Below are 115,343 nucleotides of genomic sequence, written 5' to 3' on the forward strand. Positions count from 1 at the left end.
TTCCCCATGTGAGAGTAGGTCATCGTCAAGATTAAATTCCGAAACCCCTATCTGCGCATACAGATAGGGGTTTTGTTTGTCCTTGAAAAAAAGCATCCTGAGACTGGTACGGAGGTTGACCGTCAACCACGTTAGAGTAGGTCCATGGTGACCATGGAATCAGCCATACGGTAGCCCATCGCTTTGTAACCCGCCTGGCGCTTATCCCACATCCTCAGCAGTGCGACATTACCCCCGTCAACGAAGTCGATCACTCGCACGTCGACCTTATCGGCATGCGACCGATGCAACCGTCCCGCATATTGCTGAAGGATTCCCTTCCATGAGATGGGCATTGCCAGCACCAGCGTGTCCAACGGCGGATGATCGAAGCCTTCACCTACTAGTTTTCCTGTGCCAACAGCACTCGTGGAGCATCAGGGGGAAGGGACTCAAGCTCATGCATACGGGAAATGCGCTGTTTCTTAGGCACTCGCCCATGAAGCGTGAACAGGTTATGCACGCGCTGCTTCAATTCTAATTCAAGGGCATCCACATGTTCCGTCCGCTCCGTTAGCACTAGAATTTTTCTACCCTCGTTGTACGCCAGCTCAATCTCCGAGACGATTTTGGCTGTCCGCTCAGAGTCGTCGGCTAGACGCCGAAAAATGTCCTGAATCCCAAAGCCGTCGGGGACCACTATTGGTTTGGGCAGCAATCGAGGCACGACAGATAGGTCATGGGGCGCACTCGCTGGTCGAGGCGCAGAATGTCGGATCGGTCCGCACTGCATGAAAATAATGGGCTGCTGCCCATCTCGGCGCACTGGGGTTGCTGTGAGTCCCAGTACGTACCGCGCGGTCGCACTCCTCAGTAGTGCCTCGAATGACACTGCTGATAGGTGATGACACTCATCAACGATGATCTGGCCGTAGTTTTTTACCTGATCGCTGATCTCGCCTTTTCGCGATAACGACTGCATTACGGCAATGTCGATGATGCCTGTAAGCTTCGCTTTTCCGCCCCCAAGAGTACCAACGACACCATTCCCGACTCCCAAGAACGCCTGCAAGCGCTCTTGCCACTGCCTTAACAGCTCCGTCCGATGCACAAGCACCAACGTGTTAATGCCACGTGCGGCAATCAACGCAGCAGCACTCACCGTTTTACCGAAAGCTGTCGGTGCGCAGAGGATACCGGTGTCATGACTTAGCATTGCGCTGACAGCAGCCTCTTGGTCAGAACGCAGGGTCCCGAGAAAGCTCACGTCGATGGGGTCGCCCGCGAAGCGTTCGTCTTTAAGAATAGGGGTAACCCCGTTATCCTCTAAAAGCTCCAGCGCAGCATCCAAACAGCCACGTGGTAACGCAATATGTTTGGGGAAGTTCTGGGCGCAGCCGATAATCCTTGGCTTATTCCATACTGACATGCGCATGGCCTGAGCTTTGTAGAACTCGGGATTTTGAAAGGCAGCGAGACGGGCAAGCTGGTTTGCCAATGGCTGTGGCAATTCCGACTTTTCAAAGTAAATTAAGTTAGCCAGCGTGATGTTGACAGCAGCAGGCAACGGGCATGTCAATTTACGTGATCTCGATTCACGATCTTTCCAGGGTTCTGCATCACCTTCGTCATCGACATAGGCGACCCCTAGAGGGTCCCGATTACCCATCGCCTGGATAATAACGGGCTGGATATCTTCTGGGCTCATGCGCTGAATCGATGCCAGGAAGGCCCATTGATCAGGATGAGGCTCAAGCGAGTCGTCTACAAAAACGCTATTGTTTTGGGCCCGGGCGCGCTTTTGTAAAGGGAGCGCGATGAGATTTCCAAAGCCGCCTTTGGGCATATAGTCCTGGTTCGGAAACAGTCGATCATAGGAGCTGAGCGCCAACTGCCGGGTGCGCTCACAGGCATGACTGATGATTGCGGCACCGAGGCGGCGCGCATCGCAGGCAGGAACATTACGCTCAAAGAAAATCCAGCCATGAGCCCCTTGGCCTGAGCGCGATATTTCCAGCGCCACCGGGACGTTCAGCTCATGGCATGACTGCACAAAAGCTTTGGAATCATCACGCCATTCGGCCTCATCGAAGTCGACCGCCAAAAAATAACAAGTGTCATCAGAGAGTAGGGGGTAGATACCAACGACCACTTCGCCCGCCAGATGGCGATAGACCACCTCATCGGTCAGCGGAAGCAGCTGTCGGTTACCGCAGTCGCCACATTTAATTCGGGGCTTCTCACAAACGCCAGGCCTCCATTCGTTTGCGCAAGCGGGTGCGTATCCTGATTTGCCTGCCTTGCTTTCCCAGCGGATGGGATAAACGTCCGTCCTGCCACGAAACAAGCTTCGGAATAGGGCAAGCTTTCCTTCAGTATCGAGTTGCTGTGATTGCTCTGCTTGGACAATCGCTATTTTGACTGGCTCAGCAGGCGGGCGCCATTCGATGCCATGAGCATCCAGCAAGGCAACCAATCTTGCATTCTCAGCCCTTAGCTTCGCCACCAGACTAGTGTCTATCACCGCCTTCAGCCTCTACGTCTCAGGTGAAGCCTGTAGCCTCGAGCTACAACCCTCAGTCCATCAGTAAAACATAGAGGTTAACAAACAACAGAGGTTCGGTTCAGGAGCTCAAGAGGTCCGCCCTAGTCCCAATCAAATCGTTGGCTGGCTCAATCTGCCGGTGAGGGATACAGAGCGCGCAGTTGCTGGCATTCGGCTAGCGTGGAAAGTTCCAGGATTTTCCTAGGCGCAGAGTGATCAGGTTTGTAGTCAGCAGGTAGTAGTAGCGCGCCGATTTCGAGTTTGAGTTCATGTGGTCGTTCAAAAACCAAACGAGATGTTTTCTTTGCCATGTCCATGGATTATCTCGGTTCCAGCATTCAGAAATGGCTGCTTGAATAGTCTTGGCCTGGCGGATGTGACGTTCGCGTGTGGTATGTGCTCCAGTCAGCACCCCAGCCAAGAAGATCTCCATATCGAATGGTTTATTCATACCCGACCACCGATATACGCCGATACCACGTCGATTCGACCATGTCCCAGCTCATAGCTGATTTGTAAGCGTGCCTCTCGATCAAGGCGTGGATCGAGGCGCCTGCATCTGCCCTCGTTAATGGGTGCTAGGTGATGGGTGATCTGCTCATAGCGTTCGCACGCATAAGCCGCACGCAGTTCGTGGAAGCCTTTGAGGTTGTGCGTATGGAGGATATCTCGGGCGGGACGGACGATTTCCCGTTGGAAATCGAGGTAGCTCTCGTTCGGTGCCAGCAGGTTGCGGCTACCGTCGGGTGAGACCTGTTCGGCGTACCTGAGCGCTTCGCGAATATGGTCATCCACCCTGATCCAACGAGGCGCGGTTGCGCCGCTGCGGCCACCTTTGGTGCCGTCCTGGATGTTGATCTTGTCGTAGTGTTCGGCTTCACGTTTTAGGCGGGGAAGGTCGGCCAAAATGGCCTCGCGCAAGCGCATGCCAGTGGCTCGCGCCAACTGCACGATGGCCGCGGCGCGCGGCTGCTGGTGTTCGCAAAGCACGTCGACGATCCGTTTCACGTGTTCGCGATCTTGGCCTTGCGGCACCGAGCAACGAACGCTGGTGCGCTGCATTCCTAGTGCCTTGCTCGGACTCGGTACTTTCACATTCAGAACACCGCGAAGCGCGGCCATGGTTCGGTTCACGCTGGACAATCGGTTTTGCGCGGTGGCGATGGCAAGTTCGCCTTGTTCAACTTGGTGACGCAGATATCCGGCGTAATCCAGCAAGGTTTGCCGATCAATCTGCCGCGCATCGTTAAACCCTGGCCCATCCTCCGACCGACACCAGCGCACAAACGCCTGCCAGCGATCACTGTACGCTTTGACCGTCCCGTAATGCCCGCCGCCAAACAGATCACGTAGCGCCTGTGGCCCGGCATAACTCAGTTGCCGTCCATAGCCAAAGTTCCGCCCGTCCCGTCTACCGACCAATGCCATGATCAAACTCCTCTCGAAGCCAAACCTTTAAAACCTTCCCCACGTCATCCCGCCATGAATGCTGAGTGTTATCAGGGATCAAGGCCCCTGCGACCTGTGAGGGTTGTCCACTAACGCAGGACTGGCGGCTCCTTACGACCGGGAGTTTGGGCATCTCATGATCTGGCTCTCCTGAACACTTCCGCAGAAGTGGGCGGGTGGAGGCTGCGCTAGCTGACGAGACCAGCACCGCGAGATCCTGAGTCGGGTGAAGGCAATAATGCGATGACCGGGACATGCCAGACTGTCAGTCAGGTGCAGTCCATTCCTTGGGCTGCGGCACCATCATCTGCATCGCTGTTGCTGGTGACTTCGGTGTTTGTCACGCCGATTGTCACGAGGGGGAATGCCGCAAAGCCTTGTACGAGTTGGGCTGCAGCAGTAGGAGCGCCCGTCTCTTTCCGGGAGAAAGAGACGGGCGCAGGTTGGCGCACGGGAATGGCCAAGTGGATAGGTTGCTGCAGGGCAGCGATGAAAGGGGATGAGTTGCCGCAGTGGGCACACTGGTAAAAGTAGGCATCCATCACATCGCTGTGACCGTGCGAGCCGCCGGACGCTAATCGCACTTTGGGAGAACCACCACCGCGTGGCGTAGCCTTAAAGGTTCTGGCTACCTGGGTTGCTGTCGACGACAGCGCTTGCACGATCTTTTCTACGCTCGCCGATAGACAGGGTCAAGGCTCGAGTTTTCGGGAATTCTGCGGCTGCGAATGGCATAAGCCGTCTATGGAAATCCGTGGTTTCTAGAAGACGGTTACACTGATTTTTAGGTTTTTCAAGTGAGGCCCTTCCAAGCAGGGCGGCTTTGCCGCCCTGCTTGGAAGGGCCCGCGTGGAAGGCAACGCTGTGGAGATTTCACTGGCGTGTTAGCGCTGGAATGCGCCACGCTCATCTTCCAAGGCGCTGATGCCGCCATCGACCGCGTTGACCCCGAGAAGCTCCGAAGACTTGCGCGACAGAAACTGATTAACCCGCGTATCAAACTGATCCCGCAGGCTCGCCGTAATCCCAACCCTGAGCGCATCGAGATAATCGGCATACCACTGCATCATGATCCGCCGTTGTGTCAGGTACAGCGCTTGGTTGTACTCCCCAGCAATGCCGCCCTCGACATGCGCCAGTTGGCTTTCAACATGATCCTTCAGCCACCCATGTTCGCGCAGCAGCGTGCTCGCGGTGTGGCGAACGCCATGGCTCACCATCCGCCCTTTGTAGCCAATCTTGGCAAACACCAGATTGATCGTGTTCTCGCTGATGACGGGCCGTTTCTCACCACTACCCGGAAACAGGTAGCGGCTGCGCCCAGTGCATTGGTGCAGCTTGATCAGCATCGCGATCAGTTGATGGGGCAGGGGGCTGACATAGTCCCGGCGCATCTTCATGCGTTCAGCTGGTATGGTCCACGTCCCTTCTTCAAAATCGATTTCATCCCACGTCGCATACCGAACCATGCCGGGTCGGCTCGCCGTCAGTATTGCCATCCACGAAGCAATCCTCGACGGCAACCGGCTGGTGGTCTTACTCAGCGCCTGAAGAAATTCCGGCAGCTCGCTTTCACGCAAATGCGGATAGTGCTCAGGGGGAGGCGGCACCAACGCGATGGCATGAAGTTCTGAAGCCGGATTGTGTTCGCACAACCCCCGCGCAATCGCCTGACTGAAAATCTGCTTGAGCCAGGTCCGAGCCTTGTCTGCCACATTGAACGCCCCACGCTTTTCGATGCTGGCCTGCAACTTCGCGCAGTCGGCGCGAGTGATGTGCTCCAGCTGCATCTCGCCGAGTGCCGGTAGCAGATCCTTGTCGAGGTAGTCGCGAATCTTCTTTAGCGTCGCATGGCTGCGGCCGGAGTCGGCCTTGAACTGATACCAGTACTCCGTAGCTCGCCTGAAGGTGTTGAGCCCAGCCTCCCGTTGCTGCTGCTTGTCATCCCGCCGCTTGGCGCCAGGGTTGATGTCGTCCTTGAGCAGCTTCCGGCATTCAGCAGCCCGTTCACGAGCCTCCTGCAAGGAGATGCTCGGATAGACACCAAGCGACACCCGCGCCGGCCGACCAAGGTACGTATAGCGGAAATGCCAGTACTTGCGCCCGTTCGGCTGAACCAAAAGGGCAAGACCCGAACTATCACCCAATGTGTATTGCTTGTCGGTAGGCTTGGACGCTTTGACTTGCAAGGCGGTGAGGGGCATGGCTGTACACCTCCGGTTCTCGAACTGGAATCTGTACAGAAAATGTACCAAAAAGAGGCTGGCTTGCAAGGGACGGGGATGGAACCCCAGAGACCAAAAAGCCCGCAGTTAGCGGGCTCTAGAGGTGTTGCGTAGACGTTGGTAGTCGTCTATGTACTGCAAATGGTGCCCCGAGGGAGACTCGAACTCCCACTCCTTTCGAAAACGGATTTTGAATCCGCCGCGTCTACCAATTCCGCCATCAGGGCTCAATGGCGGCGAAGTATAGAGAGGTGAATACCGCTGGTCAATCAGGTACATGGAGAATTTTTGATATTTCCGCTAGACTTCCCGGCCCTGCTAGACGAACCCCATCATGCGCGTTGCTGACTTTACTTTCGAGCTCCCTGATTCGCTGATTGCTCGCCATCCTTTGGCCGAGCGTCGCGGTAGTCGCCTGTTGACCCTGGATGGGGTCAGCGGCGCCCTGGCACACCGTCAATTCACTGATTTGCTGGAGCATTTGCGCCCTGGCGACTTGATGGTGTTCAACAATACCCGGGTGATTCCGGCGCGGCTGTTTGGCCAGAAGGCTTCCGGCGGCAAGCTGGAAATCCTGGTGGAGCGGGTGCTGGACAGTCATCGCGTGCTGGCCCATGTGCGCTCCAGCAAGTCACCGAAACCGGGGTCGAAGATCCTGATCGACGGCGGTGGCGAGGCCGAGATGCTGGCGCGTCACGATGCGTTGTTCGAGCTGGGGTTTGCCGAAGAGGTGTTGCCGCTGCTCGACCGCGTCGGGCACATGCCGTTGCCTCCTTATATAGACCGCCCGGACGAGGGCGCGGACCGCGAGCGTTACCAGACCGTCTACGCCGAGCGTTTGGGCGCGGTGGCGGCGCCGACGGCGGGGCTGCATTTCGATCAGGTGCTGCTGGAGGCGATTGCCGCGAAGGGCGTCGAGACGGCGTTCGTGACCCTGCACGTTGGCGCTGGCACCTTCCAGCCGGTGCGCGTGGAGAAGATCGAAGACCACCACATGCACAGCGAGTGGCTGGAAGTCGGCCAGGACGTGGTGGATGCAGTTGCCGCCTGTCGCGCGCGCGGTGGTCGTGTGGTGGCCGTGGGGACCACCAGCGTGCGTTCCCTGGAAAGCGCCGCCCGCGATGGCGTGCTCAAGCCGTTCAGCGGTGATACCGACATCTTTATCTACCCGGGCCGGCCGTTTCATGTGGTCGATGCCCTGGTCACCAACTTCCATTTGCCTGAATCCACCTTGTTGATGCTGGTCTCGGCGTTCGCCGGTTATCCCGAGACCATGGCCGCCTATAAAGCCGCCGTCGACAACGAATACCGCTTTTTCAGCTACGGTGATGCGATGTTTATCACCCGTAACCCCGCACCACGTGGCCCCGAGGAAACAGAATGAGTCGCCAATGTCGTATGTCGTTTGAGCTGCTTGCCACCGATGGCAAGGCTCGTCGTGGTCGCCTGACCTTTCCGCGCGGTACCGTCGAGACCCCGGCCTTCATGCCGGTGGGCACCTACGGCACGGTCAAGGGCATGCTGCCGCGGGATATCGAGGCGACTGGCGCTGAAATCATTCTGGGCAACACCTTCCACCTGTGGCTGCGTCCGGGCACGGAAGTGATCAAGAAGCACGGCGACCTGCACGATTTCATGAAGTGGAAAGGCCCGATCCTGACCGACTCCGGTGGTTTCCAGGTGTTCAGCCTGGGCGCCATGCGCAAGATCAAGGAGGAGGGCGTGACCTTTGCCTCGCCGGTCGACGGCGCCAAGGTGTTCATGGGGCCGGAAGAGTCGATGCAGGTCCAGCGTGACCTGGGTTCCGACATCGTGATGATTTTCGACGAATGCACGCCGTACCCGGCCGATGAAGACGTCGCCCGCGTATCGATGGAGTTGTCGCTGCGTTGGGCCCAGCGCTCGAAAAACGCCCACGCCGACAATACGGCGGCGCTGTTCGGCATCGTTCAGGGCGGCATGCACCAGGACCTGCGCATGCGCTCCCTGGAAGGCCTGGACAAGATCGGCTTCGACGGCCTGGCCATCGGCGGTCTGTCGGTGGGCGAGCCCAAGCACGAAATGATCAAGGTGCTGGATTATCTGCCGGGCCAGATGCCGGCTGACAAACCTCGTTACCTTATGGGCGTTGGCAAACCGGAAGATCTGGTTGAGGGTGTGCGCCGCGGAGTGGACATGTTCGATTGCGTGATGCCAACCCGTAATGCCCGCAACGGGCATCTGTTCATTGACACAGGCGTGATCAAGATCCGAAACGCGTTCCATCGCCATGATGATTCGCCGCTCGATCCGACCTGCGATTGCTATACCTGCCAGAACTTCTCCCGCGCTTACCTGCATCACCTGGACAAGTGCGGCGAAATGCTGGGAAGCATGCTCAATACCATCCATAACTTGCGCCATTATCAAGTGCTTATGGCTGGTTTGCGCGAGGCTATTCAACAGGGTACATTGGCCGCCTTTGTCGATGCCTTCTACGCCAAACGCGGGCTTCCCGTGCCGCCTTTGGACTGAGTTTTCTGACCCCAAGATTCAACATTTGCAACTGGAGTGCTAAATGAGCTTTTTTATCTCTAATGCCATGGCAGACGCTGCAGCACCTGCTGCAGCCCCTATGGGCGGCGGCTTTGAGTGGATTTTCCTGGTCGGCTTCCTGGTCATCTTCTACCTGATGATCTGGCGTCCACAGGCCAAGCGCGCCAAAGAGCAGAAAAACCTGCTGAGCAGCCTGCAAAAAGGCGACGAAGTTGTGACCACCGGCGGCATCGCCGGCAAGATCACTAAAGTGGCCGACGATTTCGTCGTTCTGGAAGTTTCCGACACCGTCGAAATGAAATTCCAGAAAGGCGCCATCGCCGCCACGCTGCCAAAAGGCACGCTGAAAGCGATCTAAGTTTCAACTTCATATTCAATCGAAGGGGCGCGCAAGGCGCCCCGCGTCATAAACGGGCGGCGTGATGCTGAACAAATATCCTCTGTGGAAATACATTCTGATCCTGGCGGTGCTGGCGGTCGGTCTGATTTATTCCGCTCCCAATCTTTACCCTGATGACCCGGCCATTCAGGTCAGCGGTGCAAGCACTGCGCTGCTGGTCAATCAGGCTGATCTGGATCGTGTAAGCACTGCGCTCAAGGAATCCGGAATCAACGTCAAGGCTGCCACCCTGGCCGCCAACGGCAAGGGCGGTCTGATTCGCCTGACCAAGGCTGAAGATCAGCTGCCGGCCAAGGACGTTGTACGCAAGGCGTTGGGTGATGACTACGTCGTCGCACTGAACCTGGCACAAACCACCCCGCAATGGCTGCGCAACCTCGCTGCGCACCCGATGAAGCTGGGCCTGGACTTGTCCGGTGGTGTGCACTTCCTGCTGGAAGTGGACATGGAAAAAGCCCTCGATGCACGCCTGAAAGTCTACGAAGGCGACGTCAAGAGCCTGTTGCGTAAAGAGAAGCTGCGCTATCGCAGCCTGCCGCAGTTGGGCGGTGCCATTCAGCTGGGTTTCACCGATGAAGCGACCCGCGAACAGGCTCGTACCATCATCCGCAAGAACTTCAACGATTTCGACATTGTTCCGGCCGACCTCAATGGTCAACCGGTGCTGCGTCTGGCGATGACCCCGGCCAAGCTGGCGGAAATCCGCGAATACTCCATCAAGCAGAACCTGACCACGGTACGTAACCGCGTCAACGAGCTGGGTGTTGCCGAACCGATCGTTCAGCGTCAGGGCGCCAACCGCATCGTGGTTGAGCTGCCGGGCGTGCAAGACACCGCCGAAGCCAAGCGTATCCTCGGCAAGACGGCCAACCTGGAGTTCCGCCTGGCCGCTGAGCCTGGTGCTTCGAAAGCCACTTCCGAGGAATTCGAGTTCCGTGAAGGCAAGCGTCCTCCGGCGCTGATCGAGCGTGGCCTGATCATCACCGGTGACCAGGTGACTGACGCCAAGGCTGGCTTCGGCGAGCATGGCACGCCGGAAGTGAACATCCGTCTGGATGGCCACGGCGGCGAGCTGATGAGCCGTGCGACCCGTTCGAACGTCGGTCGCAGCATGGCGGTGATCTTCATCGAGCAGCGTCCGGTTACCACTTACGTCAAGCAAGTGGTCAACGGCGTCGAGAAAGACGTGCCGGTTCAGACCTTCAAGGAAGAGAAGAAGATCATCAGCCTGGCGACCATCCAGTCGCCGCTGGGTGCTCAATTCCGCATTACCGGCCTGAATGGCCAGGGCGAGTCCTCCGAGCTGGCGCTGCTGCTGCGTGCCGGTGGTCTGGCGGCGCCGATGTACTTTGCTGAAGAACGCACCATCGGCCCGAGCCTGGGTGCCGACAACATCACCAAAGGTATCGATGCATCGTTGTGGGGCATGCTGTTCGTCTCGCTGTTCATCATGGCCATCTACCGCTTCTTCGGCCTCATCGCCACCGTCGCGCTGGCGGTGAACATGGTGATGCTGCTGGCCCTGATGTCGCTGCTGGGTGCAACGCTGACCCTGCCGGGTATCGCCGGTATCGTGTTGACCATGGGTATGGCGGTTGACGCCAACGTGCTGATCTTCTCGCGGATCCGTGAAGAGATCGCCGCCGGCATGACCGTGCAGCGCGCAATCAACGAAGGCTTCGGCCGGGCGTTCACCGCGATTCTCGACGCCAACCTGACCACTCTGTTGGTGGGCGGCATCCTGTTTGCCATGGGCACAGGTCCGGTCAAGGGCTTCGCAGTGACCATGTCCCTCGGGATCTTTACCTCGATGTTCACGGCCATCATGGTGACCCGCGCGATGGTCAACCTGATCTTCGGCGGTCGTGACTTCAAGAAGTTGTGGATTTAAGGGGCTGCCATGTTACGTACAATCAACTTCATGGGCGTCCGCAACTTTGCGTTCGGCGTCACATTGTTCCTTACCGCACTGGCAATATTCAGTGTGTTCCACAAGGGCATGAACTGGGGCCTGGACTTCACCGGCGGTACGCTCATCGAGCTGACCTACGAGCGTCCGGCCGATGTCACCAAGGTGCGTGAGCAGCTGGTGACCGCGGGCTATCACGAAGCCGTCGTGCAGAACTTCGGTGCGACCACCGATCTGCTGGTGCGCATGCCTGGCGAAGACCCGCAACTGGGTCACCAGGTGGCTGAAGCCCTGCAAAAGGTCGGCGGTGAGAACCCGGCGACGGTCAAGCGCGTCGAGTTCGTCGGCCCGCAGGTGGGTGAAGAACTGCGCGACCAGGGCGGCCTCGGCATGCTGATGGCGCTGGGCGGCATCCTGATCTATCTGGCGTTCCGCTTTCAGTGGAAGTTTGCGGTCGGTGCGATCGTGTCCCTGATCCACGACGTGATCGTGACCGTCGGTATCCTGTCGTTCTTCCAGATCACCTTCGACCTGACGGTGCTGGCGGCGGTGCTGGCGATCATCGGCTACTCGCTCAACGACACCATCGTGGTATTCGACCGGGTTCGCGAGAACTTCCGTGTACTGCGCAAGGCCAACCTGATCGAGAACATCAATATCTCGACCACGCAAACCCTGCTGCGGACCATGGCGACCTCGATCTCCACCTTGCTGGCGATCGCGGCTTTGCTGTTCTTTGGTGGCGACAACCTGTTCGGCTTCTCGATTGCCCTGTTCATCGGTGTCCTGGCGGGTACTTACTCGTCGATCTACATCGCTAACGTGGTGCTGATCTGGCTGAACCTGAGCACCGAGGACCTGATTCCTCCTGCCAATACCGAGAAGGAAGTCGACGACCGTCCTTGAAGGGCTCTCCAGTCCAGAGCGGTCTTCCAGCGATGTAGTCCGAAAAAGGCGCGAGTTGAACTCGCGCCTTTTTTTGTGCTCCAAGGCTGGGAGAAGCGCGGGTTTATCCCGCATGTGATGGTCAGGAGGTTCATGTGAACAAGTCGATGTTGGTTGGTGCTGTACTGGGTGCTGTCGGTGTAACTGCCGGGGGTGCTGTGGCCACCTACAGCCTGGTTAAAAGCGGCCCTGAGTACGCGCAAGTACTCGCCGTTGAGCCGGTCAAGACGCAAATCAAGACTCCACGTGAAGTGTGCAAGGATGTAACGGTCACCCGGCAGGCGCCGGTGAAAGATCAACATCAGATCGCCGGTACGGTGGTCGGTGCATTGGCGGGTGGATTACTGGGTAACCAGATCGGTGGCGGTAACGGCAAGAAGATCGCCACGGTCGCGGGTGCTGTTGGCGGTGGTTACGCCGGCAACAAGGTGCAGGAAGGCATGCAGGAGCGTGATACCTACACCACGACCCAGACCCGTTGTAATACGGTGAATGACATCAGCGACAAGGTCGTAGGTTACGACGTTCGTTATTCGCTGGATGGCAAGGAAGGCAAGGTGCGCATGGATCGTGATCCGGGTAACCAGATTCCGGTCGACAAGGAAGGCAAGCTGATCCTGTCGGAGAACGAGCGGAATCGCTAAGTACTCAGGTTTGAGATTCAAAGGAAGCACCCTTCGGGGTGCTTTTTTGTGCCCGGGAATTAGGAGTCGCCGCAGATCTTCTGTAGGAGCGAGCTTGCTCGCGAAAAACGCCAGGGCACCGCGTTAATCCAGAAGGCACGGGTTATCGTTAGTGACCATCGCGAGCAGGCTCGCTCCTACAGAATTGGCAAAGATGGATTTTCAGGTCTGTAGGAGCGAGCTTGCTCGCGAAAAACGCCAGGACACCACGTTTATCCAGTAAGTGCGCGTTATCGTTAGCGACCATCGCGAGCAAGCTCGCCCCTACAAAATTGGCAAAGACGGATTTTCAGGCATAAAAAAAGCACCTCGAAAGGTGCTTTTTCTGTCGCTGGGCGCTTAGCGCTTCAGCGAGGCCGGCAGGTGCGGCTGGATCGCCGTCAGGACTGCCTTGAAGCATTTGGTGTTGCCGGCAACGACGTGGCCTTTTTCAAGGAAGTCGTGACCGCCGGTGAAGTCGCTCACCAGGCCGCCTGCTTCCTGGATCAGCAGGGCGCCTGCGGCCATGTCCCACTCGGACAGGCCCGATTCCCAGAAAGCGTCGAAACGGCCGGCGGCCACGTAGGCCAGGTCCAGGCTCGCGGAACCTGCGCGGCGGATGCCGGCAGTCTGGCCAACCAGGGCGCGGAACATGCCCAGGTAGTTGTCGAGGTTGTCCATCTGGTCGTCACGGAACGGGAAGCCGGTACCCAGCAGGGCGCCGTCGAGGCTGGTGCGACCGCTGACGCGCAGGCGACGACCGTTCAGTTGAGCGCCGCGACCACGGCTGGCGGTGAATTCTTCCTGGCGAACCGGGTCCAGAACAACGGCGTGTTCCAGGCGGCCACGGTATTTGCAGGCGATGCTGACAGCGAAGTGAGGAATGCCGCGCAGGAAGTTGGTGGTGCCGTCCAGCGGATCGATGATCCACAGGTACTCTTCGCCTTCGATGCCGGTGCCGGCGTGCATGCCGGTTTCTTCACCCATGATCGAGTGGTTCGGGTAAGCCTTGCGCAGCGCGTCGATGATTTTCTGTTCAGCGGCGCGATCCACCTCGGATACGTAATCCTTGGCGTCTTTTTCGTCGACCTTGATGGTATCCAGGCGCTCGATGGAGCGGAAGATCAATTCACTGGCGCTGCGGGCGGCGCGCAGCGCGATATTCAGCATGGGCTGCATGGATGTGTCACCTAAGGTTGTTAAAGAAAGCCGGGCATTCTATCAGAAAGTTTCTACAGGAGAAGGACGACGTTCGCTTTCGTGGCTTAACGGTAGTAGGCGCTGTAAGATTCCGCTCCCGATTATCGTGTTCGAGAGCGCCTCCCTTGCTGCAAAACATTCGTGTCGTCCTGGTCAATACCAGCCATCCGGGCAATATCGGCGGGACTGCGCGCGCCATGAAGAACATGGGGCTGTCGCGGCTGGTGCTGGTCGAACCTCGTCTGTTCCCGCACCACGAGGCCGATGCCCGTGCTTCCGGTGCCGGTGACATCCTTGAAAACGCGCAAGTCGTCGCCACCTTGGAAGAGGCCCTGGTCGGCTGCAATCTGGTGCTCGGCACCAGCGCCCGCGACCGGCGGATTCCCTGGCCGCTGCTCGATCCCCGCGAATGCGGCGCGAAAGTGGTCGAGGAAGCCGGGCAGGGGGCGGAAATCGCCCTGGTGTTCGGTCGTGAAGATTCCGGCCTGACCAACGAAGAGCTGCAGCGATGTCACTATCACGTGCACATCCCATCCGACCCTGAGTTCAGCTCGCTGAACCTGGGGGCGGCGGTGCAGGTGTTGAGTTATGAAGTGCGCATGTCCTGGCTGGCGGCCCAAGGCCAGCCAAGCAAGGTCGAAAAGGAAGAAGTGGCTTCGGTCAAAAGCACCGAGCTGGCGACCATGGATGAACTGGAGCGATTCTATGAACACCTGGAGCAGACCTTGGTGGCCATCGAATTCCTCGATCCGGAAAAGCCACGGCACTTGATGGCGCGCCTGCGCCGGTTGTACGGACGCAGCTCGGTCAGCCGGGCGGAAATGAATATTTTGCGTGGCATCCTCACGGAAACCCAGAAAGCGGCCCGTGGTGAGCTTCTAAAGCGGAAGGATTAATGATGTTTGAGCGTTTGCGTGAAGATATCCAGAGCGTATTCCATCGAGACCCGGCGGCGCGTAACGCTTTTGAAGTCCTGACTTGCTACCCGGGCATGCACGCCATCTGGATTCACCGTTTGTCGGCGGCCCTGTGGCGTGCGGACCTGAAATGGCTGGCGCGGCTGGTGTCGAACTTCGGTCGCTGGTTGACCGGGATCGAGATTCATCCGGGCGCCAAGGTCGGTCGTCGTTTCTTCATCGACCATGGCATGGGCATCGTCATCGGTGAAACCGCCGAGATTGGCGATGACGTGACTATCTATCAGGGCGTGACCCTGGGCGGCACCAGCTGGAACAAGGGCAAGCGTCACCCGACCTTGGGCGATGGCGTAGTGGTCGGGGCGGGTGCGAAGGTGCTCGGCCCGTTCACTGTCGGTGCCGGGGCCAAGGTGGGTTCCAATGCTGTCGTGACCAAGGAAGTGCCGCCGGGCGCCACTGTGGTGGGTATTCCGGGGCGGATAATCGTCAAGTCCGATGTCGAGCAGGACGCCAAGCGCAAGGCCATGGCCGAGAAGATCGGTTTTGATGCCTATGGCCTCAGCGAAGACATGCCGGACCCGGTGGCGCGTGCCATCAATCAATTGCTCGACCATCTGCAGGCGGTTGATGGTCGTCTGGAGGGCATGTGCGGGGCGTTGAAGGATCTGGGCAGTAACTACTGTGCGAAAGATCTGCCTGAGCTGCGCGAAGAAGACTTTGCCTGTGTGAAGGACAAGGATCAGAGTCAGGCCAGCTGATCTTTTTGCAGGTCGTATTCAGGCAATGGCACAGCGCTAAGCGGTGTGCCATTAGGCCGCAGACCCTGCTATGATGCGCCCGCTCTTTGCGGGTAAACCTGACTAAAGCACTAGGTCTTATAGTTGACTTAAATACTCGGGAATTGCATACTCGCTTCATTCCGAACTCCGTGGTAATTGTCCATGCGACTGACTACAAAAGGCCGATACGCCGTGACCGCCATGCTTGACCTGGCGTTGCACGCGCAGCACGGGCCCGTGTCCCTGGCCGATATCTCCGAGCGCCAAGGCATCTCCCTGTCCTACCTCGAACAGCTTTTCGCCAAGCTGCGCCGCAGCAACCTGGTGTCCAGCGTGCGTGGTCCGGGTGGTGGTTACCAATTGTCCCGCGACATGCAGGGCATCCAGGTCGCCCAGGTGATCGATGCGGTGAACGAATCGGTTGATGCCACCAAATGCCAGGGGCAGGGTGATTGCCATTCCGGCGACACTTGCCTGACTCACCACTTGTGGTGCGATCTGAGCCTGCAGATTCACGAATTTCTGAGCGGTATCAGCTTGGCTGACCTTGTGACTCGCCGTGAGGTGCAAGAAGTAGCCCAGCGTCAGGACCAGCGCCGTTGCAACAGCAAGGTGCCACGCCTGGACAAGATTGAAGCGTCCGCCGTCGAATGACAGCCAAAGAGCTAGCGGCACGCCAGCCAGCCTGATTTAGGAGATAGTCCATGAAATTGCCGATTTACCTTGATTACTCTGCGACCACCCCGGTTGATCCGCGTGTTGCGCAAAAAATGAGTGAATGCCTGCTGGTCGACGGAAACTTCGGTAACCCGGCGTCCCGTTCCCACGTGTTCGGCTGGAAAGCCGAAGAGTCCGTCGAAAACGCCCGTCGTCAGGTCGCCGACCTGGTCAACGCCGACCCGCGCGAAATCGTCTGGACCTCCGGTGCCACCGAATCCGACAACCTGGCAATCAAGGGTGCGGCGCATTTCTATGCCACCAAGGGCAAGCACCTGATCACCACCAAGATTGAGCACAAAGCTGTCCTCGACACCATGCGCCAACTGGAACGTGAAGGTTTCGAAGTGACTTACATCGAGCCTCGCACCGATGGTCTGGTTACTCCAGAGATGATCGAAGCTGAGCTGCGTGACGACACCATCCTGGTTTCGGTCATGCACGTGAACAACGAAATCGGCACCGTCAACGACATCGCGGCCATCGGCGAGCTGACCCGCGCCAGAGGCATCCTGTTCCACGTTGACGCCGCTCAGTCCACCGGCAAGGTCGACATCGACCTGCAGAAGCTGAAAGTCGACCTGATGTCGTTCTCGGCTCACAAAACCTACGGCCCTAAAGGCATCGGCGCGCTGTACGTGAGCCGCAAGCCACGCGTGCGCATCGAAGCGACCATGCACGGCGGCGGTCACGAGCGCGGCATGCGTTCCGGCACCCTGGCGACCCACCAGATCGTCGGCATGGGTGAAGCCTTCCGCGTAGCCAAGGAAGACATGGCTGCCGAGAACGCGCGCATCAAGGCCCTGAGCGACCGTTTCTTCAAGCAGGTCGAGCACCTGGAAGAGCTGTACGTCAACGGCAGCATGACTTCCCGCGTTCCGCACAACCTGAACCTGAGCTTCAACTACGTTGAAGGCGAGTCGCTGATCATGGCGCTCAAGGATCTGGCGGTATCGTCCGGTTCGGCCTGCACCTCGGCGTCGCTTGAGCCTTCGTACGTGCTGCGCGCCCTGGGCCGCAACGACGAACTGGCCCACAGTTCGATCCGTTTCACCTTCGGCCGCTTCACCACCGAAGAAGAAATCGACTACGCCGCGCAGAAAGTCTGTGAGGCCGTTATCAAGCTGCGAGCTCTGTCGCCGCTGTGGGACATGTACAAAGACGGTGTCGATATCTCGAAGATCGAGTGGGCGGCACACTAACTATAGAAGCCGCCGGATACAGGTCCTGTAGCAACGCGGCGATAGACGCAGCGTAACTGCAGGGCCTCAAGAGCGGCCCTGATGAGTGAGGATTGAGAATCATGTCTTACAGCGAAAAGGTCATCGACCACTACGAAAACCCGCGCAACGTCGGCAAGATGGACGCGGAAGATCCTGATGTCGGCACCGGCATGGTCGGCGCTCCGGCGTGCGGCGACGTGATGCGCCTGCAGATCAAGGTCAACGACGCCGGCATCATCGAAGATGCCAAGTTCAAGACCTACGGCTGCGGTTCGGCTATCGCTTCCAGCTCCCTCGCCACCGAGTGGATGAAGGGCAAGACCCTGGACGAAGCGGAAACCATCAAGAACACCCAGCTGGCTGAAGAACTGGCCCTGCCGCCAGTGAAAATTCACTGCTCGGTACTCGCTGAAGACGCCATCAAGGCGGCTGTTCGCGACTACAAGCAGAAGAAAGGCTTGATCTGACTTTCAAGATTTGGCGACGAGTAAGGAGTCACCGATGGCTATCAGCATGACAGAAGCGGCTGCTCGACACGTGCGGCGCTCCCTCGACGGGCGCGGCAAAGGTGAAGGGATTCGTCTGGGTGTTCGCACCACGGGCTGTTCCGGCCTTGCCTACGTGCTGGAGTTTGTCGACGAGGTGGTTGCAGAGGACCAGGTGTTCGAAAGTCACGGCGAAAAAGTGATCATCGACCCGAAAAGCCTGGCCTACCTGGACGGCACCGAGCTCGATTTCGTCAAGGAAGGGTTGAACGAAGGCTTCAAGTTCAACAACCCCAACGTACGCGGTGAATGTGGCTGCGGCGAAAGCTTCAACATCTGAGGCTTGTCGTGGGTACTCCTTGTCATTTCGCTTTATTCGAGCTGCAACCGGGTTTCAATCTGGATCTCGATCAGCTGGCTACGCGCTACCGTGAGTTGGCGCGCAGCGTTCACCCTGACCGCTTTGCTGACGCCTCCGAGCGTGAGCAGCGGCTGGCGCTAGAGCAATCCGCGAGCCTCAACGAGGCCTATCAGACGCTCAAGAGTCCCCCCAAGCGCGCGCGTTACCTGCTCGCCTTGAATGGTGGCGAGCTGCCGCTGGAGGTCACGGTGCATGATCCGGAGTTTCTTCTGCAACAGATGGAGCTGCGCGAAGAGCTCGAAGACCTGCAAGACAGTGCCGATCTGGCGGGTGTTGCCGTGTTCAAGCGCCGCCTGAAAGTTGCTCAGGAAAAACTGAACGACAGTTTCGCAGCCTGTTGGAATGATGCAGCGCAACGTGAGCAGGCCGAACGCCTGATGCGGCGCATGCAGTTCCTCGACAAGCTCACTTACGAAGTGCGCCAGTTAGAAGAGCGCCTCGACGATTAACCCAGTGCCGCTCCGGTCGCACGCCTGATATACAGATAAGTCCTGATAACGATGGCCCTACTGCAGATCGCCGAACCCGGCCAAAGTCCTCAACCGCACCAGCGTCGTCTGGCTGTGGGGATCGACTTGGGCACTACCAATTCGCTGGTCGCTGCGTTGCGCAGTGGTCTTTCCGAGCCTCTGGCCGATGCCGACGGGCGGGTCATCCTGCCGTCCGCCGTGCGCTATCACGCCGATCGCGTCGAGGTTGGCGAATCCGCCAAGCTGGCCGCCGCTACCGATCCCTTGAACACCGTGCTGTCGGTCAAGCGCTTGATGGGTCGTGGTCTGTCCGACGTCAAGCAATTGGGCGAGCAATTGCCGTACCGCTTTGTCGATGGCGAATCGCACATGCCGTTCATCGAGACGATCCAGGGCCCGAAAAGCCCGGTCGAAGTCTCGGCGGACATCCTCAAGGTCCTGCGCCAGCGTGCCGAAGCCACCCTCGGTGGTGAATTGGTAGGTGCGGTCATTACCGTTCCGGCCTATTTCGACGACGCCCAGCGTCAAGCCACCAAGGATGCGGCCAAGCTGGCCGGCCTGAATGTGCTGCGTTTGCTCAACGAGCCGACCGCGGCGGCGGTGGCTTACGGTCTGGACCAGCATGCCGAAGGTCTGGTCGCCATTTATGACCTGGGCGGCGGCACCTTCGATATTTCGATTCTGCGCCTGACCGGCGGTGTGTTCGAAGTCCTGGCTACCGGCGGCGACAGCGCCCTGGGCGGCGATGACTTCGACCACGCGATCGCCGGCTGGATTATCGAGAGCGCCGGCCTGTCCGCCGACCTCGATCCGGGTGCGCAACGCAACTTGCTGCAAACCGCCTGTGTCGCCAAGGAAGCCCTGACCAACGCTGCATCGGTTGAAGTCGCTTATGGCGCCTGGAAAGCCGAGCTGAGCCGCGAAGCCTTCAATGCACTGATCGAGCCGATGGTCGCCCGCAGCCTGAAAGCCTGCCGTCGTGCGGTGCGTGATTCCGCTATCGAGCTGGAAGACGTGCACGCCGTGGTCATGGTCGGTGGTTCGACTCGCGTTCCTCGTGTTCGCGATGCCGTCGCTGAAGCCTTCGGTCGCCAGCCGCTGACTGAAATCGACCCGGATCAAGTGGTGGCCATTGGTGCTGCGATCCAGGCCGATACCCTGGCGGGCAACAAGCGTGACGGTAGCGAACTGCTGTTGCTGGACGTGATTCCGCTGTCCCTGGGTCTGGAGACCATGGGCGGCTTGATGGAGAAGGTGATTCCGCGCAACACCACCATCCCCGTCGCCCGCGCCCAGGACTTCACCACTTATAAAGACGGCCAGTCGGCCATGGCCATCCACGTATTGCAGGGCGAGCGCGAGCTGATCAGCGACTGCCGCTCCCTGGCACGCTTCGAATTGCGCGGCATTCCAGCGATGGTGGCCGGCGCGGCGAAGATTCGCGTGACCTTCCAGGTCGATGCCGACGGTCTGCTGAGCGTTTCGGCCCGCGAACTGGGTTCGGGCGTCGAAGCCAGCATTCAGGTCAAGCCGTCCTACGGCCTGACTGACGGCGAAATCGCCAAAATGCTCAAGGACTCGTTCCAGCACGCCAATGACGACAAGGTTGCCCGCGTGCTGCGCGAGCAGCAGGTCGACGCCCAGCGCCTGATCGAAGCGGTGCAGGCTGCTCTGGAGGCTGATGGCGAGCGTCTGCTCGACGCCGATGAGCGCATGGTCATCGAGCTGCAAGTGCAGGAATTGACCGAACTGATGAAAGGTACCGATGGTTATGCCATCGAGCAGCAGACCAAGCGTCTGTCGCAAGTGACCGACGCCTTTGCTGCCCGCCGCCTGGACTCGACGGTGAAAGCCGCGCTGGCGGGGCGCAACCTGAATGAGATTGAGGAATAACGATGCCGCAGGTCATTTTTCTGCCACACGAGAAGTTCTGCCCCGAAGGCATGGTTGTGGAGGCTGAGACCGGTACGTCCATCCTCGAACTGGCTCACGAACACCATATCGAGATGGAAAGTGCCTGTGGCGGCGTCTGCGCCTGCACCACTTGCCACTGCATCATCCGCGAGGGTTTCGACTCGCTGGAAGAGGCCGATGAGCTGGAAGAAGACTATCTTGACAAGGCTTGGGGGCTGGAAGCTCAGTCGCGCCTGGGTTGTCAGGCGAAGGTCGGGACTGAAGACCTGACCGTTGAAATTCCCAAATACTCGCTCAACCATGCAGCCGAAGCGCCGCACTGATTCAAGGAGCTTTCATGAGCCTGAAATGGGTTGATGTGCTGGAAATCGCGATCCAGTTGGCTGAGTCAAAGCCGGATGTGGACCCGCGTTACGTGAACTTCGTCGATTTGCACCAGTGGGTGCTGGCATTGCCGGAGTTCAGTGATGATCCGACCCGCGGTGGCGAGAAGGTGCTTGAAGCCATTCAGGCCGCCTGGATCGAAGAAGCAGACTGAGTCTGCACCGTACGCAGTTAGGCAATACCAAAGAACCCGCGTATAATTCGCGGGTTTAATTTTTCGTAAATTACCGTTTCTGGAGTTACACCATGGCTGTTCAACGTACTTTCTCCATCATCAAGCCTGACGCCGTTGCTAAAAACGTGATCGGCGAGATCACCACCCGTTTCGAAAAAGCAGGCCTGCGCGTTGTAGCTTCGAAACTGAAGCAACTGTCCAAAGCCGAAGCCGAAGGCTTCTACGCTGAGCACAGCGCTCGTGGTTTCTTCAACGACCTGGTTGCTTTCATGATCTCCGGTCCGGTTGTCGTTCAGGTTCTGGAAGGCGAAAACGCTATCGCTCTGAACCGTGAGCTGATGGGCGCTACCAACCCTAAAGAAGCTGCTGCCGGCACCATCCGCGCTGACTTCGCTGACTCCATCGACGCCAACGCCGTACACGGTTCGGACTCCGAAGCCGCTGCCGCTCGCGAAATCTCGTACTTCTTCGCAGCTACTGAAGTAACCACTCGCTAAGCATTGGCTTAAGAGTGAAGGTGAATCCATGACTACATCGACTGTAAAAACTAACCTGCTGGGTCTGACTCAGCTGGAAATGGAAAAATTCTTCGACTCAATCGGGGAGAAGCGTTTCCGTGCCGGTCAGGTAATGAAATGGATTCACCACTTTGGTGTCGATGATTTCGATGCCATGACGAACGTCAGCAAGGCCTTGCGCGAAAAGCTCAAGGCTGTTGCTGAGGTCCGTGGTCCGGAAGTGGTCAGCGAGGACATCTCCAGCGACGGCACCCGCAAATGGGTGGTGCGCGTGGCGTCCGGCAGCTGCGTCGAGACCGTGTACATTCCCCAGGGCAAGCGCGGCACCTTGTGCGTTTCGTCCCAGGCAGGCTGTGCCCTGGATTGCAGTTTCTGCTCCACCGGCAAGCAAGGCTTCAACAGCAACCTCACCGCCGCCGAAGTCATCGGCCAGGTGTGGATTGCCAACAAATCCTTTGGCAGCGTCCCGGCAACCGTCGACCGTGCCATCACCAACGTGGTGATGATGGGCATGGGTGAGCCGCTGCTGAACTTCGATAACGTCGTCGCGGCCATGCATTTGATGATGGACGACCTGGGCTATGGCATTTCCAAGCGCCGTGTGACCCTGTCGACCTCCGGCGTGGTGCCGATGATCGATGAGCTCTCCAAGCACATCGACGTCTCCCTGGCGTTGTCCCTGCACGCACCGAATGACGCATTGCGTAACCAATTGGTGCCGATCAACAAGAAGTATCCGCTTAAGATGCTGCTCGAGTCGTGCCAGCGCTACATGTCGTCCCTGGGCGAAAAGCGTGTGCTGACCATCGAGTACACCTTGCTCAAGGACGTCAACGACAAGGTTGAGCACGCCGTGGAAATGATCGAGCTGCTCAAGAACATCCCGTGCAAGATCAACCTGATCCCGTTCAACCCGTTCCCGCATTCCGGGTACGAGCGTCCGAGCAACAACGCCATTCGTCGTTTCCAGGATCAGCTCCATCATGCCGGTTTCAACGTCACCGTCCGCACCACCCGTGGTGAAGACATCGACGCGGCCTGTGGTCAATTGGTAGGGCAGGTGCTGGATCGCACCCGTCGCAGCGAACGTTATATCGCCGTGCGTGAATTGAGCGCCGACAGCGATGTTGCTTCGGGCGCTGCGAACAACAACTAAGAGAGGATCTCTATGTCCCTGCGCTTTGCGCTGCTTTTGCTGTTGGCCAGCCTGTGTGCTGGCTGTGTGCTTTCGGGCGACTACAACCCGATGAAGACCAGCAAGGGCCGTGATGAAGCGCGTGAGGCCTATGTGCAGCTCGGTATCGGGTATTTGCAACAAGGTATGACCGAGCGCGCCAAGGTCCCGCTGAAAAAGGCCCTGGAACTGGATGGCGCGGACCCTGATGCCAACGCGGCGCTGGGGCTGGTGTTCCAGGCGGAAATGGAGCCGGAACTGGCCGACGAGCATTTTCGCAAGGCACTGTCTTCCCGTCCCGCCGATGCACGAATCCTCAATAATTACGGCAGTTTTCTGTTCGAGCAGAAGCGTTACAAGGAAGCCTACGAGCGCTTTGAACAAGCCGCCGCCGATACCCTGTATCCTGAACGTTCACGGGTATTCGAAAACCTTGGCATGACCGCTTCAATGCTGGGAGAACGTGAGCTGGCCCGGCAGCAACTGGAAAAAGCCCTGCGCCTGAACCGCCAACAACCTCGCGCATTGCTGGAAATGGCTGAGTTGTCTTACGAAGACAGGCATTATGTGCCCGCGCGTGACTACTACGATCGTTTTAGCCTGCTTGCCGAGCAAAATGCACGTAGTCTATTGCTCGGCATTCGGCTGGCAACAGTGTTTGATGATCGCGACAAGGCCGCCAGTAAAGGCCTGCAACTAAAACGACTCTATCCCGGTACACCGGAATATCAGCAATACCTGTCGGAGCAATGATGAAAGCGGCGCATCCCGAAGTTGTAGCAGCGAATCGCGTTAACCCCGGTGAGACTTTGCGCCAGGCTCGCGAAAGCAATGGCTGGTCGCTGGCCGAAGTGGCCCTCAAGCTCAACCTCACAACCACTTCCCTGAGCAATCTGGAAGCCGGCGCGTTCGACAAGCTGCCTGGGCATACCTTTGCCCGTGGTTATATTCGTGCCTATGCCAAGTTGCTCGGCATGGACCAGGCGGTTCTGGTCCAGCAGTTCGATCAATCCACCGGTTCCGATGCCCAGGGCAGCAGTGTTCACAGCCTGGGTCGTATCGAAGAACCGGTCCGGGTTTCCCACACCATTTTGCGCATTGTCAGCCTGCTGTTGCTGATCGCGGTGATCGGTGGCGGTTTTGTCTGGTGGCAGGACCAGACCTCGATGCGCACCAAGGACCTGATCGGCCTGGCACCGGAGCACGTTGAAGTCGAAGGCGCCGACGGTACGACACAGATTCATCCTCTGGACGAGCCGGAAGACCAGGCCGTCGCGGAAGGTCAGACCGAAGGCGGAACTGCCCTCGCGCTGCCACAGGCCGAGACGCCGGCTGAAGCACCGGTGGAAGCTCAGGCGACTGCGCCAGCCACCCCGGCAGCGCCAGCCACACCAGCCGCACCCGCTCACAATTCAGCACCAGTGACCCCGGCAACTCCGGCCCCGGCAGCTCCTGTCGTCCCGGCCCCGGTGGTGACTGCACCTGTAGTTCCTGTCGCTCCTGCTCCAGCGGTAACCGCGCCGGTAGCCGGTCAAGGCCAGGTTCAGGTGCAGTTCACCGCCGATTGCTGGACACAAGTGACCGACGGCAGCGGCAAGGTGCTGTTCAGCGGTCTCAAACGCAAAGGCGACAGCCTGGCAGTCAATGGCAAACCACCGTTTGCCGTGCGTCTGGGCTTTGCCCGCGGCGCTCAGGTCAGCTACAACGGCCAGCCGGTTGATGTCGCTCCTTTCACCAGTGGCGAGACTGCTCGCCTGAAGTTGGGTCAATAAGTCATGCACGGCGAATCTCCAATCAAACGTCGCGAATCTCGCAAGATCTGGGTCGGTAACGTGCCTGTTGGCGGCGATGCGCCTATCGCTGTGCAGAGCATGACCAACAGCGACACCAACGATGTCGCGGCCACTGTCGCGCAAATCAACCGCCTTGAAGCGGCCGGCGTCGATATCGTGCGGGTTTCCGTACCGGACATGGACGCCGCCGAAGCTTTCGGCAAGATCAAGCAGTTGGTCAAAGTACCCTTGGTTGCCGATATCCACTTCGACTACCGGATCGCGTTGCGTGTAGCCGAACTGGGTGTGGATTGCCTGCGGATCAACCCGGGCAACATCGGCCGCGAAGACCGCGTGCGCGCAGTGGTCGATGCCGCCCGTGACCGCGGGATCCCGATCCGTATCGGCGTGAACGCCGGTTCCCTGGAAAAAGACCTGCAAAAGAAATACGGCGAGCCGACCCCGGCGGCGCTGGTCGAGTCTGCCTTGCGTCACGTCGAGCACCTTGAGCGCCTGAACTTCCAGGACTTCAAGGTCAGCGTGAAAGCGTCCGACGTGTTCATGGCCGTCGAAGCCTATCGCCTGCTGGCCAAGGAAATCGTCCAGCCGCTGCACCTGGGCATCACCGAAGCCGGTGGTTTGCGTTCCGGTACGGTGAAATCCGCCGTGGGCCTCGGTATGCTGCTCGCCGAAGGGATTGGCGATACTATCCGCATCTCGTTGGCGGCCGACCCGGTCGAGGAAGTGAAAGTCGGTTACGACATTCTCAAATCCCTGCACCTGCGTTCCCGTGGCATCAATTTCATCGCCTGCCCGAGCTGCTCGCGGCAGAATTTCGATGTGGTCAAGACCATGAACGAGCTGGAAGGGCGCCTCGAAGATTTGCTGGTGCCGCTGGATGTCGCGGTGATCGGTTGCGTGGTCAACGGCCCGGGTGAAGCCAAGGAAGCCCATATCGGCTTGACCGGCGGCACGCCAAACCTGATTTACATCGACGGCAAGCCGTCGCAGAAGCTGACGAATGACAATCTGGTGGATGAGCTTGAACGCTTGATCCGCCAGAAAGCGGCCGAAAAGGTCGAAGCCGACGCTGCCGTCATTGCGCGTGGCTGAGCCCGACTGAAGAGCCGAACGAATTTAAGGATTTAATGTGAGCAAGTCTCTGCAAGCCATTCGTGGCATGAACGACATCCTGCCCGAACAGACTCCCCTTTGGCGTCATTTCGAAGGCACCGTTTCGCGCCTGCTGGATAACTACGGTTACAAGCAGATCCGCATGCCGATCGTCGAGTTCACCGAACTGTTCAAGCGCTCCATCGGTGAAGTGACCGACATCGTCGAAAAAGAGATGTACACCTTCGACGACCGCAACGGCGACTCCCTGACCCTGCGCCCAGAAGGCACGGCGGCCTGTGTGCGCGCAGTGCTGGAGCACGGCATCACCGGCGGTGGCCAGGTTCAGAAGCTCTGGTACATCGGCCCGATGTTCCGCCACGAGCGTCCGCAGAAAGGCCGCTATCGCCAGTTCCACCAGATCGGTGTCGAAGTGTTCAACCTCGACGGTCCGGACATCGACGCCGAACTGATCGTGCTGACCTGGCGTCTGTGGGGCGAACTGGGCATCCGCGATGCGGTCAAGCTCGAACTCAACAGTCTGGGCACCAGCGAGTCCCGTGGCCGTTATCGCGAAGCACTGGTCGAGTTCCTGTCGGGGCACATGGACAAGCTGGACGAAGACAGCCAGCGTCGCCTGAAGACCAACCCGCTGCGGGTTCTCGACACCAAGAACGCTGACACTCAAGCGATTCTGGTCGATGCGCCGAAAATGGCCGACTACCTCGACGAAGAATCCCGCGTGCATTTCGAGGGCCTCAAGGCTCGCCTGGACGCCGCCGGCATTCCTTACGTGATCAACCCGAAGCTGGTTCGCGGGCTGGATTACTACAGCAAGACCGTTTTCGAATGGGTCACCGACAAACTCGGCGCCCAGGGCACCGTCTGCGCTGGCGGCCGTTACGACGGTCTGGTGGAGCAGATGGGCGGAAAGCCGACCGCCGGCGTTGGTTTTGCCATGGGCATCGAACGCCTGGTGCTGTTGCTGGAAACCCTGGAGCAGATCCCGCAAGAGATCTCCCGTCAGGTCGACGTCTACCTCTGCGCCTTCGGTGAAGCCGCCGAACTTGCCGGCCTGACCCTGGCGGAGCGCGTTCGTGATCAGTTGCCCAACCTGCGCCTGCAAGTGAATGCCGGCGCCGGCAGTTTCAAAAGCCAGTTCAAGAAAGCCGACAAGAGCGGGGCACTGTACGCGCTGATCCTCGGTGACGACGAAATGGCCCAGCAAGTGGTAGGTTTCAAACCCCTGCGTGGCCAGGGCGAACAACAAAGCATTGCCTGGGATGCGCTTGCAGCACACCTGGCCACCTGCGTCGTGCAGGGTTGAAGCTGTCCAAACAGCCGAATTAGCGATTAAGGAGTATTGGGGTGTCGAGTACCGAAGACGAACATGTGGCGGAATTGAAGGAATGGTGGTCACGCAACGGTAAGCCCCTGGTGACTGGCGGCCTGTTTGCGCTGGTCATCGTGTTCGGCTGGCAGGCGTTCCACAAGTATCAGAGCAATCAGTCGCAAGGCGCCTCGATTCTCTATCAGCAATTGCTCGAAACCACGCTGACGCCTGACGGCAAGCCTGATGCGGCCCGTGTTTCGGACCTGGCCGGCAAGCTCAACAGCGAGTACGGCGGTAGCGCCTATGCGCAGTACGGCAGCCTGTTCGTCGCCAAAGTGGCGGTCGACAGCGGCAAGCTGGACGACGCGGCCAGCGAGCTGAAAGCCATCGTCGACAAGCCGGCCAACCCGGCGCTGGGCGAAATCGCCCGTCAGCGTCTGGCCCAGGTACTCGGTGCGCAGAACAAGGCCGACGAAGCACTGAAGCTGCTCGAAGGCGATGCCGACAAGGCCTTCCTGGCCACTCGTGAAGAGCTCAAGGGTGACCTGCTGGTGCAGTTGGGTCGTACCGATGAGGCGAGCGCGGCGTATCAAAAAGCCAAGGCGGCACTGTCGGACGAAGCGGCGGTCGGTGGCCTGCAAATCAAGCTGGACGACCTGGCCAAAGGGGATGCGTGACGTGATTCGTTGGAAGCATGCAGCATTGCTGGCTCTGGCCTTGATGGCCGCGGGTTGCAGCAGCAACAGCAAAAAAGAACTGCCTCCGGCCGAACTGGTCGATTTCAAGGAAGAAGTGGTTCTGCACAAGCAGTGGAGTCGTTCGATCGGTGACGGTCAGGGCGAAACCTACAACATGCTGGTTCCGGCCATCGATGGCGATACCATCTATGCCGCCGACGTCACTGGCGTGTTGATGGCGATGGACCGCAACACAGGCGACGTCAAATGGAAGAAAGATCTTGAGCTGCCTGTCTCCGGCGCCGTTGGCGTAGGTTACGGTCTGGTCACCATCGGTACGCTCAAGGGTGAAATCGTTGCCCTGGACGCCATCAACGGTGAGGAAAAGTGGCGCGCTCGCGTGTCCAGTGAAGTGCTGGCGCCGCCAGCCAACAACGGTGACGTTGTAGTGGTGCAGACTCAGGACGATCGTCTGATCGGCCTGGATGCTTCGACCGGCAATCGTCGCTGGATCTATGACAGCACCCCTGCGGTACTGACCCTGCGTGGTACCAGTGCGCCGATCGTGACCAACCGCCTCGCGGTGGCTGGCCTGTCGACCGGTAAAGTGGTTGCCGTGGATATCTCCAACGGCGTACCGGTGTGGGAACAGCGCGTAGCGATCCCGCAAGGTCGCTCTGAGCTGGAGCGCGTGGTCGATATCGACGGTGGCTTGCTGCTGTCGGGCGAGACGTTGTACGTCGCCAGCTATCAGGGGCGCGTTGCCGCTCTGGACCTGCAAAGCGGCCGTCAGCTCTGGCAGCGTGATGCTTCCAGCTACGCCGGTGTCGCCCAAGGATTTGGCACCGTTTATGTGACCCTGTCTTCGGGTACCGTTGAAGGCGTCGACGAGCGTTCCACCACAGCCTTGTGGAGCAACGATTCGCTGGTCCGTCGTCAACTGTCGGCTCCGGAAGTGTTCTCCAGCTACGTTGCAGTCGGTGACCTGGAAGGTTACCTGCACCTGCTGAGTCAGGTGGACGGTCGTTTCGTCGGCCGCGAGCGCATCGACAGCGACGGCCTGCGTGCCCGTCCGCTGGTGGTGGGTGACACGATTTATGTGTATGGCAACAGCGGCAAACTGGAAGCCCTGACCATCAAGTAACGACTATGCTTGGGGTTTAACTGTAGGAGCGAGCATGCTCGCGATGGGCGCCAACGAAAACGGTGGCTCCCTGGATAAACGCGGTGTCCATGCGTTTTTCGCGAGCAGGGCTCGCTCCTACAAATACATGCCCTGGGATGGTCCCGAGCACCAGCCGCTGCCTCGCAGCGGCTTTTGTATTTTCTGAAATAACGAAGTGGAGAGCCGCATGGTTCCCGTAATCGCCCTGGTTGGCCGACCCAACGTCGGCAAGTCCACCTTGTTCAACCGCCTGACCAGGACTCGTGACGCCATCGTTGGCGACTTGTCCGGTCTGACCCGTGATCGCCAGTACGGTGAGGCCAAGTGGCAAGGGCGTTCCTACATTCTGATCGACACCGGCGGTATCTCCGGTGACGAGCATGGTATGGACGAAAAGATGGCCGAGCAGTCGCTGCTGGCCATCGAAGAAGCGGATGTCGTTCTGTTCCTGGTAGATGCCAAGGCCGGTTTTACCGCCGCCGACCAGATGATCGCCGAGCATTTGCGCAAACGTAACAAGCGCTCTCACGTGGTAGCCAACAAGGTCGACAACATCGACCCGGAAATGGCCCGCGCCGAATTCGCCCCGTTGGGCATGGGCCATGCGATCCCGATCGCCGGCGCCCACGGCCGTGGTATCACCCAGTTGCTGGAAGCGGCACTGAGTGAATTCCCGCGAGACGATGACGAGCCGCAGGAAGGCGAAGAGGAAGAGATCGTCGCCGAAGGCGAGGAAGCCAAGCGCATTCCTGGCCCAAGCGAAAAAGACGGGATCAAGATCGCGATCATCGGCCGGCCGAACGTCGGCAAGTCGACCCTGGTCAACCGCATGCTCGGCGAAGACCGGGTAATCGTCTACGACCAACCCGGCACCACCCGCGACAGTATCTACATCCCGTTCGAGCGCAACGACGAGAAGTACACGCTGATCGACACCGCCGGTGTGCGCAAGCGCGGCAAGATCCACGAAGAAGTCGAAAAGTTCTCCGTGGTCAAAACCCTGCAAGCGATCAAAGACGCCAACGTGGTGATCTTCGTGATGGACGCCCGCGAAGGCGTGGTGGATCACGACCTCAACCTGCTGGGCTTTGCCCTTGAGGCCGGTCGTGCATTGGTCATCGCGATCAACAAGTGGGACGGCATGACGCCTAGCGAGCGCGACTTCGTGAAGGTCGAGTTGCAGCGTCGTCTGTTCTTCGTCGACTTCGCCGACATCCACTTCATCTCGGCCCTGCACGGCACTGGCGTGGGCAACCTCTACGCGTCGGTACAGAACTCGTTCAAGTCTGCGGTTACCCGTTGGCCGACCAGTCGTCTGACCCAGATCCTGGAAGACGCGGTCAGCGAGCACCAGCCGCCGATGGTCAACAGCCGCCGGATCAAGCTGCGTTATGCCCACCTCGGTGGCGCGAACCCGCCGATCATCGTGATCCACGGCAACCAGATCGAGAAGGTGCCGAAGTCCTACGTGCGTTACCTGGAAAACACGTATCGCCGTGTCCTGAAGCTGGTCGGTACGCCGATCCGCATCGAGTTCAAGGGCGGCGAGAACCCGTACGAAGGCAACAAGAACACGCTCACCGACCGCCAGGTCAACAAGAAGCGTCGTTTGATGTCGCACCACAAGAAGGCCGACAAGAAGCGTCGCGACAAGCGCTGATTGCGGTTTTTCCTGTGGGAAGAAGAGGGCGCCGATGGCGCCCTTCTTCATGCCTGCCGTTTGGGCTATCCTCGGACTCCCCCGCGCCGCCGTAGAGCCGGGTGTAGAGCAGGGAACCACCGATGATCACCAGCAAGCTGCCGAATGTCGGCATCACTATCTTCACGCAGATGTCTCAGCTCGCGGCACAGACCGGCGCGCTCAATCTGTCCCAGGGCTTTCCCGATTTCGCGGCCCCGCAGGCCCTGTGCGATGCGGTCGGCCGGCATATCGCCAGCGGCCATAATCAATATTCGCCAATGACCGGGCTGCCGGTGTTGCGTCAGCAGATTGCGCTGAAGATTGCCCGCAGCTATGGCGCGCAAATGGATGTGGATACTGAAGTGACGGTCACCCCGGGCGCGACCGAAGCGATTTTCTGTGCCATTCAGGCGGTTATCCACAGCGGCGACGAAGTCATCGTGTTTGACCCGGCATACGACAGCTATGAGCCCTCGGTAGAGCTGGCCGGCGGTCGGTGCGTGCACGTGCAACTGGGCCTGAACGATTTCAGTATCGACTTCGAGAAGCTTGCCAAGGCAATGAGCCCGCGCACGCGGATGATCATTCTCAACAGCCCGCACAACCCTAGTGGTGCGTTGATCAGCCGTGCCGAACTCGACCAGTTGGCGGCGTTGATCCGTGATCGCGATATCTATGTGATCAGCGACGAAGTCTACGAGCACCTGGTGTATGACGGCGTGCCCCACGTCAGCGTGCTGGCCCATGAAGAGCTGTACCAGCGTGCATTCGTGGTCAGCTCGTTCGGCAAGACCTACCACGTCACCGGCTGGAAAACCGGCTACGTGGTCGCACCACCGGCCCTGACGGCGGAATTGCGCAAGGTGCACCAGTACGTCAATTTCTGTGGTGTGACGCCGCTGCAATATGCCTTGGCCGATTTTATGGCCGAGCACCCTGAGCACGTCGAAGAGCTACCTGCTTTCTATCAGGCCAAGCGTGATCTGTTCTGCGATCTGCTGGCGCCGTCACGTTTCAGTTTTACCCGGGTGAGCGGCACCTATTTCCAGTTGGTCGATTACTCGCAGATCCGCCCGGACCTCAATGATGTCGAGATGGCCCTGTGGATGACTCGCGAGCATGGCGTGGCCAGTATCCCGATCTCGGTGTTCTACCAGGCGCCACCGGTTGGCCAGCGCCTGGTACGACTGTGCTTTGCCAAGCGTGAGGAGACCCTGCGTGAAGCAGCGGAAAAACTATGCGTGATCTGAGTGCATTGCCGAAACTGACCGTTGCGCTGATTCAGACAACACTGGCCTGGCACGACCGTCAGGCCAACCTGGAGCATTTCGAGCCATTGCTGGAACAGGCTCGCGGCGCTGACCTGATCATTCTGCCGGAGATGTTCACCACCGGTTTCTCCATGGAGTCCGAGACCCTCGCTGAAGCGGAAAACGGCCCGACCAGCAAATGGCTGCGGGCTCAGGCTTTGAGGCTCGATGCGGTGATTACCGGCAGTGTCATCGTTCAGGCCGCCGACGGCAGTCATCGCAATCGCCTGCTGTGGGCGCGCCCGGATGGCGAGGTGTTGCATTACGACAAGCGTCACCTGTTCCGCATGGCCGGTGAGCATAACCACTACACCCCGGCGAGCGCCAGGTGCAGTTCGAGCTCAAGGGCTGGCGCGTGCGGCCGCTGATTTGTTACGACTTGCGTTTCCCGGTGTGGAGTCGTGACGCCCAGGACACGGATCTGCTGCTGTACACCGCCAATTGGCCAGGCGCCCGGCGCCAGCACTGGAATCGCTTGCTGCCTGCGCGAGCGATCGAGAACCTGTGTTATGTGGCGGCGGTGAACCGTATCGGGACCGACGGCAAAGGCTTTGCCTATACCGGTGACAGCCAGGTGCTGGATTTCCAGGGCGAGACGTTGCTCAGTGCCGGAGAGGCTGACGGGGTGTTCAAGGTGGTGCTGGATGCGGCGGAACTGGCAGCGTACCGCACGCGGTTTCCGGCGAATCTGGATGCCGATACCTTCGAGTTCACCTAGTTTTTTCGGCGCCTGACAGGACCTCTTCGCGGGCAAGCCCGCTCCCACAGGGTATGTGGGTGTACACAAAACTTGTGTTCGCAACGGTCAACTGTGGGAGCGGGCTTGCCCGCGAAGGGGCCGGTTCAGACAATAAAAAACAAGCAGGCAAAAAAAGGCCCCAAGGTTCGCACCTTGGGGCCTTTTGCATTTCTGCGGTGGCTTACGCCGCCTTCGCTTCCGGCTGGCTCAGCGAACGGTTCAGTGCACTGAACAGGGCCTTGAAGCTGGCGGTGGTGATGTTTTCGTCGATGCCGACGCCATGCACCGCGCGTTCGCCGTTCACACGCAGTTCAATGTAGGCCGCGGCCTTGGCATTGGTGCCCGCGCCAATGGCGTGCTCGTTGTAGTCCATGATTTCCACCGGTACCGGAAGGCCGGCCACCAGCGCTTCCAGGGCGCCGTTGCCCTTGCCGCGCCAGTGCAGGTTGGTCTCGCCCTGGCCTTTGCTGGCCACTTCCACTTCAACGGCGCTGTGGCCGTTTTCTTCCTGCAGGCGATGGCTGACCAGCGCATACGGGGTGTTGGCCTGCAAGTACTCGCTGTGCAGCAGTGCATGGATTTGCTGGGCGGTCATTTCCAGGCCCAGGCGGTCGGTTTCACGCTGCACGACCTGGCTGAACTCGATCTGCATGCGACGCGGCAGGCTGATGCCATATTCCTGTTCCAGGAGGTAGGCGATACCACCCTTGCCCGACTGGCTGTTGACGCGGATGACCGCCTCGTAGCTGCGGCCGATGTCGGCCGGGTCGATTGGCAGGTACGGTACTTCCCACAATGCATCCGGTTTCTGCTGGGCAAAGCCCTTGCGGATCGCATCCTGGTGCGAGCCGGAGAACGCGGTATGCACCAGGTCGCCGACGTACGGGTGACGCGGGTGCACCTGGATCTGGTTGCACTCTTCGACGACTTTGCGCACGCCGTCGATGTCGGAGAAGTCCAGTTCAGGGTCGAGACCCTGGGTGTACATATTCAGGGCCACGGTCACCAGATCGACGTTACCGGTGCGCTCGCCGTTGCCGAACAGGCAGCCTTCGACACGGTCGGCGCCAGCCATCAGGCCCAGTTCGGTGGCGGCAACGCCGGTGCCACGGTCGTTGTGGGTGTGCAGGCTGATGATCACGCTGTCACGACGGTTGATGTGACGGCCGAACCATTCGATCTGGTCGGCATAGATGTTCGGGGTCGCGCATTCCACCGTGGCCGGCAGGTTGAGGATCATCTTGTGCGCGGGCGTCGGGTTCCAGACTTCGATCACCGTGTCGCAGACTTCCTTGGCAAACTCCAGTTCGGTGGCGCTGAAGGTTTCCGGCGAGTATTCGAAAGTCCACTCGGTTTCAGGCTGCATCGCGGCATATTTGACGAACAGCTTGGCCGCGCTTACGGCGATGGCCTTGACCCCGTCCTTGTCCTGGTTGAAGACAATGCGGCGGAAGGAAGGGGAGGTCGCGTTGTACAGGTGAACGATGGCTTTCTTCGCGCCGCGCAGGGATTCGAAGGTGCGCGCGATCAGGTCTTCACGGCCCTGGGTCAGCACCTGGATGGTGGTGTCATCCGGGATGTGGTTGCCTTCGATCAGGGTGCGAACGAAGTCGAAGTCGGTTTGCGAGGCGGCCGGGAACGACGCTTCGATTTCCTTCACGCCGACCTGCACCAGGGTTTTCCAGAAACGCAGCTTCTTGACGGCGTCCATCGGTTCGATCAGCGACTGGTTGCCGTCGCGCAGGTCGGAACTGCACCAGATCGGCGCGGCAGTGATGGTTTTCGATGGCCAGGTGCGATCCGGAATGTCGATGGTCGGGAACGCGCGGTATTTCGAAGACGGGTCTTTGAGCATGCTCATCAGGAAATCCTTATTGTGTGGGCCGAAAAAAGGCGGCCTGCCGGTGGATCAAAAAGTTCTTGGACGAGGCACCACGATTCAGCCCGGCAGTCGTGCACTGACGAGGCACAGGCTGCGGTGCTGGCGGAGCTGAATGAGGGTGTGAGAGGTTTTCATGCCTTCAACCCTAACCGCGGGGGTGAAGGTTGGCAAGCAGTCGGAAAAAATTGAGAGGAATACTCGTGAGCGAGTGTTTATCGAGATTTTATTGCTTTAAATGGTTGCGGTGATCTTGTTTTTTGCGCGAGGTTTGGGCGGTGCGCAATTGAGTAAAGCAAGATTTCTGGGGGCGCGAGGTTGGGGGCAGCCCTGGATTTTTCTGGTGACTGAAATGCCGCCTTCGCGGGCAAGCCCGCTCCCACAGGATCTGCACAAACCCTGTGGGAGCGGGCTTGCCCCGGGCGGCGATCCGACGAAGAGGCCAGTAGCCTCAGCGAAAATCAGGGCTGAAACGCACCAATGAAGATGGCCGGATCCACCCGCGCATCGTTCAGGCTGATGTTCCAGTGCATATGCGGTCCGGTCGCGCGGCCGGTTGCTCCGACTTTCCCGACCACAGCACCGCGGGCCAGTTGTTGCCCAACCTTCACATCGATTTTCGACATGTGGCAGAACATGCTGATGAAGCCCTGGCCGTGGTCGACGAACACTGTGTTGCCGTTGAAGAAATAGTTGCCGATCAGGATCACCTTGCCAGCAGCCGGGGTCTTGATCGGTGTACCGGCCGGCACGGCGAAGTCCAGGCCAGCGTGGGGGTTGCGCTCTTCACCGTTGAAAAAGCGACGCACGCCGAATTTGCTCGACAGCGGCCCGTTCACCGGTTTGTCCAGCAGCAGGTTACTCGGGGTATTGGGGCTGAACGTGCGGTAAGCGGCAATCTGCTCGGCCAGTTCACGCTCGATACGCTTGAGATTTTCCGGGTCTGGATTGACCTGCTGGGTGTTCTTCAGGGTGATGCGCTGTTCCGGGTATTTCTTGTTGCCAACCATGAAGTCCAGATTACGACCGCCGCTGCTGACCGATTGAGCCCCCGGCTTGACCGTCAGTGGCACACCGACGATGGCCAGCCAGTTGTTCTGTTCCTTCACGACCAGGACGGGTTTGCCTTGATAGGTGGCTTTTGGCACCTGGGCAGACGTGCCCAAATCCACCACCGCAACGCCGCCCGGCACCGGTTTGTTCAGCAGGCGGGTGATGTAGCTGTCGGCGTGGGCGTTGACGGTCAGGCACAGCAACAGCAATGGAGCCAGGAAACGCGGCATGGATTAATCCAGTAAAGAAAGGGTGACAGGTGTCAGGTGATTGTCTTCGACCCGCACTTGCAGTTCGCCTTCGCCCAACTTGGCTTTCAGGCGCTGACCGGTATGGGTTTGCGCGGCGCTGCGGATGGCGTTGCCACGCTCGTCCAGCAAGATGCTGTAGCCACGGCCGAGGGTCGCCAACGGGCTGACCACATGCAGTGTCTGCATCTGGCTGTGCAATTGCAGGCGGCGGTTCTTCAGTCCTTCGCGGATGGCGCGCGGCAGACGTTCGGCTAGGCTGTCGAGGCGCTGGCGTAGCAGTGCCAGTTGCCGGCCCGGATGTTGTGCGGCCAAACGGGTTTCCAGGCGGATCAAGCGTTCGCGGCGGGTGTTGAGGCTGCGCTCGAACGCGCGACGCATGCGCATGTCCAGATCATCCAGGCGTTGCGCTTGCTGGCGCAGGCGCTCGCCGGGATGACGCAGGCGCCGGGAAATGCCTTCCAGGCGCAGTCGATCGCGCATCAAGCGGTCACGCATGCGCATCACCAACCGTCGGTGCAGGCTTTCCACCCGCCGTACCAGATCGCTGGAGTCCGGAGCCAGCAATTCGGCGGCAGCGGAAGGGGTGGGCGCGCGAACGTCGGCCACGAAGTCGCTGATGGATACGTCGGTTTCATGGCCGACGGCGCTGACGATCGGCGTCACGCAAGCATCTACGGCGCGGGCCACGGCTTCTTCGTTGAAGCACCAGAGGTCTTCCAGTGAACCGCCGCCTCGGGCCAGGATCAGTGCGTCGAAACCGCGGGCATCCGCCAGTTTCAGGGCACGGACAATCTGCGAGGTGGCTTCGCGGCCCTGTACGGCGGTGGGGATCAGCGTCAGCTGCACCTGGGGCGCGACGGCGGAACACGCTGATGATGTCGCGGATCACCGCCCCGGTGGGTGAACTGATGATGCCGATGCGTTGCGGGTGCGCCGGCAGCGGGACCTTGCGCTCGGCACTGAACAGGCCTTCGGCGCTGAGCTTTTCCTTGAGTGCATCGAAGGCCAGGCGCAAGGCGCCATCACCGGCCGGCTCCACGGTGTCGAGGATCAGTTGATAATCACCGCGCCCTTCGAACAGCGAGACTTTGCCGCGCACCTTGACCGCGAGCCCGTCCTTCAGTGCCTGACGAACCCGTGCCGCGTTCTGCCGGAACAGCGCACAACGGACCTGGGCGCCGCTGTCCTTGAGGGTGAAGTACACATGGCCGGAAGCCGGGCGGGCGAGGTTGGAGATTTCGCCTTCGACCCAGATGTTGCTGAACACGTCTTCGAGCAACACCCGCGCGCGGCCGTTGAGCTGGCTGACGGTCAGGACTTCGCGGTCCAGGCCGAGTCTTGCAAAGGGATCTTTAATCATGGGGCGCAGTTTAAAGGCATTCTTCAAGTGAATGCACGACCCCTATATCACCAAATGCTCGAGGAACTGTTGAACCAGTGCCGTCGGGTGTTTGCGGTACGCCAGAGCGACGCTGCTATGACTGCCGGGGTCTGCCAAAGGCAGGAAATGAACGTCGGGTGGCGCAATGTCCTGCATCGATTCCGGCAAGAGGGCGATACCAAATCCCGCTTGGATCAGTTGCAGTTGCGTGGTTTTACGCGACATTACCCGAGCTGCTTTGGGAAAGAAGCCCTGGCGCATGCACAACTCGGCAGACAGGTAGCTAAGACCGCCTCGCTGGGGATGAGGGATGGAAATAAACGCTTCGTCGCGTAGCTGCCCCAGGTCGATCTGCCGCCCGGATTTGTCCCCGGCCAGCCAGTGATCGGGCGGGACTGCCACCAGCAAAGGTTCGTCGTAGAGCGGGTCGATCTGCACCTCTTCACACTGACGGAGCACTGGTAGGCGCAATAGGCCGATGTCCAGCCGGCCGTCTGCCAACTCTTGCAGTTGCGCCTCGGAAGACAACTGAGCGATGTCCATGGACACGCCGGGATGATGTTCGAGATAACGGTCGACGCTGCGCAGCAGTCGGCCGCTCATGGGCACAGTGCTGGAATGGCTCAAACGTAAGGTGCCGTGTTGACCATTGCCGATCCTGGTGGCCATGTCGCTGGCCTTGATCAGCTCGCTCAACAGGTTTTTGGCACGGGGTAAAAAAGCCTCGCCCGCTGGTGTGAGTTGGGGCCGCCGCGCAGTACGTTCGAAAAGTGGGGTTTGCAGGTGGACTTCCATGTCTTTGATTTGCCGGCTCAGGGCCGACTGGGCGATGAACAGGCGCTCGGCTGCGGCGCCGAAACTGCCGCATTCAGTGATTTCAACGAAGTAACGCAGTTGCCGGATTGAAAGCACAAGGCATGCCTTTTTGAGATGGGTTAGTGACTTTGATGATATTAGTCGCAACGCTCAGCGATGGCTAAAGTCGGCGAACTTAAATAGAGGAGCGCTGCAATGAGCGCATTGACATTGTTGAGCCAATGGCCTTTCGGCGTAGTGGATTGGCTGGTGATTGGCTTTGGCATCGCCCTGGCCTACATCGTGTTCGGCATCGCCGGTTTCGGCACCGCGCTGGTGGCGGGGCCGATTCTGATTCTGTTCATGCCGCTGTCGAAGATCGTGCCGTTGCTGGTGTTGCTCGATTTTGTCGCGGCATTCGGCAATCTGCTGCCGTCACGGCGCGATGTGGCGAGGCCGGAGCTGTTGCGGTTACTGCCCTGCATGGCGGTGGGGTGCACGCTGGGGGTGATTTTCCTGCTGAGCCTCAAGTCCGACCTGTTGCTGCTGTTGATGGGGCTGTTTATCAGCGCCTATGCGATCTACAGCCTTTGGGTCAAAACCCGGCCGACGCAGTTGTCTGCGGTGTGGGCGTTGCCGATGGGGACGGTGGGCGGAATGTTTGGCGCCTTGTTTGGCAGCGGCGGCTTTCTTTATGCAATCTACCTGAACAGCCGTTTGCCCAAGGAGGCGGCCCGGGCCACCCAGAGTGCATTGATCAGTTGCAGTACGGTGGTGCGTTTGAGTCTGTTTGTTATCGCCGGTGTGTATGCCGATTTGCCGTTGCTGGTGCTGGCGGTTTGTCTGTTGCCGGCCATGGTGCTGGGGCTGTGGTTCGGTCGACGGCTGACCATGCGCTTGTCCCGCGAGGCCTTTGTGCGGCTGGTGACGTGGTTGGTGCTGGCGAGCGGGATTGCGTTGATCGGGCGCTATCTCAGCACCTGATCAGTGAACCTGTGGCGAGGGAGCTTGCTCCCGCTGGGCGCGCAGCGACCCCAATCAGGTAGATGCAGTCTTTCTGAAAAAATGGTGACAATTTTTGGGGCTGCTGCGCAGCCCAGCGGGAGCAAGCTCCCTCGCCACAGTTTTTTGTAGTCCGACTTAATCGTTGTACTGGCTCAACAACCGTTCCAGTCGTGAACTGAGGCGGCGTTTGATTTCGGTCTCGATGTGCGGGGCGAAATCGTCGATCACGTCTTGTATGATCAACTGCGCGGCGGCACGCAGTTCGCTGTCCAGGTGCAGCAAGTCATCCGGCTTCTTGCTGGCGGCAGGTTCAACGATGGAGGCAGGGGGTGTCGGTACCACGGGCGGCGAAGGCTCGCTCACGGCGTCGAACAACATGGGAATCTGTTCCTGGTCGCCATCCTCGACCGTGTCGGTCAGCAGGGGCGGTTGCAGGTTGTCATCGCCGAGCAATTGGCGGATCGACTCGAGGTCGTCCAGCAGGTGCGCGGACTGTTGCAGCGGTTTTGGAGTGTCCATTGGAAGGCTCAGAGTCGCTGTAAACGGTGATCTTGCAGAGGATAGCCCTGTTCGCGGTAGAAACGGAAACTCTCCCGCGCGGCCTGGCGAATCGTCGGGTCTTCCACCACCACTTCCGCCACGCGGGCGAAACGCTGGGCGAAGGCCGGGACTTTCAGGTCGAGGTTGACCAGCAAATCCTGATGCTGACCGCAATCGTCACCCAGGCCCAGGACAATCAAGCCATCCGGTTCGCTTTCGGCAGGGCCGTGGGGCACGAAGCTTTCACCCTTGAATGTCCAGAGGCGTGCATCGAGATCGTCACGCTGGGCAGCGTCGCTGCAATGCAGGTAGACACGGTGACCCATGCGCCAGGCTTTTTCGGTGAGCTTGCAGGCGAAATCCAGGCGTGCCGAAGGATCGGCGCTGGGCAGAATATAGAAGTCGACTTTGGTCATTGCGGTTCCTGAGCCCTTGGCGGCGCCGCCCGAAAGCAACGCCGCCAAGGGTCATTGGTTTCAGGCTTTGGCGCGGTCCAGCAGGTATTGGGTCAGCAATGGAACCGGACGGCCAGTGGCGCCCTTGTCCTTGCCGCCGCTGGTCCAGGCAGTGCCGGCGATGTCCAGGTGCGCCCAGTTCAGGTTCTTGGTGAAGCGCGACAGGAAGCAGGCCGCGGTGATGGTGCCGGCTTTCGGGCCGCCAATGTTGGCGATGTCGGCGAACGGGCTGTCCAGCTGTTCCTGGTACTCATCGAACAGCGGCAGTTGCCAGGCGCGGTCGTCGGCAGCCTTGCCGGCGCTCAGCAGTTGGCCGATCAGTTCGTCGTTGTTGCCCAGCAGGCCCGACGTGTGGGAGCCCAGGGCGACCACGCAGGCGCCGGTCAGGGTCGCGATGTCGATGACCGCTTGCGGCTTGAAGCGCTCGGAGTAGGTCAGGGCGTCGCACAGCACCAGACGGCCTTCGGCGTCGGTGTTGAGGATTTCCACGGTCTGGCCGCTCATGGTGGTGACGATGTCGCCTGGGCGCGAAGCGTTGCCGCTCGGCATGTTCTCGGCGCAGGCCAGGATGCACACCAGGTTGATCGGCAGCTTCAGTTCCAGCACGGCACGCAGGGTGCCGAACACGCTGGCGGCGCCGCCCATGTCGTACTTCATTTCATCCATGCCCGCGCCCGGTTTGAGGCTGATGCCGCCGGTGTCGAAGGTGATGCCTTTGCCAACCAGCGCATACGGCTTCTCGGATTTCTTGCCGCCGTTGTATTGCATGACGATCAGGCGCGGTGGCTGGGCGCTGCCCTGGCCCACGGCGTAGAACGAGCCCATGCCCAGGGCCTTGATCTTCTTCTCGTCGAGGACTTCGACTTTCAGGTCCTTGAACGCTTTACCCAGGTCTTTCGCCTGTTCACCGAGGAAGGTCGGGTGGCAGATGTTTGGCGGCAGGTTGCCCAGGTCGCGGGTGAATGCCATGCCGTTGGCGATGGCAGTGGCGTGGGTCACGGCGCGCTGCACTTCAGCCTGAGCTGCCTTGATGGTCAGCAGGGTGATTTTCTTCAGGGCGCGGGGTTCGGCTTTCTGGCTCTTGAACTGATCGAAGGTGTACTCGCCGTCCACCAGGGTTTCGGCCAGCAGGCGGGTCTTGCCATAGCTGTCGCGGCCTTTGACGACCAGTTCATCCAGGGCCAGCACGGCATCGCCGCCGCCCAGGCCTTTCAGGGTGTTGAGGATGCCGGCAATGATTTTGCGGAACGGGCGGTCACCCAGTTCTTCATCCTTGCCCACGCCCACCAGCAGCACGCGTTCGGCTTTCAGGTTCGGCAGGCTGTGCAGCAACAGGCTCTGGCCAACCTTGCCGGCCAGATCGCCGCGCTTGAGCACTGCGCTGATCGCGCCGCCGCTCAATTCGTCGAGTTGTTTGGCAACCGCACCGAGCTTGCGACCTTCGCCAACGGAAACCACCAGCGTGGCGGTCTCCAACGTTTCCGGGTTGACGCTTTTTACAACCAGTTCCATGTCCGGGTCCCTGAATTGATGGTTAGCACGCAAGCGCCCGACACCGTATGTGCGTCACTTGCCTATAAAAGAAAGGCGCCAGTATCGACCGGCGACAAAGGCCGCAGTTTGAACCTCGCTACCAGCGGCTGACAACCCTCGGTTGTACGATTGTAGGAGCGAGCTTGCTCGCGAAGAACCTGAGAGCGCCGCGGGGTTTCAGGCTACCCGCGTTATCGTTGACGACCATCGCGAGCGAGCTCGCTCCTACAGGCGTTTCCATGCATTGCGCAGTGACAGGCGCACCCAATCACAGGATAATGCGCCATCTTTTTTCGGCGGCCCTGTCTTGCGGGCTGTCCGATACGTTTGCTTGTTTGGCCGCCTTAGCCTGACAACCCTGGAGTGTCTGGTTTGATCGTCTTCCGTTATCTATCCCGCGAAGTCCTGTTGACCTTGAGCGCCGTCAGTGCCGTGCTGCTGGTCATCATCATGAGCGGTCGCTTCATCAAATACCTCGCCCAGGCGGCCTCGGGCCTGCTGGATCCGGGGTCGCTGTTCCTGATCATGGGCTTTCGTCTGCCGGGCTTCCTCCAGCTGATCCTGCCGCTGGGGCTGTTTCTCGGGATCCTGTTGTCTTACGGTCGCCTGTACCTCGAGAGCGAAATGACCGTACTCTCGGCCACCGGCATGAGCCAGCAACGGCTGGTCTACATGACAATGTTTCCGGCCACCCTGGTCGCACTCATCGTGGCGTGGTTGAGCCTGAGCCTTGCACCACAAGGGGCCAACCAGTTTCAGTTGCTGCTGAACAAGCAGGATGCCCTGACCGAATTCGATACCCTGGAGCCAGGGCGCTTCCAGGCCCTGCGTGACGGTACCCGGGTCACCTACACCGAACGCATGTCGGATGACCGCGTCAATCTGGGCGGTGTGTTCATCTCGCAAAAGAACATCAGTTCCAACAACAAGGATCGCGGAATTTCTGTCCTGGTGGCGGAAAAGGGGCGTCAGGAAATTCGTCCGGACGGCAACCGCTACCTGATCCTGGATAACGGCTATCGCTATGACGGCAGTCCGGGTCAGGCCGACTACCGGGCGATCAAGTACGACGAATACGGTGTGTTGCTGCCAAAACCCGACGTCAGCGATGAAGTCACCGACCGCGATGCGATGCCGACCAGTACGTTGGTCGGCAGTGAAGACATTCGCTTGCGCGCCGAATTGCAATGGCGCATATCGCTGCCGTTGCTGGTGTTCATCGTGACCTTGATGGCGGTGCCGCTGTCGCGGGTCAATCCTCGTCAGGGCCGATTCCTCAAATTACTGCCGGCGATTCTTCTCTATATGGCTTACCTGACCATTCTGATTGCCGCCCGCGGTGCCCTCGACAAAGGCAAGATCCCCGCGGCGCTGGGCTTGTGGTGGGTGCACGGGATTTTCCTGGTCATCGGCCTGGGCTTGCTCTATTGGGAACCCTTGCGCTTGAAACGGGCGAGTCGCCGCAGCGCGCTGGAGGTGGTCCGTGGTTAAGCTCGATCGCTACATTGGTAGCAGTGTGCTGATAGCGATTCTGGCGGTGCTCGGGATCATTCTCGGGCTGGCGACACTGTTTGCCTTCATCGACGAGATGAGTGAAGTCACCGATACCTACACCCTGGTTGACGTTCTGAGTTATGTGACGCTGACTGCACCGCGCCGGATGTACGAAATGCTGCCGATGGCCGCGCTGATCGGCTGCCTGATCGGTCTGGGCAGCCTGGCCAGCAGCAGTGAACTGACGATCATGCGCGCCGCCGGTGTGTCGATCGGCCGGATTGTCTGGGCAGTCATGAAGCCGATGCTGGTATTGATGCTGGCCGGCGTGCTGGTCGGGGAGTACATCGCTCCGCCTGCCGAAACCGCCGCGCAAGCCAATCGGTCGCTGGCCCAGGGCAGTGGCGATGCACAAAGCGCCAAGCACGGCCTGTGGCACCGCCAGGGTGATGAGTTCATTCACGTCAACTCGGTACAGCCCAACGGCATCCTGTACGGTGTGACCCGCTATCGTTTCGATAACGAGCGGCACATGCTGTCGGCGAGCTTCGCCAAGCGTGCCGAGTTCGACACGGATCACTGGCAGTTGACGGACGTCACGACCACGCTGTTCCACGAGCGCAGCACTGAAGTGGTGTCGGCCCCGGTCGAGCGTTGGAGCGTGCCCTTGAGTCCGCAATTGCTGAGTACTGTGGTCATGGTGCCAGAGTCGCTGTCGATCAGCGGTCTGTGGGGTTATATCCACTACCTGGCGGATCAGGGGCTGAACAACAGCCGCTATTGGCTGGCATTTTGGGTCAAAGTGTTGCAGCCGCTGGTGACTGCCGCCCTGGTGTTGATGGCGATTTCCTTTATCTTTGGCCCGCTGCGTTCGGTGACCCTGGGCCATCGCGTGTTTACCGGCGTGCTGGTGGGCTTCACCTTCCGCATCGTTCAGGATCTGCTGGGGCCTTCGAGCCAGGTGTTCGGCTTCCCACCGTTGCTTTCGGTGCTGGTGCCGGCGGGTATTTGTGCGGTGGCGGGGCTCTGGCTGTTACGTCGAGCAGGCTGATGGCGGGCATTTTCCGACCGCTTTGACGATAAAAAACGCCCTTGTCGCAAGACCGGGGCGTTTTTGTAAGTGCCGTCTGACCTGCGAACGTGACGCTTGTGCCGTGGATCAGGTACAATTCCCGGCTATTTTTCGGCGGGCTATGCCTGCAGCCTTTTTGAGTGTTGATCCGTGAGTGATTTGAGTCATATCCGCAATTTCTCCATCATCGCCCACATTGACCATGGCAAGTCGACGCTGGCCGATCGCTTCATCCAGATGTGTGGCGGCCTGGCCGAGCGCGAAATGGAAGCCCAGGTCCTGGACTCCATGGACCTTGAGCGCGAACGCGGGATCACCATCAAGGCGCACAGCGTCACCCTGTATTACAAGGCTCGCGATGGCATCAACTACCAGCTGAATTTCATTGATACCCCCGGCCACGTTGACTTCACCTATGAGGTGAGCCGTTCGCTGGCTGCCTGTGAAGGCGCGCTGCTGGTGGTCGATGCCGGTCAGGGTGTTGAAGCGCAGTCGGTTGCCAACTGCTACACGGCAATCGAGCAGGGCCTGGAAGTGATGCCGGTGCTGAACAAGATCGACCTGCCACAGGCCGATCCGGAGCGCGTCAAGGAAGAAATCGAAAAAATCATCGGTATCGATGCCACCGACGCGGTCACTTGCTCTGCCAAGACCGGCCTGGGCGTCGATGAAGTGCTCGAGCGCCTGGTGACCACCATTCCGGCACCGACCGGCAACATCGAAGATCCGCTGCAAGCGTTGATCATCGACTCCTGGTTCGATAACTACCTGGGCGTTGTCTCCCTGGTTCGCGTTCGCCACGGCCGCGTGAAGAAGGGCGACAAGATTCTGGTCAAGTCCACCGGCAAGATCCACCTGGTGGACAGCGTCGGTGTATTCAACCCGAAACACACCCCTACCGCCGACCTGAAGGCCGGTGAAGTGGGCTTCATCATCGCCAGCATCAAGGATATTCACGGTGCGCCAGTGGGTGACACCCTGACCTTGAGCTCGACGCCGGACGTCGACGTGCTGCCGGGGTTCAAGCGCATCCAGCCGCAGGTTTACGCCGGTCTGTTCCCGGTCAGCTCCGATGACTTCGAAGACTTCCGCGAGGCGCTGCAAAAGCTCACCCTCAACGATTCGTCGCTGCAATACACACCGGAAAGCTCCGACGCACTGGGCTTCGGCTTCCGTTGCGGCTTCCTCGGCATGCTGCACATGGAAATCATCCAGGAGCGCCTCGAGCGCGAGTACAACCTGGACCTGATCACCACGGCGCCGACGGTAATCTTCGAACTGCTGCTCAAGACCGGCGAGACGATCTACGTCGATAACCCGTCCAAGCTGCCGGACCTGTCTGCCATCGAAGACATGCGCGAGCCGATCGTGCGCGCCAATATTCTTGTGCCGCAAGAGCACCTGGGTAACGTCATTACCCTGTGCATCGAAAAGCGTGGCGTACAGGTCGACATGCTGTTCCTCGGCTCCCAGGTACAGGTGACCTACGACCTGCCGATGAACGAAGTGGTTCTGGACTTCTTCGACCGCCTGAAATCCACCAGTCGCGGCTATGCTTCTCTGGACTACCATTTCGATCGTTACCAATCGGCCAGCCTGGTGAAACTGGACGTGCTGATCAACGGTGACAAGGTCGACGCCCTGGCGCTGATCGTGCACCGTGACAATTCGCACTACAAAGGTCGCCAGTTGACCGAGAAGATGAAGGATCTGATTCCTCGGCAGATGTTCGACGTGGCAATCCAGGCCGCCATTGGCGGGCAGATTGTGGCGCGGACAACCGTCAAGGCGCTCAGAAAGAACGTATTGGCCAAATGCTACGGCGGTGACGTCAGCCGTAAGAAAAAGCTGCTGGAAAAGCAAAAGGCCGGTAAGAAACGCATGAAGCAAGTCGGCAACGTGGAAATTCCACAGGAAGCCTTCCTTGCAGTGCTCAGGTTGGATAGTTAGGTCCTATGTCACTAAATTTCCCGCTGTTGCTGGTCATCGCCGTGTTTGTCTGCGGCCTGTTGGCGTTGCTCGATCTGTTGATCCTGGCCCCGCGTCGGCGTGCCGCCATCGCCTCCTATCAGGGCAGCGTCAGCCAGCCTGACATGGTCGTGGTCGAGAAACTGAACAAAGAGCCGCTGCTGGTTGAATACGGCAAGTCGTTCTTCCCGGTGTTGTTCATCGTGCTGGTACTGCGTTCGTTCCTGGTGGAACCGTTCCAGATTCCTTCCGGTTCGATGAAGCCAACCCTGGATGTCGGCGACTTCATTCTGGTGAGCAAGTTTTCCTACGGGATCCGCTTGCCGGTGATCGACAAGAAAGTCATCGAAGTCGGTGATCCGCAGCGAGGTGATGTCATGGTGTTCCGCTACCCGAGCGATCCGAACGTCAACTACATCAAACGTGTGGTCGGTCTGCCGGGCGACACGGTTCGTTACACCGCCGACAAGCGTCTGTTCGTCAACGGTCAATCGATTGCCGAACAGCTGGTCGGCTCCGAGCCGGGCACGCTGGGCAGCGCTGAGCTCTACAAGGAAAAACTCGGTGCGGCCGAGCACATGATCCGCAAGGAAATGAGTCGCTACCGCGCCATGCCGGACCATTCGTGGACCGTGCCGGCCGGGCACTACTTCATGATGGGAGACAACCGCGACAACTCGAACGACAGTCGCTACTGGGATGATCCGAGCATTCCCAAGGATCTGCTGGGCATGGTTCCCGACAAGAATATTGTCGGCAAGGCCTTCGCGGTCTGGATGAGCTGGCCGGAACCCAAACTCAGTCACCTGCCGAATTTCTCGCGGGTTGGCCTGATCAAGTAATCAATCACGGCGCTGTTGAACACAGCGCCGAATGCATTTCTGGAGTCGACAGATTCGGCGCCGGAAGCATGAAGCCAACGATATTCAGGACGTTATTTTTGAACACAGCGTTAATTGTCCCAAGCCTGCGCCGCCTCATGGCGATGGCAGTACAATCCAGCCACGAACTCAGCGTGGGTAAACCGTGAGCGTCTCCTTAAGCCGTCTAGAGCGTCAGCTCGGCTACACCTTCAAGGATCAGGAACTGATGGTCCTGGCCCTGACTCACCGCAGTTTTGCCGGGCGTAACAATGAACGCCTGGAGTTCCTTGGTGACGCCATCCTCAACTTCGTCGCCGGCGAGGCGTTGTTCGAGCGCTTCCCGCTGGCCCGCGAAGGCCAGTTGTCGCGTTTGCGCGCGCGTCTGGTGAAAGGTGAGACCCTGGCCGTACTGGCCCGTGGTTTCGATCTGGGCGAATACCTGCGCCTGGGTTCCGGCGAGCTGAAAAGCGGCGGCTTTCGTCGCGAGTCGATTCTGGCCGATGCCCTGGAAGCGCTGATCGGTGCGATCTACCTCGATGCTGGCATGGAAGTGGCCCGCGAGCGTGTGCTCGCCTGGCTGGCCGGAGAGTTCGAAGGCTTGACGCTGGTCGACACCAACAAGGATCCAAAGACCCGCCTGCAGGAGTTCCTGCAGTCCCGTGGTTGTGAGCTGCCGCGTTACGAAGTGGTGGATATCCAGGGTGAACCGCATTGCCGGACGTTCTTCGTCGAATGCGAAATCATCTTACTGAATGAAAAAAGCCGAGGTCAGGGTGTGAGCCGTCGTATTGCCGAACAGGTAGCGGCCGCCGCAGCTCTGATTGCCCTGGGTGTGGAGAATGGCAATGACTGATACAAACGCAACTCGCTGTGGCTATGTTGCCATCGTCGGCCGTCCGAACGTGGGCAAGTCCACGCTGCTGAACCACATCCTGGGTCAGAAGCTGGCGATCACCTCGCGCAAGCCGCAAACCACTCGCCACAACATGCTCGGTATCAAGACCGAGGGCGACGTGCAGGCGATCTACGTCGACACCCCCGGTATGCACAAGGGTGGCGAAAAGGCCCTGAACCGCTACATGAACAAGACCGCTTCGGCGGCGTTGAAAGATGTCGACGTGGTGATCTTCGTGGTCGACCGCACCAAGTGGACCGACGAAGACCAGATGGTCCTCGAGCGCGTCCAGTACGTGACCGGCCCGCTGATCGTCGCGCTGAACAAGACCGACCGCATCGAGGACAAGGCCGAGCTGATGCCGCACCTGTCCTGGTTGCAGGAACAGTTGCCGAACGCGCAGATCATGCCGATTTCGGCGCAGCACGGGCACAACCTCGACGCGCTGGAGCGGGTGATTGCCGAGCACCTGCCGGAAAACGATCACTTCTTCCCGGAAGACCAGATCACCGACCGCAGCAGCCGTTTCCTCGCCGCCGAGCTGGTGCGCGAGAAGATCATGCGTCAGATGGGCGCCGAGCTGCCGTACCAGATCACCGTTGAAATCGAAGAGTTCAAGCAGCAGGGCAAGACCCTGCATATCCATGCCTTGATCCTCGTCGAACGCGATGGCCAGAAGAAAATCATCATTGGCGACAAAGGCGAGCGCATCAAGCGCATCGGCACCGAAGCGCGCAAGGACATGGAGCTGCTGTTCGACTCCAAGATCATGCTCAATCTCTGGGTCAAGGTTAAGGGTGGCTGGTCCGATGACGAGCGTGCTCTGCGTTCGTTGGGTTATGGCGACCTGTAACACACCGCAGGATTCACTGTAGGAGCGAGCTTGCTCGCGATGGAATTGAAAGCGCCGCGTTCATTCAGATAGCCAGCGTTATCGTTATCCACCATCGCGAGCATGCTCGCTCCTACAGTCGTTTTTGAGCGCCCAGTTACCTCGGCGAGAAGCCCATGTCCCAAACCCCTCCCATCGGCCAGCCCGCCTACGTCCTGCACTCCCGCGCCTACCGTGAAAACAGCGCCCTGGTGGATTTCCTCACGCCGCAAGGTCGGCTGCGGGCGGTGTTGCGCAGTGCACGGGGCAAGGCCGGGACGTTGGCGCGGCCGTTCGTGCCGCTGGAAGTGGAGTTTCGAGGGCGTGGCGAGCTGAAGAAAGTCGGGCGCATGGAAAGTGCTGGCGTTTCCACCTGGCTTAACGGAGAGGCACTGTTCAGCGGCCTTTACCTCAATGAGTTGCTGATTCGCCTGCTGCCCGCCGAAGACCCGCACCCCGCCGTGTTCGATCACTACGCCGCGACCTTGCTGGCGTTGGCCGAAGGTCGTGCGCTGGAGCCGTTGCTGCGTTCCTTTGAATGGCGCTTGCTCGATGATTTGGGCTACGGATTCTCACTGACTGCGGATATCCACGATGAAGCCATCGCACCCGACGGCCTCTACCGCTTGCAAGTGGATGCGGGGCTGGAGCGGGTCTACCTGCTGCAACCTGGATTGTTCAACGGCACGGAACTGCTAGCCATGGCGGATGCCGACTGGAGCGCGCCGGGTGCCTTGTCGGCGGCCAAGCGTCTGATGCGCCAGGCATTGGCCGTGCATCTGGGCGGTCGCCCGCTGGTTTCCCGAGAGTTGTTTCGAAAGCCGTAAGTACCTTGTGTATGCTGTGCACCGAACTTTTTCTTCTTCTGGAGCGCTTCCGTGACCACCAGCACCCGTATTCTTCTTGGCGTGAACATCGACCACGTTGCCACCCTGCGTCAGGCCCGGGGCACCCGTTACCCGGACCCGGTCAAGGCAGCACTGGACGCGGAAGAGGCGGGCGCCGACGGCATCACCGTGCACCTGCGCGAAGACCGTCGGCACATCCAGGAGCGCGACGTTCTGCTGCTCAAGGACGTGCTGCAAACCCGCATGAACTTCGAAATGGGCGTCACCGAAGAAATGATGCAGTTCGCCGAACGCATCCGCCCGGCGCACATTTGCCTGGTACCGGAAACCCGTCAGGAACTGACCACCGAAGGCGGCCTGGACGTGGCGGGGCAGGAAGCGCGGATCAAGACGGCGGTCGAGCGCCTGTCGAAAATCGGCTCCGAAGTGTCGCTGTTCATCGATGCCGATGAGCGGCAGATCGAAGCCTCGCGCCGTGTCGGCGCGCCAGCCATTGAACTGCATACCGGTCGTTACGCCGATGCCGAGACGCCGACCGAAGTCGCTGAAGAACTCAAGCGTGTGGCCGATGGCGTGGCCTTCGGCCTGGCCCAGGGCCTGATCGTCAATGCCGGCCATGGCCTGCACTATCACAACGTCGAAGCCGTGGCAGCGATCAAGGGCATCAACGAACTGAACATCGGACACGCGCTGGTGGCCCATGCGCTGTTCGTTGGCTTCAAGTCGGCGGTTTCGGAAATGAAGGCGCTGATTCTGGCGGCTGCCAAGGCTTAAAACCAACACAAAACCAATGTGGGAGCGGGCTTGCTCGCGAAGGCGGCTTATCATTCAACATCTCTGTTGGCTGACACTCCGATTTCGCGAGCAAGCCCGCTCCCACATTTGATCTCGGTTGGTCTGTCAGAGCGGCGCCGGCTCCTGCGCCGGCTTGGTCTTGTCGATCCCCGGAACAAGCAGTTTGCCCTCGGCAACCTGGTCGCCTTCAAGCTGCGGCTGCGTGACCCAGGTCAGGATGTCGTAGTAGCGACGGATGTTCGCCACGAAATGCACCGGTTCGCCGCCGCGGGCGTAGCCGTAACGGGTCTTGCTGTACCACTTCTTCTCGGAAAGGCGCGGCAGCATTTTCTTCACGTCCAGCCACTTGTCCGGGTTCAGCCCTTCCTTGGCCGCCAGTTTGCGTGCGTCGTCCAGGTGGCCGCTGCCGACGTTGTAGGCCGCCAGGGCAAACCAGGTACGGTCCGGTTCCTGGATCGACTCGTCGAGCTGGTCTTTCATGTAGGCCAGGTACTTGGCACCGCCCATGATGCTCTGCTTGGGGTCCAGGCGGTTGGACACGCCCATGGCCTGCGCGGTGTTCTGGGTCAGCATCATCAGGCCACGCACGCCGGTCTTGGACGTGACGGCAGGTTGCCATAACGACTCCTGGTACCCGATGGCCGCCAGCAGGCGCCAGTCGACTTTCTCTTTCTTGGCGTACGACTTGAAGTGCTGTTCGTACTTGGGCAGGCGTTGCTGCAAGTGTTGGGCAAACGTGGTGGCGCCCATGTAGCCGAGAACGTCGACATGCCCGTAGTAGCGGTCCTTGAGGCGTTGCAGGGTGCCGTTTTTCTTGACCTTGTCGAGGTACTCGTTGACTTCGTTGAGCAGGCTGTTGTCGTCGCCCGGTGCAACGGCCCAGCTCTGGTTGCTGGCGTCGCCGAGGTCGAAGGCGACCCGGATGTTGGTGAAGTACACCTGGTTCATCGCGACTTCGTTGGAGTCGACCAGCGTCAGGTCTATCTGACCTTCGTCGACCATGCGCAGGAGATCGACGACCTCGACTGCGTCAGACTCTTCGTATTCGATGCCGGGAAATTTCTGTTTCAACTGCGCCAATTGTTCGGCGTGGGTGCTGCCCTTGAGCACCATGATCTTCTTGCCCACCAGATCCTTCGCGTCGGTCGGCCGTGACTGGCCGTTGCGGTAGATGATCTGCGGGGTGACTTCCAGGTAGGAGTGCGAGAAACGCACCTGCTTCTTGCGCTCTTCGCTGCTGACCAGGCCGGCAGCCGCCAGCACCGGGCCGTTGGGCTTGCCGACCTGGTTGAACAGGTCATCGAGGTTGTCGGCGGTCTCGATCTTGAGCTCGACCCCCAGATCGTCGGCGAAGCGCTTCACCAGCTCGTATTCGAAGCCGGTTTCACCGTTGCGATCCTGAAAGTAGGTGGCGGGACTGTTTCGGGTAACCACCCGCAGCACACCATCCTCCTTTACGCGCTCAAGCGTGTTGGGTTTATCAACACAGCCACCGAGCATCAGGAAGAGTCCGGTTGCGATCAGCCATTTGGCGTACCGCGGACGTAAAGCCGTTGGGGAAAACATCTGCGCAGTATACGCAAAGGACCACGGGCGCCATATCTCGACAGCGAAGGGCTTGTCTGCTAGCGATCACAAAACCGGCCGAAACCCCGCAGGAATGGGCCTGGTCTGCATTTTGTTACAGTAAAAATAAGCTGTCGTCACACGCTCCGTTAACCTGACTTTCGAGGCAGAAACACAAAACGACGCCCGGGTGCAACCGTGCGTAGCGTTTCGGGTGATGTCGCGGGCTGTTTAGGCTAGAATGCACGGCCTCAAAGCACACCCCTTCCCGAGGCTGTCCCGAAGATGTTGATCCTGCGCGGCGCTCCTGCCCTTTCTGCCTTTCGCCACAGCAAACTCCTTGAGCAACTGAGCCAGAAGGTTCCGGCTGTCAGTGGCCTGTATGCTGAATTCGCTCACTTCGCCGAAGTTACCGGCGTCCTGACCGGCGACGAACAGCAGGTGCTTGCGCGCCTTCTGAAGTACGGTCCAAGCGTTCCGGTACAAGAACCGACCGGTCGCCTGTTCCTGGTGTTGCCGCGTTTCGGCACCATCTCGCCATGGTCGAGCAAGGCCAGTGACATCGCCCGCAACTGTGGCCTGGCGAAAATCCAGCGCCTGGAGCGCGGCATCGCGTTCTACGTGGCCGGCCAGTTCAGCGACGCTGAAGCTCAGCTTATTGCTGACGGTCTGCACGATCGCATGACCCAGATCGTCCTGGGCAACCTCGAACAGGCCGCCGGCCTGTTCAGCCACGCCGAACCGAAACCCCTGACCGCGATCGACGTGCTGGGTGGCGGCCGTGCCGCGCTGGAAAAGGCCAACACTGAGCTGGGCCTGGCCCTGGCTGAAGACGAGATCGACTATCTGGTCAACGCCTTCGTGGGCCTTTCGCGCAACCCGCATGACATCGAACTGATGATGTTCGCCCAGGCGAACTCCGAGCACTGCCGTCACAAGATCTTCAACGCCAGTTGGGACATCGACGGCCAGAGTCAGGAAAAAAGCCTGTTCGGCATGATCAAGAACACCTATCAGATGCACAACGAAGGTGTCCTGTCGGCTTACAAGGACAACGCTTCGGTGATCGTCGGCTCCGTGGCCGGTCGCTTCTTCCCGGACCCGGAAACCCGCCAGTACGGCGCGGTGCAGGAGCCGGTGCACATCCTGATGAAGGTTGAAACCCACAACCACCCGACCGCGATTGCCCCGTTCCCGGGCGCGTCCACCGGTTCCGGTGGCGAAATCCGCGACGAAGGCGCTACCGGTCGTGGTGCCAAGCCGAAAGCCGGCCTGACCGGTTTCACCGTGTCCAACCTGCAGATCCCGGGCTTCGAACAGCCGTGGGAAGTGCCGTACGGCAAACCCGAGCGCATCGTTACCGCGCTGGACATCATGATCGAAGGCCCATTGGGCGGCGCTGCGTTCAACAACGAATTCGGTCGTCCGGCGCTGACCGGTTACTTCCGTACCTTCGAACAATCGATCACCACCCCGCACGGTGATGAAGTTCGTGGCTACCACAAGCCGATCATGCTGGCTGGCGGCATGGGCAATATCCGTGAAGAACACGTCAAGAAAGGCGAGATCGTCGTCGGCTCCAAGCTGATCGTGCTCGGCGGCCCGGCGATGCTGATCGGCCTGGGCGGCGGTGCAGCTTCCTCCATGGCCACCGGCACCAGCTCGGCAGATCTGGACTTCGCTTCGGTACAGCGTGAAAACCCGGAAATGGAACGCCGTTGCCAGGAAGTCATCGACCGTTGCTGGCAACTGGGCGACAAGAACCCGATCAGCTTCATCCACGACGTGGGTGCGGGCGGTCTGTCCAACGCCTTCCCGGAACTGGTCAACGACGGCGACCGCGGTGGCCGTTTCGAACTGCGCAACATTCCAAACGACGAGCCGGGCATGGCCCCGCACGAAATCTGGTCCAACGAATCCCAGGAACGCTATGTTCTGGCTGTCGGCCCGGCGGATTTCGAACGTTTCAAGGCAATCTGCGAACGCGAGCGTTGCCCGTTTGCCGTCGTCGGCGAAGCCACTGCCGAACCACAGCTGACCGTCACCGACAGCCATTTCGGCAACAGCCCGGTGGACATGCCACTGGAAGTGTTGCTGGGCAAGGCCCCGCGTATGCACCGTTCGGTGGTGCGTGAAGCCGAACTGGGCGATGACTTCGATCCGTCGACCCTGAACATTGCCGACTGCGTCGAGCGCGTTCTGCATCACCCGGCCGTGGCCAGCAAAAGCTTCCTGATCACCATCGGCGACCGCACCATCACCGGCCTCGTGGCCCGTGACCAGATGGTCGGCCCGTGGCAGGTGCCGGTGGCCGACGTTGCCGTCACCGCCACCAGCTTCGACGTCTACACCGGTGAAGCCATGGCCATGGGCGAGCGTACTCCGCTGGCGCTGCTGGATGCTCCGGCGTCGGGCCGCATGGCCATCGGCGAAACCCTGACCAACATCGCCGCTTCGCGCATCGGCAAGATCTCCGACATCAAGCTGTCGGCGAACTGGATGTCCGCCGCCGGTCACCCGGGTGAAGATGCACGCCTGTACGACACCGTGAAAGCGGTCGGCATGGAGCTGTGCCCTGAGCTGGGCATCACCATTCCGGTGGGCAAGGACTCGATGTCCATGGCCACCCGCTGGAGCGATGAAGGCGTGGAGAAGTCCGTCACGTCGCCAATGTCCCTGATCGTGACCGGTTTCGCGCCAGTGACTGACATCCGTCAGACCCTGACCCCGCAACTGCGCATGGACAAGGGCACCACCGATCTGATCCTGATCGACCTGGGCCGCGGCCAGAACCGCATGGGCGCCTCGATCCTGGCACAGGTTCACGGCAAACTCGGCAAGCAGGCTCCGGACGTCGATGACGCCGAAGACCTGAAAGCCTTCTTCGCCGTGATCCAGGGCCTCAACGCCGACGGTCACCTGTTGGCTTACCACGACCGTTCCGACGGTGGTCTGTTGACCAGCGTGGTGGAAATGGCGTTCGCCGGTCACTGCGGCCTGAGCCTGAACCTCGACAGCCTGGCGGATTCTTCCAGCGACATCGCCGCGATCCTGTTCAACGAAGAACTGGGTGCCGTGATCCAGGTTCGCCAGGACGCCACCCCGGACATCCTCGCGCAGTTCAGCGCTGCCGGCCTGGGCGATTGCGTGTCGGTGATCGGTCAGCCAATCAACAATGGCGAGATCAGCATCACCTTCAACGGTGACACCGTGTTCGAAGGCCAGCGTCGTCTGCTGCAACGCCAGTGGGCCGAGACCAGCTACCAGATCCAGCGTCTGCGTGACAACGCCGACTGCGCCGAGCAAGAGTTCGACGTGCTGCTGGAAGAAGACAACCCGGGCCTGAGCGTCAAGCTGAGCTACGACATCAACCAGGACATCGCCGCGCCTTACATCAAGAAAGGCATTCGCCCACAGGTTGCCGTGCTGCGTGAGCAGGGCGTCAACGGTCAGGTGGAAATGGCGGCTGCGTTCGACCGCGCCGGTTTCAACGCGATCGATGTGCACATGAGCGACATTCTGGCCGGCCGTGTCGACCTGAACGAGTTCAAGGGCATGGTCGCTTGCGGCGGTTTCTCTTACGGCGACGTATTGGGTGCCGGTGAAGGCTGGGCCAAGTCGGCGCTGTTCAACAGCCGTGCCCGCGATGCGTTCCAGGGCTTCTTCGAGCGCAACGACAGCTTCACCCTCGGCGTGTGCAACGGTTGCCAGATGATGTCCAACCTGCACGAGCTGATTCCGGGCAGCGAGTTCTGGCCGCACTTCGTGCGTAACCGTTCCGAGCAGTTCGAAGCCCGTGTGGCCATGGTGCAGATCCAGGAATCGAACTCGATCTTCCTGCAGGGCATGGCCGGTTCGCGTATGCCGATCGCCATCGCCCACGGTGAAGGCCATGCCGAGTTCGCCAGCGAAGAAGCACTGCTGGAAGCCGATCTGTCGGGTTGCGTGGCGATGCGTTTCGTCGACAACCACGGCAAGGTCACCGAAAGCTACCCGGCCAACCCGAACGGTTCGCCGCGCGGGATCACCGGCCTGACCAGCCGCGACGGTCGCGTGACCATCATGATGCCGCACCCTGAGCGTGTATTCCGCGCCGTGCAGAACTCGTGGCGTTCGGATGACTGGAACGAAGATGCACCGCTGATGCGCATGTTCCGTAATGCTCGCGTCTGGGTGAACTGATAGCCGTGTACAAGCTCAGCTTCTTTGTTCCGACCAGTCATCTGGAACAGGTCAAAAGTGCCGTATTCGCCGCCGGTGGCGGAAGGATCGGCGCTTACGATCACTGCGCCTGGCAGGTGTTGGGCCTGGGTCAGTTTCGTCCATTGGATGGCAGCCAGCCGTTCATTGGCGAAGCGGGGCAGGTCGAGCAGGTCGAGGAATGGAAGGTTGAGTTGGTGGTGGCGGATGAGTTGATTCGCTCGGTGGTGGAGGCTTTGAAACAGAGCCATCCCTATGAGACACCGGCTTATGAGGTGTGGCGGCTGGAGGATTTCTGATCTTCCAGGCTGCTGAAATGAAAAACCCGCTGAAGTGATTTCAGCGGGTTTAATGAGATGGTCAGCCTGACCGATAAGCCCTGCAGGTTTACGCTTGCAGGGCTTTTCTCGTTTTCGGCCGGAGGATCTCTCATGAATGCGATGACGCTTCTCGGTATCGACATCGGCAAACACAGTTTCCACCTGCATGGCCAGGACACCCGAGGTCATCAGGTTTTGCGCAAGAAGATGAGCCGTGGCCAGTTGCTCGGAAGCTTGGCGCAACTCCCCATCTGCACGGTGGTGATGGAGTCTTGTGGTGGTGCCCACTGGTTGGCTCGGGAGATCGGCGCACTCGGTCACGAGGTGAAGTTGATCGCTCCGCAGTACGTCAAACCGTTCGTTAAAGGCAACAAAAACGACTTCATTGATGCAGAAGCGATCTGTGAGGCGGCGAGCCGCCCCACGATGCGCTTCTGCCCGATCAAAACGGCAGAACAGCAAACGCTTTCGGCCCTGCACCGTGTTCGAGGCTCGCTGATTGAGCATCGGACGGCGGCGACCAACCAGATTCATGGGTTTCTACTGGAGTTCGGGATTAGCCTGCCCATCGGTGTCACGGCCTTACACCGCGTACCGGCGCTACTGGACGACCCTCGGCACCCGGTTCCATTGCGTCTCAAGGGCCTGCTGATGCGCCTCTATTATCAGATTCAACAGCTCACTGATGAGATCAAGGACATCGAGTCCGACCTGAAACAACAGTTGAAGGAAGACGATGCCGGACAACGCTTGCAGAGTATTCCTGGCATTGGCCCGATCACCGCCAGCGCGGTATTGGCCGACGTGGGGGATGTCTCGCGCTACCGCAGCGGACGCGATTTCGCGGCTTCGTTAGGGCTGGTCCCGAGGCAATACTCGACGGGCGGAAAGACGGTGCTGCTGGGGATCAGCAAGCGTGGGGACAAGCACATACGTCAGCTCTTGGTGCAGGGTGCGCGGGCCATCATGCGTCATATCGATAAACGGGAAGATGCCCTTGGGCCTTGGGTTCAAGAGCTGCTGAGGCGCCGACACTCCAACATCGTGGCCTGCGCCTTGGCGAACAAACTGGCGCGAATCGTGTGGGCGGTACTGGCCAAAGGCGGCCAGTACGACCCACATCCGAACGCTTGAACGTACAGCGTTACCACCGGCTTTTGCGACGTCACTGACTGATGACAGTAAACGGCAAACGGCCCGACTGAGAACCTGGCATAAAAATCAGCTAGAGAGGCTGAGGGTTTTTTCAGGACAGTCGGGAGCGGCTACTCATCGAGGGCCGAGCGTTGTTCCAGCAACGCTCACCATGAGCCCGGATACATTAGCGCAAGCCAGCTTTACCGGAAACAGCCCATGAGGTTGCAGGAGATGGGCTGACCATACATTTTTATGCCTAGGGTTTTGTGTTGATAATCAGGGCCTCATCGCTGGCAAGCCAGCTCCCACAGTGTTTTATGTCGTACACAAATGCTGTGTACATCCGAGAACCCTGTGGGAGCTGGCTTGCCAGCGATGACGGCCTGTCAGGCAACTCATAACTAAACTTTGGCACTGACCTCACTTCGATTGACCAAGGCTTCTAGCGCATCACTCAAACTCGCCGCTCTGTCACCCACCAACAGGTGCCAGATCCCGCCCTCAAGCTGACTCACACCCTGACAGCCCAGTGCCTTCAAATCGCACTCCGACATTGCCTTGCCATCCGCCAATTGCAGACGAATCCGGGTCATGGCCACGCAGTCCAGTTGCAACACATTGTCGCCACCGCCGAGTGCGCTCAGCCATTGTTGGGCTTCATTTTTCGCCACGGTGACAGCTGGCGGTACGTCGACGATGACCGCCGGAGTAGAGATCAATGCGCGACCCAGCGCCGGCATCGCCAGGCGAATTTCATCGGCAATCGCGTCGGCCATCGGTCCCACCACCACCTGCAAACTCCCACCCTTGCCCGGACGCACCACGGCCATGGCACCTAGTGCTTTCAAGTCCGCATCCGAGGCCTTGTTGCGATCCACCATGTCCAGTCGTAACCGAGTGGTGCAGGCGCCGACGGTGATCAGGTTTTCGGCGCCGCCCAAGGCCTTGATGTAGGCCCCCGCACGGTCGCTGTCCGCCACTGCGGCTTTTTCAGTGGCAGCAGTGTCTTCCCGTCCCGGCGTCTTGAGATTGAAACGACGGATACAGAAGTCGAACACCAGGTAATAGATCAATGCATAGACCAGGCCGACTGGGACTACGCGCCAGCCATTGGTGGATTTGCCCCAGCCGAGGACCATGTCGATGAAGCCGCCGGAAAAGGTAAAGCCGAGGTGGATGTTCAGCAGATTGGTGACAGCCATGGACAGGCCGGTCAGCAGCGCATGCAGCAAGAACAGCAGCGGCGCGAGGAACATGAAGGCGAACTCGATGGGTTCGGTGACGCCGGTCAGGAATGAAGTCAGGGCCATCGACAGGAATATCCCGCCCATGATTTTACGCCGTTCCGGCAGGGCGTTGCGGTACATCGCCAGGCAGGCGGCGGGCAGGCCGAAGAGCATCACCGGGAACATGCCGGTCGTGAACTGGCCGCCTTTCGGGTCGCCGGCAAAGTAGCGCGATATGTCGCCGGTCACCAAGGCACCCGTGGTCGGGTCGGTGAAGTTGCCGAACACAAACCAGGCCATGTTATTGATGATGTGGTGCAGGCCGGTGACGATCAGCAGGCGGTTGAGCACACCGAAAATGAATGCACCGATGCTGCCGCTCTCCAACAGCAACGCGCCGAAGCTGTTGATGCCGTGCTGTACCGGCGGCCAGATCAGACCGAACACCACGCCCAAGCCGACCGCGCTGAAACCGGTCACGATCGGCACAAAGCGCCGGCCGCCGAAGAACGCCAGGTACTCCGGCAGCTTGATGTCCTTGAAACGGTTGTATAGCGCGCCGGCCATCAAGCCGCTGATGATCCCGGCGAGCATGCCCATGTTGATGCTCGCATCCAGCACCTTGAGCGTGGATACCATCACCAGATAACCGATGGCCCCGGCCAGACCGGCAGTGCCGTTGTTGTCCCTGGCGAACCCGACCGCGATGCCGATGGCGAAAATCAGCGCCAGATTGGCGAAAATCACCTGGCCGGCGTCGTGGATGATCGCGATGTTCAAAAGGTCCGTGTCGCCCAGGCGCAGCAGCAGGCCGGCAATCGGCAGGATCGCGATCGGCAGCATCAGCGCGCGGCCGAGGCGCTGCAGGCCTTCGATAAAGTATTGGTACATGGCGGTACTCCCTGGATTTTTTGTTGTTCTTCAGCTCAGAGGCCAATGCTGGTGGCAGGCGTGACGCACCGCACCGGCGCTGCTCAGCTTGAGCAGGTCCAGGCTGATGCGACGGCATTGGCTGGCATCGAGATGGCGCACGCGATCCTTGATTTCACCGATCTGCACCGGGCTCACGGACAGTTCGCTCACGCCCAGCCCGATCAGCACCGGCGTGGCTAGCGGATCGGAGGCCAGCGCCCCACAAACCCCGACCCAACGTTTGTGCTGTGCGGCACCGGCGCAGGTCTGGGCGATCAATCGCAGCAGCGCCGGGTGCAGGGCATCGACCCGCGAAGCGAGACCGGCGTGGTCGCGGTCCATGGCCAGGGTGTATTGCGACAGGTCGTTGGTGCCGATGGACAGGAAGTCCGCGTGTTCCGCCAGCTGTTCAGCCAGCAGTGCGGCGGCCGGAACTTCGATCATCACCCCCAGCTCCGGGCGCTCGCTCAGGCCCAGTTCGGTGCACAAGGCGTCGAGGCGCTGGCGGATGTGCAGCAGCTCCTCGACCTCGGTCACCATCGGCAACAGGATCCGGCAACGGGACAACGGCGTGACGTGCAGCAGGGCGCGCAGTTGCTGGTCGAGCAGTTCCGGGCGGGCCTGGGCCAGACGAATGCCGCGCAGGCCGAGCACCGGGTTCGCCTCGGCGGGCAGTGGCAGGTAGTCGAGTTGCTTGTCGCCGCCAACGTCGATGGTGCGAATGATCACCGACTTGTCGCCCATGGCATCGAGTACGGCTTGATAGGCGTGGTGTTGTTCCTGTTCGTCCGGCGCGGTATGGCGGTCGACGAAGAGAAATTCGGTGCGCAGCAAGCCGATGCCGTCGGCGCCATTGGCCAGTGCGTCTGCCGCCTCCGTGCTGGACGCCACATTGGCGGCGATTTCGATGCGCAGGCCGTCGGTGGTCAGCGCGGGTGTATGCGCCTGGACCTGTTGTTCGGCCCGGCGTTGTTGCTGTTGCTGTTGCAGCTGGCGCACGTCCGTCAGGCGCTCGGCGCTGGGTGTCAGTTCGAGACGACCGCTGTCGGCGTCCAGCACTACCGACTGGCCCTGATCCTGATCCAGCAGCGACGCGCCCAGTGCGACCATGCACGGCAAGCCTTTGCCCCGCGCGAGGATTGCCACGTGGGATGTCGCGCCGCCTTCGGCCATGCACAAACCGGCGACACCTTGCTGACTCAGTTGCAGCAGATCGGATGGGGTCAACTCGTGGGCGGCGACGATGGCACCGGGTGGTACATCGTAATGCCAGGCTTCACCGAGCAGGGCGCGCAGCACCCGTTGCTTGAGGTCGCGAAGGTCGTTGGCGCGCTCGGCCAGCAGCGAGCTACCCAGCTGCTGGAGCACCTCGCACTGCACGTCGATCGATTGGCTCCAGGCGTGGGTCGCCGCGGTGCCGAGGTCGATGGACTGATGGGCCGCGTCCAGCAATGCCGGATCTTCCAGCAGCGCGAGATGGGCGGCGAAGATGGCTTCTTCGTCAGTGTTCTTGTGTTTTCTGGCCTGGTCCAGGGTGCCGGCGATTTCGCTGCGAACCTGGGTCAACGCAGTGTCGAGGGTTTGCCGTTGCTGCACCGGGTCATTGTACCCGGCATCCGCAGGCAGGCTGATCGCGTTCAAGCGAAACAGCGGCCCGCCGGCCAGCCCCGGAGCGGCGCAGACACCGTGCAGCACTCCGGCTTCGGCTACTCGGTTGCGCTGGATCATCGGTGTCGGGGCGGTGGCGTGATGCTCTTCGGCCAGTGCCGTGGACAGTGCGGTCAACAAGGCTTGCAGTGCGGCTTCGGCATCCGGCCCCTGGCAACTGACCTGCACTTCGTCATGCTCGCCGACGGCCAGACCCATCAGCCCGATCAGGCTGTCGCAGGTCGCTGATTTACCGGCGAAATGCAGCCGGGATTTGCTTTTGAAACCTTGCGCGGTCTGACGGATCAACGCAGCTGGCCGGGCATGCAGGCCGCCACGATGGGCGATGCGGATGTGGCCGAGCACTTCTTCGCCGGCAAGCTCCGCGTCCGCCTGCGCGCCCACGCCTTGGCGGCGAATGATGTGCAGCAACGGCTCGCCGACTTTGACCGATTTGAGGGTGATGGGCCGTGCCTGAAAGTCCTGGCTGTTGGTGATGATCAGCAGGCTGACCAGGCTTTTGCATTGTTGCGCGACCCGGTCAAGGTCGTAGCGCAGCAGAGGCTGGCCATTGGCAACCCGTGCACCTTCCTGCACCAGCGTCGAAAAGCCCTGGCCTTGTAGTTCGACGGTGTCCAGGCCCAGGTGCAGCAGCAGTTCGGCGCCGTTGTCCGCGCGCAGGGTCACGGCGTGGCCGGTGCGCGCGACATGCACCACCACGCCCGCGCAGGGGGCGTGGAGCGTGTCGTTGAGTGGATCGATGGCGATGCCGTCGCCCATGGCACCGCTGGCAAACACCGGGTCCGGGACTTTGGCGAGCGTGAGCACCGGGCCGCTGAGCGGGGCGCTTAAAGTCAGCTCTTTATTGTTGTTATGCATGGCTCGGTCTCATCAGGAAAACTATTGGGATCGACGCGGCCCCTGTAGGAGCGAGCTCGCTCGCGATGGTCGTCAACGAAAACGCGTGTTTGTTGGATAAACGCGGCGTTCTTTAGTCCATCGCGAGCAAGCTCGCTCCTACATGGGTGGTTAGTGCGTACGAGTGACTTTGCTCAGGTGCCGCGGCTGGTCCGGGTCCATGCCACGGGCTACGGCCAGGCCGGCGGCCATCACGTAGAAACTCTGGATCGCCAGGATCGGGTCGAGGGCCGGATGTTCGGCGCGGGTCAGGGTCAGGTCGCGTTCGAGCACATCATCCGGGGCGGCCAGCAGGACACGGGCGCCGCGCTGGCGCATGTCGGCGGCCAGGCTGAGCAAGCCGACCTGTTCGGCACCCCGTGGGGCGAACACCAGTAGCGGGTAGTTATCGCCAATCAAGGCCATCGGGCCATGACGGACTTCGGCGCTGCTGAAGGCTTCGGCCTGGATCGCCGAGGTTTCCTTGAACTTGAGCGCCGCTTCCTGGGCGATGGCAAAACCAGCGCCACGGCCGATCACCATCAAGCGTTGGCAATCGCGCAGGGCGTCGATGGCCAGGCTCCAGTCCTGTTGCGCGGCATCGCGCAGGCCATCGGGCAAGGCGAGGCCGGCTTCGAGCAGTTCGGTGTCTTCTTTCCAGTGGCCAATCAGCCGGGCGCTGGCGCTGAGGGTGGCGATGAAGCTCTTGGTCGCGGCAACGCTGCGTTCGGTGCCGGCACACAGCGGCAGGCTGAATTCGCAGGCGGCTTCCAGTGGCGAGTCTTCGGCATTGACCAGCGAAATGCTCAAGGCGCCACGCTTGCGCAACAGGCGCAGGCTGTTGACCAGGTCAGGGCTCTGCCCCGATTGCGAAAAGGCGAATGCCACCTGACCGCTGACCTTCAACGGTGCCTGTTGCATGGTCACCACCGACATTGGCAGCGAGGCCACCGGAATGCCCAGCAACTGCATGGTCAGGTAGGCGAAGTAGCTGGCGGCGTGGTCGGAGCTGCCGCGTGCCACGGTCATGACCACTTGCGGCGGCTGACGGCGCAGGCGTCCGGCGATCTCGATCATCGGCGGGTCGAGTTGTTGCAACTGGACTTGCACGGCCTCGAACGAGGACAGCGCCTCTTCAAGCATTTTTGAAGTCAATGTCTTCTCCTTCGACCATGACGGCGGTCAGTTTCAATGAGCGATCCAGCCGCACGCAGTCGGCCCAGGCCCCCGGTTGCAGGCGCCCGCGTTCGGTGATGCCGAGGTAGTCGGCGGGGAATTGCGACAGGCGCTGCGAGGCTTCGGCGATGGGCAGGCCGATCTTCACCAGGTTGCGCAGGGCCTGATCCATGGTCAGCGTGCTGCCGGCCAGGGTGCCGTCGGGCAGGCGCACGCCGCCCAGGCATTTGGTCACGGTGTGGCTGCCGAGTTTGTATTCGCCGTCGGGCATGCCGGCGGCCGCGGTCGAGTCGGTGACGCAGTACAGGCATGGAATCGAGCGCAGGGCCACGCGAATGGCGCCGGGGTGCACGTGCAGCAAGTCCGGAATCAGTTCGGCGTATTGGGCGTGGGCCAACGCGGCACCGACGATCCCCGGCTCACGGTGATGCAACGGGCTCATGGCGTTGTAGAGGTGGGTGAAACTGCTGGCGCCGGCCGCCAGCGCAGCCACGCCTTCCTCGTAACTGCCCAGGGTGTGGCCAATCTGCATGCGGATGCCACGGCTGCTGAGGTCACGGATCAAGGTGTCGTGACCGGCGATTTCCGGAGCGATGGTGATCACCCGGATCGGTGCGAGCGCCAGGTACGCTTCGACTTCGGCCATCAGCGCCGTGTGGGCGAAGTTGGGTTGTGCGCCGAGCTTGCCGGGGTTGATGTACGGGCCTTCGAGGTGCACGCCGAGCACCCGGGCGCAGCCTTGGGGCCGCAGCTCGCAGAATTCGCCGACGGCCTTGAGCACGCGCAAGATCTCGTCGTTCGGCGCGGTCATGGTGGTGGCCAGCAGCGACGTGGTGCCAAAGCGCAGGTGGGTTCGGGTGATGGTTTCGAAGGCTGGCGTGCCTTCCATGATGTCTTTGCCGCCGCCGCCGTGAACGTGCAGGTCGATGAAACCCGGGAGCAGGTACGGCAGGTCGTTGTCTGCCGGATCGCAGGGCTGGCCTTCGATCGACACGACTTTGCCGTGTGCGTGGACCAGTCGGCCGCGAACCCAGCCGTGAGCGGTGAGGATGTTGTCTTCGGACATGATCGGTTCTCTGGTTTGACGGCTTCGCGGTGCAGCGTCCTAGCGGCGAAGCTCTGCGACAAAGTCGTAGTAGTCGTTACGGCAATAGGTGTCGGTGACTTCGATGGGCGTGTTGTCTTCCAGGTAGCCGACCCGGGTCATCAGCAGCATTGCGGTGCCGGGGGCGATGCCGACCAGTGCGGCGAATTCGTCCGAGGCGTTGATCGCCTGGATATGCTGCAGGGCGCGGACAACCGGTTTGCCAATGCCGTCGAGGAATTCGTAGAGGGAGTCGCCGACCAATTGCGGGTTGGCAATGATCGAGGCGGGCAGGGTGCTCATCTCGATGGCCATCACGGTGTCGTCGGCCTTGCGCAGGCGTTTGAGCCGCGCGACCTTGTCGTTGGGCGACAGGCCGAGGCGGATCAGCTCTTCGTGGGTCGGCAGGGTGATTTCCCGCTCCAGCCATTGCGAGCCGGGCACGAAACCCTTGAGGCGGAGCATTTCACTGAAGCCGGAAAGGCGCGACAACGGTTGTTCGAGGCGCGGCGTGATGAAGGTGCCGGAGCCCTGGTTACGGCGGATCAGGCCCTGTTCGAACAACACTTCCAGCGCCTTGCGGGCGGTGACGCGGGAGATGCCCAACGTCTCGCTCAGATTGCGTTCCGACGGCATGGCCTGTTCGGCTTTCCACTGGCCGGCATGGATCGCCGCTTCCAGATTGCGTGCCAGTTGCAGGTACAGCGGCGTGGGTTGGGTGTCGTCGGGGCGCAGGGCTTGTAGGTCATTCATGTAGGCATTGTCCGATGCGGTTGCAGGATGGTTGTCGCCCGGTTGTGAGGTGAAACCTAATACCACTTGCATACCATGTCAACGCCGCCACTGGGCCTTTGGCGTGGGAAAGCCTGCCGTTTTGGCCGGTTGTTCAGAGGGTGGTTCTAAGTGGTATTAGCGCAGGGGGATGCAGCAGCAAAGATCGCAGCCTGCGGCAGCGTCTACAGGTCAGAGTGGTATCACTGCTGTAGGAGCTGCCGCAGGCTGAGATTTATTGAATTTATTTTTCGAGGGCGACCAATGGTCGGGGGAGTTACGGGCGGATTTCGATCATCGTGCCGTCCGGCACCAGGTTCCAGACTTCGCGCATGTCCATGTTGCGCATGGCGATGCAGCCGTCGGTCCAGTCCAGGGTGTGGAACAGGTCTTCCGGGGTGTCCTCGGTGTCCGGGGTGCCGTGGATCATGATCATGCCGCCGGGCTCGACGCCTTCACGACGGGCGCGGGCGGAGTCGCTGATGTTCGGGTAGGAAATGTGCATCGCCAGGTTGAAGCGGTCGCTAACCTTGCGCCAGTCAACCCAGTAGAAGCCTTCCGGGGTGCGTTTGTCGCCTTCCATCAGCTTTGGCCCCTTGGGCCGTTTGCCCAGGGAAATGCGATAGGTCTTGAGCGGCTTGCCGTCATTGATCAACTGCAATTGATGGGAAGACTTGAGAATCAGGATTTTCTCGATGACCTTGCCGTCCAGGGTTTCCACGGCAGAAGCCTGGGACACCGTGACGAACGACAAACAGAACAGGGCAAGCAACCAGCGCATTGAAACGATTCCCCAGGAGGTGTCGCGACTATTTATTTATAGATGTTTTTGCAGGAGCTGCCGCAGGCTCGGGCCGCGTTCGGACGATTTTTCAGCGGCTACGAATGATACCAATATGGCATCAACTAATGGCAGGCTGCGCAAGCGGCGGGATCGATTCGGACCGTACGGGATAGACCTCGGTCCGCCGGTCAGCGAAGAAGCATTCTAAGGTACGACCTACCGTGCGGAAAGCCAGCTCATCCCAAGGAATGTCCGCTTCGTCGAATAGTTGCACTTCCAGGCTCTCGGGGCCGGCAGAAAAATCCAGGTCCGCCAGCTCGGCACGGAAGAACACATGCACCTGGCTGATGTGTGGCACGTCGATCAGGGTATAGATGCTCAGGTTGCGCACCCGGGCGCAGGCTTCCTCGGCGGTTTCGCGAATGGCGGCCTGTTCGATGGTCTCACCGTTTTCCATGAAGCCGGCGGGCAGGGTCCAGTAACCGCGTCGCGGCTCGATGGCCCGCCGGCACAGCAGCACCTTGGTGCCCCAGGTCGCCACGCAGCCGGCGACGATGTTGGGGTTCTGGTAGTGGATGGCCTGACAGCTGTCGCAGACAAAACGCAGGCGCGAATCGCCTTCGGGAATGCGCTGGGTCACCGGGTTACCGCACTGGCTGCAAAATTTCATGCTGGGGTTCCTGAATGCTGCGCCTATCTTGGCGTGCGGCAGTGTCTGTCGGCAAGTTGTCGTTTCGCGACATGGGGCTGTTGCGGGGGTTGGGCGGCCGCAGCGATTGGTGCATGATGTCGGGTAAGGCACAGATCGAGAACACTCATGCTGGACGAGCTACTGCATCGGGTAAGTAACCACACACCACGCATCTTGGAGACCGACCGTCGTTTTCCCGAGGCCGCGGTGCTGGTGCCCATCACCCGCAGTGACGAGCCTGAGCTGGTGTTGACCCTGCGTGCCAGTGGCCTGTCGACCCATGGCGGCGAAGTCGCCTTTCCAGGCGGGCGTCGTGACCCCGAAGACTCCGACCTGATTTTCACCGCCCTGCGTGAAGCCGAAGAAGAGATCGGACTGCCGCCGGGGCTGGTCGAGGTGATCGGCCCGCTCAGCCCGCTGATCAGCCTGCATGGCATCATGGTCACGCCCTATGTCGGGGTCATCCCGGATTTTGTCGAATACCGGGCCAACGATGCCGAGATCGCCGCGGTGTTCAGCGTGCCCCTGGAGTTCTTCCGCAAAGACCCCCGCGAACATACCCATCGCATCGACTATCAGGGCCGCAGCTGGTACGTGCCGAGCTATCGCTATGGCGAGTACAAGATCTGGGGGCTGACGGCGATCATGATCGTCGAGTTGATCAACCTGCTGTATGACGCCAAAATCAGCCTGCACCAGCCTCCCAAAAGCTTCATCAATATCTGAAGCCATCGTTCGCATGGCCTGAATCCTGATCTGGCTGAAAAAAGCCTGCCTGAGCCTTGAGGAAAACAACAATGAAATACCGCCTGGGCGACGCCCGCGTCGAAACCCATCCACAGAGCTGGGTCGCTCCCAATGCCGTGCTGGTGGGCAAGGTCAAGCTGGAAGAGGGCGCCAACGTCTGGTTCAACGCCGTGCTGCGCGGCGATAACGAGTTGATCCTGATCGGCAAGAACAGCAATGTCCAGGACGGCACCGTGATGCACACCGACATGGGCTACCCGCTGACCATTGGCACCGGCGTGACCATCGGCCACAACGCCATGCTCCACGGCTGCACCGTCGGCGACAACAGCCTGATCGGTATCAACGCGGTGATCCTCAACGGTGCAAGGATCGGCAAGAATTGCATCATCGGCGCCAACTCGCTGATCGGCGAGGGCAAGGAGATTCCGGATGGATCGCTGGTCATGGGCTCGCCCGGCAAAGTGGTTCGAGAATTGACCGAGCCGCAAATCAAAATGCTGGAAGCCAGCGCTGCTCACTACGTGCACAACTCGCAGCGTTATGCCCGCGACCTGGCCGAGCAGGAACAATGAGCACGACTGAACGCCCGGTGCCGTCGCCCTGCGTGAACATTTGTGCGCTGGATGACGATGATATCTGCACCGGTTGCCAACGCACGGTGGCGGAGATCACCCGCTGGAGCCGCATGACCAACGACGAGCGGCGCCAGGTGCTGGGGTTGTGTCATGAGCGGGCCAAGGCCAGTGGGTTGATCTGGATGTTGCCTTCCAAATCTGACTCCTGAGCCGGTCGGCGCTTTTGTGGCGAGGGAGCTTGCTCCCGTTGGAGCGCGGAGCGGTCCCAAAATCAGAACATGCGGTGCGCCAGTCATGCAACCTCGGTCAAACGGGGGCCGCTTCGCAGCCCAACGGGAGCAAGCTCCCTCGCCACAGGTTATTTGTGATCCGAAGATGAAGTACCCTGTGCACCAAATTTACAGGTACTTCCCCCGCCCATGCTCTTCCTGATCGCCTACATCAGCAGCGTCGTGCTGATCAACTACGCCTTTTCCACCGCGCCGCAGCTGGACATCATCTGGTCGGCCTGGGGCGGGCTGGTGTTTGTGTTGCGCGACATGGTGCAAGCCCGGTTCGGGCATGGCGCCCTCGTGGCGATGCTGGTGGCGCTGGTGTTGTCCTATGTCACTTCCGATCCGTCCATCGCCCTGGCCAGCGCTACGGCGTTCGCGGTGTCCGAGTGCATCGACTGGCTGGTGTTCAGCATCACCAGGCGCCCATTGCACGACCGCCTGTGGATAAGTTCGGCCCTGAGCATTCCCCTCGATACCTTTATCTTTTTCGGCATGATCGACGCTTTGACGCCGGGGGTGATCCTCACCGCCCTGGGCTCGAAGTTCGCCGGGGTCACCGCCGTGTGGCTGATCATGGCCTGGCGCCTGCGCAAACAGGCTCTCGTCAGCTGAAGCCAAACCCCGCGGTTCATGTAAAATGCCGCGCTTTCTCCCAATGGATCGCGCCTATTGCGCCGTATCCTCGATGATCCGCTTCTTGAGGACCTTCAGATGAGCCGTATCGGAACTCCATTGTCGCCTACCGCGACCCGCGTATTGATGTGTGGCTGTGGCGAGTTGGGCAAGGAAGTGGTGATCGAGCTGCAACGTCTGGGCGTTGAAGTGATTGCCGTGGACCGCTACGCCAACGCGCCGGCCATGCAGGTGGCGCACCGCAGCCATGTGATCAACATGCTCGACGGCGCTGCCCTGCGTGCCGTGATCGAAGCCGAGAAACCGCACTTCATCGTGCCGGAAATCGAAGCCATCGCCACCGCGACCCTGGTGGAGCTGGAGGCCGAAGGTTTCAACGTGATCCCGACCGCCCGCGCCGCGCAATTGACCATGAACCGCGAAGGCATCCGTCGCCTGGCGGCTGAAGAGCTGGACCTGCCAACCTCGCCGTACCATTTCGCCGACACTTTCGAGGACTACAGCAAGGCCGTCGAAGACCTCGGTTTCCCCTGTGTGGTCAAGCCAGTCATGAGTTCCTCGGGCAAGGGCCAGAGCCTGCTGCGCAGCGTCGATGACGTGCAGAAAGCCTGGGACTACGCCCAGGAAGGAGGCCGTGCCGGCAAAGGTCGGGTGATCGTCGAGGGCTTCATCGACTTCGACTACGAAATCACCTTGCTGACCGTGCGCCACGTCGGCGGTACCACTTTCTGCGCGCCGGTCGGCCACCGTCAGGAGAAGGGCGACTATCAGGAATCCTGGCAGCCGCAAGCCATGAGCCCGATTGCCCTGGCTGAATCCGAACGCGTCGCCAAAGCTGTGACCGAAGCCCTGGGTGGCCGTGGTCTGTTCGGGGTCGAGTTGTTCATCAAGGGTGATCAGGTGTGGTTCAGCGAAGTTTCGCCGCGCCCGCACGACACCGGCCTGGTGACCCTGATCTCCCAGGACCTGTCGCAGTTCGCCCTGCATGCACGGGCCATTCTCGGCCTGCCGATCCCGTTGATCCGTCAGTTCGGGCCATCGGCTTCGGCGGTGATCCTGGTGGAAGGGCAGTCGACCCAGACCGCATTTGCCAATCTGGGCGCAGCCTTGAGCGAGCCGGATACCGCGCTGCGCCTGTTCGGCAAGCCTGAAGTCAACGGCCAGCGCCGCATGGGCGTTGCCCTGGCTCGCGACGAGTCGATCGAAGCCGCCCGCGCCAAGGCGACCCGTGCGTCGCAGGCGGTTGTTGTCGAGCTGTAAAAACCCTCGCGGCCCAGCCCGTATCCCTGTGGGAGCGGGCTTGCTCGCGAAAGCGGTGTGTCAGACACATTGATGTTGACTGACACTCCCTCTTCGCGAGCAAGCCCGCTCCCACAGGTTCGGTGTTCAGTCTCTATAATTTGGGGGTGCCCAAGACCCTTCATCAAAGCTTCAGGCCTGTACCCCATGAACTCGCAAAGCATCATCGTCCCGAAAATCTCCACCCTGCCGGTACACGAACCCCGGGCCCGGGCCGTTGTGCGTTGGCTGGTGCGCAAGAACATCGTCCGGGAAGAGCTGACCACGTGCGGCCGCACCGGCAATCGCATGGGCCACGCCATCGCCGAGGGTGCCCGTGGGGTGGTCCTGCACCCGGACGCGCTGCCATTCGGCGAGCCGGTCAATGGTCTGGAGATCATCACCAAGCGCTGCATCTATACGCCAGCCAAGGGTTTTCTTGGCGAAGCGGGCTGCGCCGAGTGCCGCAAGGAAGTGGGTGAAGCCCTGTTCGAAAGCCTGGAAGACTGGATGCCGGGGCGTACCGATAACTTCACCTGTCCGGAATGCGGGCATGAAGACGAAATCAACGGCTTCCTGTTCCTGCAGGAATGCGGCTTCTCCAACCTCGGTTTCATCTTCAACAACTGGGCCGAAGCCGGGTTCAAGCAGGGCTTTCTCGATGAATTCGCCGATTGGCTGGATCAGCCGGTCAGTTGGGTGAAAGTCGAACTCTGATGACCTTTGTAGGAGCGAGCTCGCTCGCGATGGTCGTGAACGATGACGCGTGCTGTCTGAAAACAAACGTCGCCTTCAAGCTCATCGCGAGCAGGCTCGCTCCCACAAAAAAGCAGCAATCCGTACCGCCGTAATCCCCGTATATCAGTAATGCCAATAATAGACAGAGTTTTACATTGAACCCGAAGGGGTGTCTGACTATAATGGCGCGCTTCCATTTTCCCGCTCGGGAGCCCCCGCGATGCTGCGTATCAGCCAAGAAGCTCTGACATTCGACGACATTCTCCTAGTGCCTGGTTATTCCGAGGTGCTTCCTAACGAAGTCAGTCTCAAGACCCGCCTTACCCGTGGCATCGAGCTGAATATTCCACTGGTCTCCGCCGCCATGGACACCGTCACTGAAGCCCGTCTGGCAATCGCCATGGCTCAGGAAGGTGGTATCGGCATCATCCACAAGAACATGACCATCGAGCAGCAAGCTGCCGAAGTGCGCAAGGTCAAGAAGTTCGAAGCCGGTGTGGTCAAGGACCCGATCACCATCGAAGCCGACGCCACGGTGCGTGACCTGTTCGAACTGACCCGCCTGCACAACATCTCCGGCGTTCCGGTACTGCACGATGGCGACCTGGTCGGCATCGTCACTTCCCGTGACGTGCGCTTCGAAAACCGTCTGGACGTCAGTGTCCGTGAAGTGATGACGCCCAAAGAGCGTCTGGTCACGGTCAAGGAAGGCGCCAACAAGAACGATGTGCGTGAATTGCTGCACAAGCACCGCATCGAGCGCGTACTGATCGTCGACGACAAATTCGCCCTCAAAGGCATGATGACCGTCAACGACATCGAAAAAGCCAAGGCCTACCCGCTGGCCAGCAAGGACGATCAAGGTCGTCTGCGTGTGGGTGCTGCAGTCGGTACCGGTAAAGACACCGGTGACCGCGTGGCGGCCCTGGTCAATGCCGGTGTGGACGTGGTGGTGGTCGACACCGCTCACGGTCACTCCAAAGGCGTGATCGACCGCGTTCGCTGGGTTAAAGAGAATTTCCCTGAAGTACAGGTGATCGGCGGCAACATCGCCACCGGCGCTGCCGCCAAGGCCCTGGCCGAAGCCGGCGCTGACGCGGTCAAGGTCGGTATCGGCCCTGGCTCGATCTGCACCACCCGTATCGTCGCCGGTGTCGGCGTGCCGCAAATCAGTGCCATCGCCAACGTCGCCGCTGCCCTTGAAGGCACTGGCGTGCCGTTGATCGCCGACGGCGGTATCCGTTTCTCCGGTGACCTGTCCAAGGCCATCGTGGCCGGTGCCTCCTGCGTGATGATGGGCTCGATGTTCGCCGGTACCGAAGAAGCGCCGGGCGAGATCGAACTGTTCCAGGGCCGTTCGTACAAGGCTTATCGCGGCATGGGTTCGCTGGGCGCCATGTCCCAGGCCCAGGGATCCTCCGACCGTTACTTCCAGGACTCCTCGGCAGGCGCCGAGAAGCTGGTTCCGGAAGGCATCGAAGGGCGTGTTCCGTACAAGGGCACCCTGAGCGCGATCATCCACCAGTTGATGGGCGGCCTGCGCTCCTCGATGGGCTACACCGGTAGCGCCAACATCGAAGAGATGCGCACCAAGCCCGAGTTCGTGCGGATCACCGGCGCAGGCATGGCCGAATCCCACGTTCACGACGTGCAGATCACCAAGGAAGCGCCGAACTACCGCGTAGGTTGAGCCTTCAAGCAACAAGCTAAGCAACCGGGGCTGTTTTATTCAGCCCCGAGTTGTTTCTGAATCACGACTGTTTCTGAATGACTTAGACGAGACTGAATCATGGCCCTCGATATTCACGCTCACCGCATCCTGATCCTCGACTTCGGTTCCCAGTACACCCAGCTGATCGCCCGCCGCGTGCGCGAGATCGGCGTGTACTGCGAACTGCACCCGTTCGACATGGACGAGGATGCGATCCGCGAGTTCGCGCCAAAAGGCGTCATTCTCGCTGGCGGCCCGGAGTCCGTGCACGAAGCCGACAGCCCTCGCTGCCCGCAGGCAGTCTTTGATCTGGGCGTGCCGGTCTTCGGTATCTGCTACGGCATGCAGACTATGGCCGAGCAACTGGGCGGCAAGGTTGAAGGTTCCGAACTGCGTGAGTTCGGTTACGCCCGCGTCGACGTGGTCGGCAAGAGCCGCCTGCTCGACGGCATCGAAGACCACATCGACGCCGACGGCCTGTTCGGCCTCGACGTATGGATGAGCCACGGTGACAAGGTCACCCGCATGCCGTCTGACTTCCATATCCTGGCCAGCACCCCGAGCTGCCCGATCGCTGGCATGTTCAGCGACGAGCGTCGCTACTACGGCGTGCAGTTCCATCCGGAAGTGACCCACACCAAGCAGGGCGGTCGCATCCTGTCGCGCTTCATCCTCGACATCTGCGAGTGTGAAGCACTGTGGACCCCGTCGAAGATCGCTGAAGACGCCATCGCCCAGGTTCGTGCCCAGGTCGGCACCGACAACGTGCTGCTTGGCCTCTCTGGCGGCGTGGACTCCTCGGTCGTTGCCGCGCTGCTGCACAAAGCCATCGGCGACCAACTGACCTGCGTCTTCGTCGACAACGGCCTGCTGCGCCTGCACGAAGGCGAGCAAGTGATGGCCATGTTCGCCGAGAACATGGGCGTCAAGGTGATCCGTGCCAACGCCGAGGACCAGTTCCTCAACAACCTGGCCGGCGAAGCCGACCCTGAGAAGAAGCGCAAGATCATCGGCCGTACCTTCATCGACGTGTTCGATGCCGAATCCTGCAAGCTGGACAACATCAAGTACCTGGCCCAGGGCACCATCTACCCGGACGTGATCGAGTCGGCTGGCGCGAAAAGCGGCAAGGCCCACGTGATCAAGTCGCACCACAACGTGGGCGGCCTGCCGGAAGAGATGAACCTGAAACTGGTCGAGCCACTGCGCGAACTGTTCAAGGATGAAGTCCGTCGTCTGGGCCTGGAACTGGGCCTGCCGTACGACATGGTCTACCGTCACCCGTTCCCGGGCCCGGGCCTGGGCGTGCGTATCCTGGGTGAAGTGAAGAAGGAATACGCCGACCTGCTGCGTCGCGCCGACCACATCTTCATCGAAGAACTGCGCAAGGCCGACTGGTACCACAAGGTCAGCCAGGCATTCGTGGTGTTCCAGCCGGTGAAATCGGTTGGCGTGGTCGGTGATGGCCGTCGTTACGCCTGGGTCGTTGCCCTGCGTGCCGTGGAAACCATCGACTTCATGACCGCGCGTTGGGCACACCTGCCTTACGAACTGCTGGAAACCGTATCCGGCCGCATCATCAATGAAATCGAAGGCATCTCCCGCGTCACCTACGACGTGTCGAGCAAGCCGCCGGCGACCATTGAGTGGGAGTGATCCCGCGCCAGCCCTGAGGGGCTGATCGCTGGATGAAAAGCCGTGTGAGCGTGAGTTCACACGGCTTTTTTCATTGCTGCGGGTCCATCCTGCGGCCTGCCGTCGCGCCCGCTTTGCTGTTTCTTTCACAACTGCGGGTGTATCGTATTCGCCTTTTGCGGGCCGTGGGCCTGCGTTTTCACGTGAGGTAGTTGAGTTCATGTCGTTTACCCGTCGCCAAATCCTCGGTGGCCTGGCCGGTCTTGTTGTCGTTGGCGTGGGAGCCGGTGGTGCGTCGCGCTACTGGCTGGGCAAGATGGCCGACGCAGATGCCGGTCATGACTATGAACTGATTGCTGCACCGCTGGACGTCGAGCTGGTGCCAGGGCACAAGACCGAAGCCTGGGCGTTCGGCCCGTCGGCACCAGGCACCGAGTTACGCGTGCGTCAGGGCGAATGGCTGCGGGTGCGGTTCATCAACCATCTGCCGGTCGCTACCACCATCCACTGGCACGGCATTCGCCTGCCGCTGGAAATGGACGGCGTGCCCTACGTCTCGCAATTGCCGGTGCTGCCGGGTGAATATTTCGATTACAAATTCCGCGTGCCCGACGCCGGCAGCTACTGGTATCACCCGCACGTGAACAGCAGCGAAGAGCTTGGCCGTGGGCTGGTCGGGCCGTTGATCATCGAAGAGCGCGAGCCGACCGGATTCAAGTACGAAAAAACCTTGAGCCTCAAGAGCTGGCATGTCGACGACGAGGGCAATTTCGTCGAGTTCAGCATTCCCCGTGAAGCGGCCCGTGGCGGCACGGCGGGGCGGCTGGCGACCATCAATGGCGTTCCGCAAGCGGTGATCGACTTGCCGGCCGGGCAGATCACCCGTGTACGTCTGCTCAACCTCGATAACACCCTGACTTATCGCCTGAACATTCCCGGCGTCGAAGCGCAGATCTACGCGCTGGACGGCAACCCCATCGAGCCGCGCCCGCTGGGCAAGGAATACTGGCTCGGCCCCGGTATGCGCATCTGCCTGGCGATCAAGGCGCCACCGGCCGGTGAGGAGTTGTCCCTGCGCAACGGCCCGGTGCGCCTGGGCACCTTGCGCTCGGTGGCCAATAGCGACGCGCCAACCGACTGGCCGCCGGCACTGCCGGCCAACCCGATCGCCGAGCCGGACCTGGCCAATGCCGAGAAACTCAACTTCAATTTCGAATGGGTGGGCTCGGTGTCGGTCAACGTCGACAACGGCAAGCCGCCAAGCCTGTGGCAGATCAACGGCAAGGCCTGGGACATCACCGACAAGACCTGCGCCGACCGCCCGATTGCCAAGCTCGAAAAGGGCAAGAGCTACATCTTCGAATTGAAAAACATGACTCAGTATCAGCACCCGGTTCACCTGCACGGCATGAGCTTCAAGGTCATTGCCTCGAACCGGCACACAATCATTCCGTACTTCACCGACACTTACCTGCTGGGCAAGAACGAGCGCGCCCAAGTGGCGCTGGTGGCGGATAACCCTGGCGTGTGGATGTTCCACTGCCACGTGATCGACCACATGGAAACCGGCCTGATGGCCGCGATCGAGGTGGCGTGATGCGTCAGATTCGACCCGCCGCGATCATCGACCGCAGCCGTGATCGGGATTTCATGCGTGAAGCCCTGGCGCTGGCAGCGCAAGGTGCCGCGCTCGGCGAAGTGCCGGTAGGCGCGGTGCTGGTGCAGGACGGTGAAATCATCGGTCGCGGCTTCAATTGCCCGATCAGTGGCAGCGACCCGAGCGCCCATGCCGAGATGGTCGCCATCCGCGCCGCTGCCCAGGCCGTGAGCAACTATCGCCTGCCAGGCAGCACGCTGTATGTGACCCTGGAGCCGTGCAGCATGTGTGCGGGGCTGATCGTGCACTCGCGGATTTCGCGGGTGGTGTACGGCGCGCTGGAGCCGAAAGCCGGGATTGTGCAGAGCCAGGGGCAGTTCTTTACCCAGGGCTTCTTGAATCACCGGGTGCTGTATGAAGGCGGGGTGTTGGCGGAGGAGTGCGGGGCTGTTTTGAGCGAGTTCTTCAAGGCCCGGCGCGGCAAACCCTCAGACTAAACACCGAACCTCTGTAGGAGCGAGCTTGCTCGCGATGGTGTGTCAGTCGACACCACTTAGTCTGACATTCCATCGCGAGCAAGCTCGCTCCTACAGGTTCTTGCGTTACTTTCTGGCGACAATGACGGCGCGCATCGGCGCCGGCAAACCTTCAATGGTCTTGCTGTGATCTTCCGGATCGAGGAAGTCACTGAGCGACTGATACTTCATCCACTCCGTCCCGCGCTGTTCCTCGACCGTGGTGGTGCTCACATCCACGCATTTCACATCCGTGAACCCGGCACGACGCAGCCACAATTCCAGCGCCGGCACCGATGGCAGGAACCACACGTTGCGCATCTGTGCGTAACGGTCTTCCGGCACCAGTACCTGATGTTTATCGCCTTCGACCACCAGGGTTTCCAGCACCAGCTCACCGCCCTTGACCAGGCAGTCCTTCAACGCCAGCAAATGCTCGATGGGCGAGCGACGGTGGTAGAACACGCCCATGGAAAATACCGTGTCGAAACCTTCGAGGTTCGGCGGCAGGTCTTCGAACGGGAAGGGCAGGTGCCAGGCGTTCGGTTCGGACAGGTAACGTTGCACGGCCTGGAACTGGCAGAAGAACAACCAGTTCGGGTCGACACCGATCACGCTGTCCGCGCCGGCGCCGAGCATGCGCCACATGTAATAGCCATTGCCGCAGCCGACATCGAGGATGCGCTTGCCTTTCAGATCCAGATGCGGCGCGACCCGTGACCATTTCCAGTCCGAGCGCCACTCTGTGTCGACGTGCACGCCGAACAGGTCGAACGGTCCCTTGCGCCACGGTGACAAGCCCATCAACGCGGTGCGCATTTGCGCACGGGTCGCGTCGTCGCAATCGGTGTCCAGCTTCAAGCCGTTGAGTAAATCGACTTCACTTGGCTGGATCTGCGGCAGGGCGTCCAGCGCGCTTTGCCAGCGCTCCAGGTCGCCGTGACCTTTTTCCATTTTCTTGTCGAGTTGCACTTGCAGGGTGTTGGCCCAGTCGGCCAGCGGAGTACCAGCCAGACGGCGGGCGAGGGGGGACAGATCAATCATGGCAAGGCAATCAACGAGGCAAAGTTAAGACACTGGAACCACGGCACGACTTTCGGGAACCCGGCGGCCAGCAGGCGTTCGCGGTGTTCTTCGAGGCTGTCGGGCTTCATGACGTTTTCGATGGCGCTGCGCTTCTGGGCGATTTCCAGCTCGCTGTAGCCATTGGCGCGTTTGAACGCCATGTGCAGGTCGGTGAGCAGCGCGTGCTCCTCGGGGTCGTTGAAGCGCAGCTTCTCCGAGAGGATCAGCGCGCCACCGGGCAGCAGCGACTGGCGGATACGCGTCAGCAATGCAGTGCGTTGGTCCGGGGCGATGAATTGCAGGGTGAAGTTCAGCGCCACCACCGAGGCCGGCTGGAAGTCGAGAGCGAGGATGTCGCCTTCGATCACTTCGACCGGCAGCAACTCCTGGAACATCGAATCCTGCCCGTTGAGGTATTCGCGGCAGCGTTCGACCATCGCTGCGGAGTTATCCACAGCGATCACCCGGCACCCGTCGGTGCGCACATGTCGGCGCAGGGCCTGGGTCACGGCACCTAAGGACGAACCGAGGTCATAGAGCACGCTATTGGGCTGGGCGAACTGCGCGGCGAGCACGCCGAGGTTTTCGACGATGGTCGGATAGCCTGGCACCGAGCGCTTGATCATGTCCGGGAACACCCGCGCCACGTCCTCGTTAAAGGCGAAGTCAGGCACCTGGGCCAGAGGCTGGGCGAAAAGGCGATCGGGTTCTTTGCTCACGGCGGTTCCAGCGGTGTAGGTGGAAAAGGCCGGCATTTTAGCCAAGTTGGCGCGCTGATGCGCGGGTTGTCTGATAAACCGGCGGCGGTTAGCGGTTGGAAACGCTGTTGTGGCGAGGGAGCTTGCTCCCGTTGGGCCGCGCAGCGGCCCCAAAACCATTCAAACAGGTTTGCCGGGATTGCGACTGCTGCGCAGTCGAGCGGGAGCAAGCTCCCTCGCCACAGGGGTTAGCGTGTTCTTTGGAAAAATGCCGAGGCAGTGATCCCCCATTGCCCCAGCCAATAGCTGAGGATGATCACATAAGGCGCCGCATCGAACGGCACCACGAAACGGCTGATGCCAATCACACTGTCGGAAAACACAAACGCCACCGCACCGGCGGCCGCCAGCAGTGCCGAACGCTTGGGCACGTCGGTGCCGAGCCGCGCGAGCGCGCGCCAGAGCATGGCGCTGATCGCCAGGCCGTAGACGATCACCGGGATCAGCAACGGGCCCAGTCCGTGAGCAATCAGAATCCCCAGCAAGACTGCACCGACACCGAGGGCAATGACCAGCGGCAGCAACGCCGGACGCCGGCAATCGCTCAGGTAGGCTTTCAGATAGGCCAGGTGGGCGACCAAAAACGCGCCGAGGCCGAACACGAACAAGTCCCCTGGCCACGCCAGCAACACGTCGCCGAGCAGGGAGAAGATCAAGCCCAGGCTGATCCAGCGCCGATATTCGCCGGGCGGTGCGTCGTGCAACCACCCGAGCAGGGCCAGCACCGGCAGTGGCTTGACCAGCAGGCACAGAAGAGAGGCATGCACGCTCAGGCCATAAAGAAAGGTCACCGCGCCCATCAGCGCCAGAATCAGCCAGCCCATGGTCAGTTAACCGAGATCGCGCAGTCGAAGGATTCCACCGGCAGCACTTCCGGCGCCCACGGCTGTTGCGAGGTCAGGCGTAAACGCCCGGTGCCGGTCGCAAACGCCTGAAAGCGCCAGGTCGAGACCCCGGCCGCGCCGACGATGCCGGCATCTTCCGGGTTTCGATACACCTCTGGCCCAAGGGCGTGCAAGACGCCGCCGGCCGAATCCTGGATCGCCCAGCGATAGCCTGTGGTTGGATTGCTCGGCAGAGTCAGGATCAGGTTCTGCCCGTTGGTGAGTTTCACCGGACATTCGCTTTGTTTTTCCACGGTCACGTTTTGTTTCGGTTGCGTGGCGCACGCGGCCAGCAAGGCGAGGGCGAGGGGGACAAGCAGGCGAATGGGGGACATGAGGTCAGTGGCTCCGGCGTTCACGACGAACGGCGAGCATAACCGAGATGAGACAAAGTGTGACAGCTGCGGGAATTGGTGTTGTGAGTACCGACGCCTTCGCGAGCAGGCTCGCTCCCACAGGGATCTTTGGTGAACACTCAATTTGTGTTCTACGCATTCCACTGTGGGAGCGAGCCTGCTCGCGATAGCAATAGTGCAGCCCGCTACATCACTGTCAGAACAACACCTTCGCCACATCCGCAAACCGCTTGGCAAAGTGCACGGTGATGCCTTCTTTCAGATATTCCGGCAGCTCTTCGAAGTTGCCTCGATTGGCCTCTGGCAGAATCAGCTCGAAGATCTTCTGCCGCCGCGCCGCAATCACTTTTTCCCGCACCCCGCCAATCGGCAATACATGCCCGGTCAACGTCAGTTCGCCGGTCATGGCCACGCCTTTTTTCGGCGGTTGGTTGCGCGCCAGCGATAGCAGGGCGCTGGCCATGGTCACGCCGGCGCTCGGGCCGTCTTTCGGCGTCGCGCCTTCCGGCACGTGCAGGTGGACGAAGGCTTCATCGAAGAATTTCGGATCGCCGTCATACGACTTCAGGTGCGAGCTGACATAGCTGTAGGCGATCTCCGCCGACTCTTTCATCACGTCACCCAACTGCCCGGTGAGCTTGAAGCCTCGGTTGAGGGTGTGGATGCGCGTGGCTTCGATCGGCAGGGTCGCGCCGCCCATGCTGGTCCAGGCCAGCCCGGTGATCACGCCGACACCCGCCAGCACCTGCTCGTTGCGGAACACCGGTTTGCCGAGGGAGGCCTCCAGGTCTTTCGGCCCGAGCTTGATCACGGCTTGCGGCTCGTCGAGCAGTTTCATCACCGCTTTGCGCACCAGTTTGCCGAGGTTTTTTTCCAGCTGGCGCACGCCGGCTTCACGGGCATAACCGTCGATCAACGCCTTGAGCGCGCTGTCGCTGATGCTCAGGCTGCTCTTGGACACACCGGCTTTCTCAAGCTGCTTGGGCCACAGGTGACGTTTGGCGATGGCGACTTTTTCCTGGGTGATGTAACCCGACAGGCGGATCACTTCCATTCGGTCCAGCAGCGGGCCGGGGATCGAATCGAGGGTGTTGGCAGTGCACACGAACAACACTTTCGACAAGTCCAGACGCAGGTCCAGATAGTGGTCGAGGAATTCGACGTTCTGCTCCGGATCGAGGGTTTCCAGCAGCGCCGAGGCCGGGTCGCCCTGGTAGCTCTGGCCCATCTTGTCGATCTCGTCGAGCATGATCACCGGGTTCATCACTTCGACGTCTTTGAGCGCCTGTACCAGTTTGCCCGGCTGCGCGCCGATGTAGGTGCGGCGGTGGCCCTTGATCTCGGCTTCATCGCGCATGCCGCCGAGGCTGAAACGATAGAACGGCCGGCCCAGGGATTCGGCGATGGATCTGCCGACACTGGTCTTGCCCACGCCCGGCGGACCGACCAGCAATACGATGGAACCGCTGATCTCGCCTTTGTAGGCCCCGACCGCGAGGAATTCGAGGATGCGGTCCTTGATGTCGTCGAGACCGGCGTGATGCTTGTCCAGCACCTTGCGCGCGTGCCTGAGGTCGAGTTTGTCCTCGCCGTAGACGCCCCACGGCACCGAGGTCGCCCAGTCGAGGTAGTTGCGGGTGACCGCATACTCCGGCGAGCCGGTCTCCAGTACCGACAGCTTGTTCATTTCCTCTTCGATGCGCTTCTGCGCTTGCGGCGACAGTACTTTGCCGGTCAGTCGCTGTTCGAACTGTTCGAGGTCGGCGCTGCGGTCGTCCTTGGTCAGGCCCAGCTCCTGCTGGATGACCTTGAGTTGCTCCTTGAGGAAAAACTCGCGCTGATGCTCACCGATCTTGCGGTTAACTTCGGCAGAAATCTCTTTTTGCAGGCGCGCAACCTCGACTTCCTTGCGCAGCATCGGCAGGACTTTTTCCATGCGCTTGAGCATGGGCACACAGTCGAGCACTTCCTGCAGTTCGCTACCGGTGGCCGAGGTCAGCGCGGCGGCGAAATCGGTCAGCGGCGACGGATCGTTGGGGCTGAAGCGGTTGAGGTAGTTCTTCAACTCTTCGCTGTACAGCGGATTGAGCGGCAGCAGTTCCTTGATCGCATTGATCAGCGCCATGCCGTAGGCCTTGACCTCGTCGGTCGGCTCGGTGGGCTGGTGCGGGTATTCGACTTCCACCAGGTACGGCGGGCGGTGATGCTTGAGCCAGGTTTTCAGACGCACGCGGGTCAGGCCCTGGGCGACGAACTGCAGCTTGCCGTTTTCGCGGCTGGCGTGGTGCACCTTGACCAGGGTGCCGTAGAGCGGCAGGGCCGAGGTGTCGAAGTGGCGCGGGTCCTCCTGGGGCGTGTCCATGTAGAACAGGGCCAGGGAGTTGTGTCCGGACTTGGCCACCAGGTCGAGCGTCTCGGCCCACGGCTCTTCGTTGACAATGACCGGCAGCACCTGGGCCGGGAAAAACGGTCGGTTGTGGATCGGGATGATGTAGACCTTGTCCGGCAGGTTCTGGCCGGGCAGGGCCAGGCCTTTGCCGGTGGTGGGGTGCGGTGCGTTTTCCGGGTCTGCGTATTCGCTCGGGTCTTCGGGAAATTCCTGCTGGTCGCTCATGGGGGCACCTGCGCAATGGGTATGGGTCTTAGATGGGGCAGGTTGGCGGTGGTTTCAACGGTCATTTTCTGCGAAGCGGTGTTTCGCAGGCGTGTTCAGCAGAGAGACAGGTTAGCTGAACCAAGGCTGTGCGCGGTCAATTGTGGGAGCGAGCTTGCTCGCGAAGGGGGCGTGTCAGTTGATGTAAATGTTGCCTGACACAACGCCTTCGCGAGCAAGCCCGCTCCCACAGGGTGTTCCGCGGCGGCGACAAAAAAGGCGACGTCCTCACGGGCGTCGCCTTTCGTTTTACTGCCGCTAAAACTTATTCCGACAGTTTGTACGCAATCACATAGTCACCCATTTTGGTGCCCAGCGAGCCGTGGCCACCGACGACCAACAGCACGTACTGCTTGCCGTCCTTGCCGGTGTAGGTCATCGGCGTAGCCTGGCCGCCAGCCGGCAGGCGAGCTTTCCACCGCTCTTTGCCGGTGTTGACGTCATAGGCGCGCAGGTACTGGTCCAGCGTGCCGCTGAGGAAGCCGACGCCGCCGGCGGTGACCATCGAGCCGCCCATGCTCGGCACGCCGAGGTTCATGCCGACAGGAATTGGCGAGCTGTCGCGGCTGGTGCCGTTCTTGCGTTTCCACACGACTTTGCCGGTGGTCAGGTCGATGCCCGCCACGTAGCCCCAGGCCGGAGCCTGGCACGGTACGCCGAATGGCGACATGAACGGGTGCATGATCACCGCGTAAGGTGCGCCCGTGTTCGGTTGCACGCCCGCTGTTTCGCTCTCGCGCTTGCTGCCGGCCGCGACTTCGGCGCGAGGCACCATTTTCGAGACGAAGGCCATGTAGTTCGGGCTGGTGAACAGCATCTGGCGAACCGGGTCGACCGAAACGCCGCCCCAGTTGAAGACGCCGACGTTACCCGGATAGATCAGGCTGCCCTGTTCCGACGGCGGGGTGTACTGACCTTCGTAACGCAGCTCCTTGAACTGGATACGGCACAGCATCTGGTCAAACGGGCTGGCGCCCCACATGGCTTTTTCGGTCAGTTCCGGGGCCAGCAGGTTCAGGTCCGAACGGGCCTGGGTCGGGGCTGTGTGGTCGCCTTTCACGGCGCCTTGCGGCACCGGGATTTCCTTGATCGGGATGATCGGCGTGCCGTCACGACGGTCGAGGACATACAGGCTGCCCTGTTTGGTTGGGGCGATCAGCGCAGGCTTCACGCCGTCGGCGGTTTTCATGTCGAGCAGGGTTGGCTGGCTGCCGACGTCCATGTCCCACAGGTCGTGGTGGGTGAACTGGTAGTTCCAGCGTACCTTGCCGGTAGCGAGGTCCAGGGCGACCAGGCCGGCGCTGAATTTCTCGGCGCCTGGAGTGCGGTCAGCACCCCACTGGTCCGGGGTCTGGTTGCCCAGTGGCAGGTAGACCATGCCGAGTTTTTCGTCGACGCTGGCCAGCGACCACATGTTCGCCGAGTTGCGGCTGTAGGTCTGGCCCGGGGCCAACGGTTCGGTGGCGTCCGGGTTGTTGCTGTCCCAGTTCCATACCAGATGACCGTCGCGCACGTCGTAGGCGCGGATCACGCCGGACGGCTCGTTGGTCGATTCGTTGTCGGTGACGTGGCCGCCCATGATCACCAGATCACGGGTGATCGCGGCTGGCGAGGTGGCGTAGTAGCCACCGGCGGTGAACGGGCCGATGCCTTGGGTCAGGTCAACCACACCGTTGGTGCCGAAGCCTTCGCAGACCTTGCCGGTGTCGGCGTTGAGGGCGATCAGGCGTGCATCAGCGGTTGGCAGGTACAGGCGACGTGGGCAAGCCTGGGCAACGGCTTTGCCGGCCTCGGAGAGGACGGCGGACGCCGCGGTTTCAGACTTGGCGTAAGCGGCTTCGTCGTAGTACGACACGCCACGGCAGGTCATGTGGGCGAAGCCCTTGAAGCCCACCGGGCTCTTGATCTGCGGGTCGAAACGCCACAGTTCCTTGCCGGTGTCCGGGTCCAGCGCCAGCACCTTGCTATGGGCGGTGCAGGCATAGAGCATGCCGTTGGCCTTGAGCGGGGTGTTTTCGTTGGTCAGTTCCACCGGGTCATCGGCGGTTGGCAGATCGCCGGTCTGGATACGCCAGGCTTCCTGCAGCTTGCCGACGTTACCCGGGGTGATCTGCTTGAGTGGCGAATAGCGGTCACCGAATTCGCTGCGGCCATAGGCCTGCCAGTCTCCGTCAGGCATTTGTGGCGCAGTGCTGGTCATGTCAGCCGAGTCACGACCCAACTCGCCGAAGGTCTCGCCCGGATGGGTGAACTGGCTGGCCACGGCGGTGACACCGGCCAGGACCACGGCCACGCTCAAGGCGCCAGTGCCCATAGGGGCCGGGCCGTTGATCAGCAATGGACGACGGAACCACGGCAGCAGCATCACCAGGCCGAGGGCGAACCACAGCGCCAGGCGCGGTACCAGTTGCCACCAGTCCAGGCCCACTTCCCACAGCGCCCAAACGGTACTGGCGAACAGCACCAGGGCGTACAGGCCCAGCGCGGCAGGGCGGGCGGCGATCAGCAGGACGCCGCTCAGCGCGATGCCGATACCGGCCAGCAGGTAATACAGCGAGCCGCCGAGCATGCTCAGCTTGATCCCCCCGGCCAGCATGGCCAGGCCCATTAGCAGAAGCAGTATGCCGAGCAGGGTCGGCAACAGCCGGCCTCGGCCCAAGGCACCATCAGTGCTCATAGTGTGATTCTCCGTGACGTTTCAAGTAGTCCCGCGCCAGTTCACTGTAGATGACGATCCGGCGTGGGCATGGTTCATAAAACCGGTGTGGTTGACGTAGTCCCTGTAGGAGCGAGCTTGCTCGCGAGAAACCTGAGAACGCCGCGGGGTGTCAGGCTCGCAGCGTTATCGTTGACGACCATCGCGAGCAGGCTCGCTCCTACAAAGGTTTTGTGGTGTTGCTTAGAACGACGACTGGATCTTGATCCCGCCAATCAGCGCGTCATCGACCTGGTCAACGCCGCCGGGATGGCGGATGTATTGCAGGTTCGGGCGTATGGTCAGCCAGTTGGTGACGTGCACGCCGTAATAGAGTTCGGCGCTGTATTCGGTGTCCTGGGGCGGCAGGTAGGACGGATTGTCGTAGTCGAAAACGGCGTTGGCCTGGTTGCTCGCCTCGGCGTTCTTGCGGAAGGCCGGGTTGACGTGCACGCGGGCCATGGCGAAACCGATGTCGTCCTTGGCGCGGGCATCGAACGGGCCTTTGTAGACAAGGCCGGCCTGGACGTAGTTGTCGATGGCGTTGGTTTTCTTGTCGTGCATCGTGCCGTTGGCGAACAGGCTCAAGCCGCGGGAGTGGTCGCTGGCGAGGCTGGTGACCTGCTGCTGGATGCCGAGCCAGACACCGTGCTTGCTCGAGGCGCTGCGGTAGGCCTCGCCGCTCAGGGCGGCCGGTTGGCCGTTGCTGTCCTTGTAGACATCGGTGGCCTTGGCGCTGCTGTAGTAGTAACCGGCGCGGTATTCGCCCGGCAGGCCGTTGAGTTTCGGCGTCCACACCAGCTCTACCGGCAGGACCGCGCCCTGGGTGCCGCTGCCGCTGAGCTTGAAGCCATTGCCGCGATCCAGGTTCGACGAGTTTTGTTCATACGCGCCAACCTGCGCATACAACTCGGGCGTCAGGTGATATTTGACCCGCATCGCCCACTGGCTGACCGGCCAGTTGTACCAGATGTCGCCCGCCCAGTTGCCGACCTGGGAGCCGCAGAACGCCAGGTTCTGGAAGTCGCAGGGGAAGCTGTTGAAGTCTTCGCCCTCACCGAAGCGGCCGACCTTGATGTCGAGGCTCTGATCGAAGAACTTCTGCTGATACCACATCTGCGTCAGACGCCAGGTCTGGCCACGGCCCCAGACTTCCTGGGCCGAGGTGAAGCCACCGACGCGCGGATCGTTGATGCGGTCGTTGCTGATGTTGTTGCCGCTGCGTTCGGTGATGGTCAGCTGAAATTCGGCATCGTCCCAGCCGAGGATCTTCTGCAAGTCCAGATGGGTGCCCAGGCCGAACTGGTCGCTGTAGCGTGCGGTGCGGTCATGGTCATAGCCGCCGTGCAGGTTGCTGCCCATCTCACCGGTGTAATCGACTTTGAAGTCGTAGCCTTTTTCAGCAAGTTCCGTGCGAGTGCCGTTCCAGTCGCCGAGCATCCATGGGGAGTCGCTGTCGAAAGCCGGAGCGGCCTGAACACAGGTGGCGAGGCCGAACGCGGTGAATCCGCTGATCAGTTTGAGGACGTTGTGGCAAGAGACAGTCTTAAAGACAGCGCTGTCTTTCGAAAATCGTAAATCAGGCATAGAGAAGAAATTCTTGATCTTTTTCTGGGGGATGAGCGGAAGAAGTGACTGGCAGAAGCGTTTCAGCTAAGGCGGGCGCAAGGATAATGTTCTGTTACAAATAGAGAAAGGGCTTTTACTGACATGCATCGTTTCGGATTTTGTAACAGTAAGGGAATGAATGCTTTCTGTAGGAGCGAGCTTGCTCGCGAAGAACTTGTGAGCAACGCGTTTATCCAGAATGCGCGCGTCATCGTTAACGACCATCGCGAGCGAGCTCGCTCCCACAGGACCACAGGATCACCTACATTCAACAGACCGCTTCCCCCCAACGAAGCCCTCGGCTAAGGTGCGCGGCTTCTCATCCCTACATCGCTGAAGGCCCGGCATGACCGAACAGACCAACGACCCGCTGCACGGTGTAACCCTGGAGCAAATCCTCAACGCCCTGGTTGAACATTACGAATGGTCGGGGCTGGCCGAACGCATCGATATCCGCTGCTTCAAGAGTGACCCGAGCATCAAGTCGAGCCTGACGTTCCTGCGTAAAACCCCGTGGGCGCGGGAGAAGGTCGAGCGCCTCTACGTGAAACTGATGCGCACCAAGCGTCCGCTCTGACATGTTCATCCCGTCAGTCGCGCGGCGTCGTTTCGTCGCCATCGCTGCCATCCTTGGCTGGGTGGGATTGAGTATTCAGCTGTACCTGATTTTCTACTCGCGCTGGACGCTGGCAGCCAGTTTGACAGGCGGGCTGGTGAGCTTCTTCAGCTATTTCACCGTGCTCAGCAATACGCTGGTGGCAACCGTGCTGACCTGTGAAACGACGTCCCGCGAATCGGCCGCACGCCGCTGGTTTTTACAGCCGTGGGTCAGCAGTGGAGTGGCCGTGAGCATCGCCGTGGTCGGCCTGGTCTACAGCCTGTTGCTGCGCCATTTATGGCATCCCGAGGGATGGCAGTGGCTGGCCGATGAGCTGATGCACGACGTCATGCCGATGCTGTTTCTGATCTACTGGTGGTGCTGTGTGCCCAAGGGCAGTTTGCGCTTGGGGCACATCGCGTTGTGGGCGATTTATCCGCTGCTGTACTTCGCCTATTCCCTGCTGCGGGGGCATTTGCTGGCGGTTTATCCGTACCCGTTCATCGATGTGGAGAAGCTGGGTTATCCACAGGTGTTTATCAATGCCGGGGGATTGCTGGCGGGGTTCGTGGTGATTGCGTTGCTGGTGGTTGGGTTGGATCGATGGCGTGCTCGAAAATGAGCACAGACGGTGATGTCGAGCACATCCGTGGCGAGGGAGCTTGCTCCCGTTGCGCTGCGCAGCAGTGCTAAAACCTCAATCGAGTTTTATCTGGAACACTGCGGTTGCTGATTTTACGACTGCTTTGCAGCCGAACGGGAGCAAGCTCCCTCGCCACAATAATGAGTCGCGGTCACTCTTCGTCACTGTCATTCAACCGCCAGTAGCCTACGGCTTTGACGAACTGTTCATCCAGTCCATGCTCATCGAGCAACACCCGGCGAATCTGCCGCGACACCTTGCTCTCGGTCGCGACCCAGGCATACAGGCTGCCGGCGGGGACCTTGACCTGCCGCACGGTGGTCAGTAAATGGTCCTTGCCACCTTCGCGCAACACCCAGATCACATTGACCTCGGCGGCGCTTTCCAGCACCTGCTGCTCCTTGCCGTTTTCCACTTCAATGATCACCAGTGCACGGCGATTGGCCGACAGGCCTTCGAGCCGGCGGGCAATCGCGGGAATTGCCGTTTCGTCACCGATCAACAGGTAGCTGTCGAAAATGTCCGGCACGATCATCGAACCCCGCGGCCCGCCGATGTGCAGGAACTGGCCAGGTCTGGCCTGTTCGGCCCAGGTCGAGGCAGGGCCGTCGCCGTGCAGCACGAAATCGATGTCCAGCTCCAGGGTGTTCAGGTCGTAGCGGCGCGGCGTGTAGTCACGCATGGCCGGCATCGGCCCGTTGTCCTTGCCGGCGCCCAGCACCAGGGTTTCCAGCGCCGCGGCTTGCTCGGCGTTCTGCGGGAACAGCAGTTTGACGTGATCGTCGGTGCCAAGGCTGACGAAACCTGCCAGCTCCGGACCGCCCAGCGTGATCCGGCGCATGCGTGGGGTCAGGTCTACTACCCGCAGAACTTCCAGGCGACGACGTTTGATTTCGTGGCTGACACGGTGAATGGTTTGGGAAGGCACGATAACGTCGATCATTCGGCTGTCTCCTGGGCAGACTGAACGGCAGGGCCGTCGACAATGGCTTTGGCGGTGTTGTTGAGCAAGGTCGAGACGCGCTGGATTTCTTCGGGGTTCCAGCGGCCATGGTGCAGTTGCAAGGCATGGCGCAGGTTGTGCACCGCCTCGTGGATTTCCGGTGGGCGGTCATGACCACGCAGTGAGCGTTTGCTGACATCGATGCGCACCCGCACACCTTCAAGGGCAACATCCTGCTCGATCAGGGACTGGCGCCCGGCCTCCGTCACGCTGTAGCGTTTTTTTCCGCCTTCGGCGTCGCCCTGAATCATTTCGCTTTCTTCCAGAAAAGTCAGGGTCGGGTAGATCACGCCGGGGCTGGGGCTGTAGGCACCGTCGAACATCCCTTCGATCTGGCGGATCAGGTCGTAGCCGTGGCACGGCTGTTCGGCGATCAAGGCCAGCAGCAGCAATTTCAGATCGCCGGGGGCGAACACCCGTGGTCCGCGACCGCCGCGTTCACGGCCAGGGCGCTTTTCGAATCCGTCACGGCCATCGCCATGTTCACGGTGGGGGGAATGATGGTCTCTCATTTTCGCTTTCTCTCGTCGTGTTTAGATACAACTTAAGATATATCTTAACTGGAGAGCAAGGGCTTTCGACCGGTGGTAGCCCTGAAGGCCTGGTAAATCCGGCTGGTAAAGGAAGCCAAAATCGAAAAAAGATGATTGTTGGATAGATGCATATCTTGAATTTAGTTTTAACTCTCTAATTTAGCACCGTCGGCCTTTATTTGTTGAACGTGTGGTATTGGTCTTACAGACGTCGTAGTGCGAGTGTCGTGCTGAAATTAATGGATAGACAGGATCTGTGTCTGAATCTTACCGTTATATTGTGGGGTTATTTCCGCTTCAGACTTTTTCTTTATGTTTCGGCAATGCTTTGACTACAAAGTTGTCGGAATTTCCCTACTTACTTTCCAGAAGAGTTGATCGATCATCTTTCGGCGTTGAAAGCTCAGCTGAGCAAATAGCTGCTCGTGACAGTGTTGCTTATCAAAAACTTTCCACGCTTCGACCCTTTTAAGAGACAGGTACTGAAAGATGTTAAAGAAGATTGCAATCGCCACGCCAATGGCTGTCCTGGCACTGAGTTCTTCCATGGTTTTTGCCGCTGACCCTATTTCGACCACGATCAACGTAAGGGCATTCATCCCCACCTCGCAGTTCAATGTGGCACCTCAAAATCCAAACTTCGGTCGCGATGAAGTCATGACTCAATTGGTTGGTGGCGAATTGTCTACCGTAGATGCCATCTTCAACTTGAAGCATACGGATTCGAAAGGTGCCATCAATGCCCTGATCGAAGGTTCGGCGGTATTGTATAACGGTCGTGACAGTATTCCGTTGACCGTCACCATCGGTAGCGTCGAACTGGCTGCGACCACAAAGGAAATCGTCAACGAAACCGATTCGGTACCAGGTGTACAGCGTGCATTGAGGATCAAAGCCAAGAAACCGACCGCCAGTCAGACCGGAGACTTTACCAGCAGTTTCGCAGTGGTGTTCGAACCTGTTCTGAAGCCTTGATTGATCAAATGCTCTTATAAAGAATTTTTTATTCAACCGTCTGCCATCCGGCCGTTGAAAGATGGCCGGATGGCGTCGGCTTGTTATGTAATCAGAGTATTCAGATCATGTTCCAGATGACTCCCGTCGCGGCTGCTCTCGCGCTTTTTTTGTGCGCCAGTGCATTGGCTGCGCCCACAAATAACGCCACTACTCCCCGAAGTTTACTTGCTCAAGCAAAAGGTTTGCCGGTGGACTTTGAAGAACACTTCTTCGATGTACCATTGGCTGTCCGGGTGGAACTTGATCAACAACTTCTCGGGGAGGCGATGATCGTGTTGTCCCGCAATGATCGAATTACCTTGCTCGAATTTGCCGATGTTGGCGACAGCAATATTTCTGCCAGCGAACGTGAAGTCTGGGCTACTTACTTAAAGAAAGGCGTGGCCCTTGGTGCCTGCGAAGGCAGTTGCCCGGAGCAAATGCTGGCGGTGCACTACAACCTGCAGAATTCATTGGTGTCGATTGTCACCGAAAATGCCGAGCGCAACACCGAAGCCAAGCGCTATTACGATCTGCCCGAAGGCGGCAGCAGCGGCTTGATCGTGCGTAATCAACTGAACCTCAACGGCGGCCAGGAACAGGACCTCGGCGGACGTTACGGTCTGGAGGCCAGCAGTAGCCTGGGCAACTGGACCCAAAGCGTGAACATGCAGCTGGCCCGTTTGGGCGGCCCGGACGACAAGCTCTACCACGCGGTACACGAGCTTTATACCCAGCGTGAACTCGAAGGCAGCTTTTTGCGCCTGGGGTATTTCACCCCTAACTCCGAAGGCCTCAGTCGCCAGCTGCGTTCATTTGGTGCCAGTCCCGACACCGCGGCAGGTTTCATGTATGGAAGCTCCGACAGCCTGGCCATCAACAGCCCTAGACCCAGCGTGTACCCGATCTATGTCACCGCCAACCGTCAAGCGTCGGTGGAAATTTTTCGCAACGGCTTGCTCATCAATACCCAATCGGTCAATGCCGGCCTGCAAACCCTGGATACCCGCCCCTTGCCGGGGGGGATCTATGAAGTGGAAGTGCGTCTGATCGAAGACGGCCAGATCACCTCCACAACTCAGGAGCTGGTGTACAAACCGACCAACTGGCGTAAACAGGACAGTCGTTGGCGCTACAACCTGTTCGCCGGACAAGAGAGCAAGTTGCTCAGCAACTGGGATGAGCAAGCCTATGGCGCCATGACCGCCGGTGCCGCCGTCAACTTCCTGCTGCACCCTCGGGTCATCCTTGGAGTATCGGGTCGCCAGGTGCGCGACAAGATGCAGTACGGCACGTCAATCGACTGGACGCTGGCCAACAACACCAGCCTGTTCGCCAACGTTTACGAAACGGAAGATCACGGCACCGGCATGGATCTTCAAGCGATGTACAACTACGGCGCCGGCAGCGTGTTTGCCACTCATAACCGCAGCTGGCTGGACACCACCAACACCTACGAAACCCTGCCCGACGGCACGCGGGTGCGTCAGCGCAAGGTGTTCACCGGCCAGACCAGCACCTCGTCGTTGTCGGTGAATCATCGGCTGAGCAGTAAAAGCTCGATCAACGGGCGCGTCTCCCACAGTGATGGCAATGTCGAGGGCGTAGGCGTAGACCTCGGTTGGACCCAGCGCGGCAACCTGTTTGGCAGCGATGGCAACTGGCGCTTCTCGGTGTTCGATCGGCCTGGAAGTTTCAGCAGCGGGGACAAGCGTAACCGCGGCGTCGACCTGAGCGTCAGCGTTGCACTTGGAGGTCCGGGCGAGCAGTGGTCGGGTAGCGTAGGTACGCGCACTTCCCGAGAGGGTGGCCGCGACAACAATGCCTCTGTCACCTACCGTAAAGACTTGCAGGACCATGTGCTGCAAAACGTATCGGCTACTGCGATTACCGATACCTACGGTGTAGGCCTTTCCGGCACCACCAATTTCAGTGATGACTTCATCAATGGTGATGTCTTCGTTCAGCGCTCCTCTTTCAATGGCAACTTCACCGGCGGTTTGAACCTGGACAGCACCGTGGCGGTCGGCGGTCGGCGATTCGTCATGACAAGCCAGCCTCAGGGGGCGGGCGCCGGAATGATTGTCGACGTCGAGTCCGATCTTGAAGGCATCGCCCTGCGTGCCGACGATTTGAGCGGAGGCAGCGCCTTGCTGCGACCGGGGCGTAATTTCATTCCGGTCACTGCCTACAAGAACAGTTCGGTGAGCTTTGATTTCGAGGGCAATCACCCACCGGCCGCAAGCATCCAGCCGCCACGTACCCGCTATCACCTGAACAAGGGCGGCGTCGACTACCGCAAGATCACCGTCAGCAAAACCCTGACCGTCCTTGGCCGTTTGATCGACCCCCAAGGCAAACCACTCAAGGGCCATCACCTGATCAACCACGCCAGCCGTGGCGTGAGTGAAGTCGACGGGTTCTTCTCCATGGAAATGAATGCCGGTTCACCAACCCTGGAAGTTCGTTACGGCAATCAGTTGTTGTGTCAGTTCCGGCTCGATACCGCCAATGCCCGCAATGAAAACAATGTGCTGATGATCGGGGACTTGCGTTGTGCGCCGGAAACGCTGGCGGAAGCGGCGAATAAATCCCGGATATCGGGCTGATCGTTACACATTCGGGTGACTTATCAGGAGCCGTCAAAGGTGAAAGCTCTAATCACCCGGTCCCACAGTGTCTGATTATTGAGGTTTTTTATTATGAAGCGCTTATTGGCATTCTTTGGTTTTTCAGTGTTCGCTCACGCGGCTCTGGCCGGTCCGCAAATTAACATTGGGGAGGTCTACGACTACCTGGACGGTGATAAAAGTACTTACATGAAACGGGTCTTCAATGGTGGCGACAGCACGGCATTTGTGAAGGTCAGCATTCTTGAAATCGTTTACGACGCCGATGGAACGATACGGGAAATCCCCCTTGCCAACCAAGCCGATGCCGGTGCTCGCGACGGTTTGATGGCCAGCCCGGCCCGGCTGATCGTGCCGGCCAACGGCATGCAGGGCACGCGCCTGTTGTACATGGGTGAGCGGGAAAAAGAGCGTTATTTCCGCCTTCGCTTCGTGCCGGTGGTTCCTGAAAAGGAAGATGAGTTCGCGGTATCTGCGGAAGAACGGGAAGATTACAAAAAAGGTCTGTCTGCAGGGGTCAACGTCTTGGCCGGATATGGCACGGTATTTTTCGTACGGCCCAAGGACACGCGTTTTGACAGCGTGATCAATGACGGGCCTGGCAAATACGAAATTCGCAACAACGGTAATACCGTGGTTGTGATTGACGAGTTCAAGGACTGTTCGGTGAAGAACGAATCGGAATGCCAGCCTGTCACAAAACATCACGTCATGGCGGGGAGGAGTTTTCAGTTCGATAAACAGGCTGGCCGTGAATATCGCTTCACCTTGATCGAGGGTTCAGCGAAAAAGAAGTTTGAAATAAAAGGGTAAGAGCATTCTTACTTCTATAGACGACTGGCTTTGATGTACGGATGGACAACATGTTTAAAGTAATAATGACGGGTGCATCAATGGCGATGCTGACGCTGGCCAGTACCTGCGCATACGCGATCAGGTTTAGCGAAACCTTCGATGTCTCGGTCAGCATTCCGACCGCCGAATTTCATGTGATTCCGACCGATCCAGACTGGATTCACCGGGAACAACGCTTGAACTGGAATCCTGTTACTTCCGAACTCAGCCCGTTGCGAAAGCAGTTCGATGTCAAAAACGAAAATGGCGCCATTTCTGCCCGTCTGTATTTAGAGCCCTATCTGAGTAACGGCAGGGACACCGATGACATTCCATTGCTCGTTACTTTCAATCAAAAAAGACTGACCCTTGATCCCGAAGTAGTGATTTCGGAAATGGACGGCAAGGCGGGTAAGCGCGTGGGGTTGGAAATTGCCGCTGTAAAACCGGCAGATGGTTACAAGGCTGGTGACTATTACGGCAACGTTCATATGATTTTCGAATCCGTCGCACCTTGACGACTTGCTCAACGGTGCCGACACCCCCGTTCGACTCATAGCGCGCGGGTCGGAAACCGGCAGGTTTGAGCGCTATCTGTTTGAAGGTCATCAATCTGGAAATGGTCAGAGCCAAAGAGAACGCATATGGATTTTTCAAGAGTTTTTAAACAACGGCCAAGCCTTGTATTCAGCGCTTCGTTATTGATGTTGTTATCCACCAGCGCCAATGCCCTCGTGCAGGACATTACCGCCAAGTTCAATCCGGACCCGGCTAATCCGTTGAAAAATGAGTTCGTTAATACCACGCCGGAAAGTGGTATTTGCCCGGGGCATATACCCCAAAGGTGCAGAGAGTTGGGGATTTTCACGATTCGCACCACCGCCTTCAGTGCGCATTCCAATGCTCCTATTCTGGCTAATCATGCGGATGTCCGACAGGGAGCCATGTGGAAGGTGCCGTCCGAGTGGCGGGATTTGCAAGTGATGCACACAACTACCGGTGAAGTGGAAACCGTTCAAGTACGTATTGCCGGCATCGGGCATGCGTGGGGGTTGGATCGGCCCCCGGGAGTCAGTGCCTGGGCGAAGCCGGGCATTTCCTGGGCAGATCAATGGCAGCATGCACCGAGCCCCTGTGCTGGGGTCAACTATCTTGCGGCCGGTAGTAGTACCGCCCTGTTCTTCTGGCTCGTTCCTGAAGGCGCAGGTATCTGTAGTCGCCAACCCGGCACGGATATTCCTCGTTTTTGGTACAGCAATATGGAATACGCCTACGCGATCAGAACCCCCAATCCTTTGAAGATGTCCTCAGGGCAGTACACCGGCTCGATCAACTACACCATGGGGCCCGGCGCGGATTTTGATTTTGGTGATGTCATGATTCCGGATGACAACCTGCTCACGTTCAATTTCACGCTGGACGTTCAACATACGCTCAAGGTGGAAGTCCCGCCCGGTGGCAATCGCGTGGAACTGGCGCCCCAGGGAGGCTGGCAGGCCTGGTTGAACCAGGGGCGTAAGCCAACACGATTGTTCCGTGACCAGACTTTCCATGTTTCATCGTCGAGCCGGTTCAAGATGAATCTCGAATGTCAGTATTCGAGCGGGGGCAATACATGCCACCTGCGGGAACCCCGTTCAGGCCACAGTGTGCCGCTCAATGTCAGCGTCACTTTACCCAACGGCCTGACAGACGCCACCGGGCAGCCGGTTAATCGCCGTCCCTTGCTGCTAGACGGCAGCGGCACCGAACTGTTCCAGCCTGGTAGTTACATCGATCGAAAGCCTGGAACCCTGCATTTCGAGATTACGAGAGAGTATGTGGAAGACATGCTGACCGGGGTCGGTAAGACCTATTCGGGTAATGTCACGGTGGTGTGGGACTCCGAGGTCTAGGTCCAAATCTGCAAAGGTGCTGCCAGCCACATGCCGTCAGCGCCGCGCCACCTCCGCCGGCAGGCATTGCGTGTCACTGCCCGGTTGCAGATAAGGGGTCAGGATCGGCGCCATGCCCTTGAGCACCTGTACCGGCAGGGCGGAGGTGAACTTGAATTCCTCGGCCGAGCGTCCGGGCACGTAGGCGGTGAGCGTACCGAAGTGATGGTCGCCAATGTAGAACACGAAGGTCGCCGTGCGGTTGATCGATTTCGAACTGAGGATTCGTCCCCCTGAGCCAATGGCTTCGATGCGGTTATCTCCGGTCCCGGTCTTGCCGCCCATGGCCAGGGGTTTGCCATCCGGCGTGACGAAACTGCCGGAAACGCGCTTGGCCGTACCGGCATCCACCACCTGCGACAAGGCTTCGCGCATGGCCGTGGCGACTTCGGACGGCATCACCCGCTTGCCGACGTCAGGGTCGTTGATCAGCTTGGTTTCATAGGGTGTGTTCGCCGCGAAATGCAGGCTGTCGATGCGCAGGGTCGGCATGCGCACACCGTCGTTGAGGATGGTGCCGATCAACTCCGCCAGCGCGGCCGGGCGGTCGCCGGAGCTGCCAATGGCGGTGGCGAGAGACGGCACCAGGTGGTCGAACGGGTAGCCGACTTTCTGCCAGCGCTGGTGGATGTCGAGGAACGCCTCGATCTCCAGCATGGTGCGGATGCGGCTGTCGCGGGCACCCTTGTGCCTGCTTTTGAATAACCAGCTATAGACCTCCTGGCGTTCGAACTGGCTGGCTTTGACGATCTCACCCCACTTGGCGTCGGGGTGATTGAGCAAGTAGCCCATCAGCCACAGGTCCAGCGGGTGAACCTTGGCGATGAAGCCCTGGTCCGGCAGGTCGTAGGTGCCGGGACCGTAGGCCTCGTAGAGCCGCACGAGACGTTCGTCAGTGAGTTTTTCCGTGAGCTTGGCGCCGGTCAGGTGCGAGCGCACGAAGGCGTTGAAGCTTTCCTGGCTGGCTTGCGGCAGCAGGTAGCGGTGCACGGCGGCCATGCGGATCGGGGTCGGGCGCATGCCGTCGAGGAAGGTTTCGAGCCGGTCCTGGGTGTCCTTGTTCTTGTACTTCTTCCAGAACTTGAGCAGGAACGAAGTGCCGTCACGGTCGGCGAACGAGGCCAGGTATTCCTGACGCCGCGGGTCGCGGTCGTCCTTGAAAAGTTCGGCGCTGCTGTTCTGACCGGAGTAGGTGGTGTAGCGCACCAGGTCACGCATCAGGCGAATGAACGGCAGGTTGATCGACTCGCGAATGGCATCGCGCAAGGTAGGCATGCGGCCGTTGTCTTCTTTGCGGAAGTTATGGAAGGTGTGCAACCCGCCGCCGGTGAAGAAGGCTTCGCCGGGGCTGGCCGAGTACTTGCGGTCCAGCGCCGCGCCGAGCATGGTCGAGAGGTTGCGGTCCTTGTTCTGGATCAGATAGTCGACGACCCAGCGGCTCAGGCGGTCCTGCTCCGGCACCTCGACTTTTTTCAGTTCCGGCACGCTCATGCCGGCATATTTGTCGTGCAGCTCGGCGATGATTTGCAGGTAGGTGGTGAGCACGCGCATTTTTGCCGTGGAGCCCAGTTCCAGCTTGCTGCCTTCGTTGATGTCGAACGGCTGGTCGGTGCTGTCGGTCTGCACCCGCACTCGCGACCCGTCGGGGGTCAGCTCGAACAGGGTGAAGCTGTAGCGCACCTGGGTGGTGCTGGTGGGCGTCAGCAGGCGCTCACCCATCAAGCCGATTTCCGTGGCGAACGCTGGATCGGCCAGGTGCTTGAGGTACTCGGTCGCCTTGCTTTGCAGTTCGCCCTGCAGGGTGCTGGTGGCCGAGAGGTCGAGGCGGTCGAGGTCGTACAGCGGGCGATTGAGCAGGCTGGCCAGCCGGCTGCGGGCAACGCTGATGCCTTTGTTGGTTTCGATCGGTTGAATGGTCGGCTGGGTGGCCCAGTCGCGGTAGGTGACTTTGCTGGCCAGGGCGGCGGCGGCGAACTGAGCGTCGATCACATTGTTTTGCGCCAGCAGGCGAATATGGCTGTCGGTGAGGTCGGCCAGTTCATCATGCCCCTTGGTCAGGTAATGCGACGGGCGGCGCTGAGCAATCATCAACGACAGCATTTCACGCAGGGCCAGGCCTTTTTCCGCCATGGTTTCTGGATCCGTCGCAGTGCTGGTCAGGACTTCGTTGGCCTGCTTGAAGTCGGAGCCATACCACACGCGCAAGCCCTCAGCCATGCCATGCACTTCGCCGTGCCCCGGTACGGCCGATAACGGCACGCTGTTGAGGTAGTCGCGAACCACGTTCTGCCGGGCTTCGAGGGTTTGTGGCCCGGCCTGATAGGCGCGTACGGTGGCGGAAATCATCTGGCGGATCTTTTCCGCGCCATTGACCGTCAAACCATCGGGGGAGTGCCGGTACTTCTCCAGTTGCGTGGCCAAGGTACTGCCACCGGCGGATTGGCCGGGCACATGCAACATCTTGGCCACCTGGGACCACGCCGCCATGCCGAACCGCGGCCAGTCCACTGCCGGGTTGGCCAGCGGTTGGCTGGGGTCCAGCAGGAAGCGGTTCTCGATGAACAGCAGGCTGTTGACCACCACGGGCGGGATCGAGGCAAAGGTTGAATAAAGCTGCTGTGGATAGTGGTACTGGTACAGCGGCGCTGCGCGGCAATCGGTGATCGACAGCCCGGCCTGGATTTTCTCGGTATAAGGCACGAACAGCCCCTTGTCGCTGTACTTCAACAGCGCGGGAGAAAAGCGGGTTTGCGCCTCAACGACGAAATCGCGCTTGATCAGGCGCGGCAGGAACTCATCCAGAGAACTGTAGCCCAGGCGCCGATCGAACGGACCGTCGCCCGGATAGCGAATGGCATCGCTGGGGCCGGGTTTGAGCTCATAGCTCAGGGACGCAGCGTATTTGCTGACTTCCCGGGCCTGGAACCTCGAGGTACGCATTTCCCTCGCAGCCGCCAGCCCCACGACAATCGCGATTATCAACAGCAATAGCCAGAACGCTCCCCATCCATGCCTGGAACGACGGGGTTTTTCAGGTATAGGCGCTTCATCCTCACCTTCAGTCGGAACCACGGTTTTACTCGAATCGGTTTGCCACAAAGCGCCCATAGTCGACTGATCCATTCACGCAGATTGATCGGACTTGACTCAAGCTTAGACGGTGGTTGGCGAAGGTGAAAAAAATGTGAACAAACAAGTATCGAGTTCTTGTCCTTACCTGTGGCGAGGGAGCTTGCTCCCGCTGGGCTGCGAAGCGGCCCCAAACCCTGCAACCGCAGTTCGTCTGAAAATTACGGTTCACAGGTTTACGACTGCTGCGCCCGAGCGGGACGGGGTGGCGATCCGACAAGCTCCCTCACCACAATAAGGAGCAAACTTCGGGAGCCATATTCAGAGCCAGCAGGCGTCCCAGAGCGGGTGCAGAGGATTGGCAACAATGTAGCCGGCGAACGGCAGGAGATCCTCGTTATCGCGAATGGTCCGGTCGTGGTAGCCGCTTTGCCAGAAAGCGCCACATTCGTTCAACGCGCGGTTGATGGTAAGCGTGCTGCGGGATTTGATGGCCGGCATGAGTTGCGCCAGCGTGTATCGTTCGAGCTGTATTAACCAGTGGAAATGGTCCGGCATGATGACCCATGCCATTGAATTGACCCATTTTTGATCATGGGCTCGCCTGAACTCCTCAACCAACAAGCGTCCAAGTCTCCAATCCGCGAATATTCGGCGGCGCTGATATACGACTGCAGTTACTAAATAGCCCCGTCCTGGTTCTGAGTAACGTCCGCGGCGCAATAGATGTGAGTTTGGATGTGGAGGCATTCCGTTGCTTCCTTTGGCGTTTGGTGAAAACGCTAGCTCCTCGTTTTCCTACTCGTGGCTGCGATTGCTGAATGAAACTTCCCTGGGAGCTGAAAGATTCGGATCCACGCAAAGCTTTTGTGGCGAGGGAGCTTGCTCCCGCTCGGCTGCGCAGCAGTCGCAAACCAATCAATCCGTTTTGCCTGACACAAAGCTTTGGGGCCGCTTCGCAGCCCAGCGGGAGCAAGCTCCCTCGCCACGGTAGGAGGTCGGCTGTAATGCCTGATTTAGACATGTCGAATGGTTAGTACGACTTTGGCAGGGGCATGACGATGCACCATTGTTGTGCAATACTCGGCGCCGCTTTTCCCACTGATTTTGCGGGTTTTTCCTACAAGACGGGTCTGCCCACGAGGCAGGCCCGGTTCGGGAAGTGAGGGCTTACCGGTCAGCGCTTCGCCACTCGGTGGTCATATCCAATAACAAGACGAGGATGTCCCCCATGCCTGTAGGCAATCACCTGCCCCACGGCGAGGCCGCTCAGGGCGGTCCGCTCAAACGTGAACTCGGCGAGCGGCATATTCGCCTGATGGCACTCGGTGCCTGTATCGGCGTCGGCCTGTTCCTCGGTTCGGCCAAGGCCATTGAAATGGCCGGTCCGGCCATCATGCTGTCTTACATCATCGGCGGTCTGGCGATCCTGGTGATCATGCGTGCTCTCGGCGAGATGGCCGTGCACAACCCGGTTGCCGGCTCGTTCAGCCGCTATGCCCAAGACTACCTCGGCCCGCTGGCGGGCTTTCTGACCGGCTGGAACTACTGGTTCCTGTGGCTGGTGACCTGTGTCGCGGAAATCACTGCCGTCGCGGTGTACATGGGTGTCTGGTTCCCCGATGTGCCGCGCTGGATCTGGGCGTTGGCAGCGCTGGTCAGCATGGGCTCGATCAACCTGATCGCGGTCAAGGCCTTCGGCGAATTCGAGTTCTGGTTCGCCCTGATCAAGATCGTCACCATCATTGCCATGGTGCTGGGAGGCATCGGCATCATTGCGTTCGGTTTCGGCAACGATGGCGTGGCCCTGGGGATTGCCAATCTGTGGACCCATGGCGGCTTCATGCCAAACGGCGTGCAAGGCGTGCTGATGTCCCTGCAAATGGTGATGTTCGCCTACCTGGGCGTGGAGATGATCGGCCTGACCGCCGGTGAAGCGAAGAACCCGCAGAAGACCATTCCCGATGCCATCGGCTCGGTGTTCTGGCGGATTCTGCTGTTCTATGTCGGCGCGTTGTTCGTGATCCTGTCGATCTACCCGTGGAACGAAATCGGTACCCAAGGCAGTCCGTTCGTGATGACTTTCGAGCGCCTGGGCATCAAGACTGCCGCTGGCATCATCAACTTCGTGGTGATCACCGCTGCGTTGTCGTCCTGCAACGGCGGCATCTTCAGCACCGGGCGCATGCTCTACAGCCTGGCGCAGAACGGCCAGGCCCCGGCCGGTTTTGCCAAGACCTCGAACGGTGTGCCGCGTCGCGCGTTGTTGCTGTCAATCGGTGCCTTGCTGCTGGGCGTGCTGCTCAACTACCTGGTGCCTGAGAAAGTGTTTGTCTGGGTGACGGCGATTGCCACCTTCGGCGCGATCTGGACCTGGGTGATGATCCTGCTGGCCCAGCTCAGGTTCCGCAAAGGCTTGAGCGCCAGCGAGCGAGCGGGCTTGAAGTACCGCATGTGGCTGTACCCGGTCAGTTCGTACCTGGCGCTGGCGTTCCTGGTGCTGGTGGTCGGCCTGATGGCGTACTTCCCGGACACCCGCGTGGCGCTGTATGTGGGGCCAGCGTTCCTGGTGCTGCTGACGGTGTTGTTCTACGTGTTCAAGCTGCAACCGACCAATGTTTCGCAAGGCGCGGCGCGTTCGGTTTCGTAGGTCGTAACGCTGAAACCTGTAGGAGCGAGCTTGCTCGCGATGGTCGTTAACGATTACGCGTGTTTACTGGCTAAACGCGGCGCTCTTGAGTCCATCGCGAGCAAGCTCGCTCCTACATAAGGCGGTCCAGTGACCGGGGTTTTTTTATTTCAGGCGGGCGCAGTCTGCAGTGATCGATTCAAGCCCTTGTTGAACTCCAGCCACGCCCCGAGCAACGCCATCAACCCGGCCCCCATCAGCGCGGTAAAGACCTGCATGGCGAAGGCGTCATCGGTCAAGGCGTTGACCATGTCCGCCAAGGGCGCCAGCAGCACGCCCAGGCAGAAAATCTCCAGCGAGAAACGGCCCATGCGGCAACTTTGCTGCGCGAGCCAGTTTTGCGTCCATCCGCTGTCGGGTATCAGTTTCGCCGTGACGTAGGCCAGTGCGAGGAAATGCAGCAGGCGCACGGGGGACAGGTTGGTCTTGCTGATGGGGTACAGGATGTTTTGCAGGCTCGCCGGCACCACGGCATCGTGTATGTCCGGCCAACGCCACAGGATGGTCAACACACCGGCGACCACGACATACAGCGCCGCACTCACAAACAACGGCTGGCGCAGCAATGAGCGGGTTTCGGGCAAGCGCGGGCGCTGGCCGTGAATCGCCGCGGCACCGCCGAGCACGAACAGCAACTGCCAGGCGACAGGGTTGAAATACCACACGCCGTCCTTGATGGCCGCCAGGTTCCAGCCAGCCAGTGGCACCATCAGGTACAGCGCCAGGGACATCACGACCACCACCCAGGCCTTGCGCACCAGCATCGGCAGCACCAGCGGCAAGCCCGCCAACAGCACGATGTACAGCGGCAACGGGTCCATCAGGTTCGGCTTGAAGCGCAACAGCAGTTCATCGATCAGGGCCTGCTGAGGGTCGCTGATGAAATGATGCATGCCCATTTCCTCCACCAGATCCCGTGTTTCCACGTGACTGTTGGCGAAAAACACAATGCCCATCAGCATCGCCAGCAGGAAGATATGCACCACATAGAGCACCCACGCGCGGCGCAGGATTTTCACACAGGCGATCAGAAAACCGTCTCGCGCCAGGACTTTGCCGTACGCCAGCACGGCCGCGAAACCTGCCAGAAACACGAAAACCTCGGCTGCATCGCTGAAACCGAAGTTACGCAGGGTGATTTGCCCCAAAGGGTTGTGGGGCACGTGATCCCAAAAGATGAAGATCAGTGCCAGACCACGAAAAAAGTCGATCCGGTGATCGCGTGCTAACGTCATGACGGCGGGCTCGTAACAGCGAGTGAAAACGGGATTGGCCGCGGGCGCAAAAGGCCGTGCGCCCAACCGGCGGCGCGCAGGGTGGACTGATTCGCGGGCAATTGCAAAACCGGGATATTACCGGATGTCTCGGGTGTTGCTCCAAGACCCAGCCGCTGGTCTGAAAGGCCCGTCAATCTGCGATTTCTGACAGCAGACGGACTCAAATACTTATGGGTGCAACGTTCTTAAAGCGGGAGCCTCGCATGAGACTGTTGTGGAAAGGGCTGTCCAGTTACACGGTGATCGGGGTCGCCAACACCCTGATCCACTGGCAGATCTTTTTCCTGTTGAGCGTGGCGGCCGGCCTCAGCCAGGCGATCAGCAACCTGACCGCCTTCTGCGTGGCGGCGTCGTTTTCCTTCTACATGAATGCGCAATTCACCTTCGCCGCCAGTGCCACGGTCGCGGGGTATCTGCTGTTTCTCCTGGGCATGGGGGCATTGAGCCTGGGGATCGGCCATCTGGGCGATCTCTGGCAATTGCACGGTTTGCTTACCGTGGTCGTGTTTTCGGCGTTGAGCCTGGTGTTCGGTTTCCTTTATTCCAAATACGTGGTGTTTCGCGAGCGTGATCAATGAAAATCTCGCTCATTGTCCCGGTGTTCAACGAAGAACAATCGATCAACCTGTTTTACCAGGCCGTGCGCCGCGAGCTGCTGCTGGGGGGCGCCGAGGTCGAAATCGTGTTCATCAACGACGGCAGCTCCGACCGTACGGCCGAGCAGGCTACGGCACTGGCGCAGGCGGATGATCAGGTCATGTTGATCAATTTCTCGCGTAACTTCGGTAAGGAACCGGCACTGTTTGCCGGCCTGGAGCACGCCAGCGGCGATGCCGTGATCCCCATGGATGTCGACCTGCAGGACCCGATCAGCGTCATTCCGCTACTGATCGAGCAATGGCAAAAGGGCGCCGATGTGGTACTCGCCAAGCGCCGCAACCGGGACGTCGACGGCTACCTCAGGCGGCACAGCGCGTCGATTTTCTACCACGTGCTCAATCGCATCGCCTACACCCGCATCGAGGAAAACGTCGGGGACTTCCGGCTGATGGATCGCAAGGTGGTCGACGTGATCCGTTCCCTGCCCGAGCACCAGTTGTTCATGAAAGGCGTGTTGTCGTGGGCCGGGTTCAACACTGTGGTGGTGGAGTTCGAGCGGGCCGGGCGGGTGGCGGGGAGCAGCAAGTTCAATGGCTGGAAGCTGTGGAACCTGGCACTGGAAGGTGTGACCTCGTTCAGCACCGTGCCGCTGCGTTTGTGGACTTACGTCGGTGGCGGCATCTCTATTTTCGCGGTGCTGTACGCGGTGTACATGGTGCTGGACAAGATTTTCTTCGGCAACAGCGTCCCCGGCTATCCGTCGCTGATGACCGCCATCCTGTTTCTCGGCGGCGTGCAATTGATCGGCATCGGCATCCTCGGCGAGTACATCGGTCGCATCTATATCGAGGCCAAGCACCGGCCGCGCTACGTGATCAAGGACATCGTCGGCGGTAAAGCCCGGGGCGAGCGCTAGCATGGGCCGGTTCAGTGACTTCTTCGTTCGCGAGCTCAGCCGGCATCAGGTCTGGCGGTTTTTTCTGTTCGCGACCTTCTTGTATGTCCTGCCGTTGATCCTCGCCGATTATCCCTACATCGATGACAACTGGCGCTCGCTGGCGGCGGGCATGGCCTGGTCCGAGCAGGGGCGACTGTTCACCCAGCTGTTCTACAACGCGCTGACCTTCAGCCATGCCGCGCCGAATATCTTTCCCTTGCCCTTGTTGATCGCCACGCTGGCCATGGCGTCGGCGCTGACCAGCCTGACGTTCCATTACTTCCGCCAGCCCACCGTTGCTTGCTGCCTGGTGCTGTTGCCGCTCTGGTACAACCCGTTCTTCCTGCAGAACCTGTCTTATCAATACGACGGTCCTGCCACGGCGCTGAGCCTGGTGGCAGTGATCTACGCGATCACCTTTCGCCACCCCTGGCGCGGCGTGCAGTGGCTGGTGCCGTCGTTCCTGATTGCCTTGGCGCTGGGGATGTATCAACTCAGCCTGAATGTGTTCCTGGGCCTGTGTTGCCTGGAATTGCTCAGGGCCGCCAACGATAAAACGACCCCGGTGCCCTGGCGCGACCTGCTGGGCTGGAAGGCCGCCCAGCTCTTGCTCGGCGGATTCATCTACAGCGTCAGTGCTTATCCGTTCATGGGCTCCAATCGCACATCGCTGCTCAATTGGACGGCCCATCCCTTGATGCAAATCCAGATCAACATTGCCCGGGTCCTGGAAAAAGTCGTGCTGCTGTTCCATGGCGGATGGCTTTGGCTGTTCGGCGGGTTGTTATTGTTTGCGATAGCCGGGGCGGTGCGCTTGGGACTGAACGTAGCGGCGCGCCAGGACAGCGGCCCGAAGAAACTGTTGATCGGCCTGGTGTGTTTGCTGACTTTGCCGGTGGTGACACTGCTGGTGTCCGGTGTCACGTTGTTTTTCCGCGACTTCAACGAGGGCGCCCGAACCTTGATGGGCTTCGCCGTGCTGTTGGTGTTGCTGCTCTATTTGAGTCATCTGGCGTTGGCATCGATCCATGAGCGACTGCCACTGTTGTTGATCATTCCGCTGCTGGCGATGTTGTCGCTGTCGTTCGCCTATGGCCGGGTGCTGACGATGCAGAAAACCTTCGCGTCCATGGCGTTGACCAGCCTTGAGTACGACATCGCCAGTCGTCAGGCGCTGCGCGAGGCAAAACGTATTTACCTGTCGGTGACTTACTCCGACTACTGGTTAACGGCGGCGGCTGGCTCGTTCAAGCAGATGCCGGTGTTGCATTACCTGCTCAATACCGACTTTTACATGCTGGCCGAGAATCTGCCCAAAGCAGGCATCACCAACGTGGTGGCGGAGCAGGAGCGGCGTAATGCGACGCGGGTCGGCTATCAGGGCTATCCGGCGTTGGCCGAAAGCCAGTTCTACCGGATTTACCTGATCGGCGATTACGGTTTTATCGTGATGAAGGAACCGGCCCCGACCAAAACGCTGCGCTGGTGATGCGCGATTCTGAACGGGGCGGCGAGGTCATGCTGCCGCTATTTCATGGGGCTCGAAACTGTCGGCCCGGGCCATCTGCCACATCCGCGAGTAGAACTCGCCGTTCACTTCACCGGTCAGCAACTCGCCGGGTTTGAGGAACACGTGCAACTGCGAGAACAGCTTGATCTCGGTCGCCGACATGCGCCGCACCAGGTGCTTGGCCGACAGTTGCGACGGATGTTCGAGGCCGGCGGCGGCAAGCATTTCTGCCAGGGCCTTGAGGGTGTTGCGGTGAAAGTTGAAGACGCGCTGCGCCTTGTCCGGCACCACCAGCGCACGCTGGCGCAGGGTGTCCTGAGTGGCGACGCCGGTCGGGCATTTGTTGGTGTGGCAGCTCTGCGACTGGATGCAGCCGATGGCGAACATGAAGCCCCGGGCCGAGTTTGCCCAGTCGGCGCCAATGGCCAACACACTGGCGATGTCGAAGGCGCTGACGATCTTGCCGCTGGCGCCGAGTTTGATCTTGTCCCGCAGGTTCAGGCCCACCAGGGTGTTGTGCACGAACAGCAGGCCCTCGCGCATCGGCACGCCAATGTGGTCGGTGAACTCCACGGGCGCAGCGCCAGTGCCGCCTTCCTTGCCATCGACGACGATGAAGTCCGGGAGAATGCCCGTCTCCAGCATGGCCTTGGCGATGCCCATGAACTCCCATGGATGGCCGAGACAGAACTTGAAGCCCACCGGTTTGCCGCCGGACAGTTCACGCAGTTGTGCGATGAAATGCATCAGTTCGATCGGCGTGGAAAACGCCGTGTGGCGCGACGGTGACACGCAGTCCTCGCCCATCGGGATGCCGCGGGTCTCGGCGATTTCCCGGGTGACCTTGTGCTTGGGCAGGATGCCGCCATGGCCGGGTTTGGCGCCCTGGCTCATCTTGATTTCGATCATCCGCACCTGCGGCGTTTGCGCCTGCGCCGCGAAGCGTTCCGGGTCGAAGCGACCGTCGCTGGTACGGCAGCCAAAGTAACCGCTGCCCAGTTCCCAGGTCAGGTCGCCGCCGTGCTCGCGGTGATAGGGGCTGATGCTGCCTTCGCCGGTGTCATGGGCGAAGTTGCCGAGCTTGGCGCCCTGGTTCAACGCGCGGATCGCATTGGCGCTGAGGGAGCCGAAGCTCATGGCCGAGATGTTGAACACCGATGCCGAATACGGCTGGGTGCACTGCGGACCGCCGACGGTGACCCGGAAACTGCTCGGGTCGCTCAATGGCGCCGGGCGCATGGAATGGCCGATGAATTCGAAACCCGACTGATACACGTCAATCAGGGTGCCGAACGGTTTGTCGGCGGTTTCGTTCTTGGCCCGGGAATAGACCAGCGAGCGCTGGGCCCGGGAGAAGGGCAGGGCGTCGCTGTCGGATTCGAGCAGGTACTGGCGGATTTCCGGGCGGATGCCTTCGACCAGATAACGGATATTGCCCAGGATCGGGTAATTACGCCGCACGGCATGCGGACTTTGCAGCAGGTCGAACAGGCCGATCAGACTGAGGACGGCGGTGACAGCGGTCATCGGCCAGAGCCAGTCGTATTCAAGAAACGGCAGGCTGGCGAGGGTGAAAATCACGCAGACGGCAAAGAAGGCGTAGCGGCTCAGGAGTGACAGGCTCATACGGTTTCCTTGGGTTCGGACTCGGTTGCAGGGGACATGGAGATCCCTGTGGGAGCGGGCTTGCCCGCGATGGCGTAGTGTCAGACAACCTGTTTTCAACTGATAGGACGCTATCGCGGGCAAGCCCGCTCCCACAGAAAAGCAGAGCGTTCCACGGTGGCATTCAGGCATTTTGTGCCTGGAGAAAAATCGAAAACAGCTCGGACTGGGATTTGATCCCCAGCTTGCTGTACATGTGTTTCTTATGGACTTTCACGGTTTCGACGGAGATTTCCAGCTTACGGGCGATTTCTTTACTGGAGCAACCGCTGAGCATCAAGCGCCCGACATCCAGCTCCCGAGCAGTCAGTTGCGCACCTTTGAGCTGCTGCACCGAAGCCTCCAGTTGCACCCGCCAGTCGCCTTGCGGCGGCGCGGGGGCCAGGGCCACGACTTCGTTGATTTCATAGGGCAGACGCTGGCGCAACAGCCCGAGCACCCACGGCTGGATCAGCGACAGCAAGGCGATCTGCTGGCTGCTGAAGCGCTGCGTGCTGCCCAGTGACAGGCACAGCGTGCGGTCGCCTTCGAGCTGACAATTGAACTGGATTTCGTCGGCCACCACATTCAGACGAAAGTAGCGCTGGTAATACTCGGTCAGCTCGAAATGCTCCGGGGCCACTTCCGACAGACGATACAGCCCGGTGCGCGATTGCTCGCGGCAGGCGATGTAGAACGGGTCGAGCAGGTACAGACCGCGCAGGTAATCCTGGAACAACTGGTCGGGGCTGCCATCTTCACCCGGGCACTCGGCGAACACCTGCGGGCGCTGGTCGGCGCTGAAAAGCAGGGCCACCCAGCTGTCGAAGGGCACGTACTGATCCAGTAAACGCACAAGCTGGGTCCAGAAATTGGGCTTGTCCAGGGCGTCGATCAGTTGCCCCACCGAGCGGTGCCAGGCGATGTCGTCCAACGAGAGTGTCATGCATCTACCCCTATCGTGTTACCCCAGCGGCGTGATTCCCCGCCCGGTTGCTTGCTGCGCATACTGGCGCACAGACACCGACCGGGCAATCTTTCTGCCGCCCGGCCCATGACAAGGAATACCCATGAAGGTCGAACTCGCCCAATTGGCCGGCCGTGACAACGACACGGCTTACAACCTCGAACGCACCCTGGCGGCCATTGCTGCATGCGCGGCCGACACACAGCTGATCCTGTTCCCTGAAGGCCACTTGATGGGCTTCCCTTCGGCCGAGTCCGTGGCCGAGGTGGCCGAGCCGCTGGACGGACCCACCGTCAGTGCAGTGATCGCCGCCGCCCGCCAGCACAATATCGCCGTGGCCATCGGCATGGCCGAGAGCGACAACGGCCGCTTCTACAACACCACGCTGCTGATCACCCCCGAAGGCATCGCCCTGAAATACCGTAAGACCCACTTGTGGGCCTCGGATCGCGGTGTCTACGAGGCGGGCGACCGCTACGCCACGTGTTTGTGGAACGGCGTGCGCGTGGGCCTGCTGATTTGCTACGACATCGAGTTCCCCGAAAGCGCCCGTGCCTTGGCGCAATTGGGTGCCGAGTTGCTGATCGTCACCAACGGCAACATGGACCCCTACGGCCCCACCCACCGCACCGCGATCATGGCCCGCGCCCAGGAAAACCAGGCGTTTGCGCTGATGGTCAACCGGGTGGAAGAGGGTGATGGCGGCCTGCTGTTTGCCGGTGGCAGCGCGCTGGTTGATCCACTGGGCACGCTGTTGTTCGAGGCTGGGCGCGAGGAAGGGCAGTTTGCGGTCGAGCTGGATTTGAAGCAGCTGACGGCGGCGCGCCAGGATTATCGCTACCTGGATGACCAGCGACTGAGGTTGCCGGGGGAAGTGGTTGAGCATGCGGGTGGGTTGCGGGAGCTGCTGATTCCTGCGCGCTGATCCTGATTACTTATCGACTGGGCTGACGCCATCGCGAGCAAGCTCGCTCCCACAGTGGATCATTGTTGGACGCGCATTTTGTGAACGCCATAAAACAAATGTGGGAGCGAGCTTGCTCGCGATGAGGTCCTGACAGACGACACACCTGCCTGACCCAAGAACAACAACGCAACACCCGAAAACTCTGCGCCGAACTCGGCTCTGCCATAAATCCAATAAAATCCGGAGTAGTCGCTCATGGCTCGTTTGCAACGCACCCTGTCATTAGGCTCGGTGGTGCTGTTTGGCATCGCCTACATGACGCCGATCATTGTGCTCGGCACCTTTGGCATCCTCGCCCAATCCACCGCCGGCATGGTGCCGGCCGCGTATCTTGCGGCGTTGGTGGCCATGTTCTTCACCGCCATGAGTTACGGCCGCATGGCCTCGGCGTTCCCGGTGGCAGGCTCGGCCTACAGCTATGTGCGCAAGGCTATCAGCCCCAAGCTCGGCTTCATCGCCGGTTGGGCGGTGCTGCTCGACTACCTGTTTTTGCCCATGGCGATCTGGCTGATCGGCGCGGCCTACCTCAACTCCGCCTTCCCGGCGGTGCCGCAATGGATCTGGGTGCTGGCGTTCATCGGCATCACCAGCGCGATCAACATCATCGGCCTGAAACTGGCAAACGGCATCAACGCCTTGCTGATGCTGGTGCAGTTCCTGGTGTTGATCGCTTTTGTCGCGCTCTGCGTGCATTACGTCGGCGGTGACGCCAGCACGCCGTTGTGGTCGATCAAACCGTTCTTCAACGGCGACATGCAGATGCCCTTGATCATGAGCGGTGCGGCCATCGCCTGTTATTCGTTCCTCGGTTTCGACGCGGTCAGCACCCTGACTGAAGAAACCCGCGACCCGCGCCGCACCATTCCCCGGGCGATCATGTTGATCACCCTGATCGGCGGCCTGATTTTCGTTGGCGTGTCGTATTTCGTGCAGATCGCTCATCCGTCCTTCCAGTTCGACAACGTCGACTCGGCGGCCTATGAAATTGCCCGCAACGTCGGTGGCGACCTGTTCGTCTCGATCTTCCTGATCGGCCTGATCGTCGGCCAGTTCGCTTCAGGCCTGTCGGCCCAGGCCAGCGGTTCACGCCTGCTGTACGCCATGGGCCGTGACGGTGTGTTGCCGAAAGCGTTTTTCGGCACCTTGCACGAACGTTTCGGCACGCCGATCAACAGCATCCTGCTGTGCGCGGTCGTGGCCTTGCTGGCGCTGAAACTGGACGTCACCACCTCGACCTCGTTCATCAACTTTGGCGCGTTCCTGGCATTCAGCCTGGTGAACCTGTCGGTGATCTTCCATTACTGGATCGGTGGCGAGAAAAAAGGCCTGCGCGAGTTCGTGCTGTTCCTGCTGTTCCCGTTCATCGGCCTGGCAGCGGATTTGTGGCTGATGGTCAGCCTCGATCATTTGGCGGTTTATCTGGGCCTGAGCTGGCTGGCGATTGGTGTGGTGTACCTGGCAGTGCTGACCGGCGGTTTCCGTCGCCAGCCGCCGGAAATGGATTTCCAGGAAGCCGCATAAAGGAAACTGTAGGAGCGAGCTTGCTCCGGGCGGCGCTCCGACGAAAAACCTGAGGGCGCCGATGGGCATCTGGTTTTACGCGTTTTCGTTCACGACCATCGCGAGCAAGCTCGCTCCTACAGGACGGACATGGGATCCTTGCCGCTTTTGAGTCGAAGGCCTTTGTTCATGACGACGTTTTCTGCCCAGCCCGCTGGACTTATCCACATCGCCGCCGCCCTGTTGATCGGCCCTGACGGTCGAACCCTGCTGGTGCGCAAGCGCGGTACCCAGGCCTTCATGCAGCCGGGCGGCAAGATCGAACCCCATGAACTGCCGGTTCACGCCCTGGCCCGGGAGCTGGAAGAGGAGCTGGGTCTGGACATCGACCCGGCGCAGGCCGTTTACCTCGGTCACTTCTCGGCGCCGGCCGCCAACGAGCCGGGGTTTGTCGTACACGCCGAACTCTTTCAGCTGAGTGTTCATTGCGACGTCACCCCGGCGGCGGAGATCGAAGAAGTGATCTGGATCGACCCGGCCACCGATGTCGGTGTCAGCCTGGCGCCATTGACACGGGACCTGATCCTGCCGTTTTATCGAGCATCGCTGACTGCGATCGCCTGATCATTACGCAAAGGACTTCGCCCATGATCCCGCTTCAAGACTTGCTGATTTTTGCCGCCGCCGCGTTACTGATGGTACTGACGCCGGGGCCGAACATGATCTACCTGATCTCTCGCTCGATCTGCCAGGGGCGCAAGGCCGGGGTGATTTCGTTGCTGGGGGTGGTCGCCGGATTCTTCGTGCACCTGTTTGCTGCGGCCGCCGGTTTGACGGCGGTGTTCCTGGCGGTGCCGATGGCCTATGAGGTGTTGAAGTGGGCCGGTGCTCTGTACCTGCTGTGGCTGGCCTGGCAAGCAGTCAAACCCGGTGCGCGCTCGCCGTTCGAGGCGCAGCAGTTGCCCCCGGACTCGTCACGCAAACTGATCACCATGGGCTTTCTGACCAGTGCCCTGAACCCGAAAATCGCGGTGTTCTATCTGTCGGTGTTTCCGCAGTTCATCACGCCGGAACACGGCTCGGTGTTCAGCCAGAGCATCCTCCTCGGCCTGACCCAGATCAGCGTCAGTTTTTGCGTCAACCTGATGATCGCCATGTTTGCCGCAGGCATCGCTTCGTGGTTCGTCAATAATCCGACCTGGCTGGCGATGCAGCGCTATTTCATGGGCTTCGTATTATCGGGGCTGGCACTGCGACTGATGCTCGAGCAAAAACGGATGGCCTGAGCATGTGGATCGAGCGACTGGATGCCAGCCATGCCCTGGACTATCGGGCGCTGATGCTCGAAGCCTACGAGCTGCATCCGCAGGCCTTCACCTCGAGTGTGCGCGAGCGGGCGGCGATGCCTCTGGGTTGGTGGGAGTCGCGTCTGACCGGAAAGCTGGACGTGGTTCTTGGCGCATTTGAGGAGGGCAAGCTGGCGGGCATTGTCGGGCTGGCGCTCGAACCTCGGGAAAAGGTCCGGCACAAGGCGACGCTGTTCGGCATGTACGTGTCCGCCAACGTGCGCCAGCGTGGACTCGGTTTTCATTTGGTGCAGGCTGTTCTGGCCGAGGCGCGCTCCCATCAGGAACTGCGATTGATCAAATTGACCGTCACCGCCGGCAACGATGCCGCATTCAAACTGTACCAGCGCTGCGGTTTCATCCAGTTCGGCCTGGAGCCGATGGCCGTGCGGGTGGGCGAGGATTACTTCGACAAGATCCACATGTGGCGCGAGCTTTAAAACCACCGCAATCCCCTGTAGGAGCGAGCTCGCTCGCGATAAACCTGAGAGCGACACGGGGTGTCAGGCTTCCAGCGTTATCGTTGATGACCATCGCGAGCATGCTCGCTCCTACAGGGGGGGGTGTTCTAGCGAACCGCACTAACCCCGTCCAGCGTCGAAAACGACGTGTCCTTGGCCGTCAGCAAAAAGTCGCGCATGTACGGCGCATCCAGCATGTCGGCCCGGATCGCCGCATACAGCGTCGCAAACAAGCCCTTTTCGCCTAATCGCTTGGCCTTCACATAACCCCGTGAGCTGTACTCGTGCAGTGCCCAATGGGGCATGCCACACACGCCGCGACCGCTGGCCACCAACTGCATCATCATCACCGTCAGTTCCGAGGTGCGCACCTGGGCCGGTTCGATGTCGGCGGGTTCGAGGAAGCGGGTGAAGATGTCCAGCCGGTCCCGCTCCACCGGGTAGGTAATCAGGGTTTCCGGCAGCAGGTCTTCGGGGACGATAAAGGCCTTGCTGGCCAGGCGGTGCTGGTTGGCCACCGCCAGCATCGCTTCATAGGTGAACAGCGGTACATAGGTGATCCCGACAAGATCCACCGGGTCGGAGGTCACCACCAGGTCCAGGTCGCCACGGGCCAACGCCGGCAGCGGCGCAAAGGAGAAACCCGAAGCCAGGTCCAGTTCGACTTCCGGCCAGGCATCACGGAACTGGTCGATGGTCGGCATCAGCCACTGGAAGCAACTGTGGCATTCGATGGCCATGTGCAGGCGCCCGGCGGTGCCACCGGCCAGACGACTGATGTCGCGCTCGGCGGCGCGTAGCAGCGGCAGGGTGGCGTCAGCCAGTTGCAGCAGGCGCAAACCGGCGCTGGTGAAACGCACCGGTTTGGTCTTGCGCACAAACAGCGGCATGCCCATGCGCTCTTCCAGCTCCTTGAACTGGTGAGACAGCGCCGACTGGGTCAGGTGCAGGCGGTCGGCCGCATCCACCAGGCTGTCGGCTTCGCGCAAGGCGTGCAGGGTCTTGAGGTGACGGATTTCAAGCACCGGGTGGCTCCATGAGGAAAACTTGTGAAAAATTCGAAAGTGTTGAGTTTGTCTCATGTTTTGGTGTCTGTCGATCACAACACCCGTTTTTTAAAGGCGCGCATTTGACCGCCTGGCGCTCTTCATCAAACTGTCATGGAACTGTGGCAGCGCGCTTGAACAAACTTCATCAGACTCGCGCTCTACTGGGGTTCTGCGTTTTGGTGTTTTTCCATGGGTGCTGCATTTTTTTCACGAATCGTATTTTTGACCGCGCTGGTGTTCGGCCTGCCGTCCCTGGCGGCTTCGCGTTGTGACGTCAACGTTCCGACCGAACGGGTGGATCTGACCCAGGTAAGCCTGGCGTACCAGAGCGTCGGCCGTGCGTCGGATCCGGCTTTGCTGTTGGTGATGGGCCTCGGCGGGCAATTGATTCACTGGCCGGACGAAGTGGTGGTTGCCCTGTGCCAACAAGGTTTTCGGGTGATTCGCTATGACAATCGCGACGTCGGCCTGTCGACCTGGCGACAGCCACCGGGTGAGGCCAACCTGACGTTCGAAGTGCTGCGCTACAAACTCGGATTGCCGGTGTCGTCACCGTACTCGCTGACCGATATGGCCGACGATGGCCTGGGCTTGATGGACGCCTTGCACATCGAGCAATTTCATGTGCTCGGCGCGAGCATGGGTGGAATGATCGCCCAGCACATGGCGGCCATGGCGCCGCAACGGGTCGAGAGCCTGACCCTGATCATGACCACCTCCGGCGCCGAAGGCTTGCCGGCACCGAGTGCGGCGCTGGTGCAACTGCTTGCCCGGCGCGGCGCACCGAACCGCGAAGTGGCCCTGGAGCAACAGGCCGACCTGCTGGCGGCATTGGGCAGCCCGATGGTCAGCGACGATCGTCAGGCGCTGCTGCACCAGGCAGCGCTTTCCTACGACCGGGCATTCAATCCCGAAGGCGTGAAACGCCAGATCATGGCCATTCTCGCCGAGCCGAGCCGGGTGGCGCTGCTCAATCAGTTGCGGGTGCCGGCGCTGGTGGTGCATGGCACGGCCGACCCGCTGCTGCCGGTGATGCACGGGGTGCATCTGGCGGCGCATCTGCGTGGCAGTCAGTTGATCCTGATTCCGGGCCTGGCCCATCGCTTTCAGGAGGCGTTCAAGGCGCCGTTGTTGGCGGCGGTGTTGCCGTACTTGCGGGCTCATCGTGAAGACACTTCGCACTGGGCGCAGATCGAACCGGTGGCCGATCGCAACCTCCTCTAACCCTCGCTCCCACAGGCCCAGGTCGCTTTGAGCAAGACCCTAATGGCTCAGGCCGTACTTTTTCACTTTGTCGAACAGCGTGGTCTTGGCCATGCCCAGTTCCTGGCTGGCCTGGGTCAGGTTGCCGCCGCTGCGTTGCAAGGCATCGCTGAGCAGGTTGCGCTCGAACGCTTCCACTGCTTCGGCAAAGGCCAGGCCCTGATTGCCGCCACCGGCACCGGTTTTCTTGAACGCCGGCAAGCCCAGGGCAAAGCGCTCGGCAACGTTGCGCAGTTCACGCA

99 protein-coding genes, 1 tRNA gene and 4 pseudogenes (1 of these 104 running past the window's edge) are annotated in these 115,343 nt (G+C 60.2%); 66 read left to right on the forward strand and 38 right to left on the reverse strand.

Going from position 1 to position 115,343, the window contains the following annotated elements; genetic code table 11:
- Positions 1-131 precede the first annotated feature (131 nt).
- The 5 genes and pseudogenes from RS887_RS14615 to RS887_RS14635 form a co-directional block, all read right to left on the reverse strand.
- Positions 132-2,503 (reverse strand): annotated as a pseudogene (locus RS887_RS14615) (TOTE conflict system archaeo-eukaryotic primase domain-containing protein).
- Between the two features lie 196 nt (positions 2,504-2,699).
- Positions 2,700-2,975, reverse strand: coding sequence for a hypothetical protein (locus RS887_RS14620; RefSeq protein WP_322615929.1), 276 nt, complete (start codon positions 2,973-2,975; stop codon positions 2,700-2,702).
- Positions 2,972-3,952, reverse strand: a complete 981-nt coding sequence (locus RS887_RS14625; protein WP_322615930.1) for an integrase domain-containing protein — start codon at positions 3,950-3,952, stop codon at positions 2,972-2,974. Before RS887_RS14625 ends, RS887_RS14620 begins: the two co-directional genes overlap by 4 nt.
- Positions 3,953-4,857: 905 nt before the next feature.
- Positions 4,858-6,177, reverse strand: a complete 1,320-nt coding sequence (locus RS887_RS14630) for a tyrosine-type recombinase/integrase (RefSeq protein ID WP_057398557.1) — start codon at positions 6,175-6,177, stop codon at positions 4,858-4,860.
- Between the two features lie 163 nt (positions 6,178-6,340).
- A tRNA-Leu gene (locus RS887_RS14635) sits at positions 6,341-6,425 on the reverse strand.
- Between the two features lie 107 nt (positions 6,426-6,532).
- On the opposite strand from RS887_RS14635, the gene queA reads away from it, so the two are divergent.
- From queA to RS887_RS14665, 6 genes are all read left to right on the forward strand, one after another.
- Positions 6,533-7,582, forward strand: a complete 1,050-nt coding sequence (gene queA, locus RS887_RS14640) for a tRNA preQ1(34) S-adenosylmethionine ribosyltransferase-isomerase QueA (RefSeq protein ID WP_322615931.1) — start codon at positions 6,533-6,535, stop codon at positions 7,580-7,582.
- Positions 7,583-7,596: 14 nt separating this feature from the next.
- Entirely contained in the window at positions 7,597-8,712 is a 1,116-nt protein-coding gene (gene tgt / locus RS887_RS14645; RefSeq protein WP_162130437.1) for a tRNA guanosine(34) transglycosylase Tgt, read from the forward strand.
- 43 nt (positions 8,713-8,755) lie between these two features.
- Positions 8,756-9,091 carry a preprotein translocase subunit YajC gene (yajC, locus tag RS887_RS14650; RefSeq protein ID WP_007956696.1) on the forward strand — a complete coding sequence of 112 codons (336 nt, stop codon included), beginning with the start codon at positions 8,756-8,758 and terminating at the stop codon, positions 9,089-9,091.
- A gap of 64 nt (positions 9,092-9,155) precedes the next feature.
- Entirely contained in the window at positions 9,156-11,024 is a 1,869-nt protein-coding gene (gene secD / locus RS887_RS14655; RefSeq protein WP_322615932.1) for a protein translocase subunit SecD, read from the forward strand.
- A 9-nt stretch (positions 11,025-11,033) separates the two neighbouring features.
- Positions 11,034-11,948 carry a protein translocase subunit SecF gene (gene secF, locus RS887_RS14660; protein ID WP_322615933.1) on the forward strand — a complete coding sequence of 305 codons (915 nt, stop codon included), beginning with the start codon at positions 11,034-11,036 and terminating at the stop codon, positions 11,946-11,948.
- Between the two features lie 134 nt (positions 11,949-12,082).
- Positions 12,083-12,631, forward strand: a complete 549-nt coding sequence (locus RS887_RS14665; protein ID WP_111281114.1) for a glycine zipper 2TM domain-containing protein — start codon at positions 12,083-12,085, stop codon at positions 12,629-12,631.
- Positions 12,632-13,009: 378 nt separating this feature from the next.
- On the opposite strand, the gene suhB is transcribed toward RS887_RS14665, so the two are convergent.
- Complete coding sequence (suhB, locus tag RS887_RS14670; RefSeq protein ID WP_007982736.1) at positions 13,010-13,828, reverse strand: inositol-phosphate phosphatase; 819 nt, start codon at positions 13,826-13,828, stop codon at positions 13,010-13,012.
- 146 nt (positions 13,829-13,974) lie between these two features.
- Between suhB and trmJ the strand changes: the two genes are divergently transcribed.
- The 21 genes and pseudogenes from trmJ (at position 13,975) to RS887_RS14775 (ending at position 32,795) form a co-directional block, all read left to right on the forward strand.
- A complete protein-coding gene (trmJ, locus tag RS887_RS14675) occupies positions 13,975-14,745 on the forward strand; it encodes a tRNA (cytosine(32)/uridine(32)-2'-O)-methyltransferase TrmJ (RefSeq protein ID WP_322615934.1) in 771 nt (256 codons plus the stop codon).
- A 2-nt stretch (positions 14,746-14,747) separates the two neighbouring features.
- The gene (cysE, locus tag RS887_RS14680; RefSeq protein ID WP_322616343.1) at positions 14,748-15,524 is read left to right on the forward strand and encodes a serine O-acetyltransferase; all 777 of its coding nucleotides are present in this window, start codon (positions 14,748-14,750) and stop codon (positions 15,522-15,524) included.
- Positions 15,525-15,707: 183 nt separating this feature from the next.
- The gene (gene iscR / locus RS887_RS14685) at positions 15,708-16,199 is read left to right on the forward strand and encodes a Fe-S cluster assembly transcriptional regulator IscR (protein WP_007982741.1); all 492 of its coding nucleotides are present in this window, start codon (positions 15,708-15,710) and stop codon (positions 16,197-16,199) included.
- Between the two features lie 50 nt (positions 16,200-16,249).
- Positions 16,250-17,464: an IscS subfamily cysteine desulfurase gene (locus RS887_RS14690; protein WP_322615935.1), complete on the forward strand. Its 1,215-nt coding sequence runs from the start codon at positions 16,250-16,252 to the stop codon at positions 17,462-17,464.
- Positions 17,465-17,565: 101 nt separating this feature from the next.
- Entirely contained in the window at positions 17,566-17,952 is a 387-nt protein-coding gene (gene iscU / locus RS887_RS14695) for a Fe-S cluster assembly scaffold IscU (RefSeq protein ID WP_007982746.1), read from the forward strand.
- 34 nt (positions 17,953-17,986) lie between these two features.
- Positions 17,987-18,310: an iron-sulfur cluster assembly protein IscA gene (gene iscA, locus RS887_RS14700; protein WP_003227904.1), complete on the forward strand. Its 324-nt coding sequence runs from the start codon at positions 17,987-17,989 to the stop codon at positions 18,308-18,310.
- An 8-nt stretch (positions 18,311-18,318) separates the two neighbouring features.
- Positions 18,319-18,840 (forward strand): co-chaperone HscB, encoded by a 522-nt coding sequence (hscB, locus tag RS887_RS14705; RefSeq protein WP_085715826.1) that lies wholly within the window; start codon positions 18,319-18,321, stop codon positions 18,838-18,840.
- A 51-nt stretch (positions 18,841-18,891) separates the two neighbouring features.
- Positions 18,892-20,754 (forward strand): Fe-S protein assembly chaperone HscA, encoded by a 1,863-nt coding sequence (gene hscA / locus RS887_RS14710; protein ID WP_322615936.1) that lies wholly within the window; start codon positions 18,892-18,894, stop codon positions 20,752-20,754.
- Positions 20,755-20,756: 2 nt separating this feature from the next.
- Complete coding sequence (fdx, locus tag RS887_RS14715; RefSeq protein ID WP_085715824.1) at positions 20,757-21,098, forward strand: ISC system 2Fe-2S type ferredoxin; 342 nt, start codon at positions 20,757-20,759, stop codon at positions 21,096-21,098.
- Between the two features lie 14 nt (positions 21,099-21,112).
- Positions 21,113-21,313, forward strand: a complete 201-nt coding sequence (gene iscX / locus RS887_RS14720; RefSeq protein ID WP_007941386.1) for a Fe-S cluster assembly protein IscX — start codon at positions 21,113-21,115, stop codon at positions 21,311-21,313.
- A gap of 92 nt (positions 21,314-21,405) precedes the next feature.
- Positions 21,406-21,831, forward strand: a complete 426-nt coding sequence (gene ndk, locus RS887_RS14725; RefSeq protein ID WP_007903599.1) for a nucleoside-diphosphate kinase — start codon at positions 21,406-21,408, stop codon at positions 21,829-21,831.
- A gap of 28 nt (positions 21,832-21,859) precedes the next feature.
- On the forward strand, positions 21,860-23,008 hold the full coding sequence (gene rlmN, locus RS887_RS14730; protein ID WP_008020261.1) for a 23S rRNA (adenine(2503)-C(2))-methyltransferase RlmN: 1,149 nt from the start codon (positions 21,860-21,862) through the stop codon (positions 23,006-23,008).
- A gap of 12 nt (positions 23,009-23,020) precedes the next feature.
- The gene (gene pilW, locus RS887_RS14735; RefSeq protein WP_322615937.1) at positions 23,021-23,779 is read left to right on the forward strand and encodes a type IV pilus biogenesis/stability protein PilW; all 759 of its coding nucleotides are present in this window, start codon (positions 23,021-23,023) and stop codon (positions 23,777-23,779) included.
- Complete coding sequence (locus RS887_RS14740; RefSeq protein WP_322615938.1) at positions 23,779-24,798, forward strand: RodZ family helix-turn-helix domain-containing protein; 1,020 nt, start codon at positions 23,779-23,781, stop codon at positions 24,796-24,798. Before pilW ends, RS887_RS14740 begins: the two co-directional genes overlap by 1 nt.
- A gap of 3 nt (positions 24,799-24,801) precedes the next feature.
- Positions 24,802-25,911, forward strand: a complete 1,110-nt coding sequence (ispG, locus tag RS887_RS14745) for a flavodoxin-dependent (E)-4-hydroxy-3-methylbut-2-enyl-diphosphate synthase (protein WP_003185136.1) — start codon at positions 24,802-24,804, stop codon at positions 25,909-25,911.
- A gap of 37 nt (positions 25,912-25,948) precedes the next feature.
- Complete coding sequence (hisS, locus tag RS887_RS14750; RefSeq protein ID WP_322615939.1) at positions 25,949-27,238, forward strand: histidine--tRNA ligase; 1,290 nt, start codon at positions 25,949-25,951, stop codon at positions 27,236-27,238.
- A 41-nt stretch (positions 27,239-27,279) separates the two neighbouring features.
- On the forward strand, positions 27,280-27,921 hold the full coding sequence (locus tag RS887_RS14755; RefSeq protein WP_085715819.1) for a YfgM family protein: 642 nt from the start codon (positions 27,280-27,282) through the stop codon (positions 27,919-27,921).
- Entirely contained in the window at positions 27,914-29,065 is a 1,152-nt protein-coding gene (bamB, locus tag RS887_RS14760) for an outer membrane protein assembly factor BamB (protein ID WP_322615940.1), read from the forward strand. Before RS887_RS14755 ends, bamB begins: the two co-directional genes overlap by 8 nt.
- 208 nt (positions 29,066-29,273) lie before the next feature.
- Positions 29,274-30,746, forward strand: coding sequence for a ribosome biogenesis GTPase Der (gene der / locus RS887_RS14765; protein ID WP_008020269.1), 1,473 nt, complete (start codon positions 29,274-29,276; stop codon positions 30,744-30,746).
- Between the two features lie 122 nt (positions 30,747-30,868).
- Complete coding sequence (locus RS887_RS14770) at positions 30,869-32,017, forward strand: pyridoxal phosphate-dependent aminotransferase (RefSeq protein ID WP_322615941.1); 1,149 nt, start codon at positions 30,869-30,871, stop codon at positions 32,015-32,017.
- Positions 32,005-32,795: pseudogene (locus tag RS887_RS14775) on the forward strand (amidohydrolase). Before RS887_RS14770 ends, RS887_RS14775 begins: the two are co-directional and overlap by 13 nt.
- Positions 32,796-32,997: 202 nt before the next feature.
- On the opposite strand, the gene leuA reads toward RS887_RS14775, so the two are convergent.
- From leuA to RS887_RS14795, 4 genes and pseudogenes are all read right to left on the reverse strand, one after another.
- Positions 32,998-34,677, reverse strand: coding sequence for a 2-isopropylmalate synthase (gene leuA / locus RS887_RS14780; protein ID WP_322615942.1), 1,680 nt, complete (start codon positions 34,675-34,677; stop codon positions 32,998-33,000).
- 479 nt (positions 34,678-35,156) lie between these two features.
- Positions 35,157-35,978, reverse strand: a complete 822-nt coding sequence (locus RS887_RS14785) for a peptidoglycan DD-metalloendopeptidase family protein (protein ID WP_322615943.1) — start codon at positions 35,976-35,978, stop codon at positions 35,157-35,159.
- A 3-nt stretch (positions 35,979-35,981) separates the two neighbouring features.
- A pseudogene (gene xseA / locus RS887_RS14790) lies at positions 35,982-37,359 on the reverse strand (exodeoxyribonuclease VII large subunit).
- A gap of 42 nt (positions 37,360-37,401) precedes the next feature.
- Entirely contained in the window at positions 37,402-38,292 is an 891-nt protein-coding gene (locus RS887_RS14795; protein ID WP_322615944.1) for a LysR family transcriptional regulator, read from the reverse strand.
- A gap of 99 nt (positions 38,293-38,391) precedes the next feature.
- Here RS887_RS14795 and RS887_RS14800 point away from each other — a divergent pair, with 99 nt between their 5' ends.
- Positions 38,392-39,159: a sulfite exporter TauE/SafE family protein gene (locus tag RS887_RS14800; protein WP_322615945.1), complete on the forward strand. Its 768-nt coding sequence runs from the start codon at positions 38,392-38,394 to the stop codon at positions 39,157-39,159.
- Positions 39,160-39,315: 156 nt separating this feature from the next.
- On the opposite strand, the gene RS887_RS14805 is transcribed toward RS887_RS14800, so the two are convergent.
- The 4 genes and pseudogenes from RS887_RS14805 to RS887_RS14820 form a co-directional block, all read right to left on the reverse strand.
- Positions 39,316-39,699 (reverse strand): DNA polymerase III subunit chi, encoded by a 384-nt coding sequence (locus RS887_RS14805; protein WP_322615946.1) that lies wholly within the window; start codon positions 39,697-39,699, stop codon positions 39,316-39,318.
- 8 nt (positions 39,700-39,707) lie between these two features.
- Positions 39,708-40,136 (reverse strand): DNA polymerase III subunit chi, encoded by a 429-nt coding sequence (locus tag RS887_RS14810; RefSeq protein ID WP_008020283.1) that lies wholly within the window; start codon positions 40,134-40,136, stop codon positions 39,708-39,710.
- Positions 40,137-40,196: 60 nt separating this feature from the next.
- Positions 40,197-41,687 carry a leucyl aminopeptidase gene (locus tag RS887_RS14815; protein ID WP_322615947.1) on the reverse strand — a complete coding sequence of 497 codons (1,491 nt, stop codon included), beginning with the start codon at positions 41,685-41,687 and terminating at the stop codon, positions 40,197-40,199.
- Between the two features lie 148 nt (positions 41,688-41,835).
- Positions 41,836-41,949, reverse strand: a pseudogene (locus tag RS887_RS14820) (outer membrane lipoprotein carrier protein LolA); the annotation flags it as partial.
- A 131-nt stretch (positions 41,950-42,080) separates the two neighbouring features.
- On the opposite strand from RS887_RS14820, the gene lptF reads away from it, so the two are divergent.
- The 8 genes from lptF to pdxJ all read left to right on the forward strand — a co-directional run bounded on the left by lptF (position 42,081) and on the right by pdxJ (position 50,493).
- Positions 42,081-43,199, forward strand: a complete 1,119-nt coding sequence (gene lptF / locus RS887_RS14825) for an LPS export ABC transporter permease LptF (protein WP_322615948.1) — start codon at positions 42,081-42,083, stop codon at positions 43,197-43,199.
- Entirely contained in the window at positions 43,192-44,253 is a 1,062-nt protein-coding gene (gene lptG / locus RS887_RS14830; RefSeq protein ID WP_322615949.1) for an LPS export ABC transporter permease LptG, read from the forward strand. Before lptF ends, lptG begins: the two co-directional genes overlap by 8 nt.
- A 171-nt stretch (positions 44,254-44,424) precedes the next feature.
- Positions 44,425-46,224, forward strand: a complete 1,800-nt coding sequence (lepA, locus tag RS887_RS14835; RefSeq protein ID WP_322615950.1) for a translation elongation factor 4 — start codon at positions 44,425-44,427, stop codon at positions 46,222-46,224.
- Between the two features lie 5 nt (positions 46,225-46,229).
- A complete protein-coding gene (gene lepB / locus RS887_RS14840; protein WP_007973961.1) occupies positions 46,230-47,084 on the forward strand; it encodes a signal peptidase I in 855 nt (284 codons plus the stop codon).
- A gap of 184 nt (positions 47,085-47,268) precedes the next feature.
- Positions 47,269-47,958 carry a ribonuclease III gene (gene rnc / locus RS887_RS14845; RefSeq protein WP_007973960.1) on the forward strand — a complete coding sequence of 230 codons (690 nt, stop codon included), beginning with the start codon at positions 47,269-47,271 and terminating at the stop codon, positions 47,956-47,958.
- Positions 47,951-48,853: a GTPase Era gene (gene era / locus RS887_RS14850; RefSeq protein WP_008020290.1), complete on the forward strand. Its 903-nt coding sequence runs from the start codon at positions 47,951-47,953 to the stop codon at positions 48,851-48,853. Before rnc ends, era begins: the two co-directional genes overlap by 8 nt.
- A 155-nt stretch (positions 48,854-49,008) precedes the next feature.
- Positions 49,009-49,698: a DNA repair protein RecO gene (recO, locus tag RS887_RS14855; protein WP_322615951.1), complete on the forward strand. Its 690-nt coding sequence runs from the start codon at positions 49,009-49,011 to the stop codon at positions 49,696-49,698.
- A 51-nt stretch (positions 49,699-49,749) separates the two neighbouring features.
- Positions 49,750-50,493: a pyridoxine 5'-phosphate synthase gene (gene pdxJ / locus RS887_RS14860; protein ID WP_322615952.1), complete on the forward strand. Its 744-nt coding sequence runs from the start codon at positions 49,750-49,752 to the stop codon at positions 50,491-50,493.
- Positions 50,494-50,619: 126 nt separating this feature from the next.
- Here the strand turns inward: pdxJ and mltF are convergent, their stop codons facing one another.
- Positions 50,620-52,080 carry a membrane-bound lytic murein transglycosylase MltF gene (gene mltF, locus RS887_RS14865; protein WP_322615953.1) on the reverse strand — a complete coding sequence of 487 codons (1,461 nt, stop codon included), beginning with the start codon at positions 52,078-52,080 and terminating at the stop codon, positions 50,620-50,622.
- A gap of 285 nt (positions 52,081-52,365) precedes the next feature.
- On the opposite strand from mltF, the gene purL reads away from it, so the two are divergent.
- The 3 genes from purL to RS887_RS14880 all read left to right on the forward strand — a co-directional run bounded on the left by purL (position 52,366) and on the right by RS887_RS14880 (position 57,734).
- Positions 52,366-56,262, forward strand: a complete 3,897-nt coding sequence (gene purL, locus RS887_RS14870; RefSeq protein ID WP_322615954.1) for a phosphoribosylformylglycinamidine synthase — start codon at positions 52,366-52,368, stop codon at positions 56,260-56,262.
- 5 nt (positions 56,263-56,267) lie between these two features.
- On the forward strand, positions 56,268-56,579 hold the full coding sequence (locus RS887_RS14875; RefSeq protein ID WP_322615955.1) for a YqfO family protein: 312 nt from the start codon (positions 56,268-56,270) through the stop codon (positions 56,577-56,579).
- Positions 56,580-56,711: 132 nt separating this feature from the next.
- Complete coding sequence (locus RS887_RS14880) at positions 56,712-57,734, forward strand: IS110 family transposase (protein WP_322615956.1); 1,023 nt, start codon at positions 56,712-56,714, stop codon at positions 57,732-57,734.
- A 404-nt stretch (positions 57,735-58,138) separates the two neighbouring features.
- Here RS887_RS14880 and nagE read toward each other — a convergent pair whose 3' ends face one another.
- The 7 genes from nagE to RS887_RS14915 form a co-directional block, all read right to left on the reverse strand.
- A complete protein-coding gene (nagE, locus tag RS887_RS14885) occupies positions 58,139-59,854 on the reverse strand; it encodes an N-acetylglucosamine-specific PTS transporter subunit IIBC (RefSeq protein WP_322615957.1) in 1,716 nt (571 codons plus the stop codon).
- Positions 59,855-59,884: 30 nt separating this feature from the next.
- Positions 59,885-62,401: a phosphoenolpyruvate--protein phosphotransferase gene (ptsP, locus tag RS887_RS14890; protein WP_322615958.1), complete on the reverse strand. Its 2,517-nt coding sequence runs from the start codon at positions 62,399-62,401 to the stop codon at positions 59,885-59,887.
- A 150-nt stretch (positions 62,402-62,551) separates the two neighbouring features.
- Entirely contained in the window at positions 62,552-63,574 is a 1,023-nt protein-coding gene (locus RS887_RS14895; protein WP_322615959.1) for an SIS domain-containing protein, read from the reverse strand.
- Positions 63,555-64,661 (reverse strand): N-acetylglucosamine-6-phosphate deacetylase, encoded by a 1,107-nt coding sequence (gene nagA, locus RS887_RS14900; protein ID WP_322615960.1) that lies wholly within the window; start codon positions 64,659-64,661, stop codon positions 63,555-63,557. Before nagA ends, RS887_RS14895 begins: the two co-directional genes overlap by 20 nt.
- A gap of 39 nt (positions 64,662-64,700) precedes the next feature.
- Positions 64,701-65,432, reverse strand: coding sequence for a GntR family transcriptional regulator (locus tag RS887_RS14905; RefSeq protein ID WP_322615961.1), 732 nt, complete (start codon positions 65,430-65,432; stop codon positions 64,701-64,703).
- A 295-nt stretch (positions 65,433-65,727) separates the two neighbouring features.
- Entirely contained in the window at positions 65,728-66,231 is a 504-nt protein-coding gene (locus tag RS887_RS14910) for a L,D-transpeptidase family protein (RefSeq protein WP_111281176.1), read from the reverse strand.
- A gap of 121 nt (positions 66,232-66,352) precedes the next feature.
- A complete protein-coding gene (locus RS887_RS14915) occupies positions 66,353-66,904 on the reverse strand; it encodes an NUDIX hydrolase (protein ID WP_322615962.1) in 552 nt (183 codons plus the stop codon).
- Positions 66,905-67,051: 147 nt separating this feature from the next.
- Between RS887_RS14915 and RS887_RS14920 the strand changes: the two genes are divergently transcribed.
- The 10 genes from RS887_RS14920 to tadA all read left to right on the forward strand — a co-directional run bounded on the left by RS887_RS14920 (position 67,052) and on the right by tadA (position 76,614).
- Positions 67,052-67,651, forward strand: a complete 600-nt coding sequence (locus RS887_RS14920; RefSeq protein WP_322615963.1) for a CoA pyrophosphatase — start codon at positions 67,052-67,054, stop codon at positions 67,649-67,651.
- Positions 67,652-67,722: 71 nt separating this feature from the next.
- On the forward strand, positions 67,723-68,247 hold the full coding sequence (locus RS887_RS14925) for a gamma carbonic anhydrase family protein (RefSeq protein ID WP_111281182.1): 525 nt from the start codon (positions 67,723-67,725) through the stop codon (positions 68,245-68,247).
- Positions 68,244-68,459, forward strand: coding sequence for a DUF1289 domain-containing protein (locus RS887_RS14930; protein ID WP_322615964.1), 216 nt, complete (start codon positions 68,244-68,246; stop codon positions 68,457-68,459). The genes RS887_RS14925 and RS887_RS14930 overlap by 4 nt, the downstream gene beginning before the upstream one ends.
- A gap of 210 nt (positions 68,460-68,669) precedes the next feature.
- Positions 68,670-69,137, forward strand: coding sequence for a VUT family protein (locus RS887_RS14935; RefSeq protein ID WP_322615965.1), 468 nt, complete (start codon positions 68,670-68,672; stop codon positions 69,135-69,137).
- A 99-nt stretch (positions 69,138-69,236) separates the two neighbouring features.
- Positions 69,237-70,418, forward strand: a complete 1,182-nt coding sequence (purT, locus tag RS887_RS14940) for a formate-dependent phosphoribosylglycinamide formyltransferase (RefSeq protein WP_322615966.1) — start codon at positions 69,237-69,239, stop codon at positions 70,416-70,418.
- Between the two features lie 186 nt (positions 70,419-70,604).
- Entirely contained in the window at positions 70,605-71,153 is a 549-nt protein-coding gene (locus tag RS887_RS14945; protein ID WP_322615967.1) for a sugar ABC transporter ATPase, read from the forward strand.
- Positions 71,154-71,394: 241 nt separating this feature from the next.
- Positions 71,395-72,864, forward strand: coding sequence for an IMP dehydrogenase (gene guaB, locus RS887_RS14950; protein WP_111281193.1), 1,470 nt, complete (start codon positions 71,395-71,397; stop codon positions 72,862-72,864).
- A 99-nt stretch (positions 72,865-72,963) separates the two neighbouring features.
- Positions 72,964-74,541 carry a glutamine-hydrolyzing GMP synthase gene (guaA, locus tag RS887_RS14955; RefSeq protein WP_057398600.1) on the forward strand — a complete coding sequence of 526 codons (1,578 nt, stop codon included), beginning with the start codon at positions 72,964-72,966 and terminating at the stop codon, positions 74,539-74,541.
- Between the two features lie 199 nt (positions 74,542-74,740).
- On the forward strand, positions 74,741-76,117 hold the full coding sequence (locus tag RS887_RS14960) for a multicopper oxidase family protein (RefSeq protein ID WP_322615968.1): 1,377 nt from the start codon (positions 74,741-74,743) through the stop codon (positions 76,115-76,117).
- The gene (gene tadA / locus RS887_RS14965) at positions 76,117-76,614 is read left to right on the forward strand and encodes a tRNA adenosine(34) deaminase TadA (protein WP_322615969.1); all 498 of its coding nucleotides are present in this window, start codon (positions 76,117-76,119) and stop codon (positions 76,612-76,614) included. Before RS887_RS14960 ends, tadA begins: the two co-directional genes overlap by 1 nt.
- Before the next feature lie 105 nt (positions 76,615-76,719).
- Here tadA and cmoB read toward each other — a convergent pair whose 3' ends face one another.
- From cmoB to RS887_RS15005, 7 genes are all read right to left on the reverse strand, one after another.
- Positions 76,720-77,676, reverse strand: a complete 957-nt coding sequence (gene cmoB / locus RS887_RS14970; protein ID WP_322615970.1) for a tRNA 5-methoxyuridine(34)/uridine 5-oxyacetic acid(34) synthase CmoB — start codon at positions 77,674-77,676, stop codon at positions 76,720-76,722.
- On the reverse strand, positions 77,673-78,452 hold the full coding sequence (cmoA, locus tag RS887_RS14975; RefSeq protein WP_322615971.1) for a carboxy-S-adenosyl-L-methionine synthase CmoA: 780 nt from the start codon (positions 78,450-78,452) through the stop codon (positions 77,673-77,675). The genes cmoB and cmoA overlap by 4 nt, the downstream gene beginning before the upstream one ends.
- A 191-nt stretch (positions 78,453-78,643) precedes the next feature.
- Positions 78,644-79,279, reverse strand: coding sequence for a lysoplasmalogenase (locus RS887_RS14980; protein ID WP_322615972.1), 636 nt, complete (start codon positions 79,277-79,279; stop codon positions 78,644-78,646).
- Positions 79,280-79,281: 2 nt separating this feature from the next.
- Positions 79,282-79,674: a protease inhibitor I42 family protein gene (locus RS887_RS14985; RefSeq protein WP_008016732.1), complete on the reverse strand. Its 393-nt coding sequence runs from the start codon at positions 79,672-79,674 to the stop codon at positions 79,282-79,284.
- 217 nt (positions 79,675-79,891) lie between these two features.
- On the reverse strand, positions 79,892-82,309 hold the full coding sequence (gene lon / locus RS887_RS14990; RefSeq protein ID WP_322615973.1) for an endopeptidase La: 2,418 nt from the start codon (positions 82,307-82,309) through the stop codon (positions 79,892-79,894).
- A 304-nt stretch (positions 82,310-82,613) separates the two neighbouring features.
- The gene (locus tag RS887_RS14995) at positions 82,614-85,025 is read right to left on the reverse strand and encodes a glucose/quinate/shikimate family membrane-bound PQQ-dependent dehydrogenase (RefSeq protein ID WP_322615974.1); all 2,412 of its coding nucleotides are present in this window, start codon (positions 85,023-85,025) and stop codon (positions 82,614-82,616) included.
- Between the two features lie 222 nt (positions 85,026-85,247).
- Positions 85,248-86,630 (reverse strand): carbohydrate porin, encoded by a 1,383-nt coding sequence (locus RS887_RS15005; protein WP_322615975.1) that lies wholly within the window; start codon positions 86,628-86,630, stop codon positions 85,248-85,250.
- Positions 86,631-86,997: 367 nt separating this feature from the next.
- On the opposite strand from RS887_RS15005, the gene RS887_RS15010 reads away from it, so the two are divergent.
- Positions 86,998-87,228 (forward strand): VF530 family DNA-binding protein, encoded by a 231-nt coding sequence (locus tag RS887_RS15010; protein WP_057398608.1) that lies wholly within the window; start codon positions 86,998-87,000, stop codon positions 87,226-87,228.
- A 1-nt stretch (position 87,229) separates the two neighbouring features.
- A complete protein-coding gene (locus RS887_RS15015) occupies positions 87,230-87,871 on the forward strand; it encodes a Pr6Pr family membrane protein (RefSeq protein WP_322615976.1) in 642 nt (213 codons plus the stop codon).
- A gap of 172 nt (positions 87,872-88,043) precedes the next feature.
- Here the strand turns inward: RS887_RS15015 and RS887_RS15020 are convergent, their stop codons facing one another.
- Together RS887_RS15020 and RS887_RS15025 are read right to left on the reverse strand one after the other, a co-directional pair.
- Positions 88,044-88,835: a siderophore-interacting protein gene (locus tag RS887_RS15020; protein ID WP_322615977.1), complete on the reverse strand. Its 792-nt coding sequence runs from the start codon at positions 88,833-88,835 to the stop codon at positions 88,044-88,046.
- Entirely contained in the window at positions 88,832-89,407 is a 576-nt protein-coding gene (locus tag RS887_RS15025; RefSeq protein WP_322615978.1) for a PadR family transcriptional regulator, read from the reverse strand. The genes RS887_RS15020 and RS887_RS15025 overlap by 4 nt, the downstream gene beginning before the upstream one ends.
- 510 nt (positions 89,408-89,917) lie before the next feature.
- Between RS887_RS15025 and RS887_RS15030 the strand changes: the two genes are divergently transcribed.
- The 5 genes from RS887_RS15030 (at position 89,918) to RS887_RS15050 (ending at position 95,783) form a co-directional block, all read left to right on the forward strand.
- Complete coding sequence (locus RS887_RS15030; protein WP_322615979.1) at positions 89,918-90,403, forward strand: CS1 type fimbrial major subunit; 486 nt, start codon at positions 89,918-89,920, stop codon at positions 90,401-90,403.
- A gap of 107 nt (positions 90,404-90,510) precedes the next feature.
- Positions 90,511-93,033 carry a TcfC E-set like domain-containing protein gene (locus tag RS887_RS15035; protein WP_322615980.1) on the forward strand — a complete coding sequence of 841 codons (2,523 nt, stop codon included), beginning with the start codon at positions 90,511-90,513 and terminating at the stop codon, positions 93,031-93,033.
- A gap of 93 nt (positions 93,034-93,126) precedes the next feature.
- On the forward strand, positions 93,127-93,867 hold the full coding sequence (locus RS887_RS15040; RefSeq protein ID WP_322615981.1) for a molecular chaperone: 741 nt from the start codon (positions 93,127-93,129) through the stop codon (positions 93,865-93,867).
- Between the two features lie 50 nt (positions 93,868-93,917).
- Positions 93,918-94,406, forward strand: coding sequence for a CS1 type fimbrial major subunit (locus RS887_RS15045; RefSeq protein ID WP_322615982.1), 489 nt, complete (start codon positions 93,918-93,920; stop codon positions 94,404-94,406).
- A gap of 126 nt (positions 94,407-94,532) precedes the next feature.
- On the forward strand, positions 94,533-95,783 hold the full coding sequence (locus tag RS887_RS15050) for a hypothetical protein (protein WP_322615983.1): 1,251 nt from the start codon (positions 94,533-94,535) through the stop codon (positions 95,781-95,783).
- Positions 95,784-95,819: 36 nt separating this feature from the next.
- Here RS887_RS15050 and RS887_RS15055 read toward each other — a convergent pair whose 3' ends face one another.
- A complete protein-coding gene (locus RS887_RS15055) occupies positions 95,820-98,930 on the reverse strand; it encodes a transglycosylase domain-containing protein (RefSeq protein WP_322615984.1) in 3,111 nt (1,036 codons plus the stop codon).
- A gap of 282 nt (positions 98,931-99,212) precedes the next feature.
- A complete protein-coding gene (locus RS887_RS15060; RefSeq protein ID WP_322615985.1) occupies positions 99,213-99,641 on the reverse strand; it encodes an REP-associated tyrosine transposase in 429 nt (142 codons plus the stop codon).
- 481 nt (positions 99,642-100,122) lie between these two features.
- On the opposite strand from RS887_RS15060, the gene RS887_RS15065 reads away from it, so the two are divergent.
- The gene (locus RS887_RS15065) at positions 100,123-101,541 is read left to right on the forward strand and encodes an amino acid permease (protein ID WP_322615986.1); all 1,419 of its coding nucleotides are present in this window, start codon (positions 100,123-100,125) and stop codon (positions 101,539-101,541) included.
- Between the two features lie 149 nt (positions 101,542-101,690).
- Here the strand turns inward: RS887_RS15065 and RS887_RS15070 are convergent, their stop codons facing one another.
- The gene (locus RS887_RS15070; protein WP_322615987.1) at positions 101,691-102,815 is read right to left on the reverse strand and encodes an OpgC domain-containing protein; all 1,125 of its coding nucleotides are present in this window, start codon (positions 102,813-102,815) and stop codon (positions 101,691-101,693) included.
- A gap of 245 nt (positions 102,816-103,060) precedes the next feature.
- On the opposite strand from RS887_RS15070, the gene RS887_RS15075 reads away from it, so the two are divergent.
- The 3 genes from RS887_RS15075 to RS887_RS15085 are packed head-to-tail and all read left to right on the forward strand — an operon-like array spanning position 103,061 to position 105,883.
- Positions 103,061-103,435 carry a GtrA family protein gene (locus tag RS887_RS15075; RefSeq protein WP_322615988.1) on the forward strand — a complete coding sequence of 125 codons (375 nt, stop codon included), beginning with the start codon at positions 103,061-103,063 and terminating at the stop codon, positions 103,433-103,435.
- Positions 103,432-104,373 carry a glycosyltransferase family 2 protein gene (locus RS887_RS15080; protein ID WP_322615989.1) on the forward strand — a complete coding sequence of 314 codons (942 nt, stop codon included), beginning with the start codon at positions 103,432-103,434 and terminating at the stop codon, positions 104,371-104,373. Before RS887_RS15075 ends, RS887_RS15080 begins: the two co-directional genes overlap by 4 nt.
- 1 nt (position 104,374) lies before the next feature.
- Positions 104,375-105,883: a glucosyltransferase domain-containing protein gene (locus tag RS887_RS15085; RefSeq protein WP_322615990.1), complete on the forward strand. Its 1,509-nt coding sequence runs from the start codon at positions 104,375-104,377 to the stop codon at positions 105,881-105,883.
- Between the two features lie 27 nt (positions 105,884-105,910).
- On the opposite strand, the gene RS887_RS15090 is transcribed toward RS887_RS15085, so the two are convergent.
- Together RS887_RS15090 and RS887_RS15095 are read right to left on the reverse strand one after the other, a co-directional pair.
- The gene (locus tag RS887_RS15090) at positions 105,911-107,530 is read right to left on the reverse strand and encodes an FMN-binding glutamate synthase family protein (RefSeq protein WP_322615991.1); all 1,620 of its coding nucleotides are present in this window, start codon (positions 107,528-107,530) and stop codon (positions 105,911-105,913) included.
- Between the two features lie 163 nt (positions 107,531-107,693).
- Complete coding sequence (locus RS887_RS15095) at positions 107,694-108,494, reverse strand: helix-turn-helix transcriptional regulator (RefSeq protein ID WP_322615992.1); 801 nt, start codon at positions 108,492-108,494, stop codon at positions 107,694-107,696.
- 124 nt (positions 108,495-108,618) lie between these two features.
- Between RS887_RS15095 and RS887_RS15100 the strand changes: the two genes are divergently transcribed.
- The 5 genes from RS887_RS15100 to RS887_RS15120 all read left to right on the forward strand — a co-directional run bounded on the left by RS887_RS15100 (position 108,619) and on the right by RS887_RS15120 (position 112,768).
- Entirely contained in the window at positions 108,619-109,440 is an 822-nt protein-coding gene (locus RS887_RS15100) for a carbon-nitrogen hydrolase family protein (RefSeq protein ID WP_322615993.1), read from the forward strand.
- Positions 109,441-109,677: 237 nt separating this feature from the next.
- Positions 109,678-111,003, forward strand: coding sequence for an APC family permease (locus RS887_RS15105; protein WP_322615994.1), 1,326 nt, complete (start codon positions 109,678-109,680; stop codon positions 111,001-111,003).
- Between the two features lie 168 nt (positions 111,004-111,171).
- Positions 111,172-111,606, forward strand: a complete 435-nt coding sequence (locus RS887_RS15110; protein WP_322615995.1) for an NUDIX domain-containing protein — start codon at positions 111,172-111,174, stop codon at positions 111,604-111,606.
- A gap of 23 nt (positions 111,607-111,629) precedes the next feature.
- Positions 111,630-112,268, forward strand: a complete 639-nt coding sequence (locus RS887_RS15115; protein WP_322615996.1) for a LysE family translocator — start codon at positions 111,630-111,632, stop codon at positions 112,266-112,268.
- Positions 112,269-112,270: 2 nt separating this feature from the next.
- Positions 112,271-112,768 (forward strand): GNAT family N-acetyltransferase, encoded by a 498-nt coding sequence (locus RS887_RS15120; protein WP_322615997.1) that lies wholly within the window; start codon positions 112,271-112,273, stop codon positions 112,766-112,768.
- Between the two features lie 128 nt (positions 112,769-112,896).
- Here RS887_RS15120 and metR read toward each other — a convergent pair whose 3' ends face one another.
- Positions 112,897-113,814: a transcriptional regulator MetR gene (metR, locus tag RS887_RS15125; protein ID WP_322615998.1), complete on the reverse strand. Its 918-nt coding sequence runs from the start codon at positions 113,812-113,814 to the stop codon at positions 112,897-112,899.
- Positions 113,815-114,027: 213 nt separating this feature from the next.
- Between metR and RS887_RS15130 the strand changes: the two genes are divergently transcribed.
- Positions 114,028-115,062: an alpha/beta hydrolase gene (locus tag RS887_RS15130; protein ID WP_322615999.1), complete on the forward strand. Its 1,035-nt coding sequence runs from the start codon at positions 114,028-114,030 to the stop codon at positions 115,060-115,062.
- 39 nt (positions 115,063-115,101) lie between these two features.
- Here RS887_RS15130 and RS887_RS15135 read toward each other — a convergent pair whose 3' ends face one another.
- Positions 115,102-115,343 carry the final stretch of a sigma-54-dependent transcriptional regulator gene (locus tag RS887_RS15135; RefSeq protein ID WP_008021039.1) on the reverse strand. It continues 1,087 nt past the right edge of the window, so the window shows 242 of its 1,329 coding nt (coding positions 1,088-1,329); the start codon falls outside the window, past its right edge — the gene reads right to left on this strand; its stop codon occupies positions 115,102-115,104.

Origin of the sequence: Pseudomonas sp. BIC9C, assembly GCF_034541995.1 — a bacterium.
Taxonomy (GTDB): domain Bacteria; phylum Pseudomonadota; class Gammaproteobacteria; order Pseudomonadales; family Pseudomonadaceae; genus Aquipseudomonas; species Aquipseudomonas fluorescens_CC.

What these genes read in the sequence shown, in the direction of transcription:
- RS887_RS15105 (WP_322615994.1), top strand. Translation starts at nt 109,678, where the DNA reads ATGGCTCGTTTGCAACGCACCCTGTCATTAGGCTCGGTGGTGCTGTTT.
- ptsP (WP_322615958.1), bottom strand. Translation starts at nt 62,401, where the DNA reads ATGCATAACAACAATAAAGAGCTGACTTTAAGCGCCCCGCTCAGCGGC.
- RS887_RS14920 (WP_322615963.1), top strand. Translation starts at nt 67,052, where the DNA reads ATGCTGGACGAGCTACTGCATCGGGTAAGTAACCACACACCACGCATC.
- RS887_RS14630 (WP_057398557.1), bottom strand. Translation starts at nt 6,177, where the DNA reads ATGCCCCTCACCGCCTTGCAAGTCAAAGCGTCCAAGCCTACCGACAAG.
- hscA (WP_322615936.1), top strand. Translation starts at nt 18,892, where the DNA reads ATGGCCCTACTGCAGATCGCCGAACCCGGCCAAAGTCCTCAACCGCAC.
- RS887_RS15025 (WP_322615978.1), bottom strand. Translation starts at nt 89,407, where the DNA reads ATGAGAGACCATCATTCCCCCCACCGTGAACATGGCGATGGCCGTGAC.
- lepB (WP_007973961.1), top strand. Translation starts at nt 46,230, where the DNA reads ATGTCACTAAATTTCCCGCTGTTGCTGGTCATCGCCGTGTTTGTCTGC.
- RS887_RS15010 (WP_057398608.1), top strand. Translation starts at nt 86,998, where the DNA reads ATGACCGAACAGACCAACGACCCGCTGCACGGTGTAACCCTGGAGCAA.
- pilW (WP_322615937.1), top strand. Translation starts at nt 23,021, where the DNA reads ATGTCCCTGCGCTTTGCGCTGCTTTTGCTGTTGGCCAGCCTGTGTGCT.
- guaB (WP_111281193.1), top strand. Translation starts at nt 71,395, where the DNA reads ATGCTGCGTATCAGCCAAGAAGCTCTGACATTCGACGACATTCTCCTA.
- RS887_RS14905 (WP_322615961.1), bottom strand. Translation starts at nt 65,432, where the DNA reads ATGAATGACCTACAAGCCCTGCGCCCCGACGACACCCAACCCACGCCG.
- iscX (WP_007941386.1), top strand. Translation starts at nt 21,113, where the DNA reads ATGAGCCTGAAATGGGTTGATGTGCTGGAAATCGCGATCCAGTTGGCT.
- RS887_RS15085 (WP_322615990.1), top strand. Translation starts at nt 104,375, where the DNA reads ATGGGCCGGTTCAGTGACTTCTTCGTTCGCGAGCTCAGCCGGCATCAG.
- RS887_RS15065 (WP_322615986.1), top strand. Translation starts at nt 100,123, where the DNA reads ATGCCTGTAGGCAATCACCTGCCCCACGGCGAGGCCGCTCAGGGCGGT.
- RS887_RS15005 (WP_322615975.1), bottom strand. Translation starts at nt 86,630, where the DNA reads ATGCCTGATTTACGATTTTCGAAAGACAGCGCTGTCTTTAAGACTGTC.
- RS887_RS14740 (WP_322615938.1), top strand. Translation starts at nt 23,779, where the DNA reads ATGAAAGCGGCGCATCCCGAAGTTGTAGCAGCGAATCGCGTTAACCCC.
- mltF (WP_322615953.1), bottom strand. Translation starts at nt 52,080, where the DNA reads ATGTTTTCCCCAACGGCTTTACGTCCGCGGTACGCCAAATGGCTGATC.
- RS887_RS14980 (WP_322615972.1), bottom strand. Translation starts at nt 79,279, where the DNA reads ATGGGCTGGCTGATTCTGGCGCTGATGGGCGCGGTGACCTTTCTTTAT.
- leuA (WP_322615942.1), bottom strand. Translation starts at nt 34,677, where the DNA reads ATGAGCATGCTCAAAGACCCGTCTTCGAAATACCGCGCGTTCCCGACC.
- secD (WP_322615932.1), top strand. Translation starts at nt 9,156, where the DNA reads ATGCTGAACAAATATCCTCTGTGGAAATACATTCTGATCCTGGCGGTG.
- RS887_RS14805 (WP_322615946.1), bottom strand. Translation starts at nt 39,699, where the DNA reads ATGGACACTCCAAAACCGCTGCAACAGTCCGCGCACCTGCTGGACGAC.
- cysE (WP_322616343.1), top strand. Translation starts at nt 14,748, where the DNA reads ATGTTTGAGCGTTTGCGTGAAGATATCCAGAGCGTATTCCATCGAGAC.
- nagE (WP_322615957.1), bottom strand. Translation starts at nt 59,854, where the DNA reads ATGTACCAATACTTTATCGAAGGCCTGCAGCGCCTCGGCCGCGCGCTG.
- bamB (WP_322615940.1), top strand. Translation starts at nt 27,914, where the DNA reads ATGCGTGACGTGATTCGTTGGAAGCATGCAGCATTGCTGGCTCTGGCC.
- cmoA (WP_322615971.1), bottom strand. Translation starts at nt 78,452, where the DNA reads ATGCCGGCCTTTTCCACCTACACCGCTGGAACCGCCGTGAGCAAAGAA.
- RS887_RS14620 (WP_322615929.1), bottom strand. Translation starts at nt 2,975, where the DNA reads ATGAATAAACCATTCGATATGGAGATCTTCTTGGCTGGGGTGCTGACT.
- lon (WP_322615973.1), bottom strand. Translation starts at nt 82,309, where the DNA reads ATGAGCGACCAGCAGGAATTTCCCGAAGACCCGAGCGAATACGCAGAC.
- RS887_RS15100 (WP_322615993.1), top strand. Translation starts at nt 108,619, where the DNA reads ATGAAGGTCGAACTCGCCCAATTGGCCGGCCGTGACAACGACACGGCT.
- ndk (WP_007903599.1), top strand. Translation starts at nt 21,406, where the DNA reads ATGGCTGTTCAACGTACTTTCTCCATCATCAAGCCTGACGCCGTTGCT.
- RS887_RS14690 (WP_322615935.1), top strand. Translation starts at nt 16,250, where the DNA reads ATGAAATTGCCGATTTACCTTGATTACTCTGCGACCACCCCGGTTGAT.
- suhB (WP_007982736.1), bottom strand. Translation starts at nt 13,828, where the DNA reads ATGCAGCCCATGCTGAATATCGCGCTGCGCGCCGCCCGCAGCGCCAGT.
- der (WP_008020269.1), top strand. Translation starts at nt 29,274, where the DNA reads ATGGTTCCCGTAATCGCCCTGGTTGGCCGACCCAACGTCGGCAAGTCC.
- yajC (WP_007956696.1), top strand. Translation starts at nt 8,756, where the DNA reads ATGAGCTTTTTTATCTCTAATGCCATGGCAGACGCTGCAGCACCTGCT.
- RS887_RS14915 (WP_322615962.1), bottom strand. Translation starts at nt 66,904, where the DNA reads ATGAAATTTTGCAGCCAGTGCGGTAACCCGGTGACCCAGCGCATTCCC.
- cmoB (WP_322615970.1), bottom strand. Translation starts at nt 77,676, where the DNA reads ATGATTGATCTGTCCCCCCTCGCCCGCCGTCTGGCTGGTACTCCGCTG.
- RS887_RS15110 (WP_322615995.1), top strand. Translation starts at nt 111,172, where the DNA reads ATGACGACGTTTTCTGCCCAGCCCGCTGGACTTATCCACATCGCCGCC.
- RS887_RS14810 (WP_008020283.1), bottom strand. Translation starts at nt 40,136, where the DNA reads ATGACCAAAGTCGACTTCTATATTCTGCCCAGCGCCGATCCTTCGGCA.
- RS887_RS14945 (WP_322615967.1), top strand. Translation starts at nt 70,605, where the DNA reads ATGAACTCGCAAAGCATCATCGTCCCGAAAATCTCCACCCTGCCGGTA.
- RS887_RS14785 (WP_322615943.1), bottom strand. Translation starts at nt 35,978, where the DNA reads ATGCCGCGTTTCCTGGCTCCATTGCTGTTGCTGTGCCTGACCGTCAAC.
- queA (WP_322615931.1), top strand. Translation starts at nt 6,533, where the DNA reads ATGCGCGTTGCTGACTTTACTTTCGAGCTCCCTGATTCGCTGATTGCT.
- recO (WP_322615951.1), top strand. Translation starts at nt 49,009, where the DNA reads ATGTCCCAAACCCCTCCCATCGGCCAGCCCGCCTACGTCCTGCACTCC.
- secF (WP_322615933.1), top strand. Translation starts at nt 11,034, where the DNA reads ATGTTACGTACAATCAACTTCATGGGCGTCCGCAACTTTGCGTTCGGC.
- RS887_RS14880 (WP_322615956.1), top strand. Translation starts at nt 56,712, where the DNA reads ATGAATGCGATGACGCTTCTCGGTATCGACATCGGCAAACACAGTTTC.
- RS887_RS15120 (WP_322615997.1), top strand. Translation starts at nt 112,271, where the DNA reads ATGTGGATCGAGCGACTGGATGCCAGCCATGCCCTGGACTATCGGGCG.
- RS887_RS15095 (WP_322615992.1), bottom strand. Translation starts at nt 108,494, where the DNA reads ATGACACTCTCGTTGGACGACATCGCCTGGCACCGCTCGGTGGGGCAA.
- tadA (WP_322615969.1), top strand. Translation starts at nt 76,117, where the DNA reads ATGCGTCAGATTCGACCCGCCGCGATCATCGACCGCAGCCGTGATCGG.
- RS887_RS15130 (WP_322615999.1), top strand. Translation starts at nt 114,028, where the DNA reads ATGGGTGCTGCATTTTTTTCACGAATCGTATTTTTGACCGCGCTGGTG.
- iscA (WP_003227904.1), top strand. Translation starts at nt 17,987, where the DNA reads ATGGCTATCAGCATGACAGAAGCGGCTGCTCGACACGTGCGGCGCTCC.
- RS887_RS15045 (WP_322615982.1), top strand. Translation starts at nt 93,918, where the DNA reads ATGTTTAAAGTAATAATGACGGGTGCATCAATGGCGATGCTGACGCTG.
- RS887_RS14910 (WP_111281176.1), bottom strand. Translation starts at nt 66,231, where the DNA reads ATGCGCTGGTTGCTTGCCCTGTTCTGTTTGTCGTTCGTCACGGTGTCC.
- RS887_RS15060 (WP_322615985.1), bottom strand. Translation starts at nt 99,641, where the DNA reads ATGCCTCCACATCCAAACTCACATCTATTGCGCCGCGGACGTTACTCA.
- RS887_RS14770 (WP_322615941.1), top strand. Translation starts at nt 30,869, where the DNA reads ATGATCACCAGCAAGCTGCCGAATGTCGGCATCACTATCTTCACGCAG.
- guaA (WP_057398600.1), top strand. Translation starts at nt 72,964, where the DNA reads ATGGCCCTCGATATTCACGCTCACCGCATCCTGATCCTCGACTTCGGT.
- RS887_RS15070 (WP_322615987.1), bottom strand. Translation starts at nt 102,815, where the DNA reads ATGACGTTAGCACGCGATCACCGGATCGACTTTTTTCGTGGTCTGGCA.
- ispG (WP_003185136.1), top strand. Translation starts at nt 24,802, where the DNA reads ATGCACGGCGAATCTCCAATCAAACGTCGCGAATCTCGCAAGATCTGG.
- nagA (WP_322615960.1), bottom strand. Translation starts at nt 64,661, where the DNA reads ATGTCCGAAGACAACATCCTCACCGCTCACGGCTGGGTTCGCGGCCGA.
- RS887_RS14960 (WP_322615968.1), top strand. Translation starts at nt 74,741, where the DNA reads ATGTCGTTTACCCGTCGCCAAATCCTCGGTGGCCTGGCCGGTCTTGTT.
- iscR (WP_007982741.1), top strand. Translation starts at nt 15,708, where the DNA reads ATGCGACTGACTACAAAAGGCCGATACGCCGTGACCGCCATGCTTGAC.
- RS887_RS14815 (WP_322615947.1), bottom strand. Translation starts at nt 41,687, where the DNA reads ATGGAACTGGTTGTAAAAAGCGTCAACCCGGAAACGTTGGAGACCGCC.
- RS887_RS15050 (WP_322615983.1), top strand. Translation starts at nt 94,533, where the DNA reads ATGGATTTTTCAAGAGTTTTTAAACAACGGCCAAGCCTTGTATTCAGC.
- RS887_RS14995 (WP_322615974.1), bottom strand. Translation starts at nt 85,025, where the DNA reads ATGAGCACTGATGGTGCCTTGGGCCGAGGCCGGCTGTTGCCGACCCTG.
- RS887_RS15090 (WP_322615991.1), bottom strand. Translation starts at nt 107,530, where the DNA reads ATGAGCCTGTCACTCCTGAGCCGCTACGCCTTCTTTGCCGTCTGCGTG.
- RS887_RS14625 (WP_322615930.1), bottom strand. Translation starts at nt 3,952, where the DNA reads ATGGCATTGGTCGGTAGACGGGACGGGCGGAACTTTGGCTATGGACGG.
- RS887_RS14800 (WP_322615945.1), top strand. Translation starts at nt 38,392, where the DNA reads ATGAGCGCATTGACATTGTTGAGCCAATGGCCTTTCGGCGTAGTGGAT.
- RS887_RS15075 (WP_322615988.1), top strand. Translation starts at nt 103,061, where the DNA reads ATGAGACTGTTGTGGAAAGGGCTGTCCAGTTACACGGTGATCGGGGTC.
- RS887_RS15080 (WP_322615989.1), top strand. Translation starts at nt 103,432, where the DNA reads ATGAAAATCTCGCTCATTGTCCCGGTGTTCAACGAAGAACAATCGATC.
- RS887_RS15035 (WP_322615980.1), top strand. Translation starts at nt 90,511, where the DNA reads ATGTTCCAGATGACTCCCGTCGCGGCTGCTCTCGCGCTTTTTTTGTGC.
- RS887_RS15115 (WP_322615996.1), top strand. Translation starts at nt 111,630, where the DNA reads ATGATCCCGCTTCAAGACTTGCTGATTTTTGCCGCCGCCGCGTTACTG.
- RS887_RS15040 (WP_322615981.1), top strand. Translation starts at nt 93,127, where the DNA reads ATGAAGCGCTTATTGGCATTCTTTGGTTTTTCAGTGTTCGCTCACGCG.
- fdx (WP_085715824.1), top strand. Translation starts at nt 20,757, where the DNA reads ATGCCGCAGGTCATTTTTCTGCCACACGAGAAGTTCTGCCCCGAAGGC.
- RS887_RS15055 (WP_322615984.1), bottom strand. Translation starts at nt 98,930, where the DNA reads ATGGGCGCTTTGTGGCAAACCGATTCGAGTAAAACCGTGGTTCCGACT.
- RS887_RS14925 (WP_111281182.1), top strand. Translation starts at nt 67,723, where the DNA reads ATGAAATACCGCCTGGGCGACGCCCGCGTCGAAACCCATCCACAGAGC.
- RS887_RS14930 (WP_322615964.1), top strand. Translation starts at nt 68,244, where the DNA reads ATGAGCACGACTGAACGCCCGGTGCCGTCGCCCTGCGTGAACATTTGT.
- RS887_RS15030 (WP_322615979.1), top strand. Translation starts at nt 89,918, where the DNA reads ATGTTAAAGAAGATTGCAATCGCCACGCCAATGGCTGTCCTGGCACTG.
- purT (WP_322615966.1), top strand. Translation starts at nt 69,237, where the DNA reads ATGAGCCGTATCGGAACTCCATTGTCGCCTACCGCGACCCGCGTATTG.
- rlmN (WP_008020261.1), top strand. Translation starts at nt 21,860, where the DNA reads ATGACTACATCGACTGTAAAAACTAACCTGCTGGGTCTGACTCAGCTG.
- RS887_RS15015 (WP_322615976.1), top strand. Translation starts at nt 87,230, where the DNA reads ATGTTCATCCCGTCAGTCGCGCGGCGTCGTTTCGTCGCCATCGCTGCC.
- tgt (WP_162130437.1), top strand. Translation starts at nt 7,597, where the DNA reads ATGTCGTTTGAGCTGCTTGCCACCGATGGCAAGGCTCGTCGTGGTCGC.
- RS887_RS14985 (WP_008016732.1), bottom strand. Translation starts at nt 79,674, where the DNA reads ATGTCCCCCATTCGCCTGCTTGTCCCCCTCGCCCTCGCCTTGCTGGCC.
- iscU (WP_007982746.1), top strand. Translation starts at nt 17,566, where the DNA reads ATGTCTTACAGCGAAAAGGTCATCGACCACTACGAAAACCCGCGCAAC.
- RS887_RS15020 (WP_322615977.1), bottom strand. Translation starts at nt 88,835, where the DNA reads ATGATCGACGTTATCGTGCCTTCCCAAACCATTCACCGTGTCAGCCAC.
- purL (WP_322615954.1), top strand. Translation starts at nt 52,366, where the DNA reads ATGTTGATCCTGCGCGGCGCTCCTGCCCTTTCTGCCTTTCGCCACAGC.
- era (WP_008020290.1), top strand. Translation starts at nt 47,951, where the DNA reads ATGACTGATACAAACGCAACTCGCTGTGGCTATGTTGCCATCGTCGGC.
- RS887_RS14935 (WP_322615965.1), top strand. Translation starts at nt 68,670, where the DNA reads ATGCTCTTCCTGATCGCCTACATCAGCAGCGTCGTGCTGATCAACTAC.